102 protein-coding genes (1 of these 102 running past the window's edge) are annotated in these 115343 nt (G+C 33.2%); 40 read left to right on the forward strand and 62 right to left on the reverse strand.

Going from position 1 to position 115343, the window contains the following annotated elements; translation table 11 throughout:
• Window positions 1–726 precede the first annotated feature (726 nt).
• Window positions 727–1962 (reverse strand): ABC transporter permease, encoded by a 1236-nt coding sequence (locus ACWA1B_RS00005; RefSeq protein ID WP_456903664.1) that lies wholly within the window; start codon window positions 1960–1962, stop codon window positions 727–729.
• Between the two features lie 112 nt (window positions 1963–2074).
• Window positions 2075–2569, reverse strand: a complete 495-nt coding sequence (locus ACWA1B_RS00010) for a YkgJ family cysteine cluster protein (RefSeq protein WP_456903666.1) — start codon at window positions 2567–2569, stop codon at window positions 2075–2077.
• A 75-nt stretch (window positions 2570–2644) separates the two neighbouring features.
• Between ACWA1B_RS00010 and ACWA1B_RS00015 the strand changes: the two genes are divergently transcribed.
• Entirely contained in the window at window positions 2645–3352 is a 708-nt protein-coding gene (locus ACWA1B_RS00015) for a class I SAM-dependent methyltransferase (RefSeq protein WP_456903668.1), read from the forward strand.
• A 16-nt stretch (window positions 3353–3368) separates the two neighbouring features.
• Window positions 3369–3914: a YfiT family bacillithiol transferase gene (locus ACWA1B_RS00020; RefSeq protein ID WP_456903670.1), complete on the forward strand. Its 546-nt coding sequence runs from the start codon at window positions 3369–3371 to the stop codon at window positions 3912–3914.
• A gap of 31 nt (window positions 3915–3945) precedes the next feature.
• Here ACWA1B_RS00020 and ACWA1B_RS00025 read toward each other — a convergent pair whose 3' ends face one another.
• The 8 genes from ACWA1B_RS00025 to ACWA1B_RS00060 form a co-directional block, all read right to left on the reverse strand.
• Window positions 3946–4578 (reverse strand): 7-carboxy-7-deazaguanine synthase QueE, encoded by a 633-nt coding sequence (locus tag ACWA1B_RS00025; RefSeq protein WP_456903672.1) that lies wholly within the window; start codon window positions 4576–4578, stop codon window positions 3946–3948.
• A gap of 100 nt (window positions 4579–4678) precedes the next feature.
• Window positions 4679–6346, reverse strand: coding sequence for a tetratricopeptide repeat protein (locus tag ACWA1B_RS00030; RefSeq protein ID WP_456903674.1), 1668 nt, complete (start codon window positions 6344–6346; stop codon window positions 4679–4681).
• A 16-nt stretch (window positions 6347–6362) separates the two neighbouring features.
• Entirely contained in the window at window positions 6363–7283 is a 921-nt protein-coding gene (locus tag ACWA1B_RS00035; RefSeq protein ID WP_456903676.1) for a PstS family phosphate ABC transporter substrate-binding protein, read from the reverse strand.
• A 1-nt stretch (window position 7284) separates the two neighbouring features.
• Entirely contained in the window at window positions 7285–7515 is a 231-nt protein-coding gene (locus ACWA1B_RS00040) for a hypothetical protein (RefSeq protein WP_026728445.1), read from the reverse strand.
• Complete coding sequence (locus ACWA1B_RS00045) at window positions 7515–8315, reverse strand: energy transducer TonB (RefSeq protein ID WP_456903678.1); 801 nt, start codon at window positions 8313–8315, stop codon at window positions 7515–7517. Before ACWA1B_RS00045 ends, ACWA1B_RS00040 begins: the two co-directional genes overlap by 1 nt.
• Before the next feature lie 37 nt (window positions 8316–8352).
• Window positions 8353–8907, reverse strand: a complete 555-nt coding sequence (locus tag ACWA1B_RS00050; protein ID WP_456903679.1) for an ExbD/TolR family protein — start codon at window positions 8905–8907, stop codon at window positions 8353–8355.
• Between the two features lie 19 nt (window positions 8908–8926).
• Window positions 8927–9553, reverse strand: coding sequence for an ExbD/TolR family protein (locus ACWA1B_RS00055; protein WP_456903681.1), 627 nt, complete (start codon window positions 9551–9553; stop codon window positions 8927–8929).
• Between the two features lie 60 nt (window positions 9554–9613).
• Complete coding sequence (locus ACWA1B_RS00060; protein ID WP_142451718.1) at window positions 9614–10438, reverse strand: MotA/TolQ/ExbB proton channel family protein; 825 nt, start codon at window positions 10436–10438, stop codon at window positions 9614–9616.
• 380 nt (window positions 10439–10818) lie between these two features.
• Here ACWA1B_RS00060 and ACWA1B_RS00065 point away from each other — a divergent pair, with 380 nt between their 5' ends.
• Entirely contained in the window at window positions 10819–12336 is a 1518-nt protein-coding gene (locus tag ACWA1B_RS00065; RefSeq protein WP_456903683.1) for a helicase HerA-like domain-containing protein, read from the forward strand.
• Window positions 12337–12463: 127 nt separating this feature from the next.
• On the opposite strand, the gene ACWA1B_RS00070 is transcribed toward ACWA1B_RS00065, so the two are convergent.
• Complete coding sequence (locus ACWA1B_RS00070; protein ID WP_456903685.1) at window positions 12464–13807, reverse strand: FAD-dependent oxidoreductase; 1344 nt, start codon at window positions 13805–13807, stop codon at window positions 12464–12466.
• A 270-nt stretch (window positions 13808–14077) separates the two neighbouring features.
• On the opposite strand from ACWA1B_RS00070, the gene ACWA1B_RS00075 reads away from it, so the two are divergent.
• The 5 genes from ACWA1B_RS00075 to ACWA1B_RS00095 all read left to right on the forward strand — a co-directional run bounded on the left by ACWA1B_RS00075 (window position 14078) and on the right by ACWA1B_RS00095 (window position 19338).
• The gene (locus ACWA1B_RS00075) at window positions 14078–14671 is read left to right on the forward strand and encodes a GNAT family N-acetyltransferase (protein ID WP_456903687.1); all 594 of its coding nucleotides are present in this window, start codon (window positions 14078–14080) and stop codon (window positions 14669–14671) included.
• Between the two features lie 68 nt (window positions 14672–14739).
• The gene (locus tag ACWA1B_RS00080) at window positions 14740–15534 is read left to right on the forward strand and encodes a helix-turn-helix domain-containing protein (protein ID WP_456903689.1); all 795 of its coding nucleotides are present in this window, start codon (window positions 14740–14742) and stop codon (window positions 15532–15534) included.
• Between the two features lie 78 nt (window positions 15535–15612).
• The gene (locus ACWA1B_RS00085) at window positions 15613–17148 is read left to right on the forward strand and encodes a serine hydrolase (RefSeq protein ID WP_456903691.1); all 1536 of its coding nucleotides are present in this window, start codon (window positions 15613–15615) and stop codon (window positions 17146–17148) included.
• Between the two features lie 145 nt (window positions 17149–17293).
• Window positions 17294–18742, forward strand: coding sequence for a serine hydrolase (locus ACWA1B_RS00090; RefSeq protein WP_456903693.1), 1449 nt, complete (start codon window positions 17294–17296; stop codon window positions 18740–18742).
• A 146-nt stretch (window positions 18743–18888) separates the two neighbouring features.
• Window positions 18889–19338, forward strand: a complete 450-nt coding sequence (locus ACWA1B_RS00095) for a hypothetical protein (RefSeq protein WP_456903694.1) — start codon at window positions 18889–18891, stop codon at window positions 19336–19338.
• A gap of 106 nt (window positions 19339–19444) precedes the next feature.
• Here ACWA1B_RS00095 and ACWA1B_RS00100 read toward each other — a convergent pair whose 3' ends face one another.
• Window positions 19445–21832 carry a penicillin acylase family protein gene (locus ACWA1B_RS00100; RefSeq protein WP_456903696.1) on the reverse strand — a complete coding sequence of 796 codons (2388 nt, stop codon included), beginning with the start codon at window positions 21830–21832 and terminating at the stop codon, window positions 19445–19447.
• A gap of 114 nt (window positions 21833–21946) precedes the next feature.
• Between ACWA1B_RS00100 and ACWA1B_RS00105 the strand changes: the two genes are divergently transcribed.
• Both ACWA1B_RS00105 and ACWA1B_RS00110 read left to right on the forward strand, forming a co-directional pair.
• Window positions 21947–23503, forward strand: coding sequence for a hypothetical protein (locus ACWA1B_RS00105; protein ID WP_456903697.1), 1557 nt, complete (start codon window positions 21947–21949; stop codon window positions 23501–23503).
• Window positions 23504–23720: 217 nt separating this feature from the next.
• Window positions 23721–25526, forward strand: a complete 1806-nt coding sequence (locus ACWA1B_RS00110; protein ID WP_456903698.1) for a hypothetical protein — start codon at window positions 23721–23723, stop codon at window positions 25524–25526.
• Between the two features lie 61 nt (window positions 25527–25587).
• Here ACWA1B_RS00110 and ACWA1B_RS00115 read toward each other — a convergent pair whose 3' ends face one another.
• From ACWA1B_RS00115 to ACWA1B_RS00225, 23 genes are all read right to left on the reverse strand, one after another.
• Window positions 25588–26013, reverse strand: coding sequence for a YMGG-like glycine zipper-containing protein (locus ACWA1B_RS00115; protein ID WP_456903700.1), 426 nt, complete (start codon window positions 26011–26013; stop codon window positions 25588–25590).
• A gap of 397 nt (window positions 26014–26410) precedes the next feature.
• Window positions 26411–27685, reverse strand: a complete 1275-nt coding sequence (kynU, locus tag ACWA1B_RS00120; protein ID WP_456903702.1) for a kynureninase — start codon at window positions 27683–27685, stop codon at window positions 26411–26413.
• Between the two features lie 339 nt (window positions 27686–28024).
• Window positions 28025–29074, reverse strand: a complete 1050-nt coding sequence (gene queA, locus ACWA1B_RS00125) for a tRNA preQ1(34) S-adenosylmethionine ribosyltransferase-isomerase QueA (protein WP_035653407.1) — start codon at window positions 29072–29074, stop codon at window positions 28025–28027.
• Window positions 29075–29458: 384 nt separating this feature from the next.
• On the reverse strand, window positions 29459–30688 hold the full coding sequence (locus ACWA1B_RS00130; protein ID WP_456903704.1) for a 3-phosphoshikimate 1-carboxyvinyltransferase: 1230 nt from the start codon (window positions 30686–30688) through the stop codon (window positions 29459–29461).
• 134 nt (window positions 30689–30822) lie between these two features.
• A complete protein-coding gene (locus ACWA1B_RS00135) occupies window positions 30823–31149 on the reverse strand; it encodes a nucleotide pyrophosphohydrolase (RefSeq protein ID WP_012022600.1) in 327 nt (108 codons plus the stop codon).
• Between the two features lie 2 nt (window positions 31150–31151).
• Window positions 31152–33143, reverse strand: coding sequence for a DUF3857 domain-containing protein (locus ACWA1B_RS00140; protein ID WP_456903705.1), 1992 nt, complete (start codon window positions 33141–33143; stop codon window positions 31152–31154).
• Window positions 33144–33146: 3 nt separating this feature from the next.
• Entirely contained in the window at window positions 33147–35162 is a 2016-nt protein-coding gene (locus tag ACWA1B_RS00145) for a DUF3857 domain-containing protein (RefSeq protein ID WP_456903707.1), read from the reverse strand.
• Between the two features lie 32 nt (window positions 35163–35194).
• On the reverse strand, window positions 35195–37102 hold the full coding sequence (locus tag ACWA1B_RS00150; protein WP_456903708.1) for a DUF3857 domain-containing protein: 1908 nt from the start codon (window positions 37100–37102) through the stop codon (window positions 35195–35197).
• A 63-nt stretch (window positions 37103–37165) separates the two neighbouring features.
• Entirely contained in the window at window positions 37166–37618 is a 453-nt protein-coding gene (dtd, locus tag ACWA1B_RS00155; protein ID WP_456903710.1) for a D-aminoacyl-tRNA deacylase, read from the reverse strand.
• Between the two features lie 34 nt (window positions 37619–37652).
• Window positions 37653–38015 (reverse strand): four helix bundle protein, encoded by a 363-nt coding sequence (locus ACWA1B_RS00160; RefSeq protein WP_456903711.1) that lies wholly within the window; start codon window positions 38013–38015, stop codon window positions 37653–37655.
• A 30-nt stretch (window positions 38016–38045) separates the two neighbouring features.
• Window positions 38046–39023, reverse strand: a complete 978-nt coding sequence (gene rsgA, locus ACWA1B_RS00165) for a ribosome small subunit-dependent GTPase A (RefSeq protein WP_456903713.1) — start codon at window positions 39021–39023, stop codon at window positions 38046–38048.
• Window positions 39024–39161: 138 nt separating this feature from the next.
• On the reverse strand, window positions 39162–42413 hold the full coding sequence (locus ACWA1B_RS00170) for a VIT domain-containing protein (protein WP_456903715.1): 3252 nt from the start codon (window positions 42411–42413) through the stop codon (window positions 39162–39164).
• A 221-nt stretch (window positions 42414–42634) separates the two neighbouring features.
• On the reverse strand, window positions 42635–43717 hold the full coding sequence (locus ACWA1B_RS00175) for a bifunctional 3-deoxy-7-phosphoheptulonate synthase/chorismate mutase type II (RefSeq protein ID WP_035653393.1): 1083 nt from the start codon (window positions 43715–43717) through the stop codon (window positions 42635–42637).
• A 12-nt stretch (window positions 43718–43729) separates the two neighbouring features.
• Entirely contained in the window at window positions 43730–44590 is an 861-nt protein-coding gene (locus ACWA1B_RS00180; RefSeq protein WP_089054267.1) for a prephenate dehydrogenase, read from the reverse strand.
• A 264-nt stretch (window positions 44591–44854) separates the two neighbouring features.
• On the reverse strand, window positions 44855–46000 hold the full coding sequence (locus tag ACWA1B_RS00185; protein WP_456903718.1) for a pyridoxal phosphate-dependent aminotransferase: 1146 nt from the start codon (window positions 45998–46000) through the stop codon (window positions 44855–44857).
• Window positions 46001–46089: 89 nt separating this feature from the next.
• Window positions 46090–46929: a prephenate dehydratase gene (locus ACWA1B_RS00190; RefSeq protein WP_456903719.1), complete on the reverse strand. Its 840-nt coding sequence runs from the start codon at window positions 46927–46929 to the stop codon at window positions 46090–46092.
• A gap of 483 nt (window positions 46930–47412) precedes the next feature.
• Window positions 47413–48582 (reverse strand): DUF1501 domain-containing protein, encoded by a 1170-nt coding sequence (locus ACWA1B_RS00195; protein ID WP_456903720.1) that lies wholly within the window; start codon window positions 48580–48582, stop codon window positions 47413–47415.
• Window positions 48583–48593: 11 nt separating this feature from the next.
• Window positions 48594–49991 (reverse strand): DUF1800 domain-containing protein, encoded by a 1398-nt coding sequence (locus ACWA1B_RS00200; protein WP_456903722.1) that lies wholly within the window; start codon window positions 49989–49991, stop codon window positions 48594–48596.
• 336 nt (window positions 49992–50327) lie between these two features.
• Complete coding sequence (locus tag ACWA1B_RS00205) at window positions 50328–50966, reverse strand: NYN domain-containing protein (protein ID WP_456903723.1); 639 nt, start codon at window positions 50964–50966, stop codon at window positions 50328–50330.
• A 228-nt stretch (window positions 50967–51194) separates the two neighbouring features.
• Window positions 51195–53588 carry a ribonucleoside-diphosphate reductase subunit alpha gene (locus ACWA1B_RS00210; RefSeq protein ID WP_456903725.1) on the reverse strand — a complete coding sequence of 798 codons (2394 nt, stop codon included), beginning with the start codon at window positions 53586–53588 and terminating at the stop codon, window positions 51195–51197.
• 268 nt (window positions 53589–53856) lie between these two features.
• Entirely contained in the window at window positions 53857–54834 is a 978-nt protein-coding gene (locus tag ACWA1B_RS00215) for a ribonucleotide-diphosphate reductase subunit beta (protein WP_142451695.1), read from the reverse strand.
• 337 nt (window positions 54835–55171) lie between these two features.
• On the reverse strand, window positions 55172–55741 hold the full coding sequence (locus ACWA1B_RS00220; protein WP_456903728.1) for a DUF3109 family protein: 570 nt from the start codon (window positions 55739–55741) through the stop codon (window positions 55172–55174).
• Between the two features lie 90 nt (window positions 55742–55831).
• A complete protein-coding gene (locus tag ACWA1B_RS00225) occupies window positions 55832–56614 on the reverse strand; it encodes a hypothetical protein (RefSeq protein WP_456903730.1) in 783 nt (260 codons plus the stop codon).
• 293 nt (window positions 56615–56907) lie between these two features.
• Here ACWA1B_RS00225 and ACWA1B_RS00230 point away from each other — a divergent pair, with 293 nt between their 5' ends.
• The 3 genes from ACWA1B_RS00230 (at window position 56908) to ACWA1B_RS00240 (ending at window position 58396) form a co-directional block, all read left to right on the forward strand.
• Window positions 56908–57486: a MarC family protein gene (locus ACWA1B_RS00230; protein WP_035653377.1), complete on the forward strand. Its 579-nt coding sequence runs from the start codon at window positions 56908–56910 to the stop codon at window positions 57484–57486.
• A 101-nt stretch (window positions 57487–57587) separates the two neighbouring features.
• Window positions 57588–57788, forward strand: a complete 201-nt coding sequence (locus ACWA1B_RS00235; RefSeq protein ID WP_035653375.1) for a hypothetical protein — start codon at window positions 57588–57590, stop codon at window positions 57786–57788.
• A gap of 2 nt (window positions 57789–57790) precedes the next feature.
• Window positions 57791–58396: an FAD-dependent oxidoreductase gene (locus ACWA1B_RS00240; protein ID WP_456903732.1), complete on the forward strand. Its 606-nt coding sequence runs from the start codon at window positions 57791–57793 to the stop codon at window positions 58394–58396.
• Between the two features lie 193 nt (window positions 58397–58589).
• Here ACWA1B_RS00240 and ACWA1B_RS00245 read toward each other — a convergent pair whose 3' ends face one another.
• The 5 genes from ACWA1B_RS00245 to ACWA1B_RS00265 form a co-directional block, all read right to left on the reverse strand.
• The gene (locus ACWA1B_RS00245; protein ID WP_456903734.1) at window positions 58590–58904 is read right to left on the reverse strand and encodes a hypothetical protein; all 315 of its coding nucleotides are present in this window, start codon (window positions 58902–58904) and stop codon (window positions 58590–58592) included.
• Window positions 58905–58992: 88 nt separating this feature from the next.
• Window positions 58993–59358 (reverse strand): nuclear transport factor 2 family protein, encoded by a 366-nt coding sequence (locus tag ACWA1B_RS00250; protein ID WP_456903736.1) that lies wholly within the window; start codon window positions 59356–59358, stop codon window positions 58993–58995.
• A 12-nt stretch (window positions 59359–59370) separates the two neighbouring features.
• Entirely contained in the window at window positions 59371–60954 is a 1584-nt protein-coding gene (locus ACWA1B_RS00255) for a S41 family peptidase (protein ID WP_456903738.1), read from the reverse strand.
• On the reverse strand, window positions 60954–61385 hold the full coding sequence (locus ACWA1B_RS00260) for a deoxycytidylate deaminase (protein WP_132987561.1): 432 nt from the start codon (window positions 61383–61385) through the stop codon (window positions 60954–60956). The genes ACWA1B_RS00255 and ACWA1B_RS00260 overlap by 1 nt, the downstream gene beginning before the upstream one ends.
• A gap of 5 nt (window positions 61386–61390) precedes the next feature.
• Complete coding sequence (locus ACWA1B_RS00265) at window positions 61391–61984, reverse strand: HupE/UreJ family protein (RefSeq protein WP_035653361.1); 594 nt, start codon at window positions 61982–61984, stop codon at window positions 61391–61393.
• Window positions 61985–62154: 170 nt separating this feature from the next.
• Here ACWA1B_RS00265 and ACWA1B_RS00270 point away from each other — a divergent pair, with 170 nt between their 5' ends.
• Window positions 62155–62586, forward strand: coding sequence for a TerB family tellurite resistance protein (locus tag ACWA1B_RS00270; protein WP_035653359.1), 432 nt, complete (start codon window positions 62155–62157; stop codon window positions 62584–62586).
• A 123-nt stretch (window positions 62587–62709) separates the two neighbouring features.
• On the opposite strand, the gene ACWA1B_RS00275 is transcribed toward ACWA1B_RS00270, so the two are convergent.
• On the reverse strand, window positions 62710–63111 hold the full coding sequence (locus tag ACWA1B_RS00275) for a hypothetical protein (protein ID WP_456903740.1): 402 nt from the start codon (window positions 63109–63111) through the stop codon (window positions 62710–62712).
• Between the two features lie 61 nt (window positions 63112–63172).
• Window positions 63173–64180 carry a class 1 fructose-bisphosphatase gene (gene fbp / locus ACWA1B_RS00280; RefSeq protein ID WP_456903742.1) on the reverse strand — a complete coding sequence of 336 codons (1008 nt, stop codon included), beginning with the start codon at window positions 64178–64180 and terminating at the stop codon, window positions 63173–63175.
• A 171-nt stretch (window positions 64181–64351) separates the two neighbouring features.
• Between fbp and ACWA1B_RS00285 the strand changes: the two genes are divergently transcribed.
• The 4 genes from ACWA1B_RS00285 to ACWA1B_RS00300 all read left to right on the forward strand — a co-directional run bounded on the left by ACWA1B_RS00285 (window position 64352) and on the right by ACWA1B_RS00300 (window position 66789).
• Window positions 64352–64852 carry a GNAT family N-acetyltransferase gene (locus ACWA1B_RS00285; protein ID WP_456903744.1) on the forward strand — a complete coding sequence of 167 codons (501 nt, stop codon included), beginning with the start codon at window positions 64352–64354 and terminating at the stop codon, window positions 64850–64852.
• Between the two features lie 65 nt (window positions 64853–64917).
• Window positions 64918–66177 (forward strand): aspartate kinase, encoded by a 1260-nt coding sequence (locus tag ACWA1B_RS00290; protein WP_426483725.1) that lies wholly within the window; start codon window positions 64918–64920, stop codon window positions 66175–66177.
• A gap of 210 nt (window positions 66178–66387) precedes the next feature.
• Entirely contained in the window at window positions 66388–66549 is a 162-nt protein-coding gene (locus ACWA1B_RS00295; RefSeq protein ID WP_456903746.1) for a hypothetical protein, read from the forward strand.
• A 42-nt stretch (window positions 66550–66591) separates the two neighbouring features.
• On the forward strand, window positions 66592–66789 hold the full coding sequence (locus tag ACWA1B_RS00300) for a hypothetical protein (protein WP_456903748.1): 198 nt from the start codon (window positions 66592–66594) through the stop codon (window positions 66787–66789).
• A 253-nt stretch (window positions 66790–67042) separates the two neighbouring features.
• On the opposite strand, the gene ACWA1B_RS00305 is transcribed toward ACWA1B_RS00300, so the two are convergent.
• From ACWA1B_RS00305 to ACWA1B_RS00315, 3 genes are all read right to left on the reverse strand, one after another.
• A complete protein-coding gene (locus ACWA1B_RS00305) occupies window positions 67043–69436 on the reverse strand; it encodes a TonB-dependent receptor domain-containing protein (RefSeq protein ID WP_456903750.1) in 2394 nt (797 codons plus the stop codon).
• 115 nt (window positions 69437–69551) lie between these two features.
• Window positions 69552–70601, reverse strand: a complete 1050-nt coding sequence (locus ACWA1B_RS00310; RefSeq protein WP_456903752.1) for a helix-turn-helix domain-containing protein — start codon at window positions 70599–70601, stop codon at window positions 69552–69554.
• 3 nt (window positions 70602–70604) lie between these two features.
• A complete protein-coding gene (locus ACWA1B_RS00315; RefSeq protein ID WP_456903754.1) occupies window positions 70605–71666 on the reverse strand; it encodes a helix-turn-helix domain-containing protein in 1062 nt (353 codons plus the stop codon).
• A gap of 196 nt (window positions 71667–71862) precedes the next feature.
• Between ACWA1B_RS00315 and ACWA1B_RS00320 the strand changes: the two genes are divergently transcribed.
• From ACWA1B_RS00320 to ACWA1B_RS00330, 3 genes are all read left to right on the forward strand, one after another.
• Window positions 71863–75294, forward strand: a complete 3432-nt coding sequence (locus ACWA1B_RS00320; protein WP_456903756.1) for a hypothetical protein — start codon at window positions 71863–71865, stop codon at window positions 75292–75294.
• 63 nt (window positions 75295–75357) lie between these two features.
• On the forward strand, window positions 75358–75957 hold the full coding sequence (locus tag ACWA1B_RS00325) for a hypothetical protein (RefSeq protein ID WP_456903757.1): 600 nt from the start codon (window positions 75358–75360) through the stop codon (window positions 75955–75957).
• Window positions 75958–76180: 223 nt separating this feature from the next.
• A complete protein-coding gene (locus ACWA1B_RS00330; protein ID WP_456903759.1) occupies window positions 76181–77266 on the forward strand; it encodes a glycosyltransferase in 1086 nt (361 codons plus the stop codon).
• A gap of 88 nt (window positions 77267–77354) precedes the next feature.
• Here ACWA1B_RS00330 and ACWA1B_RS00335 read toward each other — a convergent pair whose 3' ends face one another.
• The 3 genes from ACWA1B_RS00335 to ACWA1B_RS00345 form a co-directional block, all read right to left on the reverse strand.
• On the reverse strand, window positions 77355–78665 hold the full coding sequence (locus ACWA1B_RS00335; protein WP_456903761.1) for a porin: 1311 nt from the start codon (window positions 78663–78665) through the stop codon (window positions 77355–77357).
• Between the two features lie 164 nt (window positions 78666–78829).
• Window positions 78830–79909, reverse strand: a complete 1080-nt coding sequence (locus ACWA1B_RS00340; RefSeq protein WP_456903762.1) for a sensor histidine kinase — start codon at window positions 79907–79909, stop codon at window positions 78830–78832.
• Between the two features lie 211 nt (window positions 79910–80120).
• Window positions 80121–80804, reverse strand: a complete 684-nt coding sequence (locus ACWA1B_RS00345) for a response regulator transcription factor (protein WP_026728392.1) — start codon at window positions 80802–80804, stop codon at window positions 80121–80123.
• Window positions 80805–81036: 232 nt separating this feature from the next.
• Between ACWA1B_RS00345 and ACWA1B_RS00350 the strand changes: the two genes are divergently transcribed.
• The 4 genes from ACWA1B_RS00350 to ACWA1B_RS00365 all read left to right on the forward strand — a co-directional run bounded on the left by ACWA1B_RS00350 (window position 81037) and on the right by ACWA1B_RS00365 (window position 86799).
• Window positions 81037–83841 carry a TonB-dependent receptor gene (locus tag ACWA1B_RS00350; protein ID WP_456903764.1) on the forward strand — a complete coding sequence of 935 codons (2805 nt, stop codon included), beginning with the start codon at window positions 81037–81039 and terminating at the stop codon, window positions 83839–83841.
• Between the two features lie 200 nt (window positions 83842–84041).
• Complete coding sequence (locus tag ACWA1B_RS00355) at window positions 84042–85235, forward strand: hypothetical protein (protein ID WP_456903766.1); 1194 nt, start codon at window positions 84042–84044, stop codon at window positions 85233–85235.
• 108 nt (window positions 85236–85343) lie between these two features.
• A complete protein-coding gene (locus ACWA1B_RS00360) occupies window positions 85344–85682 on the forward strand; it encodes a T9SS type A sorting domain-containing protein (RefSeq protein ID WP_456903768.1) in 339 nt (112 codons plus the stop codon).
• Window positions 85683–85818: 136 nt separating this feature from the next.
• A complete protein-coding gene (locus ACWA1B_RS00365; RefSeq protein WP_456904842.1) occupies window positions 85819–86799 on the forward strand; it encodes a LuxE/PaaK family acyltransferase in 981 nt (326 codons plus the stop codon).
• A gap of 56 nt (window positions 86800–86855) precedes the next feature.
• Here ACWA1B_RS00365 and ACWA1B_RS00370 read toward each other — a convergent pair whose 3' ends face one another.
• Both ACWA1B_RS00370 and tyrS read right to left on the reverse strand, forming a co-directional pair.
• Window positions 86856–87203, reverse strand: a complete 348-nt coding sequence (locus tag ACWA1B_RS00370) for a hypothetical protein (protein ID WP_456903770.1) — start codon at window positions 87201–87203, stop codon at window positions 86856–86858.
• 204 nt (window positions 87204–87407) lie between these two features.
• Entirely contained in the window at window positions 87408–88703 is a 1296-nt protein-coding gene (gene tyrS, locus ACWA1B_RS00375) for a tyrosine--tRNA ligase (RefSeq protein ID WP_456903771.1), read from the reverse strand.
• A gap of 240 nt (window positions 88704–88943) precedes the next feature.
• Between tyrS and ACWA1B_RS00380 the strand changes: the two genes are divergently transcribed.
• The 3 genes from ACWA1B_RS00380 to ACWA1B_RS00390 all read left to right on the forward strand — a co-directional run bounded on the left by ACWA1B_RS00380 (window position 88944) and on the right by ACWA1B_RS00390 (window position 91761).
• The gene (locus ACWA1B_RS00380) at window positions 88944–89162 is read left to right on the forward strand and encodes a hypothetical protein (protein WP_456903773.1); all 219 of its coding nucleotides are present in this window, start codon (window positions 88944–88946) and stop codon (window positions 89160–89162) included.
• A 191-nt stretch (window positions 89163–89353) separates the two neighbouring features.
• Window positions 89354–90607, forward strand: coding sequence for a tRNA modification GTPase (locus tag ACWA1B_RS00385; RefSeq protein ID WP_456903775.1), 1254 nt, complete (start codon window positions 89354–89356; stop codon window positions 90605–90607).
• A 152-nt stretch (window positions 90608–90759) separates the two neighbouring features.
• Window positions 90760–91761 carry an NAD-dependent epimerase/dehydratase family protein gene (locus ACWA1B_RS00390; protein WP_456903777.1) on the forward strand — a complete coding sequence of 334 codons (1002 nt, stop codon included), beginning with the start codon at window positions 90760–90762 and terminating at the stop codon, window positions 91759–91761.
• Window positions 91762–91764: 3 nt separating this feature from the next.
• On the opposite strand, the gene ACWA1B_RS00395 is transcribed toward ACWA1B_RS00390, so the two are convergent.
• From ACWA1B_RS00395 to ACWA1B_RS00405, 3 genes are read right to left on the reverse strand one after another with little or no spacing between them, the layout of a single operon-like run.
• Entirely contained in the window at window positions 91765–92235 is a 471-nt protein-coding gene (locus tag ACWA1B_RS00395; RefSeq protein WP_456903778.1) for a DUF4296 domain-containing protein, read from the reverse strand.
• 9 nt (window positions 92236–92244) lie between these two features.
• Window positions 92245–93585 (reverse strand): dihydroorotase, encoded by a 1341-nt coding sequence (locus ACWA1B_RS00400; RefSeq protein WP_456903780.1) that lies wholly within the window; start codon window positions 93583–93585, stop codon window positions 92245–92247.
• 10 nt (window positions 93586–93595) lie between these two features.
• Window positions 93596–94321 (reverse strand): polyprenol monophosphomannose synthase, encoded by a 726-nt coding sequence (locus ACWA1B_RS00405; RefSeq protein WP_456903782.1) that lies wholly within the window; start codon window positions 94319–94321, stop codon window positions 93596–93598.
• A gap of 107 nt (window positions 94322–94428) precedes the next feature.
• Between ACWA1B_RS00405 and ACWA1B_RS00410 the strand changes: the two genes are divergently transcribed.
• The 4 genes from ACWA1B_RS00410 (at window position 94429) to ACWA1B_RS00425 (ending at window position 96878) form a co-directional block, all read left to right on the forward strand.
• Window positions 94429–95118, forward strand: a complete 690-nt coding sequence (locus ACWA1B_RS00410; protein ID WP_142451656.1) for a DUF4271 domain-containing protein — start codon at window positions 94429–94431, stop codon at window positions 95116–95118.
• 14 nt (window positions 95119–95132) lie between these two features.
• On the forward strand, window positions 95133–95882 hold the full coding sequence (locus ACWA1B_RS00415) for a uroporphyrinogen-III synthase (protein ID WP_320569012.1): 750 nt from the start codon (window positions 95133–95135) through the stop codon (window positions 95880–95882).
• Window positions 95883–96074: 192 nt separating this feature from the next.
• Complete coding sequence (locus tag ACWA1B_RS00420; protein ID WP_035653302.1) at window positions 96075–96545, forward strand: Lrp/AsnC family transcriptional regulator; 471 nt, start codon at window positions 96075–96077, stop codon at window positions 96543–96545.
• A 57-nt stretch (window positions 96546–96602) separates the two neighbouring features.
• Complete coding sequence (locus ACWA1B_RS00425) at window positions 96603–96878, forward strand: hypothetical protein (RefSeq protein WP_456903783.1); 276 nt, start codon at window positions 96603–96605, stop codon at window positions 96876–96878.
• Window positions 96879–96990: 112 nt separating this feature from the next.
• Here ACWA1B_RS00425 and ACWA1B_RS00430 read toward each other — a convergent pair whose 3' ends face one another.
• The 5 genes from ACWA1B_RS00430 to leuS form a co-directional block, all read right to left on the reverse strand.
• Window positions 96991–97677 carry a zinc metallopeptidase gene (locus ACWA1B_RS00430; protein ID WP_456904844.1) on the reverse strand — a complete coding sequence of 229 codons (687 nt, stop codon included), beginning with the start codon at window positions 97675–97677 and terminating at the stop codon, window positions 96991–96993.
• A gap of 127 nt (window positions 97678–97804) precedes the next feature.
• On the reverse strand, window positions 97805–98398 hold the full coding sequence (locus ACWA1B_RS00435; RefSeq protein ID WP_456903785.1) for a DUF485 domain-containing protein: 594 nt from the start codon (window positions 98396–98398) through the stop codon (window positions 97805–97807).
• Complete coding sequence (locus ACWA1B_RS00440) at window positions 98385–98858, reverse strand: RNA polymerase sigma factor (RefSeq protein ID WP_456903786.1); 474 nt, start codon at window positions 98856–98858, stop codon at window positions 98385–98387. Before ACWA1B_RS00440 ends, ACWA1B_RS00435 begins: the two co-directional genes overlap by 14 nt.
• A 5-nt stretch (window positions 98859–98863) precedes the next feature.
• The gene (locus ACWA1B_RS00445; RefSeq protein ID WP_456903788.1) at window positions 98864–99709 is read right to left on the reverse strand and encodes an alpha/beta fold hydrolase; all 846 of its coding nucleotides are present in this window, start codon (window positions 99707–99709) and stop codon (window positions 98864–98866) included.
• A gap of 374 nt (window positions 99710–100083) precedes the next feature.
• Complete coding sequence (gene leuS, locus ACWA1B_RS00450; protein ID WP_456903790.1) at window positions 100084–102948, reverse strand: leucine--tRNA ligase; 2865 nt, start codon at window positions 102946–102948, stop codon at window positions 100084–100086.
• A gap of 325 nt (window positions 102949–103273) precedes the next feature.
• On the opposite strand from leuS, the gene ACWA1B_RS00455 reads away from it, so the two are divergent.
• The 5 genes from ACWA1B_RS00455 to truB all read left to right on the forward strand — a co-directional run bounded on the left by ACWA1B_RS00455 (window position 103274) and on the right by truB (window position 106838).
• Window positions 103274–103621 carry a winged helix-turn-helix domain-containing protein gene (locus tag ACWA1B_RS00455; protein ID WP_456903792.1) on the forward strand — a complete coding sequence of 116 codons (348 nt, stop codon included), beginning with the start codon at window positions 103274–103276 and terminating at the stop codon, window positions 103619–103621.
• A gap of 390 nt (window positions 103622–104011) precedes the next feature.
• Entirely contained in the window at window positions 104012–104887 is an 876-nt protein-coding gene (locus ACWA1B_RS00460) for a cell division protein FtsX (protein ID WP_456903794.1), read from the forward strand.
• Between the two features lie 98 nt (window positions 104888–104985).
• Window positions 104986–105240 carry a DUF3098 domain-containing protein gene (locus tag ACWA1B_RS00465; RefSeq protein WP_035653289.1) on the forward strand — a complete coding sequence of 85 codons (255 nt, stop codon included), beginning with the start codon at window positions 104986–104988 and terminating at the stop codon, window positions 105238–105240.
• A gap of 93 nt (window positions 105241–105333) precedes the next feature.
• Complete coding sequence (locus ACWA1B_RS00470; protein WP_456903796.1) at window positions 105334–106143, forward strand: undecaprenyl-diphosphate phosphatase; 810 nt, start codon at window positions 105334–105336, stop codon at window positions 106141–106143.
• Between the two features lie 2 nt (window positions 106144–106145).
• Window positions 106146–106838, forward strand: coding sequence for a tRNA pseudouridine(55) synthase TruB (truB, locus tag ACWA1B_RS00475; protein WP_456903798.1), 693 nt, complete (start codon window positions 106146–106148; stop codon window positions 106836–106838).
• Between the two features lie 370 nt (window positions 106839–107208).
• Here the strand turns inward: truB and ACWA1B_RS00480 are convergent, their stop codons facing one another.
• Window positions 107209–107826, reverse strand: coding sequence for a thioredoxin family protein (locus ACWA1B_RS00480; protein ID WP_035653283.1), 618 nt, complete (start codon window positions 107824–107826; stop codon window positions 107209–107211).
• 192 nt (window positions 107827–108018) lie between these two features.
• On the opposite strand from ACWA1B_RS00480, the gene pyrH reads away from it, so the two are divergent.
• From pyrH to ACWA1B_RS00495, 3 genes are all read left to right on the forward strand, one after another.
• On the forward strand, window positions 108019–108726 hold the full coding sequence (gene pyrH, locus ACWA1B_RS00485) for a UMP kinase (protein WP_456903800.1): 708 nt from the start codon (window positions 108019–108021) through the stop codon (window positions 108724–108726).
• Between the two features lie 76 nt (window positions 108727–108802).
• Window positions 108803–109366, forward strand: coding sequence for a ribosome recycling factor (gene frr / locus ACWA1B_RS00490; protein ID WP_456903802.1), 564 nt, complete (start codon window positions 108803–108805; stop codon window positions 109364–109366).
• A 119-nt stretch (window positions 109367–109485) separates the two neighbouring features.
• A complete protein-coding gene (locus ACWA1B_RS00495; RefSeq protein WP_456903803.1) occupies window positions 109486–111978 on the forward strand; it encodes a DUF5686 family protein in 2493 nt (830 codons plus the stop codon).
• Between the two features lie 249 nt (window positions 111979–112227).
• Here ACWA1B_RS00495 and ACWA1B_RS00500 read toward each other — a convergent pair whose 3' ends face one another.
• The 3 genes from ACWA1B_RS00500 to ACWA1B_RS00510 form a co-directional block, all read right to left on the reverse strand.
• Window positions 112228–114498: a cation:proton antiporter gene (locus ACWA1B_RS00500; RefSeq protein WP_456903805.1), complete on the reverse strand. Its 2271-nt coding sequence runs from the start codon at window positions 114496–114498 to the stop codon at window positions 112228–112230.
• 112 nt (window positions 114499–114610) lie between these two features.
• Window positions 114611–115330, reverse strand: a complete 720-nt coding sequence (locus ACWA1B_RS00505) for a LytR/AlgR family response regulator transcription factor (protein ID WP_456903807.1) — start codon at window positions 115328–115330, stop codon at window positions 114611–114613.
• On the reverse strand, window positions 115293–115343 hold the end of the coding sequence (locus ACWA1B_RS00510) for a sensor histidine kinase (RefSeq protein WP_456903808.1). 711 nt of this gene lie beyond the right edge of the window; 51 of the gene's 762 nt are visible here — the last part of the coding sequence; its start codon lies off the right edge, out of view; the stop codon is at window positions 115293–115295. Before ACWA1B_RS00510 ends, ACWA1B_RS00505 begins: the two co-directional genes overlap by 38 nt.

Raw genomic sequence — 115343 nt, forward strand, 5'->3', positions numbered from 1 at the left:
TGAACTTTCCGTGTTTTGCGGGGTGCAAATGTAAAAAGCATTTTCAAATCTCACAAGCTTTTTTTAATCTTTTTTTTTCGAAAATCTCTTCCCGTTTGATTAAACGCTTGTCAGTATTTCAGTGAACGTCTTTCGCTGTTGCGGGTGCAAAAGTAGCACCTTTATCCAGTTATGCAAGCTTTTTTAGCCTCTTTTTTCGACCTTTTTTTGATTTATTTCCTAACTCGCTGATAACGGATTCTTTACAATCCAGATTTTTTTGACAACCTGTAGCCTTTTTCTGAATCGAAGTGCGGTTTTCATCGTTTTTCAAGTTTTTCCATTCTTCATTTTGTGGAATTTCTAATCTTCTGGGAGCTTTTCCACCAGGAAATCAAACTTTGAAATCTGCTTTTCGGCCGTTCTTAGTCCCGCAAAGGCGCCAAGACGCCAAGTCTTCCCCTTTTTTATTCTGATTTCATTATGGAACTGTCCTTTCATTCAATGAATCCCTCCTGAAAACAGCCCTCCTAGCCCCGATAGAAGCGGAAATCCTTTTTGTGGCGGGGTTCGCCGCAAAAAGATTGGAGCGGATAGCGGGAAACAGCTCCTTATATGCAATCCAAAATTCCGTTTTTTTACTCTTATATATAGTATAGCTCTTTTTATACATATATATATGTATAGAAAAAACAAACCCGGCAGGTTTTCAAAAACTGCCGGGTTTGAAATAAAAATATTTAAATATCAATCAAAACGAATTGCTTTGACTGGAGATATCCTCGTTATTATATAGGACGGAATCAGCAAGACCATAAAACAAATTACCACTGTAAGTAAATTTAATGCTATTACATAGCCCCAATTTAAATATACTGGAGCTTGGTTTACATAATAATTTTCTGGATTAAGATGAACAACTCCGAACTGCTGCTGAATTAACAATATTGAAATACCTATAAGATTACCCCAAAACAGACCTCGTATTATTAAATAGAAAGCGTTATATAGAAATATTTTTCTGACTGTCCAATTATTTGCCCCAAGAGATTTCAAAATACCAATCATTTGTGTACGCTCCAAAATAAGAACCAACAGTGCTACTACCATATTTATAGTTGCAACCAAAATCATAACACCTAAAATTACTACTATATTGAAATCAAAAAGCTGTAACCAATCAAAAATATAACTATACTTTTCAATAATAGTCTTAGTATCCAAACCTGACGGGGTTTGCTCGTAAATCTGATTCCCTGTTTGCTTTATTTTTGTAAAATCTTTTACAAAAACTTCGAAAGCACCTATTTGATCAGGACTCCACTTATTAATTCGTTGGATATGACGAATGTCGCCTATTATAAAAGTAGCATCAAAATCCTGAAATCCCGAACTAAAAATACCCACGATCTTAAATCGACGACTATTTGGTACCTTTCCTTGTTCTTCTTTTATAAAAAAAGTATTAAAACTATCACCCAGTTTTAAATTAAGTCGGTCAGCGAGATATCTGGAAATAATAACTTCTTCATTCAGTGCTTTTGTAAAATCTGGCAAATTTCCTTCTACAAGATATTCTTTTATATTACTCCAATCGTAATCAGCTCCCACTCCCTTAAAAACTATTCCTTCGAATGCGTTTGCGGTTCTAATAATTCCTGCTTTTGTAGCGATTGCCTGGATATGACTTACCTCTGGAACGGATTTGAAATTGGGATAAAAATCTTGTTTTTTTGAAATTGGAACTAAAGTAACTTCAGAATTATTGTTATCAAAATTCGATATAATAACCTGTCCATTGAAAGCAGAGATTTTATCCCTTATTTTTTGCTGCAATCCAATTCCGGTCGCTACAGAAACCAGCATCATAATAATACCAATTGCAATTGCCGAAATAGCAATTTTTATGATTGGCGCCGAAATACTGCTTTTATAATCCTTTGCAGTAATAAGTCTTTTAGCTATGAAATATTCTAAATTCAATTTAATGATGTTATATTGGTGGCATTACCACTTAATTTATTTAAGCCAAAAATACGTTTAAAAAACCAGAATTGAATTGTCAGAAAAAACAATTACGATTTTTTCAGATTCTTTATAAAGGCATTTTCTTTTTCATTTCTTCAACAATATTATATGCAGCTGGACATATTGCTACATTTTTTAATGTCAGATCTGAAATTTGATGAAACTTTTTACGATCAGTATGCGGGAATTCACGACATGCCTTTGGACGCACGTCATATATCATACAATAATTTTCACTATCTAAGAAAATACAAGGAACACTTTTTAGGACATAATCTTTATCTTCATCGATTCGCAAATACTGATCAATAAATTGCTGCGGTTTTTGTCTAAACGATTTCGCGATTCTTTCAATATCAGCCAAAGTAAACAATGGCCCAGTAGTTTTACAACAATTGGCACATTGCAGACAATCCGTTTTTTTAAATTCGGCGTCATGCAAATCCTGCATTATGTAATCTAAATTTTTAGGCTGTTTCTTTTTAAGCTTATCAAAATACTTTTTATTTTCGATATGCTTATCTTTGGCTAACTTATTTAAGTTATTTAAAATTTGTTTCAAGTTTAACATTTAAAGTTGATCCTGCAAAATTAAACAACTTTGAACTTGAAACCCTAATCTTTGAACTAAATTACAATGAAAGATCTATTTGGGAAAGCGATGTACGATTTCCAAACCAATAATTCACCTGAAGATATTATTACCGAGACCTCAATTTCTGAAGAAGACGAAATGAGTGTTGCGTATTTATTTCGGTCTTATGAAGAAATGCCCAAATTAGAACAAAAAGCACTTCAATTATCTTTCGGCAGAATTTTAGATGTGGGATGCGGCGCAGGAAGTCATAGTCTATCGTTGCAAAATGACCGAAATTTGGATGTCACTTCAATTGATATTTCAGAAAAAGCAATCGAAACTTGTAAATTAAGAGGAATAAAAAATCCGAAAGTTCAAAACATTCTTGATTTTCGAGAGGAAAAATTCGACACTATTCTGCTACTAATGAATGGTACCGGAATTTTTGGAAAATTAGAAAATTGTAATCAATATTTATCGAAACTTAAATCACTATTAAACCCCGGAGGTCAAATTTTAATTGACAGTTCAGATATCATATATATGTTTGATGAGGATGAAGATGGCGGAAAATGGATTCCGTCAAGCAATGATTATTATGGAGAATTAACTTTTACAATTTCTTACAAAGGAGAAAAAGAAGAATCGTTTGACTGGCTTTATCTAGATTACAACACACTACAAAATGCAGCAATTGCTAATGGATTAAAATGTGAACTTATTTTAGAAGGTGAGCATTATGATTATTTAGCTAAACTTTCTATTTAACATTAAAACATACACTATGAAAGAATTTGATCTAGAAAAGTTAAAATATCCTATCGGAAAATTTATTGCTCCAGAACATTATTCACCGGAATATCTTTCTGAAAGAATTAAAGAAATTGAAACTTTCCCTGATAAATTAGCAAAAGAGACCCTTCATTTAACTGATGAACAACTGGATACACCTTATCGTTCTGATGGATGGACTGCAAGACAAGTTATCCATCATTGCGCTGAAAGCCACATGCATTGTTATGTCAGAATAAAATGGACATTAACTGAAAACAATCCTGTGATTAAAGCTTACGATGAAGTTTTATGGTCTGAACTAAATGATAATTTAACAATGTCGATTCAGCCAACTTTAGATTTATTAAAAGGACTTCATTTCAGATTAGGATATATCATGAAAAACTTATCAGAATCTGATTTAGAGAAAACATTTATACATCCAGCAGATAACTCAGAAAACAAAATAAAGAAAATTATTGGCATGTATGCCTGGCATGGAAACCATCATTTGGCGCATATTACAACTTTAAAAAAGCATAAAAACTGGCAATAAAAAAAAATCTCTTCAATTGAAGAGATTTTTTTTATGGTATATTTAAGTATTTATGTGTCTGCAGAGAAACGCGCCATTTTGGATTATTCATTACATAATCAACAATCAGCGGAGTCATTTCTTCTTTTTTACTCCATTCTGGCTGAAGAAATAAAATTGCTTCGTCGTTAACAAGTTCCGCTTGCTCTTCTGCAAAAATAAAATCGTGTTTGTTGTAAATAATCACTTTCAACTCATCAGCATTATCATAAACTGTTTGTGTTGGTAATTTATTTTTCTTTGGTGAAAGACAAATCCAATCCCAGGTTCCACTTAAAGGATACGCACCAGATGTTTCAATATGAACTTTTAAATTTTCATTTTTTAATTGCTGTGTAAGCAAAGTCATATCCCACGTTAAAGGTTCTCCTCCAGTTATTACTACAGTATCTGCATAAGTTGAAGCATTTTTCACAATTAAATCAATACTTGTTGGTGGATGCAGTTCTGCATTCCAGCTTTCCTTAACATCACACCAATGACAACCAACATCACATCCTCCAATTCTAATAAAGTAAGCTGCCGTTCCTGTATGAAAACCTTCTCCCTGAATGGTATAGAATTCTTCCATAAGGGGCAACATAGCTCCTTTATTAACTTCTAATTGTATTTCTTTTGATAACATTATTCAATTTTAAAGTGCAAAGATAGTCATTTAAATACGGAACAAAAAAACCGACAGCTCATTGAACTGTCGGTTTTTTAATTAGTTAGAAACTAATTTATTATTTTAAAGCTTTTACAGAATCAGCTGCATATTTATTAGCAGGATCTAAAACTAAAGATTTATTGAAATATTCAACTGCTTTAGCTTTGTCTGTATTAGCATAAGCTGCACCAATACTATTGTATGACTCAACTATTTTTTTTACTGTTGCAGGTTTTGCTAATTCTTCAGCCCCTTTAGCAGTTGTTTTTGCAACATACTCTTCGTAGTTTTTGATAATTAAATCATCCTTCTCCAATAAGTTGTTGATTCTTCCTTTATATAAGTAAGCCTCATCATAAGTAGGAGAAGCTACAAGAACTCTGTCAAAAGCAGCATCAGCTTTAGTCAAAGCAGCAGCATCAGCAGTCCCAGCAGGTTTGTTAGCATTAGCATAATAAAGTGAAATACCTAAATAAACATTATCGTTTAAGTAGTTTTTCTGCTCCGTATTAGTTGTGCTTAACTCATAAATAGCAGCAGCTTGATTGTATTGTTTTTTACCAAACAATTCTTTACCAAAATCACCAAGATCTTCAACAGCTAATGGTTCCATAGCAACTGCTTTTTTGATATCAGTCAAACCAGCTTCAAACGCAGAAGCTTCAATTGTACCGTCAGCAGCAGTACCTTTTTTAATTTTTGCAAATCCTAAGTATAAGTAATCTTTAGCAATTACTTTATTACTAGGAATTTTTACATAATCTTCTAATGATTTAAGAGCAACATCGATGTTTCCATTCTCATAAGCAGAATATCCTAAATATCTGTAAATTCTAGGATTAACTTTATCCTCAGCAATCATTTTGTTAGCAACAGTTTCTAGACTTTTGTAATCTTTTACCAAGATCAAGAAATCTGCATGACGCATTTTTGAATCTAAAGAGTAATCTGTTAAACTTAAGTACTTCTCATAATTTGTAATTGCATTCTGCAAATTGGTTTTAGCTGTAGAAGGCTTATTTCTAGCCCATTTGTAGTAAGTTTCAGCTAATTCTCTGTAAACAGGACCATAGTTTGGGTTCAAAGCGATAACTTCATTGAAAGCTTTAATAGCTTCATCATATGATTTAGCACCTTTCAACAAAACACCTAATTGCATTTTAGCTCTTAAAAGCGTTGGATCAGCAGTAAAAGCATCACGGTAAGCTTTGTAAGCATCGTTTTGATTATTTGCTCCATAATAAGCATCACCAATTGTAAGTAAAGCTGTTGGATTTTGTGGCTCAATTGCTAAAGCGCGTTTCAAACTAGTGATTGCACTATTATAATCAGGATTATTTGAATTGATATAAGCTTTACCAATGTAGATATATTCATCAACATCTTTACGCTTCATATCTTTAGTTGCCAAACCAAAATTAGCCTGAGCAGCTGCAGTATTTTTATTATCAAGATCAATTTGACCTAATCCAATATAATTCAGATTTTTTTTGTCAGCTGCCTCAATTCCGTTTAGGTAATAAATTTTAGCAGAATCAATAACACTTTGGTTTAAATAGATATTACCTAAAACAAAATTAGCTTCACCATCTGAAGGTTTTGCTTTGATGATTGACTTTAGCAAAGATTTTGCCTTTTGAAACTGCTCAGCATCAATTGCTTTTTTAGCTTCTTTGATGTCTTGCGCATTTGCAACAGAAGCTGTAGCAACTAAGGCAAGACTAAAAATTTTAAATTTATTCATCTTTGTAGTAATTAATTTATTCTTTATCTTTTAAAATTTGGGTTCTAATATTAAGTTTTCTTCCTGGTGTTTTCACTGGCATCAAACTAGATTTCAATATAATTCTTTGACCAATCTCTCCTGCCATAAATGACGAGAAGCCCATTCCTAATCCTGTATAACCCTGACAATTTATAATAAACAAATCACGTGCCAAAGGATACTTTTCTTCGGCAAGGTCATTTTGGCTTGGATAGTAATATTGATTGCCGTTTAAACCTTTCACGCCCAAAATATTGACTTTTTCTATATATTGAGTCATATTTTCTGAAGGCTGAGACAACCAATTAACACCAACTACCCCAATCATTCCTTCGTTTTCAGAAACGAATTTAATCACTTCATCATTGGTTTTAAAAGAAAACACTCCATTTGCCGGAATCTCTTTCACTTTAGCCAAATCCTTCATATAACGAACTGTACTAGAATTTGGATTATCAAAAACAAGTCCTTTAATTCCGGTATCTTTTTTTCCTTGCATAAAATCTATCACAGACTTCAACGCAATTAATGTGTCATTATTGCTTTTATTTGAAATTAAAGCTATTGCATCAATCGCAAATGGTGTAACTCTAGGATTAATTTTACTTTTTTCAAATCTTTGCAATTCTTCCTTTGTCAAATTACGAGCCGTTACCACAACTTTAGCCTTTTTATTTAGCAAATCATTGATAAGCTCAACCTCTGATTTAGGTTTCACATTGATTTTAGCATCATAGTAAGTTCCTTCGAAAACAGCCACCTGATCATCAACAATTGGCTTTATTGTTTCATCAACTGTAACATCAAGAGATCCTTTTAAAATTGTTTCTTCTGATTCATTCTTGCTTTTTTGGTTGCACATGGCAAACAAAAAAACAAAAGCAACCAAACCAAAGACTTTACTATACTTCAACATATTAGTCCGTATTAGAATTAATTAACCTAAGGAAGCGTATCCCTGAATACACAATCAATAGTCCTCCAAAAGCATATCTGTATTTAGGCTCCATGTTTAAAGGTAATTTTTCCCAAAACATAATCATTAAACCCAGCACAAGATATATTAAAAAAAACAGTATTCCTAAAACAAGAAGAAATCGCTCTTTGAGCGATTTCTTCTGAATATTATTAAGCATATCTTTTAACATTATTCTGCAGATTGAATAGTAATAGGAAGAGAGTATAATACCCTAACTTTTTTACCATTTTGTTCGCCAGGAGTCCATTTTGGACATTTTTTAAGAACACGAATTGCTTCTGCTCCTGTACCGTAACCGATATCCCTTAAAACTTTAATGTCGGTTAATGAACCGTCTTTTTCAACTACAAACGTAACGTAAACTTTACCTTTTAAACCTTCTTCTTCTGGAGTTTTATAATTGTTCCCTACGAATTTGTAGAATTTCTCAATCCCTCCAGGGAAATCTGGTTTTACTTCGATACCAGCTGTGTTATATACTTGGTTATCTTCTTCAACTACTGCAGCAGTTCCAGTTCCTACTGGCTCCTCAACAGTTAAAACTGCATCTGGATCTCCTTTAATAGTTTCAGCACCAACTTTTTTATCTTTAAGATCTTCAATTTTTGGTGGATCCTCAGTAACTTCTTCTGCTTTAGCAACAACCGGCTTAACAAACTTCACCTGATCCACTTTTGGTGGTGGTGGTGGTGGTGGCGGTTCATTTGGTTTTACCTCTTCTTTTTTCTTAGGAGGTAATTTAACTGTAGCGATCTTAATATCTTTATTCGCATCCTCTTCACCAGAATCCGGTAAATAGCTTGCAATAAGAGGAGCTGCTACAGCAAAGCTAAAAATAATCGAACCAATGATAAGTGCTCTTACCGTAGTTTTATTGTTCGATTTTCTTAACTCATATGCACCATATATCTTATTACGTCCTTCGAATACGATATCAAGCCACTGATTTTTTATAATATCTAATTTCATTTTTCTTGATTATTAGGATGTTCAAACAAGATAATTCTTATTTTTTATCTATCAATTTTGTTTCCTCAGGACTAAACTCAGGAACAATTGCATAAGTATCCACTCCTGTAATAGCCATTTCATCTAACATATCAACCAAATTACGGTAATTTGATTTTTTAGTTGGCTTAATAATAACTATTATCCCATTCTTAGGTTTTCCTTGAGCAGCAGAATAAGCTAAAACTTCTTTCTTTTGTTTTAGTAATTCTCTACGAATACCATCTTTACCATATGCAATATCTTTTGGACCAACTTTTGGAGTCGCCAATAATCCCATATAATAAACCATTTTATTGTTTTCTCCTAACATTATTGTCATCGTACGATTTTCATCAACTTTAACAGGAGGTGTTTTATCATCCGGATCTTTATCTGGCAATGATAAATCCATCGCTTTAGGTTTTGACAACGATGTGGTTAACATAAAGAACGTGATCAATAAGAATGCCAAATCCACCATAGCCGTTAAATCGACTTTCGAATTTTGCTTTTTACTTCTTACTTTGCCACCTTTACCGCCACCACTGTCGCCAGTATTTAATTCAGCCATTTTAGTGTATCTTTTTTAATTAAAAGTCTTTTCCTCTTGTACCTGTAACTAAGTTAAAGGAATTGATTTTTTGCTCTTGTAAAATATCCATTATCTTTTTGATTTGAGGATATTGTTCTTTAGCATCTCCTTTGATTGCAATCTCTAACTCTTTGTCTTCAAGGTCAATTGTAGCTCTTCTTGAAATCAAAAGCCACTCTTTTAATTGATTATCCAAAGAATCGATTGGAATACCTGGCTGATTTGCTTTAGTTCTATCAGCTGCTTTCATATCAATGATTTGCTTTAAATTCGCTACTGGAACACCGAAGTCATCCATTAAGGCAAATTTAGCTTTATCATCTTCTGAAAAAGTCACTCCAAATTTTGCTCCCATACCTTCAAGAGTTCTTTTACGAATCTCTCTTCCTTTGATATCGAAAAAAACTTTGCTTTTCCCGTCTTTTCCTTGTCCTATTGTAATAATTGCCAAATTAGAATCTGGTAATTTATGTTCTACAGTAGAAGCAGGCATATCTACAGGAAGCGCTTCAGGAACTTTAGCAGTAGCAGTCAAGATAAAGAACGTAAGCAAAAGGAACGCAACATCACACATGGCAGTCATATCTGTCGATGTTGACTTCTTTTTCATTTTAATTTTAGCCATTATCTTTTATTTTATTTTTTTGATATAATTAAATCTAATTATTTATATATCAAAAATTAATTATTGTTTTAAACTTCCTCTGAATTTTCTGTAAGTATTCACGATTGTAGTACCAGCCTCATCGATAGAGTAAGTTAAATCGTCAATTTTAGCAGTAAAGAAGTTGTAAGAAACAATTGCAAAGATAGAAGTAGAGATACCTGTTGCAGTGTTGATAAGTGCCTCAGAGATACCTGTTGCAAGAGCAGCCTGGTCTGGAGTTCCAGCAGAAGCTAACGCACCAAACGCTTTAATCATACCTGATACTGTTCCTAATAACCCTCCTAATGTACCTAAAGATACTAAAGTAGAGATAATAGTCATATTTTTTTCTAACATTGGCATTTCTAATGAAGTAGCCTCTTCGATTTCTTTGTGGATTACTTCTGAAGCTTCTTCACTATTGAAACCTTCTTTTTTAACGTCTTGATATTTAATCAAAGCAGATTTAATTGCATTTGCAACTGAACCTTGTTGTTTGTCACATGAAGCGATAGCAGCCTCAATGTTTCCTTCTTTAATGCTTCCTTGAACACTTTTCATGAATTTGTCTAAGTTAGCTTTACCAGCAGCTTTACCGATAACGATAAATCTTTCAATAGAAAAAACAACAACCATTAAAAGCATACCTAATAATACTGGTACAATGAAACCTCCTTTGTAAACCATACCTAAAGTATTGATTGGGTGACCTGTTTCTGGATTCCCTCCTTCAAAGTTAGCTGAATCCCCCATAACGAATTTCCAAATACACCAACCAACAAAAACACATGCTGCAATAATGATTCCTGAAATCATTCCTCCCCCATTTGAAGTGCTTTCTTTTTTAACTTTAACGTTTGCCATTTTTTTTAATTTTAATAGTTTTAAATAATTTTTATTTTTTAGTTATATTTAACTTGTAGAGGAGCAAATTTATACGTTTAGTTTAAATAAAAAAACTTTTTTTAATTTTATTGAAGGAAATTTAACGTCAATTTAAAAAATATCTCATTAATTTGTCGCCGTCATTTTTTTGATAAACCAAAAAAAAGGTCGATTAGTAAAAAAATTACAACGTTTTAGTAAATATTCAATTAATCCATTGAAATCTTCTTAAAAAGCTGAGAATTTATTTTTTATATCATTTTCAATCAAAAAAAGCATTTTCTTACTAAAAAAAATATAGTCTTATTGTTAAAAAATGAAGCAAAACTCTTATAATCATCTAAATTACAAATAAAAACATGAATAAAAAAGATAATTTCATTCAAGACATCAACAACGGTTATCTTTCTAAAGGTGATAGTATTACTTTAGGAAGTGCAATTCTGGATGGAGAGGCAGTTGCCGATGCTCATGTAAAAATTCCGTTAAAAACCCTGAACCGCCACGGGCTTATAGCTGGCGCGACCGGAACTGGAAAAACAAAGACGATTCAGGTTTTCTCGGAACAATTATCAAATGTGGGAATTCCGGTTTTAATGATGGATATTAAAGGAGACTTCAGTGGTATTGCAAAAGAAGGTAAAGAACAAAGCTTTATTACAGAACGCCATGCAAAAATGAATATACCTTATAATGTAGCTTCATTTCCTGTGGAATTAATGTCACTCTCTAAACAAAACGGAGTTCGTCTTCGCGCAACGGTATCTGAATTTGGTCCCGTGCTGTTTTCCAGAATATTAGACCTTAATGATACTCAGGCTGGCGTTGTTGCCGTTATTTTTAAATATTGTGATGACAAACAAATGCCTTTATTAGATTTAAAAGACATTAAAAAAGTCATTAATTATATTACCGAAGAAGGTAAAGGCGAAATTGCGGCAGATTATGGTAAAATTTCTACCGCAACAACGGGAACAATTCTTCGAAAAATAATTGAATTGGAGCAACAAGGCGGTGATTTATTTTTTGGTGAATTATCTTTTGATACTGAAGATTTGATGCGAATCGACGAAAATGGAAAAGGCTACGTAAATATCATCCGCTTGACAGATATTCAGGATAAACCTAAGTTATTCTCGACTTTTATGTTAAGCCTGCTTGCTGAAATTTATCAAAAAATGCCTGAAAAAGGTGATGCCGAACAGCCAGAATTAGTAATTTTTATTGACGAAGCACATTTGATTTTTAATGAAGCCAGCAAAGCATTATTGGAACAAATTGAGACTATTGTAAAACTAATTCGTTCAAAAGGTGTTGGTGTTTATTTTGTAACACAAAACCCTATGGATGTCCCAAGTGGTGTTTTGGCGCAATTAGGTTTAAAAATCCAGCATGCTTTAAGAGCTTTTACAGCAAATGATCGCCAGGCAATTAAGAAGACGGCAGATAATTATCCAACTTCCGATTATTATAAAACTGATGAGTTACTAACTAGTTTAGGAATTGGAGAAGCATTAGTTACTGCATTAAGCGAAAAAGGGATTCCGACTCCGCTTGTTGCGACCATGATGCGCGCGCCAATGAGCAGAATGGATATTTTAACTGATGATGAAATTGAAGAAATAAACGGCAAATCCAAACTGGTTAAAAAATATGCCGAAGAAATTGACCGAGAAAGTGCCTACGAAATACTGAACAAAAAGATTGAAAGCGCCACTCAGGCTGCGGCTGAACAAGAAGAACAAGCTCCGACGAAATCTTCAAAAGCGGAACCAAGTACGGCAAGTGTTGTTGGAAAATCAGTTTTAAAAGTAGTGACTAGTGCTACATTTATAAGAGGCGTTTTTGGTGTTTTAACCAAAATCTTTAAAAAATAGAAATTACATCATATAAATGATAAGTTCATTTAATTTTATAAATACAAAATCCGGCACATTTTAAAAATCTGCCGGATTTTATTTTTTATACGCAAATGAATTTGTCTTACCTTACATGGTTAAAAAATTATGCGTTTTTAAGCAAATCAAGAATTTTATTTTCAACTTCTGGCGTATCCCAGATATTTTCAATATTATCCAGTTTTAAAACCTGTTCCATAATTTCGTTTTGGAAATCTCCAATTGCTAAAGCTTCAGAATAAGGACGATCACTAAATGTAACACGGCTGTAAAGCGGAATCCATTTATCTGGATGTTTATCTGAAAAAACCTTTTCAATTTTCTTTTGAAGCAAGAATTTTTCATCTGCAGTTTTAGTGCTCATTTCCATAAAATTACGATACGAAAGCTCCGCAATAGCATCAGCATTTGGCTTTCTGGAAATTTGGTATTCAGAAAATATCTTTTTCCAATCGTCTTGGTACTTTTCAATCATTTCATTCAAAACCGTAATATCTTCAAAACCTGCATTCATTCCTTGTCCATAAAACGGAACAATTGCATGACAAGCATCTCCAATCAAAGCGATTTTATCTTCAAAAGTCCACGGAAAGCATTTCATTGTAACCAAAGTACTCGTTGGGTTTTTAAAAAAATCATTTGCCAATTCCGGAATCACTTCAATCGAGTCTGGAAAGTTTTTCTCAAAGAAATCTTCTACCATTTTTCGGTCAGTCAATGACTCAAAAGAATTTTCGCCTTCAAAAGGCATAAATAAAGTACAAGTAAAACTTCCGTCAAGATTTGGCAATGCAATTAACATGTACTCGCCTCTTGGCCAGATATGGAATGAATTTTTATCTAATTTATGAGTTCCATCAGCATTTGCCGGAATATTCAATTCTTTGTAACCCATATTCAAAAATTCCTGCGAATAATTAAACATACTCTGGCGCTGCATTCTGTGGCGGATTCTTGAGAAAGCTCCATCAGCACCAAAAACCATATCAAATTTTCGTTCTTCCCACTCGCCTCTTTCGCTTTCGCCAATATGCAAGGTTGCATCGTTTAAAGTGACATCCCAAACTTTTTGTTCAAAATGAAATTCGGCTCCAGCTTCTTCAGCCAAATCGATCATTTTTCTATTCAGTTTTCCTCTCGAAATCGAATAAATAGACTCTCCTTCCTGTCCATAATTCTGAAAGTTAAGTTTATCGACTAAATGAATCGCACGTTTATCCATCGGAATTGCAATTTCACGAACAGAATCGCCAACACCTACAGCATCAAGTGCTTTCCATCCGCGATTCGACATCGCCAAATTTATAGAACGGCCAGAGAAATTTATTTTTCTAATATCGGGACTACGATCATAAACATGAACGGTGTGACCAGCTTTTTTAAGATAAATTGCCAAAAGTGATCCTACAAGTCCAGAACCAACTACAGCAATTTTTAGTGAAGTTTGCATCGAGGGAAATTCTAATATATTGGGTCGTAAAAATAAGTAATAATTATAGATAACCTTTAAAATAAACGAATTATTTGTGAGCTAACTATTTCGAACAAAGTTTTTAATTGTTATAATTTTAAAAGTTAATCTATACCTAAATATATAATGAATAAAAAACTGACATTTGATTATTGTTTAAAATATAACAATTTGTTGTATAAATAGATTTATTTAAAAATATTTAACAACTATCTTCGCTTTAGGATTCTATTATTATTTTAAAAAATTATGAACAGCGAAATTTTACAATCGGATATTATTCTAGAAAACGAAAAAGTATCCTTAATTCCTTTTAAAAGTGAAAGAAATTCAGAACTCAGAGAAATTATTTTTGATGATGAAATCTGGAAATATATGGGAATGTACATTCGAAATGACCAGGATTTCGAAAACTACATTCAAAATACCTTAAAACAAAAAGCAGATGGAATTTGTTATCCGTTTTTAATTATCGACAAAGCAACAAATAAAGTTGCCGGAAGTACGCGTTACGGATATCTAAATCATGCGAGTCAAAAATGCGAAATTGGCTGGACTTGGTACGGAAAAGAATTTCAGGGAACTGGCTTAAACAAAGCCTGCAAATTTGAGTTACTGAATTTTGGTTTTGAAAAAATTCAATTTAGAAGAATACAATTCAGTGCCGATCTTGAAAATATAAGATCACAGAGAGCCATTGAAAAATTAGGCGCCTTAAAAGAGGGACTTTTTAGAAATAATTATGTTGATTCTGAAGGAAAAAGTAAAGATGATGTTTATTATAGTATTATTTTGGAGGAATGGGAAAAAACTAGACGAGAATATTTTGGGGAGTTTGTTTAAACACAATATAGAAAACTGTATTTTAGTCTGCAATTTCAAACTACAAATCTTTATATCAAATAACCAAAATGAGCCTCTACTCAGAACATTATGTATCTAAAAAAACGGAAAGGTTCGTCAATAAAATTTGGTGTCTTGACAACAGCATCGGCGAAAGCCCAATTGAAAATAAACTTGTTTTACCAAATGGTTGTTTTAATCTTGCCATTGTAAATGGAAATGCCATTGAAGTTCATACAAGCAAACAGAAATATGAAATGAACGAAGGCATTTATTTCTGTTCGCAAATGACTAATAAAGTTCTAGTCAATATTCAGCCTAAAACTAAAGTTACGATTATTCAGCTTCATTCCTGGACGATTTCGATGTTTCCGAAATATGACTTGAGCAACTTTGTCGATTCAATTATTAAAATTGATGCTGCAGAATTGCCTTTTCAGATTCAAATTGATTTTGATATAGAAACTTTATTAGCTAAAATAAACTCTTATTTTGAAGAACTCAACAATTCAACTCCGAATCAAAATACGATTGAAAGAATCTGTGAAATAATTAGGATTCAGGAAGAAGAAATTTCAGTTTCGGACATTTCAAAAAAGATAAAATCTTCACAGCGTCTTCTTCAAATTAAATTTAAAACGGCAACTGGACTTACCATTAAAAAATACATTCAGATTCTGAAATTCAGAAAATCGGTCGACCAAATGATTTCTGCCGATTTAGAAAAAATGAGTCTGACCGATATTGCACTCTACAATAAGTATTTTGATCAATCTCATTTTATACGAAAGTTCAAAGACGTAACAAAAGCAAGTCCAAAAACATTCAATCCCAATTCGTATTTTCTTTCTCAAAAAAGATAATATTTCGCTTTTGTACAATTTCCCTATTTTTGATTGTAGTATTCTTGCAAAATCATTAATCATCAATCAATTATCAAAATGAAAACCATCCATTTTATTGCTTTCCAGTTAAAAATCATTTTATTGGGAATAGCATTATTCTGTAACCAAAGTGTTTTTTCGCAGGAAGAAAAAAACTCAGAACTGTACAAAACCATTATGTCACGCGACAGTCTTCTTTTTAATGTTGGGTTTAATACTTGTGATATTAGCCAGTTTGAAAATCTATACAGCGACCAATTCGAATTTTATCATGATAAAGACGGAACTTCAAACAAAACAGAATTTTTGCAAAGCTTTAAAAATGGTTTATGTGGTTCACCGGCAACCTATAAATGCAGACGTGAATTAGTTGAAGGAAGTACCAAAATTTTTCCGATGTATAAAAAAGGAATTTTATACGCTGCTATCCAAACTGGAATTCATCAATTTTATGAAAATGTTGCAGCTAAAAATGAACCTTTAAAACCTGAAAACGAAAAATTAGTTGGTAAAGCGAGATTTACGCATGTTTGGGTTTTAGAAAATAATGTTTGGAGATTAAAAAGATCTTTGAGCTACGATCATAATGCTGTAAATGAAACTGAAAAAACGAATCTTTTTGACAGCGAACAGGAAACACAGAAATGGTTGAAAGAGAATAATATCCCAACTTTAGGCCTCGGAATTATTTCGGAAGGAAAACTAAAGCAAATTAAAGTTTATGGTGAACTCAAAAAAGGAGTTGCCGCACCATATAATACCATTTGGAATGTAGCTTCACTAACAAAACCAGTTACAGCAATTGTAGCATTAAAATTAGTAAGCCAAGGAAAATGGGATTTAGACGAACCTTTATACAAATACTGGACAGATCCAGATATTGTAAATGATCCGAATCATAAATTACTGACTACGCGAATTGTTTTAAGTCATCAAACTGGTTTTCCAAATTGGCGTTATATGAATAAATCCGGAAAATTGGATTTTAAATTCAAACCCGGAACTCAATATCAATATTCTGGCGAGGGAATGGAATATTTGAGAAAAGCTTTGGAGAAAAAATTCCACAAAACCCTTAATCAGCTGGCTTCAGAATTAATTTTTGAACCACTAAAAATGAATGACACTCAATATATTTGGAACGATAAAGTAGATTTTTCAAGATACGCTATCAATTATGACAAAAACGGAAATGCATACCAACCTGTAAAAAACAAAACCGCAAACGCTGCCGACGATTTATTGACCACAATTCAGGATTATGGAACTTTTTTATGCAGTGTAATGAATGGTGATGGCTTGAGCAAAAAAGTTTATGAGGAAATGAATTCGTATCAGGTAAAACAAAAAAAGGCTGACAAATATTTTGGATTGGGTTTTGAAATTTATGATTTAGGAAATGAAAATTATGCGTTATCGCACGGTGGCGCTGATCAAGGCGTACAAACGTTGTTTTTTCTTTTTCCAAAAACAAAACAAGGCTTGGTTATTTTTACCAATGTTGATGATGGATATAAAGTTTATACGAAGCTTATGGAACATTTTTTAGAAGAAAATGGAAAAAAATTGATTGAAATTGAAACCAAACGATAATTCAGTCGTCTAACAATTTAGAACACGTAATTTATTTCGGTATTTTTATACTAAAATACTGATTGTACAATTGTTATGACGTTTCAATCATCAATCAAAGAACAAATTATTTTTATTAATCCTAAAACGATAATCATCAATCATTATGAAAAAGTCAATCAAACCAATCGCCCTCTTCGCATTGTTATTTCTATTTACGATTACAACTTTCGCTCAGGACAAAGCCAAACAAATTGAACAGCTTTTGAACAAATACAACGAATATGGGCAATTTAACGGATCGGCTTTAGTGGCTGAAAACGGAAAAGTAATTTTCAAAAAAGGTTTTGGCTCGGCTAATTTTGAATGGAATATTCCCAATCAACCCGATACTAAATTTAGATTAGGTTCCATTACTAAACAATTCACAGCGCTTTTAATTGTGAAATTGGCAGAAGAAGGAAAAATAAAATTAGATGTTCCGATCACAACTTATTTACCCGATTATCCAAAAGAAAATGGAGATAAAATAACAATTCATAATCTATTGACGCATACATCTGGAATTCCTAACTATACAGCTTCGCCAAATTTTCTTAAAGATAAAAGTCGAAATCCTGCCAAACCAGAAGAATTTGTCAAAACATTTTCAAGTCTTCCGTTGGAATTTACGCCAGGTGAAAAATTCAATTACAGTAATTCGGGCTATTTTTTATTGGGTTATATTATCGAAAAAATCACAGGAAAAACATACGAGCAATATTTACAAGAAGTTATACTTACACCTCTAAAAATGACTAATACTGGTTTTGACCACAGTGAAATCATTATAAAAAACAGAGCGGCAGGTTATGAAAAAGAGGGGAAAATTTTAAGCAACGCTTCTTTTATTGATATGAGTATTCCTTATGCAGCAGGATCTTTATATTCCACAGTGGAAGATTTATATTTATGGGATCAGGCGCTTTATACAAATAAATTGCTTTCAGAAAAGTCAATGGAATTGCTATTCAAACCTTATATTAAAGCCTGGGATGGTTCATACGGATATGGCTGGGGCGTTGAAGAAGTTACAATTGGTGATAAAAAACTAAAAATTATAGAACACGGCGGCGGAATTAACGGATTTAACACTATTATTTCAAGAATTCCTGCTGATAAAATTTTGGTCGTTTTGTTGAACAATACAGGCGGAACTGTTTTGGGCGAAATGAATAATTCAATTAGAGCAATTTTGTACAAACAACCGTATAATCAAGCAAAAAGATCACTGGCGCTTGATTTATTAGATGCCTATTCACAAAAAGGTGTTGCAGCAGGAAATGAAACTTACATAAAGTTAAAAAATGACCCAACTTACGCCATTAAAGAAGGCGACATGAACCGAGTTGGATATCAATTATTACAAAACGGCAAAAAGAAAGAAGCCATTGAAGTTTTCAAAATTAATGTAGAAGCTTTTCCAAAATCAGGAAATACTTATGACAGTCTGGGTGAAGCTTATTTAGCTGATGGCAATAAACAGCTGGCAATTGAAAATTATACAAAATCGGTTGAGCTTGATCCTGGTAATGAAGGCGGTAAAAAAGTTTTGGCTGAACTTTCGAAAAAATAAGCAAAATCATAAATTCAAAAACTCCGATAAGGCAGCTCCAAACTGCTTTCTCGGAGTTTTTTTTGTTATAACTTATAACATTACTATTCGATGATTTATCATAAAAAATACTATTTTAGCTTTTCCCAAAAACAACTAAATAACCTATGAAAAATCTAAAAAAGTATAGTCTTTTGACTGCCTTGTTTTGTTTGTTTGTTTCCTCAAAATGCGTATCGCAAAACAATCCGCCACCTCCGGCAATGCCAACACAGCAAAACAAAATCATCGTCGATAAAATTGTCGAAGCGGTACATTATAAAACTTATGTAATTGATTTTTGTCTGACTAAAATTAATGAGGCTTCCGCCAAAGAAGGCTGGAACGAACAAAAAGCGATGGAAATTACCCAAAGCATCAATTATAAAAATTTCAGGGACGCCATCTATAATTCTTTTGCCTTTTATGATGAAGTAGAATTAGAAACGCTGCTGAAAGCGTACGAAAAAGATATTGCCTACCAAACCAAAAATGTAATGCTTGCTAACAAAGCGCTTGCAAATAATTTGAACATTTTTGCAAATGATATTGTTTTAGGGAAGTATATTTCTAAGTAAAGGGACTTAGGTTCTAAGTTGCTAAGATTCTGAAAGTGAGAAAGGTTCAAAAGGCTTTATTAACTAAATCCTTTGAACCTTTTATTTTTTCGATTCCTACTTGAAACTAATTTTTCGGTTTCAAAACCAATTTCGTCGAAGTTTTCACAATCTCATCCTTATTCAATTTCATTTTTCTGAATTTACCTTCATTGTACATTTCTGCCTGATCGTGATAATGTTTGCTGAAAGGATTTCCGGATTGTCCGGTTGGTAAAATGCTCCAACTGTTTTCAACATCAGAGAAATCGACAATTCTTCTGGTTGAAGGTCCGCCTTTTACGTAATATTTGCCTTCTTCGTTAAAGCCAAAGAACAAATTATTAATCACTTCATTTGATCCTGGCGACGCAAAAGGTCCAACATTAAATAATTTTCGTAATGCTGCCACTTTTCCTAAAGGATGTTCGTGCTCAACGGTGTGCACTTTGCCCCAATTCCAATCTGAAATCGTAGTTCCTAATTGTTTTTGAAGTGCTGCAACTGCTTCATGAAATGATTTTGAAACGATGTCTTTTCTCATTTCTTTTACATTTTTGGTTTTGATATTATCCCACCAAACCGAATTTTCATTTGCAACTTGTCTGGCAATAACTTGTTTACCAATATGAGTTCCTAAAAACAAATCGAAATTGTCTTTTCCCATTTCATCTTCAAAAGTATTTTTCATGTACAGATAAATCCATTTGTTGTAAATCGTTGGCGCAACATCTTCGAGATTTGTTGTTCCTTTCCAAGATTTTAAAACAGCAATCACTTGTTTTTCTTCTGATGAAAGCGCTTTATTATCTAAATTCGAAATCAAACTTTGAGTAGTTCCCGGAGCAATTGGCGATGTATTATCATAAATCATTTTACTAATTGCTTCTTTATCCCAATCTGATTTGGCGTCCATTAAACCTGAAATTCTTTTCGCACGATCTTCCGGTAAATAATAACCCGGATACAAATAACCATCTATTGCTTCTGGTTGATTATTGGCTGAATAAACATAACCCCATTTCGGGTTTTCAGAAGATGGATTTTTTGAAAAATCCAGATATTCTTTAATATCATCTTTTCCGCTTGCGCCATCCAAAATCAGGAAAGTATTCAAACCTTTATCGTGTTTATACAATTTTCCTGTTGCCCACCAAGCTACATTTCCTTTGGCATCTCCATACATTACATTCAATCCCGGCGCTGCAACTAATTGAACTGCTTTTCTAAAATCATCTTTGCTTTTTGCATGCGAAAGTCCGTAAACTGCATCTAAAATTTGAATAGGTTCTCGCGTATACGTCCACGACATTGCAATAGGATTTTTTTTATCCAAACGCTCTAAAACATCATTCATAATTGGTCCATGACGGCTTGATTTAATGGTCATGACAACATCAGAAGTATCTTTGACTTGGATCGTTTTTTTTCTGACTTCATAAGTTGCGAAACCTGTCGGAGTTTGGTATTGATTATTGTCTCCCGACCTATTTTTCTCCTGATAAAAATCAATATCATCATTTTCAAACATCGTCAATCCATAAGCATAATCGCGATTGTGCGCCAGCAACGGAAACGGAGTTCCAGCCAAATAACAACCATACAATTCATGTTCAGGCGTAATCAAATGCGCTTCGTACCAAGTTGCAGGTTGAGAAAATCCAATGTGCGGATCATTGGCAAAAATTACTTTTCCGCTTTTGGTTTTATGCGGTCCGGCTACCCAGCTATTACTTCCAATAAACGGTGGAATTGGTGATTTGTCCAACAAAGCCGCAACTGATTTTGAGATTGCTGTATATTCCTCAATATTTTCTTTTGAGCTTTTTAACTGAGTTGTATTGAATTCGCCTTCAATTCCTAAATCTTTCAAATATTCAACACCATATTTATTACGAATTTCAGTCAATAACGGATCTGTTTTTTGAGCCATTGCAAAACTGAAAGACATATATCCGAAGATATTATAAACATCTTTTATCGTAAATTTTTCTTTTTTTACACCAACCAAAGTAAATTCTACTGGCGTAACACCTTCATCTAAATATTGATTAATTCCATCCAAATAAGCCATCGTCAACTGATAAGCCTGACTATTTTTATCTAATTTGGAAATGGCTCTCGCCGAAGCTTCTTCAATACCAATTCCCGAGAAAAACTTATCATTTTTCAGCGCTACAGATCCGAAGATTTCAGATAAACGTCCCGGAGCGATTCTTCGAAGCAATTCCATTTGCCATAATCTTTCCTGCGCATGAACATATCCAAGCGCCGTCATAGCATCTTTTTCAGAATCGGCATAAATATGAGGAACTCCAAATTCATCAAAATAAACCGTCGTTTCTTTTTGAAGATTTTTCAATTCCAGCTCTCCTTCATACTTCGGTTTTAAATGAAAAATATAAGCGCATAAACCTATTCCTAAAACAACAATCAGGACAAATAAAACCAGCAGGAATTTCTTAAGTTTTTTCATATTCAAAAAAAGTGTTGCGATGTGATAATTAGTTAAAATGTAACGTAAAAACAAAATCCTGTAAACGACTTTATTTTCTAAAGCCTAAATTTATATTTAAAATCGATACAATAAATGTCAATCTATAAAAAAATAGCTATCGGAGTAATTTCTCTGTTTATTATTGTGATTCTCGCCAATGTTGGTCTGAATTACTGGATCAAAAAACAGCTTCCGATTATCATTCATGAGAAAAACAAAACGGCATACAATATCAATTACGAAAAAATTGAAGTATCGCTTTTTTCTCGAAATATCTATGCCCAGACCTTATTAGTAAGTCCGAAAAACGAACCGAAAGACAGTAAAAACGGCCTTTTTTCTAAAATTGAATCGATTACTATAAGACATTTCAATATTTGGGATTTGGCTTTTCACGATATTATTCAGGCCGAAAGTATCATCATCAATAAACCTCGCGTGATTTTATACAAAAAAGGAGAAAAACTTTTGAATAACAGCAAAAGCATTGAAACTGAAATTGTGGCTCCTTTCCGAAAAATAATTGCGGTTTCGAATATTTATCTAAATGATGGAACAATTGATGTCGTTTCGCTGAATACTGAAAAACCTATTTTCAGCGTTAAAAAAATCATTTTAAAATTGGAAGGAATTTTAATAACCGATGCGACTTTAAAAGAAAAAATTCCGCTGCACTATCAAAAATATGCTTTAATCATCGATAGTTTATTTTACAGACCAAGTGCTTTCTATCATATAACTATTGGAAAAATAAGCACGGAAAAAAACTTTCTGAAAATCAATAATTTTGCTAATCTCCCTCAATTTAACAGACCCAATTTTGTGAAGCGATTGGAAAAAGAAAAGGACATTTATACCTTAAAATTCGATTCGGCTCAAGTTGCAAAAATGGATTGGGGATTTAAAAATGACCGATTTTATTTCAAAGCAAACTCCCTGGTAATCCATCATTTTGATGCTAATATTTATCGAAGTAAAATACCTAAAGACGATTTAAGCAAAAAATATCTTTACAATCATTTATTGCGAAACATAAAATTCCCGCTTCAAATTGACACTTTGCAGGTTTTGAAATCGAAACTGGTTTATGAAGAAGAAATTGATTTTTCAAAAGGTTCCGGAGTTTTGACATTTGACCAATTCAATTTACAGGCAACAAATCTGCGAAGTGGTTTTGGATTAAAAAAAACGAACGATGTAAAAATCAAAGTGAAATGCATTTTCATGAAAAATTCTCCGCTAAATGTTGACTGGAATTTTAATGTTTTAGATAAAACCGATGGATTTCACATTCAGGGCATCATCTCAAACTTTGATGTTGTGGCAATGACAAAATTTACCAAACCATACATGAACACCACTTTTACCGGAACTTTCAATAAATACCGATTTAATTTTTACGGAAATGACAATGTCTCAAAAGGAAACGCTTCTTTAGATTACGACGATCTTAAAGTGAAACTTTACAAAAAGAAAAATCCAGAAAAAGAAGCCAAACTCAAAACGGCCGTCGCTAATTTATTAGTGAAAAACGATTCAAAAGACAAAGCGAAAACCGCCGATGTTGAATTGGAAAGAATTCAGGAAAAATCATTCTATAATTTTTTATGGCGAAGTATTGCAGAATCTTTGAAGAAGATTTTGATATAAAAAATCACAAAGATATTTCTCACTTTTGTAATTTCTAGGAACGAGGAATCTTCGCGAGTAGCTCCACACAGTTAAGCACCATTTTTTGTCAAGTTCTTTGGAATGAAAAGATTGAAGGGAATTCGTGGCGAAAAAACTTTACCTGCAAACCTGACAATTATCAGGTTTTAGAAAAATCCTTTTTTCAATATTTGTCTTTATTTTAATCTGAAAACTAATGACAAAAACACCCTTACATACTTTCCATATTCCGGTAATGGGACTTGCTTATACAATAGACAGCCCCATTCGTGTTGCACAATATGGAATTTCATCTGTGATTGCGCTCGCAGATGACGATTTGATTGAAAAGATGCGTAATTTTTATAGCGCAAAATTCAATATTCCGTATGAAGAAATCACGCAAAAATTTCATGATTACCGCGCTAAAAGAATTACTTCATATTTAAATTTAGTCGATAAAATTGTAAAAGAAAAATTCGAAAACTTTAAAATAGAATTGGCAGAAAGCAAAACGGCTTTGGAAAACTTCATGTCGATGTTGCCGAATACTTCTGACATTAAAAAAGGTTTTCAAAACTTATTAGACGAAGGAATTTCTTTTAAAGAAAACATTCAGCATTATATCGAATCGCATCTTTTTCCCGGAGAAATCGACGTCAATATTATGACAAAACTTGATAAAGATAATTTTGTAAAGAACGAACAGCTTCCAATTGAGTTTAATGATGCTCACGCTGCTTTAAGAGGTTTCGCAAATAGCAATTTAGAATCGTCAGTTGTACTTTCGGCAGGAATGAATCCGAGATTATTTGGTTATTTTGAAAACTTCAAAGATTTTTTTCCGAATGAAAATAATGAACTGAGAAAAAAAATCATTTTAAAAGTAAGTGATTTCAGATCAGCCATGATTCAGGGAAATTTCCTGGCGAAAAAAGGGCTTTGGGTTTCCGAATACCGAATCGAGTCAGGATTGAACTGCGGCGGTCATGCCTTTGCAACTGATGGGCTTTTATTAGGCACCATTTTAGAAGAATTCAAGCAAAAAAAAGAACAACTGGTACAATCTGCCCACGATTTAATGATTAAAGCTTTACAGCTGAAAAATCAAGTCTTTCCTGAAACCCCTTTAGAATTAAAAATCACCGTTCAGGGTGGCGTTGGAACTGCGGAAGAACATGAATTTTTATTAAACGAATATAATGTAGATTCTGTTGGATGGGGTTCTCCATTTTTATTAGTTCCCGAAGCTACTTCTGTAGATAAGGGAACTCGTAATTTATTAATGAATGCTAAAGAAGATGATTTTTATCTAAGTAACATTTCGCCTTTGGGAGTTCCGTTTAATACTTTAAAAGGAACAACAAATGAATTTTTAAAACAAAAACGAATTCACGAAAACAAAGCTGGAAGTTCATGCCCAAAGAAATTTTTGGCTTTAAGCAAAGAATACGATCCTCATGGAATTTGTACCGCTTCAAAAAAATATCAGGATATAAAACTGGAAGAACTCGAAATCAAAAAAGATTCTTTGTCAGTCGAAGATTTTGAAAAAAGCAAAATCAAAATCACAGAAAAATCATGTTTGTGTGTTGGTTTGGCAAATGCCTCTTATCTTGAAAATGATATTAAAATAAAAGGACAATCGCAAGGAGTTGTCATTTGTCCCGGACCAAATTTGGCTTATTTTGATCAGGAAGTTTCATTGAAGGAAATGCTTCAGCATATTTATCAGGGAAAATCAATTTTGAGAACAGATCGTCCTCATTTATTTGTAAAAGAATTAAAAATGTATATCGATTATTTCAGAAACGAAATTGAATCTGTTTCTGAAGTTACTTCAAATCAGCTGAAAAAATGGAATTCTTTTAAAGCGAATATCCTTGAAGGAATTGAATATTATCAAAATCTATTTTCATCAAGTTTTTACTTCAAAAACGATGAAGAAAAAATTAAAAATCAATTCAATTTTTACAAATCAGAATTAAATGCAATTCAGATTCCAACATTGGGATTAGCGTAAAACAAAACGCCGGTTTAGAAAAATCTAAATCGGCGTTTTTTTTATATATAGTATTTAAGATCTATTCTTTTTTCTTCTTGTTGCTGTCAATAATTGCGCCTGTACCAGCACCAACTCCGGCACCTGCCAATCCTCCAATTATGGCACCCTCACCTTTTTTCTTACTGATAATAGCTCCTGTAGCTGCACCTACTCCAGCACCAATTACAGCTCCTTTAGCAGTAGAACTCCAGCCTTTCTTTTTTGCTGGTACCGCAGTTGCTGTTCCATCATTTTCGTGAACCACAACAACTTTTTGTGCTTCTGCTTTTTGTTTCTCTTCTACCTTTGCCATTTCAGTCTTCATCGAATCGATAACGCGCTGTTTGTTAATCTCAACTTTCATTGAATCAATACTGGCTTGTTTGGCTTTATTTAAATCTTCTTTGCTTTGATTTTGGCAAGAAGTTAAAAGTATCGCTGCTAATAAAATATATAAGCCTTTCATGATTGTAGTTTTTAAAATTATACACTACAAAATACGGAATATCTGCTATAATGTTTATTACAGAATTTTTCGGAAAGTTTATAAGATTAGAAGATTTTGTGGTTTTTTCTCGCAGAGTTTTTAGTTAAGCCGAATGTTTTAATCTCGCAATCCCGAAGCCTTCGTGAGCAGAGACGCAAAATTTCTAAGTTCAATTGCATCCAGCTTTAGCTGGATGATAAACAATAAGCAAAGAAAAGGCTTTAGCCAAACCGATATAGTTTGGCTAAAGCCTTTCAAATTTCATTCTAAATACCTCCAGCTAAAGGAGGGGCAATTGAAAAAAATCTTTTTAATCATTTTAATCTGTGGCAAATAAAAAGCTTTGCGTCTTCCCAACTTTGCGAGATTATTTTTTTTATTTCCCTAAAATTCCCTTTTTCAGAATTTGTCCAAAATCATACATATCTTCATATGAGGAATATAAAGGAACAGGTGCAAGACGAATAACGTTTGGTTCACGCCAATCTGTAATCACACCGTTTTTCATTAAATAATCAAATAAGCTTCGCCCTTGCCCATGAAGAAAAACTGATAATTGCGAAGCTCTTTCTTCTGGATTTGTTGGTGTAATTATTTCGAATGTGCTTTCTACTTCTTTATCAATTTCATGAAGAATAAATTCTAAATAAGATGTAATATGATCTCGTTTTGCAATTAAGGCATCCATTCCAACCTCAGCAAACATTTCTACTGATGCCAAATATGGCGCTAATGACAAAACTGGTAAATTACTAATCTGCCATCCATCTGCTCCGTGAACTGGATCAAAATTTGGTTCCATTTTGAAACGACGTTCTTTGTTATGTCCCCACCATCCAGCAAATCTTGGTAAATCTGAATTATGATGTTTTTCATGAACAAAACAACCAGAAGCATTTCCTGGTCCTGAATTCATATACTTATAACTGCACCAGGCAGCAAAATCAACATTCCAGTTGTGAAGTTCTAATTTGATATTTCCTGCTGCGTGTGCTAAGTCCCAACCTACTTTTGCTCCGGCTCTTTGCCCCGCTGCAGTAATAGTTTTAATGTCAAAAACTTGTCCGGTATAATAATTTACTCCGCCAATTAAAACTAATGCCAGCTCATCACCGACTTCTTCAATTTTTGCTAAAACATCTTCTAGGCGAATATTGTGTTCTCCTTCGCGGCGTTTAATTTCTACAATCGCATCTTCAGGTTTGTATCCGTGAAAATTCACCTGACTCTGAAACATATATTGATCTGACGGAAAAGCTTTTTCTTCGCAGATAATTTTATAACGTTTTCCTTTTGGCTGATAAAAAGAAACCATCAACAAATGAAGATTTACAGTCAAAGTATTCATAACCGTAACTTCTGATGGAAGCGCGCCCACAATTTTACTCAATGGTTCTGCAAATCTTTCCTGATAATCCCACCAAGGTTTCTCCGCATAAAAATGACCTTCAACAGCCAATTCTGCCCAGTCATTCATTACTTCATCAATGTAAGCTTTGGTACGTTTTGGTTGTAATCCTAAAGAGTTTCCGGTAAAATAGATAACTCGTTTATCATTTACTTTAGGAAAAATAAATTGTTCCTGATAGTGGTTTAATATGTCTTTCGAATCTAGCCCTCGTGCAAATTCGCGTGTATTTTGAAAAGTCATTTTGTTTTGTTTTGGTTGCTAAAATAACAAATTTTGTTCATTTTGTTTCAGGTTTCAAGTTTCATGTTGATATGCTTTGTGTGATTTAACCGCAAAGTTCGCAAGAATTTTTATCCGGATTAACGTTTACAAACGCTAAGTTCGCAAAGCTTTGCGTTCTTTTTCATTTAGCAAACACAAACTGAGCAAAAATCCTTGCGAACTTTGCGGTTAAATTTCATAACGAACGTCAAACTTGAAACCTGAAACTTGAAACCTGAAACTTGAAACCAATAAAAAACAGAAAACCCGACAAGTTCTAAAAAACTGTCGGGTTCTTATTTTGAAAATAAATTCTAATTAAAGAATTAACATCGCATCTCCGTAAGAATAGAATTTGTATCCTTCTTTGATTGCTTCGTCGTATGCTTTTTTCATTAAATCATGTCCACAGAAAGCAGAAATCATCATTAACAATGTTGATTTTGGTGTGTGGAAGTTTGTGATCATACAGTTTGCAATACTAAAATCGTGAGGAGGAAAAATAAATTTATTTGTCCATCCTTCGTAAGGATTTAAAGTATTGGCAGAAGAAACAGAACTTTCGATTGCACGCATAGAAGTTGTTCCTACTGCACAAATACGTTTTTTCTTTGCTTTAGCCTCGTTTACGATATCACAAGCTTGTTGATTGATAATCAATTCTTCTGAATCCATTTTGTGTTTAGACAAATCTTCAACCTCAACTGGATTGAAAGTTCCTAAACCTACGTGTAATGTTACCTCAGCAAAATTTACTCCTTTGATTTCCAATTTTTTCAAAAGGTGTTTAGAGAAGTGTAAACCAGCAGTTGGTGCTGCAACAGCTCCTTCTTCTTTTGCGTAAATTGTTTGGTATCTTTCAGCATCTTCAGCAGTCACTTCTCTGTTGATGTATTTAGGAATTGGAGTTTCTCCAAGTTCTGTCAATTTATTTCTGAATTCTTCATAAGAACCATCGTATAAGAAACGTAAAGTTCTACCACGAGAAGTTGTATTGTCAATTACCTCAGCAACTAATGAATCATCGTCACCAAAATAAAGTTTATTACCAATACGGATTTTTCTAGCCGGATCTACTAAAACATCCCAAAGTCTTTGCTCAGAATTTAATTCTCTTAATAAGAAAACCTCAATTCTCGCTCCCGTTTTTTCTTTGTTTCCGTACAAACGCGCAGGGAAAACTTTTGTATTGTTAAGAATCAAAACGTCTCCGTCATCAAAATAGTTGATAACGTCTTTAAACATTTTATGCTCGATAGTGTTTTTTTTACGGTCAATTACCATTAAACGAGATTCATCTCTGTTTTCTGCTGGAAATTCAGCCAAAAGTTCTTTCGGTAAATTGAAATTGAAGTGTGATAATTTCATATTTGAAGTTAGATTTTAAAAAATAAATCTTAGACTTTTTTATCTAAAATTTTAAATCGCTTGCAAATATACGATTGTGAAATAGGCGTTGTCAAGTGTTTTGGCTTTTATTTTCAAAAGTCCTTGATTTACTGATGTTTCGAGAACCATTAAAAATATGTTTTTATTTACAAAAAACATTTTCAACATAATTATTGTCATTTCGCCGAAGGAGAAATCTCCGCGAGTAACTCCGCAACTAAAATCCAATCTTTGTCGAGCTCCCTCCTTGCGGAGATTTCTCCTTCGTCGAAATGACAAACTTTGCGGTTATAGCCAAATTCAACCATAAAAAAACCTCTGGTTGAAACCAGAGGCTATATTTTTTGGCAACGAATATTTTGATTATAATTCTGAGACCTGAAAATTTAAAGCTTTTAAATCGTTCCAAAAATCTGGGTATGATTTTGAAACTACTCCGGCATCTTCAATAATAATTGGCACTTTGATTGCCAATGGTGCAAAAGCCATTGCCATTCGGTGATCATTATAAGTTCCGATTTTTACATCGTGATTAATAATTGAAGATTTCACTAAAGTCAAACTGTCGTTTGTAACTGAAATATTAGCTCCTAATTTTGTCAATTCAATCCTTAAAGCTTCAAGTCTGTCTGTTTCTTTAATTTTTAAAGTATGTAGACCTGTTAAATGACATCCAATTCCTAAACCTAAACAAGTTACTACGATTGTCTGTGCAATATCTGGCGTGTTGTTCAATTCAAAATTTACATCTTGATAATTAAACCCAGAAACTTTTTCCAAAGTCATTTTATTGTTGTCGAAAGTCGTTTTCACGCCCATTTTTTCATACAGAGAAACTAATTCTGAATCTCCCTGAAGACTGTTTTCTTTATAACTGCTCAAAGTTATTTTAGCAGATTCAGATAAAGCAACTAAACTAAAGAAATAAGAGGCTGAACTCCAGTCAGATTCTACAACCATTTCTTTTGATTCAACAGATTCTTTAGGGAAAACTTTAATTACGTTTCCTTCAAAACTAGTTTTAATATCTAAATCCGTCAGCAAAGCCAAAGTCATTTTGATATATGGAATCGAAGTAATTTCGCCTTCTAAAGTCAGCTCTAAACCATTTTCTAATTTTGAAGCTACCAATAAAAGTGCTGAGATATATTGACTACTTACATTTGCTGCCAAACTAACTTTTGAAGCCGTAACTTTTTTTCCTTTGATTCTAATTGGTGGATAACCTTCTTCTTTTTCATAAGAGATTTCAACTCCCAATTGTCTTAAAGTATCAACCAAAATTTTGATTGGGCGTTCCTGCATTCTGCTAGAACCTGTCATTACCACTTCTCTGCCTTCGTTTACAGCAAAATAAGCTGTCAAAAAACGCATTGCAGTTCCTGCGTGATGAATATCAACGATTTCATCATTTCCAATTAACGCTTTTTGCATTACTTCGCTGTCGTCTGAGTTTGAAGTATTAGCTAAACTGATATTTGGAAATAAAGCTTTTAGTAGTAATAAACGGTTCGTTTCGCTTTTAGAACCTGTGATATTTAGTTTCGAATCATCAATTGTGAATGGTGAATTCGTGCTTAATTTTAAATTCATTTTTTTAATTGTAAATTGTGAATTATGAATTATGAATGATTAGAAACATAATTCAGCCCCGCAATTTACCACTCCCCATTCATAATTCAAAATTCAAAACTCATAATTCAAAACTTATGAGTGATATTTCACAATTATTTCAATTTATCATTGTTTTTGTGACGATCTTTATCTCTTACCGATTTTAAATCCATTTTTTTATCAAAAGCAGCCTGCAAATCGATTCCGGTTTGGTTTGCCAAACATAAAACCACAAAAACGACATCAGCTAATTCCTCGCCTAAATCTTTGTTTTTATCACTTTCTTTTTCAGATTGTTCTCCATAACGACGCGCAATAATTCGGGCAACTTCACCTACTTCTTCAGTAAGTTGCGCCATATTTGTCAATTCGTTAAAATATCGAACGCCGTGTTCTTTTATCCAGGTATCAACATCAAGTTGAGCATTTTTCAAATCCATTGCTATATTTTTTTAAGGACAATTTTTTCATTTTGGCTGGCGATCACTTGTTGGAAAAGATTTTTTAATCCAATATAATCGCCAGCTGCAAAAATACTATTGTTAATTTCTTTTATACAGCTAATCTGAATTTTATTTTCAAGGCTTGAAATATTTAAGGTATAAATGATTTCTTTGTTTTGTGATGAAATACGGATTGGTTTAGGCATTGATTCGATTGCAAATCCGGCAGGAATTTCAAGACTTAGACTAATTTTTTCCTGAGTGGGATATCCAAAGTAAATTCCCATTTGCCTTGTTTCCTGAGTAAAAGGATTTTTAGACGAAGTAAAAAACAGCAACGGATTAATGAACATTTGATTTCCAATTACCTCAGTAACATTATCAGTCGCAAAATCAAAAGTTTCGGTTACCGGATCTGAAAAATTAGCTTTAGCATTTTCTATTTTGTAATTTGAGATTTTTAAATCTCCCAATTGTTCTTCATATTTTTCAAGGTAATTTTCTTGATTTTGACCTGAATGTTTTATTCTGAAATTATATGCATCATAATCCGTTCTCTGAATTCTGATTTTTCCATCAATTTTCCCGATATCGCTTATTTTTCCGAAAATTGTCGAATATTCCTTAGACAATGCAACCGGATCTAAATTTATTTCCTGTGAAGTTCCGTCTACTTTAATAAGTCTGCCTTTCCAGTTTAAAACATTCAATGGCAAAATATTTGGCCATGTATATTTATGCGTAGCGTCAAACAAAACTAATTTTCCATCTATAAGCGCACCAGCAATTACGTAATTAAAACCTGTTCTTGTTGGATAAACCGGCACACCATTTTGAATCGTACTTACCAAAACCGGATTTGCATCAATACCGCCTAATTTCAGCATATTGATCAAAATAAAATTAATTTCGGCTACATTTCCAGTTTGGTCTGTATAAGCTTTTTCAACTCCTTTATCGGTAAAATAATCATTCTCCTCATTCCAATGCATTTTATTCTGAACAAATTTAAAAATGATGTTCATCCTGTCATTGAGAGACTCAACTCCTGTCAATAATCTTTTAACGTCATTCAGAAGAAAATCTTTCTTATTCAGTTCTTTTCCGAAATGTTCATTTTTGAAAATATCCGTAGCAACACCTTCCCAAGTAAGCGCATAATCTTTGTCTGGCTTATCAGGAAAACGTACACGCTCCAGCTCAAACTGAAGACAACCTCTGTAATTATCAACATTATTTACATACGGCTCATCTTTCAGGGCTGGAACATCTTTTCCTTTATAAAAAGTATTTATCTGTTTATAAGAAAGTATTCCGGATTGATTATGCTCGTTCTCAAAACTTTGACTTTTGCTTACTAATTTTGCATCTGATTCGATTGGAAAATTTCCAACCAAAATAGATTTGTAAATATAGTATTCTGGAATCTCTGTTTTATATTCAAAGTAATTTACCGGAATATCATATTGAATCTCAAAATCAGGCAGTTTCACCATTTTTTCAGACTTCAATACATATTTGTATTCAATAACAGATCCTTCTTTTACGTTAGGAAGCGTTATGGTTTTTTCCTTCCAAAATTTATTGATTTTATTCTTAAAAGTTCCTTGATTGTCGAGTTTTGTTTTTACTATTGTTCCATTTTCAAGATTATAAGTAATGGCATTGGAAAACTCCAAACGATCTTCATTTAAGTTTTCATATCCAATGAAAAAACGCACTTTTTGATCCGCCCATTTAAGACCATCTTTTTTGTAGATTTTAATTTTAAATTCATAAACATGATTGGCAGAAAAACCAACACTTTCGCTATACGTAAAAAAAGTTCTTCCTTTTTTAAACAAAATTGCTGCCGGAGCAGTTGTGTCCTTTGGATTTCTTTTTTCCTGTAATTCAGCAATTGTTACTTTTCCTAGCTCATAATTTTGAGCCTTTCCTTTTAGCGAAAGAAATAAAAATAAAATGGTCAACATCAAACTTGAAAACCTCATTTCTTAAATACGTTTTAAAACAATTTTTTCAGTTTCTTTCGCAATCATTGTTTTATAATATTCTTTCAGCATTTCGTATTTTTCTGAAGAAAAAATAGCCTCATTAATTTGATTTGCTATAATTACCTGCAGACTGTTTCCGTTTGCTGCAACATTAAATTTAAAACTTCCGGCATTGTCTTCCATATTTATAACGGCAGGAGTGGGAAGTGTTTCAACGGCAAAACCATCAGGAATCTGAATTGTGATATTGAACTTATCCATTTGCGGAAATCCAAAATCAACCGGATATTCTCGTACGTCCTGTTTAAACGGATTTTTATCATTTGTAAAAAACAACATTGGACTAACATAAATTTTTCCGCCTATAATTTCGCATAAATCATTTCCGGTAAAGGCATATGTTTCTATAGCAGGCAACAAAATATCTTTTTCGTTCGTTCTGCTGTAATCACTAATTTCAATTTTTCCGCTTTTATTTTCTAATTTTTCAAGATAATCTTCTTCTTTAATACCGTCAATTTTTTCTCTTGTAATCATTGCCATGTGATCGGTGTATTGTCTTCTGGTTTTTCCAGAAACTTTTCCATCAGCATCTATGCTATAACTCATAAAAACAATATCATTTGATGCTTTTTTAGGAGTCAGATCAATCTCTTCAGAAGTACCGTCTTTACGGATCAATCTTCCTGTCCAGTTAATGGTTCTAAAAGGAAGAATATTTGGCGTTGAGAATTTATTTGAAGCATCCAACAATAAATTTCCTTGCGGCGTTTCGACAGCGGCAACTACATAATCAAAGGCAGTTCTGTTTGGAAATAAAGCAATTCCGTTTTCACGTGTACTAAGCAAAACTGGATTTGCAGTCAGACCTGCATAGCGAAGCATTGAAGTCAGCATTAAATTGATGTCCCCAATATTTCCTGTTTTTTCTTTATAGGCTTTTTTAACACCATTGTCGCAATCATAACCAGTATAGCCATTCCATTTTACACTAGATTTTACATGATTCAAAATCACCCAGATTTTTTCTTCAGGCGTATTTTTTCCGGCAAGAAGCGCTTTTAAATCATCTTCATAATAACCCGTTTTATTTAATTCCGGACCAAAGGTTTCATAATTGTAAATTGTTTTCACAACTGATTCCCAATCTGTAGAATACATCTTCATTTGCGAGTTTGGAAACTTTGTCATCGATAACTCGTGCTGAATACTTGAAACATAATTGTCCATATTATTTACAAAAGCTTCCTCTTTCATTGCTGGAAAATCTTGTGCAACATAAGTTGTTCTTGTTTCAGTATAATCAATTTTGTCAGTTGAAAATGTAGTTGTAGAAACGCGTCCTTCTGACCTTTCTTTACTTGTAATTACAATTGATCGAGGACCTTTGTCAACAGTCATTTTAGGAAAAAAATATCCTTTTTGTCGAGAATTAAAAACATAATATTCAGGTATACAAGTTGTAAATTCAGAGTAATTTACCGGAATAGTTTCTTGAAAATTCCATTCCCTTATTAATCGGTCACTTGGACTTTTGATTGTATATCTATATTCAATTACAGAACCTTCTTTTACATTAGGCATTGTAATTTTCTTTTGAGCTCTGAATTTATTTAAAACTTCATCAAAAGTACCCTCAGTTTTTAATTTTGTTTTTTCGATTTTGCCATTTACCAAGTTATAAGTATAAGCATCAGAAAAAGATACTTTTTCAGTAAGTCCGGTCGTTTTAAAATACCAAACTTTATGATTTGCCCAATCATAACCTTCTTTTTTGTAAACTTTTATTCGGACTTCAACATCAGTCAAAGTAACAAAGTCGTTCTCACTTACATCATATTCAATTCTTGATTTCCCTTTTTTGTACAAAATAGCGGCTGGCGCTGCCGAATCTTTAGGATGCAGTTTTTGTTCTAATTCGGCAACAGATACTTTTCCTAATTTAAATTCTTGTGCTGTGGTTTTTGTAACGATTAGAAGCACAATTGAAAGACTGAAGATCTTGATTAATTTCATGTGGTAATTCTTTGTTGGTTTTGGTTAGTTTATTAACTTTTGATCAATATAATTTTTGCGTTATCATTTTTTGAAACCTGTTCCATAAATAAACGAAATTCGTCATATTCTTTATTTGAATATTTTCCTTTATTCAAAAACATGCTTCGTTTGTAAACAAGCTTATTATTCTCTTTTTTGATGATTTCGGTTTTATATTCACCAAATTTCCCTTTCAGTTCATAATTTCCAGGTAGAAATTCGATTGTAAAGCCAGCCGGAAGATTCACTTCGATTTCGTCAGAATCTAAAAAACCGCGCTGAATTTGGAACGGGTTTTTTCTGTTTCTGATTCGTTTTATATTTTCTGTATTTTGATTGAAAGCATCGATAGCAAAAATCATTTTGTTTGCTGAAATTGAAGCGTAATTTATTGCGCTGAATTGTACATCTTCAGTAAAACGAACATTTTCCTTATCGTTTGAAAATGTTATTTTACCTAATTTCAGATTATTGATATTATCCCAATATTCCTTATAATGAGCTTCTTTTTCTGTTGGCTGATAGGTTTCGATTCTGTATTTCTCATTATATTTCGAGCCTTCAGAAGTTATCGAGATAGAACCTGAAAAATTTCCATTTTCGTCAATTGTATAAATCCCTTTATCTTTTTGGATATTGCCTTTGTCTTCGTAAATCTTTGTTCGCACAATTTGGCCGCCTTCTGGCTTAACAACCAAAACATCTCGGTCGTCTGTAAAAGTTCCCTGATAACCGAAAGGATCATCTTGACTTGTACATTCCAAAAAAGTATAATTGTCTCCATTTGGAATTGCCAATATCATATGATTTCCCTGCATTGAAACAAAATCAGACTGAATATTAGACTTATATGAATCTCCATATAAAATGGTGTTGTAAGAAGGAACATCGACAGCTTGTAAAAGTGCTTTGGTATAATTTGACAATGCCTTGCAGTCGCCATATCCTAAACGGTCAACATCACTGGCCAACATTGGTTTCCATCCGCCAATTCCAATAGCAATATTTACATATCTTGATTTTTTTTGAACATAATCGTAAATGATTTTTGCTTTCTTGATCGGGTCTTTTTCATTGCCTACGAGCGCTTTCATTTTTGCCTTGGTTTCTTCCGGCAAAGTTGTTGTTCCAGTTAAAATTTTATCTCCGTACCATTTCCCAAATGCTTCCCAGGTTGTTGCTGTTCCATCGACACCTTCCAAATGAAATTTTTCTAAACCCATTATAATTTTTGGAAACAAATCGCCTGGAGACGGACTTAGATCTTCTGCTTTTTGAGCCAAAATATTCGATGCGGCATAACTTAGTTTTGTAGCAGTTTCTTCTGTTCTTTTTATGTTAAATCCAGCAAACTGAAATTCCTTTTTCTTGAAACCTAAATCACTCGGAAAAGTAACATTCAATATACATTTCTCAACGCTTACGTTATAACCTCCTAAAAAATACCAACGAGGTATAAAGGCAGTATTTGAAGTCTCTGTCTCGCATGTATAAGCAATCGTAAAAGGATATGAAATTGGCGTATAATTTAAATAAACTACCCGACTATCTGAAAAAAGCGTACTCCCGCTTACTGCGCTCTGGTCTCTAAAATCTTTACGCTTGATTTTTTTGATTTCATTGCCGGTGACGTCATAAACAATTGCTTCAATGCTGTTTATTGAAGTCGTTTTATCATAATGCTCATAAGCCTCGATATCACCGAGTCCTTTATCATTTAAAACGGTTACAATTCTTTGTTTTTTGATGATCATGCTTCTTTGCGAAGCAATTGTAATATCCATTTGATCTAGCCGAACAACTGCATTTGCATTTTGTTTAAGACTATCTGGAATAGAAGTAACGTTATAATTAACCTTTTGAGAGTAAGAATTAAGGGTAATTAGAAATAAAAATAACGCAAAAAAAGGTTTTTTCATTAGTAAGGAATTTCCCCAAATATATATTATTTTTAGAAATTCTTAACATTTGTTTATATTTTTTTACTCCCGATTTTTGCTGTCCATAACGATTGTTACGGGACCATCATTTAAGAGGCTGACTTTCATATCAGCACCAAAAATTCCGGTTTGGATTTTTTTACTGAATTCTTTTTCCAAAGCTTTTACAAAGGTTTCATACATCGGAATTGCAAAATCTGGTTTTGCTGCTTTTATATAAGAGGGACGATTTCCTTTTTTTGTAGAAGCATGAAGTGTAAACTGACTAACTACAATTATATCGCCGTCGATATCCTGAACTGAACAGTTCATAACATCATTTTCGTCTCCAAAAATTCTCATTTTGACAATTTTCCCAGCAAGCCAGTCAATATCTTCCTGAGTGTCGGCATCTTCTATTCCGACTAAGATTAACAAGCCTTTTTTAATATCTGCAACAATTTTAGAATCAACGGTTACAGAAGCCTCAGAAACTCTTTGAAGAACTATTCTCATAGGAATTGTGAATTGTGAATGGTTAATTGTGAATTCATGTAGTACTTAGCTTTTGCTTAGAAGTTATAATAATTGAAGCTAAAATTTTATTTATTTCTACAATATCAGACTTTATAGATTGAAATTGAATGTCATTTAAGTAATTAGATTTAAAAAGCAATTCTAACCAATAATCTGTTTCGTTTGCCTCTTTTTGTGCAATTGCAAGTTTATGAATAAAATCCTTTTTACTTTCTGCTTGCTCAGATTCTCTAGTTAATGCTCCTATGGCAGTACCGCTGCGAAGTAATTGTTTACTTAATACATATTCCTTTTTATCGTCTTTTAAAAATTGAAAAAGTTTGATAATTCTAAGTGCAAAATTAAAAGACTTTGTTTTAATTATGTTATCGGCCATAATTCATAATTTACCATTCAAAATTCACAATTACTTGCGCGTTTCATCGCTGGCAGCGCGATCTTCACCGTAAGTATCGGTGCGATAATGCTCTTCGTCGCCTTCTAAAATTTTAAGATAACTATTGTAACGCGACCAGGCGATTTCATCTTTTTCTAAAGCGGCTTTTATGGCGCAATGCGGTTCTTCTTTGTGTAAACAATTGTTAAACTTGCATTGATCTTTTAATTTGAAGAATTCCGGAAAATAACCGCTGATTTCCGTTGGTTCCATATCTACGATTCCGAAACCTTTAATCCCCGGAGTATCAATAATTCGGGCATTAAAAGACAAATCATACATTTCAGCAAAAGTTGTAGTGTGCTGACCTTGTTTACTTTGTTCTGAAATCACAGTCGTTTTTAAATGAAGACTTGGTTCCATCGCATTTACCAAAGTTGATTTTCCAACTCCGGAATGTCCTGAAAACATACTTACTTTGCCAACCATCATCTCTTTCAGCTTATCAACGCCTTTATTTTCGGTAGATGAGATTCGCAGACATTTATATCCAATTTCCTGATAAATATGCTGTAAATAAAGCTGATCATCTAAAGTCTGATCGTTTAAAGTATCAATTTTATTAAAAATCAAAATGGCTTCAATTCCGTATGCTTCGGCAGTTACCAAAAAACGATCAATAAAACTGGTTGTTGTAGGTGGATTATCGATTGTAACCAATAAAAAAACCTGATCGATATTAGAAGCAATAATATGAATCTGTTTCGACAAGTTAACCGATTTACGAACGATATAGTTTTTTCTTTCATGAATATGATGAATCGTTCCGGTAACGGCATCTGAAGTTTCCTCCAATTCATAATCCACAATATCGCCTACAGCAATAGGATTGGTACTTTTTATTCCTTTGATTCTAAATTTCCCTTTCATACGGCATTCAATAAAATCTCCATTTTCAGATTTTACGGTATACCAGCTTCCTGTAGATTTATAAACGGTTCCTGTCATTCTTTAATTTTAGATTGTAGATTTTAGATTTTAGAATGTTGTAAAACCTAAAAAATAAAAGGCAAAATTACGTTTTTAGAATGGAACAACGCAATTTCGCCTTTTAAATTTAAAAGACATCCTCTTAATTTGCAGACTTTACCATACAATTTCAGCTAAAACCTGATTCTCTTTAATTTTTCCTAACTGAATTGTTTTCAAAGTTCTTGATGTTTTTCCGGCCTTAGTTGTATAAATTTCAATCATTACAGTTGCTGGGCCATTTTCAGTTAATGTTGTTTCGCCAAAGAAATTGGTTTTTATTTGATATTTTCCTTTTACCGCATTTCTAATTAAGTATTGTTCTGGGCCGTAACCTTCTGTAAAATCTTTCGAAAATCTTCCACCAATTTGTGTCGAAGTATGACTATAATAACATTCTTCTCCAGTTGGTTCAATTACATGTAAATCTAAATCGACATCCATTTGGTTCCAGTTCATTATGATTCTGATATCGACAGGCATTTTTGCAATATATTTTTTATCTAATTTTCCAGTTTTCAATCCTGGATGTTCTTTCATTATTCGATTAATATCCATTAAAACAATATCTTCTACACCTTCATATTGACCGCTCATTTCTCCGTAATAATTTACTTCAAGTGATTTTGCTAATTCATCAAATGCTTCTTGATATTTTCCCGCATCTTCTAGTGTTAAAGCATAATCTCTAAGACTCTGTGGTTCGTGTTCTCTCCATTTTGCAACTTGTTTTGCAGTAAACGCTGCATCATTATAATCTTTCCATTCGCGCAAAGTATAAGTTAATGTTTTATACAATTGATGATTCTCTAAACCTAAATCAGCGATATTACTGACGATTAGCAATGCCTTTTTAACATCGCCTTGATTATAGAAAAAGTGAGCCACATCAAAATAAAAACTCGGATTTCTTTCCTGAGCTTTTCTTAGTTCAAAATACAAATCGTATTGTTTTTCTTTTGGCGCCGATGCCAATGCTTTTAAATACAATCGATCTGGATTCCAATTTTTTGTTTGGACAACACTATTTGAAGACTTCTTTTTCGTTGTTATAATAATAACTCCATTTGCTCCTCTGCTACCATAAGTAGCAATTCTCGATGCATCTTTCAAAACTTCTACTGTTTCAAAATCATCTGATTTTAAATCCGTCAATTCGCCTTCATAAATTTGACCATCAACTATTATTAAAGGTTTTTTTGAATCTCCAGCTAAATAACCTCTATTGAAATTTGAATCTTGCGAAAGATCTTTATTTTTTAAGATACCTTCTGAAATAGCACCCACAACATCTGATTTTTTTTGAGTTCCGTACCCAACTACTACAACTTCTTCACTTCCAACTTTTTTATCTTTTAATTCAGTAATTACTGGTGCAGCATTATCTTGAGGAGCCATGTTATACACATTATTATCTTCCTCAATTACTGTTGTAGCTGTTCCGCTCCCAACAGGTTCGTCTATTGTTAAAGTGGCATCTGGATCTCCCTTTATGGTTTCACGTCCATAAGCCATTACTGAATGAACCTCATTCTTAGGCTTATATTTAGATGCGATTTTCTGCCCTTTGTATTGAACATTCTTTTTCCACCAAGCGTTTATACTAGTAAAATAACTTTCAATACTTTCCCAATTATTTTTTTGCTGTGCTAATCTAGAATCATGTTCCTGTTTTTTAATTCTATCAAATTCTTCGCGCAATTCTGCCGGCGGTAAAATATCATATAAAATATAATCACTTAGATTTTCCAAAACAATCAACGAAGTATTTTTAGTTACAATTCCGAATTTCTTTCCAAGAAGCTCAATTTCATCCGCATTTTTAACATATTCTAATTCAAGATTGGCGATTTTTTTCTGTGCCCAAAGTTTCTCTACATTAATATCATTAGTGTTTTGAACTGCTCCATCAAGTGTAATTTTTCTTTCTAAAACAGCTTCATTATTATATCCGAATAATAAAGTGATTTCGTTTTTTGGATTTAAAGAAATTCCAGAGAAACTAAAATTCCCCGAAACTGAAGTTCCTTCCATCGGAAATAAATCAGTTACCGTTAAATTTTCTTTTATTCCTAAAAACTTCAAATTTGTATTTATCAATTTATCCAAAGCCACTTCAGGATTTATCTGATTTAAATTGATAAAATGACCGCCAGTTTTCGTTGAAGAATAATTCAGAAAAGCAAAATCGGCAGAGACTGAAGATGTAATGGTATAAACAGGTTTTTTAGTATTTGGCAGAAGATTTTCACTCAAAGAAGATAATCCATCAGTAAAAAACAAATATTCATCTTGACCCGTAAAGTTCAGTTGTGAAAAACGAGTCCCTCCATCGTATTTTGTTTTTTCTAAAACGGCTTTTAAAGCATCCCAATTTCCATTGGAAATAATGTATTCTTGCTGTTTATCGAAAGTATAATTCAAAAAGTACAGCGTAACTTTTGTGTTTTTTATTTTCTGAAAATAAGCATCCAGCAAATTCAATTCTTTCTTTAAATCCCTATTCTGACAACTCAAAGAATTATCCCAAATCAAACCAATTGAAGCTGGTATCTTTTTAACCGTTTTATTTCCTTCAATAAAAGTATTTCCATAAAAATAATACTGACCGCCAACGTCCTGCATTAAAACGCTGGGGATATTTTGCTGTATCGGAATTTTAATAACAATTTTTTCTGCAGGCTGGTAATTTTCTTTTTTGATGGAAGCCTGAAAAGCTTGATTCCATTTTGAAAAAGTAATTTCGTTTCCTGAATTCTCAGTAACAGTTGGTGCTGTAGAAGTTCCTAAAACCGAAACATTAATTTCAAACTTATCCAGTTTTTTCGGAAAACGACTTACCAATTGATACGCCAAATTATCTTTATCAAATGCTGAAAGTTCTTCTTCATAACCAATAACAACCGTTCGTTCGCCATTTGGCATCAGCGGATAAATTCTGGTTTTAAAATTATTACCATCAACTTTTTCCAACAATCCCGGATCAACACGACGATGTTCGATCGCTTCAAAAACTTGTTTCCCTTTATTTTTGTTTACCGGAACCGCTTCACGAAGTTTTCCATTAATATCAATTGCATATCTGGAAACCGAAACATTTTCTGGTAGTGGAAAAATAAGTTCAGCCTCCATCTGGCGAGTTCCTGAATTAAAAAAATGCATTTCAGCAGTCGTATAAGCAATATTGCCCACCACTTTTACATTGACAAAAAGTTTATTCATTCTCACTTTTTCAGCTTCTTCTCCTTTAACAGTAAGTTCAGGACTTTGTGCGAAAGTTTTTGTTCCAATAAAAAACAGAAAAAGAAGCATTACATTCAAATTCATTTGAAAAATGCCTGGCGCAGACGAAAACAATTTTAACTTCATGACATGAAAATTAAGGTTTATACTGTTATAGAGAACAAAAAACATCAAAAGGTTGGGAAGATAAAAATATTTATCCAAAAAAAAATCTCCACCACTTCTTACTTAAGTGATGGAGATTTTAAAAAAACAATCTAATTTTACCATTATGATATAAGAAAACCTAAAAACAAAGTTCAAAAGATTTTAAATTGACTTATACCATAAATATTATTTAGAGAAAATTATGCATTGAAAATTTTCTCCTGGTGTCCAATACTTTCTTGGTGAATTGCCTTGAACATTCTCAAAACAAACTCTTCAGTAAGTCCTTTTTTCTCACCTTCCAAAATCATTTTTCCTAAGATTTCGTTCCAACGGTTGTTTTGAAGAATCGCAACGTTAGCATCTTTTTTCACCTGACCAATTTCATCAGCAACTTTCATACGTTTTCCTAAAAGCTCTAATAAGTTAGCATCCAAAACGTCGATGTTAGCTCTTAGTTTTTTCATTTTTTGGCTGTACTCATCTGTTGTATCATCCGTTTTTCTGATTGTCAAATCTTTAATGATTTGTTTCAAAGCGTCTGGAGTTACTTGTTGAGCCGCATCAGACCAAGCATTATCTGGATCATAGTGCGTTTCGATAATCATACCATCGTAGTTCAAATCTAAAGCCTCTTGCGTTACTTCGAAAATCATTTTACGATCTCCAGTAATGTGAGATGGATCAATGATTAATGGTAAATCAGGAAATTTATTTTGCAATTCGATAGCAATCTGCCATTCTGGAATGTTTCTGTATTTTGTTTTTTCATAAGTAGAGAAACCTCTGTGGATAACTCCTAATTTTTCGATTCCAGCCATATGCAAACGCTCAACACCACCTAACCATAAAGCTAAATCTGGGTTTACTGGGTTTTTAACCAAAACGATTTTATCAGTTCCTTTTAAAGTATCAGCAATTTCCTGAACTGCGAAAGGGTTTGCAGTTGTACGAGCACCAACCCATAAAACATCAATATCATGTTCTAAAGCCAGTTTACAGTGAGCCGCAGTCGCAACTTCAGTTCCCATTAATAAACCAGTTTCAGCTTTTGCTTTTTGCAACCATTTTAATCCAATTTCTCCAACACCTTCAAATCCTCCTGGACGTGTTCTTGGTTTCCAGATTCCAGCTCTGAAAACACTTACTTTTGAATCTTTCAATTCGTGAGCAATTTTCAATACTTGATCTTCAGTTTCTGCACTACATGGTCCAGCTATCACAAGTGGGTGATTTAAATTGAAATCTTCTAACCACTTTCTCATTTCTTTCTTATTTTCCATCTTAATTCTAATTTACTTTTTAGTTGTTGTTAATCCGTTTAGTATTTCTTTTATTTTATTTGTGCTTTCCATTTCTTCAAAAATGGCGTTGTAATTTTCGTCTTTCAACAAATCCCTAAACCGACTGAGATTTGAAATATATTCTTCTAATGTTTCCAGAACGTGTTCCTTATTCTGCTTAAAAATCGGTGTCCACATTGCGGGCGAACTTTTTGCCAAACGTACGGTACTTTCAAATCCACTTCCTGCCATATCAAAAATATCCTGTTCGTCTTTTTCTTTATTCATTACCGTTTTCCCAAGCATAAACGAACTAATGTGCGACAAATGCGAAACGTAAGCAATGTGTTTGTCGTGCGAAGTCGGGTCCATATATCGAATCCTCATTCCGATTTCGCTGAAAAGCTTTAACGCCTTTTCCTGCAATTTAAAAGTGGTTTTTTCCACTTCGCAAATAATGTTTGTCTTTCCTTTAAACAAACCTTTTATCGCCGCCGAAGGTCCTGAAAACTCCGTTCCTGCTATCGGATGCGTGGCAATAAAATTTCTTCTTTTCGGATGATTGGCAACGGCATCACAAATTGGTTTCTTAGTCGAACCTACTTCAAAAACAATTGTTTTATCTCCAACCGAATCCAGCACTTTTGGCAAAACCGTCAGCGCCACATCCACCGGAACCGAAACGATTACAAAATCAGCTTCAGCCAAATCTTCAAAACTTCCCGCTTCGTCGATAACACCTAAATCAATGGCTTCCTGCAAATGTTTTTCGTTGCTGTCGATTCCAAAAATCGTCGAATCAGGATGTTGGTCTTTGATGTCGAGCACCATCGAACCGCCTATTAATCCTATTCCTATTACGTATACTTTCATATTTCTTTTTATTAGAAGCTGTTTCCTGCTATCCGCTGTATCTTTTATGGTCTCGTTAGAAAAAAACGAGACCATAAAAGGATGCCGCTTCTATCAGGGCTAGGGCTTCTCGTTTTTTTTAAGACCTTTATTGTTTTCCGTCTTTTTTGTCATTTCGACGAAGGAGAAATCTTCGCAAGTAACTCGGCAACGAGATTCCAATCTTTGTCGATCTTGCAACGAAGATTTCTCCTTCGTCGAAATGACAAACTGTGGCGAAAAAATCTAAAATCGGTCGATCGCTTCTTGTACTTTTTCCTCTTTCACACACAATGAGAATCTGATATAACCTTCACCGTTGCTTCCAAAAATGGTTCCCGGTGTAATGAAAATATGTTTCTCATATAATATTTCGTCAATGAACTTTTCTGCTGATTCAATTCCTTCCGGAAGTTTCGCCCAGACAAAAAGTCCAACTCCTTCTTTATATACTTTACAGTTTAACTTTTCAGCTAACTTCTCCGTTAATTCTCTGCGGCGTCTGTAGATTTTGTTTTGGTCGTCGAACCAGGATTTATCACATTTTAACGCTGCGATTGCTCCTTTTTGAATTCCGTAATACATTCCGCTGTCCATGTTGCTTTTTACTTTTAGGACTGCATCGATAAGTTCAGGATTTCCTAAAACCATCCCGACTCTCCAGCCTGCCATATTGAACGTTTTACTTAGTGAATTCAATTCTAAAGCCACATCCTTCGCTCCTTCAACCTGCAGTAAACTCATCGGATTATCATTCAAAACAAAACTATATGGATTGTCGTTGATCAATAATATATTGTGTTTTTTAGCAAAAGCCACCAATTTTTCAAATAACGCTAAACTTCCTCTAGCTCCTGTAGGCATGTGTGGATATCCCAGCCACATAATTTTTACTTTCGAAAGATCCAGTTTTTCTAAAGCTTCAAAGTCCGGTTCCCATCCATTTTCTTCTTTCAAATCATAATAAACTGGAACTGCCTGAACCAAATTGGTTACCGAAGTATAAGTTGGATAACCCGGATTCGGAATTAAAACGTGATCACCTTCATTTAAAAAGGCTAACGAAATGTGCATAATTCCTTCTTTCGAACCCATCAATGGCAAAATCTCATTATTCGGATTCACTTCAACACCAAATTGATCACGATAAAAATCTGCCATCGCCTGCCTCATTTCTGGTAATCCCTGATAGCTTTGATAACCATGTCCGTTTTCGTCTTGAATTGCCGCAGCGACTGCTTCAATTACTGCTTTTGACGGACTCAAATCAGGGCTTCCAATTCCCATATTGATGATCGATTTTCCTTCAGACATCAACTGACGAACTTCTCTTAATTTTGATGAGAAGTAGTATTCTTCAACTGTGTCTAATCGTTTTGCTGTTGTAATCATTTTTTTTATTGCTTTAGGCTCTAAGCTTTAGGCTTTAGACTCTTTTTAAACTTTCTATTTTGGACTTTAAGACTTTCGACTTTCCAACTTTATGACTCAGTCAAAGGTTTTGTGTTTTTATATTCTCCTAATACTTTGAAATATTCTGCCATGATGTTTAATAACGCTTTGGCTTTTGCAAAATCTTCGTATTTTTCAAATGTCACGTCCACGAAGAATGAATATTTCCAAGGTGTTTCAATTTTTGGAAGCGACTGGATTTTTGTCAAATTCAGTTTGCAATCACTCATTACATTCAAAACCGCTGCTAAACTTCCTCTTTTATGATCCAATTCAAACTTAACAGATGCTCTGTTGATTTCACTTTCCGGCAAAAATGAATTTTGCTTTTTGATGATTACGAAACGTGTCATATTGTTTTTGATCGTTTGAATCGATGACACGATAATATCTAAATTGTACATTTCGGCTGCCGTTTCACTTGCAATTGCCGCAATTCCGGCTAATTGTTTTTCCTGAATTCTTCTTGCTGTTTCGGCTGTATCTTTATCCTCAACCAATTTGATATTTGGATATTGTTTCAGAAAATCCATACACTGCAAAAGTGCCATTGGATGTGAATGAACTTCTTTTATATCTTCAATTTTCTGACCTTTTAAAGCCATTAAATTCTGCTGAATGTTTAAATAATGCTCTCCAATAATGTGCAAATTATTCTTGTCGATCAAAGCATAATTCGGGATAATTGGTCCTGCAATTGAATTTTCGATCGCCATAACCGCCTGATCTGATTTTCCGGCAATAAGGCTGTCGATTAATTCTTCAAAAGACAAACATTCATCAATATCCACATTTTCAGAGAAATACTCTTTCACAACCTGATGATGAAATGATCCTTTTATACCTTGTATTGCAATTTTCGTTGTCATATAGTCAAAAAAAAATCCTGATTTGCATCAGGATTGTATATTAGTTTTATTTGTCTTAAATATTTCTCAAATAACCATAGCACAATCCTGACTTCTACTAAAGAAGAAATAAAAATTGTTGCTAAAATAAAAACGGTTACTTGCCATTTTGTTTGTGTTTTGTTTTAAATTCTCTGCGAATGTATAAATTATTTTTAGTGCACCAAAAAAAAGATTGCATTTTATGAAACAAAAAAGGATTTCTTAACAAATTTAGCAGGTTTTGTATGATAATATAAAAATATGGGCTTAAAATGAGAATATTAAAACGAGGTTCTAAGGTTCTGAGTTGCTAAGGTTCTAAGATTTTTTCGCCACGAATTCACGAATTAGCGTAAATCATTGTCGTTTTAATATTCAATTTCTCTAATTAAAGTATTGTCTTTCTCCTTTCTTGTCATTCCGAGGAACGAGGAATGACAGATTGAGGATACCAATCAAAACTTATGAAAACAACCCCGAAACCGGTTTATTCATAATCCCGATTTTAGAATAATCAAAATTCAATTTTTCTTTTAATAATGAGGCGTAAACACTTCTAAAATCGATTTGATATTTTAAATCGCCGTTATCCAAGTCGGCTAAATTTGGATTATTGCCTAAAATTGTTCCTTTGTTGTTTCCTCCTATGATAAACATTGGCGCCGCAGTTCCATGATCGGTTCCGTTTCCGTTGTCTTTTACTCTTCTTCCAAATTCAGAAAAAACAACAATAGTCACATTCTGCAATAATTGCGCTTGTTTCAAATCCTGGTAAAAACTGTACAAAGCATCATTCAGATCAGTTAATTTTTTCTCGTGAATCGCAATTTGATTATCATGCGTATCAAATCCGCCGAGCGACGTATAATATACTTTCGAATTCAAACTCCCTTTTATCAATCTTCCAATCCATTCCAGATTTTTGGACAACTCCGTTTTTGGATAGCTAATCTCGATTTTTGATTTCGCCAAAGCTTTCTGAATTTCTTCTGAACCTTCAGTAACAGAATTGGCAATTTTTCGAACAAAATCTAAATGTGGATTATTAGACAATGTTACATTTTCTTCTTTATCTGATTTTACTTTAAATCGGTTTGGATCTTTTACCGTTATAAAATTAGGTTCGACGCCTTTTAAAGCAAGATTATCAATAGAATCTAAATTTATTCCGGCCGTCGCCTGATGTTCGTTACACTGAAGATCTAAATACCTGCCAAGCCAGCCTTCATTGATATATTTATTAGAATCTGTTGCAGTTTGCCAAATTTCCTGACTTCTAAAATGCGACCGAATCGGTTCTGGATAACCCACATTCTGAATTACAGTCAAATCTCCGTTTTGTTGCATTTGGGCAAAATCTTTTAACGAAGGATGAAATGCCATTCCTTTATTTCTACCTATAACTAAATCTTTACTTAAAGCTATTTTGGTTCTATAATCGTAATACAAAGGATCGTCGTAAGGAATAAAGGTATTCAATCCATCATTTCCACCATTCAATTGTACAAAAACAACACATTGTTCACCAATAATCAAATTATTCTGCGATCCAAAAGCGTGCAAAAATTCAGGAAGCACGAGCATTCCGCCTGTAAAAGTTCCTGTCAATGTTAGAAAATCTCTTCTGTTCATGATTACTGCTTTTAGATTAATTGATATTCTGGAAGTTTTGTGATGTAATTAAAAAGTCGGATGACGGCAAAATTGGCGTGCGCTTCTTTTGGGTCAAAATCGTATTTGAGTAAATTCTCCATGTCTTTTTGCATGGAATCATTTACATCAAATAATAATCGGTTTGACAATTGGGCAATGATTGTTTTGTTGTTTCCATTGGAATCAAAATCAATTTTCACGTCGATTTTGTCGAATTCTAGTTTTGGTTTTTCATCTTCTCCTGTCATTGTATTCAATACTTTCTTTGAAATACTTCTTCCACTGCAAAGCAAATCAGATGTATTATTTCGCTGTAAATAAATTTGAGAAGTGAGCCAAGAATTTCCCCCATCCCAGCCTTTTACATTTACCTGATTGTATAAATCCATTCCTTGTTGGCGAAGAAAAAGTGCTATCATCGCGTCATCAAAATCTTTTACTTCCAATTCATCAATCAACTGAATGATATACACCAATGGGTCTTTGATTTTGTTTCCCGAATTCTCTTTGGCATATTCTTCGGTAAAAATTTTTGTCAGCAAAGGTTGGATTTCGAAGTTTTTCTTTCGGAAATAATCGCCATAATAAGTCACTAAATCTTCAGGCGGATTATCGTAAATAAACCATTTTAGAATTTTTCGAGTAATGAGATAAGGCGTATTTTTCTGTTCGAAAATAATATCCACAAGATCATCGGATTTCCAGTTTCCCGTTTTTCCGAAATACGTTTTATCACTGTTATCTTCAGGAATTTTTCTATAAACGCCTCCTTCATCGCCATAATTTAAACCTGCGAGTGCTTTTGCGCCTTCTTTGATATCATTTTCAGAATAATTTCCAATTCCGATAGTAAACAACTCCAACAATTCCCGACTTAAATTCTCATTGTATTTGCCTTTTTTATTGTCGACATTGTCTAAATACTTTATCATCGCGTTTGACTTTACGATTTGCTTGGTTAACTCTTTAAAGTTTCCGAAAGCATGTTCGCGCAAAATCATGTTATGCTGATAAATCCAGTAATTGACTTTTACTTTTTGCGAAGTAGAGACGAAATGATTGTGCCAAAAAACAACCATATTTTCCCGAAGCGGGAATTCATCTGTTCGCATTTTATTAATCCACCATCTTCTTAATTCAATGGCCGAATAAATTTCTTTTTTTAGAATTTTCTTTTTAGCATCAGAATCAGCATCTTTTATAGCCTGCTTAAATTCTTTTAATTCGATAAGTGTTTTGGGATCGTCTTCTAAAAAAGCAGGAAGTTCTTTATCGAATTTTGAATTATAGGAATTTTTTAGAAATTTTTCTAATCCTAGTTTTTCAATTTTATCAGATTCTTTTCCAGAAAAACCCAATCGTAATGACCAAAGATTGCTTTTTTTCATAATTCAGAAATTATTACAATAAGACTTTCCTTTCTCTTAAAGGTTTAATTCTTTAAAGAAACTAAGTTGCTAAGATTCTAAGGTACTAAGTTTTAAAAATCTTTGGTAATAATTAGAACGGGGATTTCTGATCAATATTGTCATCCCGAAGAACGAGGAATCTCTGAAAGAAGCTCGACAACAGAATCGGAAAATTTCTATACATAGAATGGATTAAAATCCATCCCTACAATATCTTTTGTTGCTATGAACGTCATCAAAAAAAATGCTGTAAAACAAAAAAGCAGTTATCATTACAATAACTGCTTTCTATACATTAAGCGTAATTTCATTTAACTATAATTCCCAATCTTTTGGCTTTCTTAAAACATATCCGTCTCTTTTAGAAACCTCTAAACTAAACTGACTATCTACAAGTTTTTTTCTTCCAATGGTTATTGAGCCTTTGGCAGCTAAAGCTACCGATTGATTATGCCTTTTGGGGGGAAATGCAGCGAAAACCCTTTTATTTTTAAATATTTCATGAACTGCTTTCATCGGAGGAACTAAATCACTGTCTCCAGAAATTAACATGGCCATATCATATTTATCCTGATAAGCATCAATTAAAATTTGTGTAGCAATGTTAACGTCAGTCATTTTCTCGTTGTATGTAGGCCATACGTTACTACATCTTCTACATTCTACAGTATCAGATTGATAATTACCATAATATATTTTAACACCCGTGCTTTCTAATGCCTCTAGATAAGTACTTTGTCTTTTTTGTTTATCTGGATTATTACTAACTCTACTTGTAAAGTATTTAACTTCAACTAATACTTGATTTGACTGTAATAGATTATCTACCAAAAGCCTTAAATGTAACCATTTACAGTTATCAAATCCTGCATCTAACATACCGAAATATAAATTAAATCCATCTACATACACAATTACTCTTTCTTTTTTAACTAAAACATTTGTTTCACTCATAATTTATTCGCTATATTTGCACCACATAAACAACACTAAAGATAGCATCTTTAGTCCGACGCCTCTTTTGAGGCGTTTCTCATTTAAAGACATCAGTATTCCTTGTTTAATCCTTTTCTTACAAAAGAATAAACAAGAATAATCAATAAATACTAAAATAAAAAATAATAACCTTACCTATTAGACATTTTCTAAATGGTAAGGTTATTTATTTTAAATTAAACCTCTTTAAGACCCACACATCTCACAATCCTCAGGATCTGCAGCTTGTGCTTTAAGCAACATCGCTTTATAATCCTCAACGCTGATTGCTTCCGTTTCTGCAACTAATGATGGAGCTGTTTCTTCTTTTTTATCGTTGTTTAATGTGAACTTAATCGCATCTACAGCTGCTTTTGTTCTTAAGTAATACATTCCTGTTTTTAAACCAGACTGCCAAGCGTAGAAATGCATTGACGTTAGTTTAGAATAGTTTGCATCTTGCATGAACAAGTTCAACGATTGAGATTGGTCAATAAAGTATCCTCTTTGACGAGACATATCGATAATATCTTTCATCGACATTTCCCAAACGGTTTTGTAAAGATCTTTTAAGTCTTGTGGAATCTTATCGATGTTTTGAACAGATCCGTTATGACGCATAATTTCTTGTTTCAAATCTTCGTTCCATAAACCTAGTTTTACTAAGTCTTCTAGTAAATGTTTGTTTACTACGATAAACTCTCCAGACAATACACGACGTGTGTAAATGTTTGATGTATATGGTTCGAAAGCTTCGTTGTTTCCAAGAATCTGAGAAGTCGATGCTGTCGGCATTGGCGCCACTAATAATGAGTTACGAACTCCATGTTCCATAACTTCTTTTCTTAATGAAGCCCAGTCCCAACGGCCTGATAATTCTTCATCTTTCATTCCCCACATATTGTATTGGAATTCTCCTTTAGACATTGGAGAACCTTCAAATGTAGAATATGGCCCTTCTTCTTTTGCCATTTCCATAGAAGCGGTTACAGCTGCGAAGTATAAAGTTTCGAAAATCTCTTGGTTTAACGCTTTTGCTTCGTCACTTGTAAATGGTAAACGCAACATGATAAAAGCATCTGCTAAACCTTGTACACCTAAACCAACTGGACGGTGGCGCATGTTAGAATTTTCAGCTTCTTTTACTGGGTAATAGTTTCTGTCAATTACTTTGTTCAAGTTACGAGTTACACGTTTTGTAACGTTGTAAAGCGCTTCATGATCAAATTTTCCGTTTTCGATGAACATTGGCAACGAAATAGAAGCCAAGTTACAAACAGCAATTTCATCTTTAGAAGTAAACTCCATAATCTCTGTACACAAGTTTGAAGAACGAATAGTTCCTAAATTCTTGTGGTTCGATTTACGGTTTGCTGCATCTTTATACAACATATATGGTGTTCCAGTCTCGATTTGAGATTCCAGGATTTTCTCCCATAATTCACGAGCACGGATTGTTTTTCTTCCTTTTCCTCTAAATTCATAATCCGTGTATAATGCTTCGAATTCATCTCCGTAAACATCATATAATCCTGGACATTCGTTTGGACACATTAAAGTCCACGTTGAATCTTCCTGAACACGTTTCATGAACAAATCTGAAGTCCACATCGCGAAGAATAAATCTCTCGCACGCATTTCTTCTTTTCCTGTATTTTTCTTTAAATCTAAGAAATCAAAGATATCAGCATGCCAAGTTTCGATGTAAATCGCAAAACTTCCTTTACGTTTTCCACCACCTTGATCTACGTAACGAGCGGTATCATTGAACACTCTCAACATCGGAACAATTCCGTTTGAAGTTCCGTTTGTACCGCGAATGTAAGAACCAGTCGCACGAACGTTATGAATAGACAAACCAATTCCTCCCGCTGATTGTGAAATTTTTGCTGTTTGTTTTAATGTATCATAAATTCCGTCAATACTATCATCCTGCATTGCCAAAAGGAAACAAGAAGACATTTGAGGTTTCGGCGTTCCTGCGTTGAACAACGTTGGCGTTGCGTGCGTAAAGAACTTTTTAGACATTAAATCGTAAGTTTCAATTACCGATTTTAAATCATCTAAGTGAATACCAACAGAAACACGCATTAACATGTGCTGCGGGCGCTCAACAATTTTTCCGTTTATTTTAAGAAGATAAGAACGCTCTAAAGTTTTAAAACCAAAGTAATCGTAATTAAAGTCTCTCGTATAAATGATATGAGAATCTAAAAAAGCAGCGTTTTCCTGAATCACTTTATAAACATCATCAGCAATTAACGGCGCTTCTTGTCCGTTTCTTGGATTTACATAGTGATACATATCTTTCATCGTTTCTGAGAAAGATTTTTTTGTATTAGAATGCAGATTTGAAATTGCCACACGAGCTGCCAATTGTGCATAATCAGGATGCGCAATAGTCATTGAAGCTGCCGTCTCTGCTGCAAGATTATCAAGTTCTGAAGTCGAAACTCCATCATACAATCCTTCGATAACTCTCATCGCTACCTTTACCGGATCTACAAGCTCATTCAAGCCGTAGCACAATTTTTTGATTCTTTCTGTAATCTTATCAAACATTACGGGCTCTCTGTGGCCATCTCTTTTTACTACATACATAAGCTTACCTTTTATAGTTATTGAAAAAATGAAAGTAACTAGAAAACGAATTCCAGTTCCTAAACATTGCGTGTTTTTAAATTATTTTTCGAGAATTACAGGATTCTCAATAGTTGCCCTTTTCCAATTTGAATATCAAACCGAAAAGCCGTTAAAATTGCTATTAAATCTCCGATTTGGGTGATAGAGATTCAACCTAATAAATGTTCTGTAAATATTTAATTATGGCTTTAGATAAAATCGGCCAGAATTAAAAAATGCTGTTGTTCTAAAAATCTGCGTCAAATGAAATTTTTTGAGCATCGCTGTCTGTGTTCATCACACCAGATTTTTGATACTCGGCAACACGTTTTTCAAAGAAATTAGTTTTTCCTTGAAGAGAGATCATGTCCATGAAATCAAACGGATTCGCTGATCCATACACACGCTCACAACCTAATTCTACTAGTAATCTGTCGGCAACAAATTCTAAGTATTGCGTCATTAAAGTCGCGTTCATACCAATTAAACTTACTGGAAGAGATTCTGTAACAAACTGTCTTTCGATATCAAGAGCATCAACAATGATTTCTTTGATTCTCTCTTTCGGTACTTTGTTTACCAAATGATGATTATGCAAGTGAACTGCAAAATCACAATGTACGCCTTCGTCACGAGAAATCAACTCATTAGAAAAAGTTAAACCTGGCATTAATCCACGTTTTTTCAACCAATAAATCGAACAGAAAGCTCCTGAGAAAAAGATTCCTTCAACAGCTGCAAAAGCAATAAGTCTTTCAGCAAATGAATCTGACTCGATCCATTTTAAAGCCCATTCCGCTTTTTTAGCAATTGCAGGAAAAACTTCTAAAGCATTAAATAGTTCCGTTTTCTCAGCTTCGTCTTTGACATAAGTATCAATCAATAAAGAATACGTTTCACTGTGAATGTTTTCCATCATGATCTGAAAACCATAGAAAAACTTCGCTTCTGCGTATTGCACTTCGTTTACAAAATTCTCAGCAAGATTCTCGTTTACGATTCCGTCAGAAGCTGCAAAGAATGCAAGGATATGTTTGATGAAATATCTTTCATCATCATTTAATTTGTTATTCCAGTCTGTCAAATCCTGGTGCAAGTCGATTTCTTCCGCAGTCCAAAAACTAGCTTCCATCTTTTTGTACCATTCCCAAATATCATGATGTTTAATTGGAAAAATAACGAAACGATTTTTATTTTCTTGTAATATTGGTTCGACTTGTGACATGACAATTTTTGTTTAATTTTTATACTGAAACTTTACTAATTCAGTAGACTACAAAGATTGTCAATTATCGCTAAAAATGAAAGTCAAACTTATTCACAATTCGACGTAGTTTTTAACAACGCCGAAAATTTGAAATGATTTTCATACAATAATTAATTTATTACAAATGAACACTTTAAAAGCATAAATAGCATCTTGAAGCCCCGTAGAATATAGACTTTTTGAAATAAAAAGCAAGAAATTTTAAATTGTTTTTAAAAGTTTTTTTTGAGCTAAAACTTTATTTTTTTTGAGTTAAAACGCGCTCTCGCAAAAGGGTATTTTTTACATTTGACTTTTACGAGTTTTTAAGTTCCTCAGCAACTTTCTCAAGTTCCAAATACCAATCTTCACCAAAGCGGCGAATCAAAGCTTCTTTAACAAATTTGTAAACCGGAACTTCTAATTCTTTACCCAAAGAACAGGCATCATCACAAATATCCCATTTATCGTAATTCACCGCAGCAAATTCTGTAAAATCTTTCACACGGATTGGATATAAATGACATGAAACTGGTTTTTTCCAGTCTACAATTCCTTGATTATAAGCTTGCTCAATGCCGCAAAGTGCCGTTTTTCCGTCAAAAATTACGTAAGCACAATCTTTATTATCAATAAGCGGCGTTTCAAGATCCCCGTCTGTTCCTTTTACCCAAGTCCCTTGTGCCTCAATAGCAGCAATACCTTCTTTTCTTAAAAAAGGCTTTACTTTTGGGTAAATCTCTTCCAAAATTTTAGTTTCAGCTTCATTCAGAGGCGCGCCCGCATTTCCATCGACGCAACAAGCCCCTTTGCATGCTGATAAATTACAAACAAATTCTTTTTCGAGGATATCCTCTGATACTATGGTTTTTCCTAATTGAAACATTTTGCAAAGGTAGCTAAAGATTCAGGAAATAAAAACCGCTCATCAATATATGTTCACAAACCTAACTAATTTAGAATGTTACCATTTTACCTACATAAATTTATAGTCGGATTTAGTAAATGTGTAAGCACTTTTTTCTAAACTGAGGCATTTCATCGTAGTTACTTTTCTGCTTTTTAAATCCTTCATTGTCATATCCATTAATAAGGTATGATCTTCGGGTTTAAAATAATTCGATAATCCTTCGGGCATTTTCCAGCCTTTCTGATTTTTGAACATATCGCCAAAGCTCACTTTTGCCTCGCTCGTGTAATAACAAATAATATCGTATTCATCATTTGTCATCTCAATTCCTTTACAATTGTAACCTAAAAAAGTTTTGTTTGGAAGTGTCTTATAAGTGAATTTTGATTTCTCTCCTTCTTTTTTCGCCATTTCTGTATAATCAGGCATTTTTGAAGCCGATGCCATTTTTTCCTTGCCGTTTCCAAAAGCAGTTACCGTAATACTGTTTTTAGAATCCATAATCATAAACATATCCTGACCTTGTCCCTGAGAAATATTCATTCCGAAATAAGCAGCATTAGGTTCCAGCAAATAATTTGCGTTCATCGCTTTTCCTTCATCGGTCTTAATTTCCATTATATATTTCCAACTGAAATTATAGGAATTTGGCACAACCGGGGGATCAACCTTATTTTTACCGTAACTTAAAACGGCATTTTCCATATTTACATTTTGATCAGCAGTTCCACTACCATTTTGGCTTTTTTGTTGCGCTGCTTTTTTAATTTGTTGCCAGATTTGGGCTTGTGAGCTATTTGACGAAAACAACAGACACAAGAAAACTATAACAAACATCATCTTTTTCATAATCTTTCCTTTTTAAGTTACAACAAATTTAGTAATTGATTTTCAGTAAGTTATATTTTTTTACGTTTTGTTTTTTTTTGTTTTTGTACAGACAAATAGCGAAATAAATTAAGTTCCAAAACAAACCGCCGTTTTTCCTTCAAATGTATAATTTAATCATCGCAATGTTACAAATATCACATTTTACACATATAAACAATGTTTTTATAACAAAAATACAATGTGTCAAAAAATCACCTAACTTTATTACCTACTTTTGCACCAAATTATTAATCGCTTAAAATCAGAGCTATATGTTAGAAATTGACTTTAAAGAAATTATTACGGTTGGAATGGTACTTTTTGCAGTAATTGATATTGTAGGATCAATTCCGATTATTGTGAATTTACGAGCAAAAGTTGGACATATCGACTCGGAAAAAGCTTCATTAGTCGCAGGCATGATTATGATTGTTTTTCTATTCGTTGGAGAAGGACTATTGAATTTAATTGGTATTGATGTACATTCATTTGCCGTTGCCGGATCTTTTGTATTATTCTTTCTTGCTTTAGAAATGATTTTAGGAATCAGAATTTATCGTGATGAAGAGCCAGGATCTGCCTCTATTGTTCCTTTAGCGTTTCCACTTATTGCCGGAGCCGGAACCATGACGACTTTATTATCACTTCGATCTCAATTTCACACCATCAATATTATTATCGCCATTTTACTAAATATTATACTGGTTTACATTGTTTTAAAATCGTCTAAGAAAATTGAAACGCTATTGGGTGAAAACGGACTGGGCGTGGTCCGCAAGACATTTGGCGTCATACTTTTAGCGATTGCTGTTAAATTATTCGCTGCTAATGTTAAAGGTTTGTTTGTCTAACATTTATTTTTATACTTTTACCCCATAAAATTTCTAAAAGCGAAACTTTAAGCTCTTTTTTAAAGATTTTGCTTTAATTATTTTAAACAAAAAACAACCAGATGAAAATTTTTACTTCAATATTAGTGCTTTTGGCATTGGCTTTAATTGTTTTTAATATTACGCTATTAGACTTTAAAAACCCTTTTCAGGGCGACAGCATGGTAGCTTTTATTGGAATCGTCGCTTCTTTCTGCGCCGTATTAATTCTTTTGATTTTTAGAATTTCAAAAAGAATTGAAGAAAAAACAAACGGCAGATAACAATGTTTGACGTTTTAATTATTGGTGGAGGAGTATCAGGAATGTCTTGTGCTCTCGTTTTAGGCTCTGCTAAAAATAAAGCTTTTGTTACAGATAAGAAAATCGGAATTTTTACACATCAAAAGAATTCTTCTCTACAGGAGGCAATCTTCTACAATGCTTATGGCATTACACCAGGAAAATTAGGCTCTGAATTACTTACAGAAAGCACGAAGGATTTAGCAACTACTTATCCGCATATTACTCAAATTGCAAATGAAAAAGTAATTAAAGTTGAAGGGCAATTTCCTGAATTTACTGTAACAACAAATAAAAACTCTTATAAAGCAAAAAGTATCGTTGTCGGAATTGGTTCTGCCAATACTTTTGACATTGAAGGTTTAATGCAGTTTGTTGAACCTCACAAAAAAGCACTTCCAGAAAAACAGCGAATTCAACTTAAAAACGAAGATCATAAAGTTGCTGAAGGTATTTATGTAATTGGAACTTTAGCGGGCTGGAGAAGTCAATTAGCCATTGCTGCTGGAAGCGGTGCCGCAGTTGCTACAGATATTCTTACTTTATGGAATAACGGTGTACAGACTCATTCACACGACAGTATTCGATAAAATTTAAAACATAAGTTTTTTTTTATTTTCAACCATTAAGAAATTAAGGCAAATTAAGTTTTTGCAGTTAATAAACTTAATTTTGAGCTATCACAAGAAATTAAGCATATAAAAAAACCATTAAGGGATTAAGTAAAAAGCTTTGAAGCTTAATAAACTTAATCCCTTAATGGTTTAAAGTTTTATAATGCGCTTATTTCACCGAGATAATCTGCGTAACCTTAATATGGTTTTCATCCTCAGATTTCCAGAATTCTCCTTTTACTGAAACTTCATCACCAATTTTTACTTGTTTGTAATTTTGCGGTCCGCCTACGTTTACGATACTGATTGTAGCAAAATAAACTTCTTTTTGAGCTGTGTTGATTTTAGCTGTGTAGCCGTCTTTACCGCCTTCAATTGATTCTACTTTTCCTGAAACTGTTTTTGTTGCGTCTTTCGCACCAGCGCAAGAAACTATAAAAGTCATCAACAATACAAGTAAACCTATTCTTTTTAAACTTTTCATCTTTTATATTTTAATTGCAAATTACGCTAAAGCATTTATTATGCTTGCTACCTTCTGTTTTAAGTTAATATTATTTTTAAACCAAAATTTATGCCAATGGAATGCAGCTTCCAGCAACAACTTTTAAATTTTCATCAAATTGTTTCCAAACCCTGATATATTTCAAAACACCATTTAGTGGAGTATTATCATAAGTCCCTTTTAATGAAACTACTACAGTTACAACAGCTATATCATCAATTATATTAATAATTTGATCTGAAGCTTCTAATGATTCGACTTGCATTTTTCCCGAACGATAGGAATCTAAATCGGAATCTTTTGTAATTGTATTTCCGTCAGGTAAATTGAAAAGTAAATCGTCGTGAAGGATTTTTTCTAGAGTTGAAACATCAGCATTTTTAATGGCTGTCAAAAGTTCGATTTCAGCATTTACAACGGCTTCTGTTTTCATATTTTAAATGTTTCAGGATTGTTTTTTTGGACTCAAAACCGACTTGATCATCGCGTCTTCTTTTAAAACTACATTATAATAATATATTTCGCCAAACAATTGTCTTGCAAATTCAGCTGTTATATAACGGTTTACCAAGGCTTTAGTTTTATCTAATTTCAAATCAAGACCCGTTATTGCTACGTAGTTTTTGAACTTTTTAAAATAAACATCTGAGTTTTTCATTTCGGCTAAAAATTCATTAAAATGAAGTCCGGCAAATGCTTTTCGGTTTTTATCCAATTCTTCAAAAACAAAATGGCCTACAATTCCGGTTTGAAGCAAATACGCAACATTTTCATTTCCATGTTCTGCTTCCATCGGAACAAAAACATCTGGAACTATTCCGCCGCCGCCGTAAACGATTTTACCTTTTGGTGTTTTGAATTTCAAAGAATCCGCCACTTTGATACTGTCTTTTGCATAAAGTTCTCCTGATTTTATTCTGGATTCTGATTCTTTAAAATATTCTTCATTTCCTTTTTTATACGGCTTTTGAATCGATCTTCCGGTTGGCGTATAATAACGTGCCACAGTCAATCTTACCGCTGATCCGTCATTAAAATCCATTTCACGCTGCACCAAACCTTTCCCAAAAGAACGACGTCCGACAATAATACCTCGATCATTATCCTGAATTGCTCCGGCTAAAATTTCACTTGCTGAAGCGCTGTTTTCATTTATTAAAACATAAACTTTACCGGTTTCAAAACTTCCTGCTTTTGTTGCATATGTTTTTTCAGTAGTACCATTTTTATTTTTCGTAAAAACAATCAACTGTTTGTCTTTCAAAAGCTCATCGGCAATTGCTACAGCTTCTTCCATATAACCGCCGCCGTTGTCTCGAAGATCAATTATCAGCGACTGAATTCCACTTTGTTTTAATCTCGTTAAACCGGTTTTAAACTCATTATAAGTCGTTTCGGCAAATCGGTTTATTTTGATATAACCTATATAATTTCCGACCAATACAGACACATCAACGCTTTTTATCGGAATAACATCTCTTCTTACTTTAAATTTCAGTTTCTTTTGCTCTGATTTTCTAAAAACGGTAAGCTCAATTTCAGAACCCTGAAGTCCTTTTAATTTGGAAAACAAACTATCAGAAGGCAATTTTCGTCCAAATAATTTTGTTTTTCCGGCAAATAAAATTCGATCCCCTGATTTTAATCCCGCTTTCGCAGAAGGCCCATTTTCGATAGGTTTTATAATCGCAACTGAATCTTTATACATATAAAAATTAATTCCGATTCCAACAAAATCGCCTTTCATGCTTTCGGCAACTTCGGCTTGTTCGCTTGGCGGAATATAAACAGAGTGCGGATCTAATTTGGAAAGAATATTATCAACTGTAAGATTTACAATTGAATCTGTATTGATACTGTCGACATATTCATTATTGATAAAATCGATCAGTTTATTTAATTTGGTTTTAGAGTAATTTTTAGCCAAAAGCTGATCATCTGCGGGAGCATTCATCAAGCTTCCGAGCACCGTTCCAAGAGCAAAAGTTGCTCCAATGACAATTGGCAAATATTTTGGATTAAATTTCATTACTCTTCTAAAACAGGAATATGTTCGACTTCGATACCTGCTTTTATTAAAAATTGAATTCCAGAATCATCACGATATCCATCTTTATACACCACTCTTTTTATTCCCGACTGATGTATTAATTTACTGCATTCTTTACAAGGCGAAAGTGTGATATATAAAGTTGCGCCTTCGCAAGATTGTGTCGACCGTGCTACTTTCAAAATTGCATTTGCTTCGGCATGCAATACATCCCAACGGGTTAAACCTTCTTCATCTTCGCAGCAATTTTCAAATCCCGACGGCGTACCATTGTATCCATCAGAGATAATCATTCGGTCTTTTACGATAATGGCGCCTACTTGTTTGCGTTTGCAATAAGAAAGCAAACTCCATTCTTTCGCAATTCTCAAATAAGCTTTATCGTATTTGTTTAATTTTTTTATTTCCATTTATTTTATCTGTTCCAAATAGGGCTTTCGATAATCATCGGAATCACAACTCCAACAATAAAAGCCGACATTACAAGTGCCCAATCGCGTTTTGAAAAACGAAATACGGTTTGCACTATATATGATAGTACCAAAACTACAAAAACTACAACTAACTGCGCTGCTTCGATTCCTAATGCAAATTCTCCTAAAGGTACTAATTTTGACGTTGCGGTACCACCTAAAATTGTTTTAAAATAATTTGAGAATCCAAGTCCGTGAATTATTCCAAAAAACAACGTAACCATAAAAATTAAATTTACACCTTCATTTTTAGTAGCTTTTCCTGCCGTAAACAAATGATATAAAGCTGTTATCAAAATGGTAATCGGAATTAAAAATTCGACCAAATTTACTTTGACAGCAATTATTCCGAAAACCGAAAGTATTAAAGCTAAAGTATGACCAATTGTAAAAACAGAAACAAGCAACAAAATGCGTTTCCAGTCTTTAAATGAATACGGAACTGTTAGTGCGATTAAAAAAAGAACGTGATCGTAGGCGTGGATATCTAAAACGTGTTTTAATCCTATCTGAAAATAAATCCAAAATTCTGACATAGGGGTTGTAATATTAAATGATTAGGGGATGTAAACTTACGATTTATTTTGAAAATGTCGTGAAGTCCTCCTCTAAAACAACGCAGAAAAATAAGTTAAATTTTATGAGAAATTTAAAATTATAAATTAAAATAACTTTTATCTTTGTTTAACAAAAATCTTAATTAATTATGTCATTTTCAGAATTATTTGATAGCGAATTCAAGCAAAGAAACAAAGGGCACTTTTCAGCTATCGTTCGTGTAGCGTTAGCAGATGGAGTTGTTTATCCAGAAGAAAAAGCCTTCTTAGACAAACTTGCTTCTCGTTTAGAAATTACAGAATCGGAATACGAAGAAATTCTTAGCGATCCATTAAAATATCCAATCAATCCACCTTATTCATATGTTCAGCGTTTAGAGCGTTTATATGATTTAACAAGAATGGTACATGTTGATCATCATCTTGAAGATAAACAAGAAGTATTGTTAAAAAAGATAAGTGTTGCGCTAGGATTCACGCCAAGCAACGTAGATTATATCATTGCAAAAGCATTGTCATTAGTTGACCAAAAAGTTGACGGCGACACTTTTATCTATGAAATGCAGCACATGCATAAATAATAGTTTTTCAGTTTTCGGTCGTAGTTTATAGTTACATAATCGAAAAATTGAAATACATTTTAAATTATAAACCCGACATATTTTTGAAATATGTCGGGTTTTTTCATAAAACTGAATTGTGTATTAATCCTTAATTAATTTCAAATTCAATTTTCCGTATTGATTTTGAGAATCATTTGCGGTAATTTCATAAGTATAGCTTCCTTTTTCCAATGGTGTTTCTCCAACATAATCAATAGGTTGTAATGTATAAGTTTTCCCTTCAATTTGTAATTCAACAAATGCGTAGCTATACGCAAACGAAAAACCTTTATAGTTTGTCTTCTGACCAGAATTTACATTCTCAAAATTCACATTGCCAGTTGTAGTATTTACTGTAATATTTTGAAAATTGAATTTACTGGCATTTGACAATCGAATTCTTAACTCAGACGAATCTTCCTTAGAAAAACGAGATGACGAATCATCACTAGAACAACCAAATAAAGCAAAAACCAAGACAACTAAAACAAATATATTTTTCATAAGTCTATTTTATTTAATAGATATTGAAAACACAAAAAGGTTGCGTAAAAGAATCTTACCGCTATTCAATCTCTGCCATAAATTCTTCGGCTTTTTCAACCATATTTTTGCTTCCGCAGAAAAACGGAACTCTTTGGTGCAATTCTGTCGGCTGGATTTCCATAATTCTTCCAAAACCGTCTGTTGCTTTTCCTCCCGCCTGTTCCGCAATAAATGCCATCGGATTACATTCATATAACAAACGTAGTTTTCCTTTTGGCGCTTTTGAACTTGTCGGATAAATATAAATACCACCTTTAATCATATTTCGGTGAAAATCGGCTACTAAACTTCCTATATATCGTGACGTATAAGGTCTGTCCTCTTCTTCACGCTGACAATATTTAATGTAATTTTTTACTCCTTGCGGAAAATGAACATAGTTCCCTTCGTTTACCGAATAGATATTTCCGTTTTCCGGAAACCTCATATTTGGATGCGAAAGATAAAATGTACCAATTGCCGGATTCAATGTAAAACCATTTACTCCATGTCCAGTTGTATAAACCAGCATTGTTGAAGTTCCATAAATTACATAACCTGCTGCCACTTGATTGATTCCCGGTTGTAAAAAATCCTCGATTGTTACCGGAGTTCCTATTTGCGTTATTCTTCTGAAAACAGAAAAAATCGTTCCTACAGAAACATTTACATCAATGTTTGAAGATCCGTCAAGTGGATCCATCAAGATCACGTACTTATTATTATGACTGTTGTCGCTCCCCTGAACAGTTATAAAATCGTCGTTTTCTTCTGAAGCAATACCACAGACAATCTCACGGTTTATTAACGTCTGGATAAATACTTCGTTGGCATACACATCTAATTTTTGCTGGTCTTCTCCCTGAATATTCTGTTCGCCTGCCGCGCCAATAATATCCACAAGTCCTGCTTGGTTAACTTTATAGTTCACGACTTTTGCCGCCAAACGTATAGAGTTAATAATCCGGGAAAGTTCTCCCGACGAATACTGAAATGCTTTTTGGTTCTCAATAATAAACTCTCCCAGTGTTTTATTGCGTTCTTCCATTGCTATATCGTTATAGTTTTAATTTAAAGTCACAAATATCGCTTATTTTGTGAGAATGATTTAAAAATTATTTTGTTAGTTTGCTACTATTGTATATTTGCTAATTAATAGCAAAAAGTACCTTATAAATAAATGCTTTTTTAGCTAATAAACACTTAATAATACGAATAAATGAATATTAGAAAAGGAAATCCCGAAGACATGAAATCGGTTTTAGGGCTAATACAGGAGCTGGCAATATTCGAAAAAGAACCGGAAGCTGTCGTAATTACAGAAGAAGATTTAGTTCGTGACGGATTTGGAGAAAAACCGCTTTTTCAGGTTTTCGTTGCCGAAATTGAAAGTAATTCAGAAGAAAGCAAAAACGGAAAAGAAATAGTTGGAATTGCGTTGTACTATTACCGTTATTCAACCTGGAAAGGAAAAACAATACATCTTGAAGATTTGATTGTAAAAGAAAAAATGCGTGGTACTGGTTTAGGATCAGCGCTTTATGCTGAAATCATGAAACAAGGAAAAAAAGATGGTGTTCGAAGAGTCGAATGGAATGTTTTAGCATGGAATACACCTGCAGTTAATTTTTACAAGAATTCTGGCGCAAGAATTCTGGAAGACTGGCAAGTTGTTCAAATGGACGAAGCTGGAGTTAATTCGTTTCTAGAAAAATTATAAAAACAAAAAATATAGGATTTCGCCTCAAATCTGAAATCTAAAAACTAAAAATCTATAAATTAATAATGAGAGTATTTAAATTTGGAGGAGCATCGGTAAAAGATGCAGATGGAATTAAAAACGTATACGACGTTTTGCAAAAAGTAGGTTATGAAGACGTGATTCTTGTAGTTTCGGCTATGGGAAAAACAACAAATGCTCTTGAGGTTGTAATAAAGAATTACTTTGATAAATCGGCAGAATTAAATTCTTCTGTTCAGGAAATAAAAAAATACCACAATCAAATATTATTGGATTTATTTGAAGATGAAAAACATCAGGTTTTTGCAGCTGTAAATGAGCAATTTGCTGAACTTGAATATTTTTTAGCGCACAATAAATCACCAAATTATAACTTTGTTTACGATCAGATTGTAAGTTTTGGAGAATTGATTTCTACAAATATTTTAAGTCACTATATGAATTTCAGAGGAATTCAAACGCAATGGCTTGATGTTCGTAATTTCATTAAAACCAATGCAAACTATAGAGATGCCGAAGTAGATTGGGAAGCAACTCAACAAAACATCAGCAAAAATGTCCCAAGAAAACAGCTAAATATCACACAAGGATTTTTAGGTGCTGACGAAAACAATTTTACTACAACTCTTGGTCGTGAAGGTTCTGATTATACTGCCGGAATTTTTGCTTATTGCTTAAATGCTGAAAGCGTGACGATCTGGAAAGACGTTCCTGGCGTTATGAATGCCGATCCGCGTTATTTTGAAAATGCTAGTTTGCTAAACCAGATTTCGTATCGTGAAGCTATCGAATTAGCGTTTTACGGAGCAACGGTTATTCACCCAAAAACATTGCAACCATTACAAAAAAAAGAAATCCCATTATACGTAAAATCATTTATCAATCCGTTATTAAAAGGAACTTGTGTTTCAAAAGGAGTTGATTTGGAGCCACAATATCCATGTTTTATCGTAAAAAGAGAGCAACTTTTAATTTCACTTTCTTCAATTGATTTCTCTTTCATTATGGAAGAAAACATTAGTGAGATTTTTGGTTTATTCCACGAATTTAAAATCAAAGTGAATTTGATTCAGAATTCGGCGATTAGTTTCTCTGTTTGTGTGGAAGATAAATTTGGAAACTTCAATGATTTGAATGCGATTCTTTCGAAAAAATTCAAAGTTGATTACAGCGAAAATGTAACCTTATATACAATACGTCACTTTACGGAACAAGCTGCTGAAACGGTTGAAAAAGATAAAGAAGTTTTACTGAAACAAGTTAGCCGTGAAACTATGCAGATCGTGACTAAAGAGCTCAATTAATATTGCTTTATAAAAGGTAATTATTTCAATTCAAATATATTTTCGAAAGGCTTCACTTAATTGGTGGAGCCTTTTTTATATACTCTTCACTTTTTGACACTCTTCTTTTATTATTTCCTCACATTAAATTTATTAATAGAAAATTACTACATTTATCAAAAATATAAAATCTGTTAACCATAGAATAATTTTAAAACCAAACAATATATTATGTATAAAAGTGTAAAAATCATGACGTGGGTTGTTGTAGCTCTTATGATGCTTAATGCCAATCAACATTTTCTGTCAGACAAAATGTTTGCCAATATGATGCTTTTGTTGTTAGTCGCTTTCATCGTAAATATAATTGGTTTGAGTTTCAAAAAAAATTAACCCAAAAAACAAAGAGAATAGTAATAATCTAAAAAACTTAAAATGACCAAAAAGAACTTTTTACTTGTTATTATTATTTTTAGTTTATTATACATCGGTATATCTTTAAGTCCGTTGCTCACAAAAGACGTCAAAGATATTTCTTATTCAGATTTTAGATTAGTGATTGGTCCTTTTCTAGCTACAATTGGAATTCTCATTACCTATACACAGCTAAAAGAAGGAAAAACGAATAAGTAATAACAATCTTTCTACTGATTACTGATATGGAAAATCAAAAAGCATCTGAAAAAGAAAAAAACAATTGGCATAACGATCCTAATAATTGGGTTTGGGGAATTCTTTTATTATAACCCAGAATACAAAAGAATGTTTCCTCCTAAAAAAATAAAAGAATTTGGCTGGACTATTAATTTTGCAAATCCTAATTCGGTGTTTATTTGTGTTATTCTGATTCTTGTTTTAATGGTTATTTCAGAAAGTATCAAGTAATTTACCTCGCTCTATTATTCTCCGTTTGCTCAATTTCTGATTTTCTATAAGTCGCCTTTTTAGAATTTCCGAAACTGTATGTTGCAATTAATTTAAAATAATCCGTACTATACGTTCGGTGATAATAAATCTGAGTCTGTCCGACATTATAATCGCCAGAAACCATAAACTTATGAAAAATGTCGTTTGCGGTAAAATTGAGTTTTAATGCATCTTTGAAAAAATTTCTCTCTATTCCTAAAGTCACAGTCGAACGGCCATTTTCACTTCCTAATCCATAACTCCTATCACTTAAATACCAGGCCAAAAGCTGCAATTTAAAAAGCTTAGGAATCGTAAATGTATTATTAGTATATAAATAAATCTGAGGCTCCACGGGGCTAAAAGCAAATGCATAATAATTGTCTACAGATTTTTGCCAGGCAATACTTGCTGTGTTAACAGAATTCCACCATTTGATATTGAAAGATCTGGATAGTGAAGTAAAAAATGTATGCCCTTTTTCAAGATTCAGCGCTCTTAAAATATAGCTGTTTGGTGTGTCGCCACGTAAAGCCGCCGCAGAAATCGGATCAATTTTATAAGTGTAGCCAACTTTAAAATCCAACTTTTTGTACATCGTGCCTATTTCAAAAGCGTGTGTCTTTTCTGGAAGAAGATTCGGATTTCCTTCAATAGTCGTAAACGGATCTTGATAAATCACATACGGATTTAAAGCCTGATATCTGGGTCTTGTAATTCTGGAAACATAAGAAAAATGTCCTTTCCAATCTTCTGAAAGATCAAAATTTAAAAGTGCATTTGGGAAAAAATTACGGTACGATTTCTCAAATTTCTGAATTCCGTTGGCATTTGTGAATAAATCATAACTTGTTTTTTCGGCTCTTACGCCAAGAGAAAAATTGACTTTTTTGTTTAATGTTCCAATATAATTAAAGTAAGCAGCCGCAATTTTTTCATTGTATTCAAAATCACTCGAAAGCTCATCGTCCAACTCAAAATTTACATTATCATCCGCAATCAGAAAATCTGTTTCTGATTTTATCGTGGCATGACTTAATTTTGCTCCTACTTCAAGTTTTGTTTTTTCATCAATTTTCTTCAAATAATCGGCTTGAACTGCGGTTATATTGATTCGACTTCCAACATTATTCTTCAAATATCTTTCAGAATCTGTTTGTTCTGCCAAACTGCTTTCTTCAATAAAATCTCGTATAGTTTGATTGTAATTGGAAAACTGAGACCCTATAAACAGTGTAGAACCTTTATCGGTTGTCCAGTTATAATTCAAATTGATAAACTGGTTTAACAACACATCGTTTCGGTCAACATCTGTGGCATAAAAACTATTTCCTGAATTGTTGGTTATGGAATTCCTGCTTTCTGTAATTCCGCCTAAATCATTCACGTTTCCGCTATAAGCCAATGAAATATAATTATTTGGAGAAAAACTATATTGAAGTCCGAATCCGAAATTAGAATAATTATTAAATCTTCTTTTCCAATCAGTTGTCAATTCAGATTTCATAAAATCATCAGGATTGGGACGTGTTCTGGTAGTATACAGCAATTCTCGATTTCTTCCTAACTGCAAACCGTAATTGGTTACAAAAGAAAACTTTCCTTTAGAATAATTAAAATCAAAAAGCGTGTTATAAATTGTCCCGCCAAATTTAGAAACTGTTACGTGCTGATTGACAGTTCCCATTATACCGCTTTCAATATTTTGTTTGGTCATAATATTGATTACCGCTTTTCCTTCGGCATCGTATCTCGCAGAAGGATTGGAAATGACTTCGATCTTCTGAATTTGCGAAACCGGAATTGCCGCAAACCTTTCGTAATTAATCAAAACTCCATTGAGATAAATAACGGCTTCTCCTTTTCCGACAACGCTGATTTCTCCGTCGGCAACCACAACATTTGGCACTCTTCCCAACAATTCGTTTACCGAACTACTCGTTGCGAGAACAGTTCCCTTTACATTGACATCGATATTTCCGTTGGCACCATATTTTAATAATGAAGGCTGGCTTTTTACTACAACCTCATTTAACTTATTATTATTTTCTGAAACTATAATGGAGCCCAAATCAATGTTTGATAAATTTGAAAATTTTATGCTCAAAAATTGATCTGCAAATTCTGTCGAAGTCAATTTCAGAATAATTTCATTTTGGTTGATATCTGATAATTGAAAAACGCCGTCTAAGAAATCCTGTTGCTTTATGATTACAGAATCGCGAACAGAAAGAACAGATGCATTTCCCATCATCAACTCGTTATTTCGATTAACAACTTTGCCCGAAATTTTTTGGATTGATTGCGCTCTTGATGACACAGAATTAAAAAGAAAAAAATAAAAATAAATGAAAACCAGAATTAGAAACCTCATAAAATTTAGGGATTAAGATTTGACTTTTTGCAGCAACAAAAGTCAGTTCAAAATCACGAAACGAGGTAATCAAAAGTGAAATCAGGAGTACGGATTTATAAATCGATACTCTATTTTATGGCTGTAAAGCCTGAATTTGATAATTTAATGGTGTAGTTCCAGTATGTTTTTTAAACGCTGCAAAGAAGGTTGATTTCGAATTAAAACCAACATCGTAACCAACAGATTCTAATGTTAGTTTATCGTTTGAGGCAATAATTTCACAAGCATTATTGATTCTGAATTCATTCACGAAACTTGTAAAGTTCTTGCCCAGACTATTATTTAAAAACTGGGACAATTGATGGCTTGATACATTTATTTCTTCAGATAAATCTTTTAAACTCAAATTCGGGTTTTTATATAAGGCTTTTTCATTCATGATTTTTTCCAGCTTTTGAGATAAAATTAAAGCTTCTTCATTGTTCATTTTTTTGTCTTTTTGAATGTTTAGAAGAAATAAATCATCGGTTCTTTTTCTGTATAAAAGCACCAGAATGATCAGATATAAAATAAAAGTAAAGGCAAGCGCACCTGTAATGCAGGAAACAAAAGGCACTCTGGAAAATCCTAAAAAGTACGAGATAAATAGTGATGCGTTTCCCAGAAAAATTATTCCAAACCATCTTTCGGAAGGAGTTGATTTGCTGTAATGCTGAATTACTTTTTGAAGCAATAATCGGCTTTCAAAACCTGAAAGAAAAATATAGAAAAACCACTGAAAGAAAATTAAAGCAACAAAATAATCATTCCATAAAACGGGATAATTTTGATATGGAAACACAAAACCTATTATTAAAATTGTACCAATCCAAATTCCTAAATGCCACTTCCATTGTTTAGAAATACTATTTCGGATTCCTGATTTTAAAACATAATACAAAAACGGACCGATTAACAAACAAGCCGAAAGTCCAACTTGAAGATCAATTTTGGGTAAATCAATATTAAAATAAACAAAAACCGTAACCGAAATTCTCGTACTTAAAACAAATAAAAGCGCGCCAAGAAAAAGATTGGAAAGATATTTTTTTTTGGTAAAAAACAAAAAATACAGACTCAGAATAAATCCGTTGAAGGCGCCCAAAGCTCCAAAAAAGAACAGTATTTCTTTACCTATACTCATCTTTTACATTTGTAAAGCCTGAAGCTGATAATTTAGAGGCGTTGTTCCGGTATGTTTTTTAAAGGCAGCGAAAAATGTCGATTTCGAATTAAATCCAACATCATAACCGACAGATTCCAAAGTCAGTTTATCATTTGAAGTAATAATTTTACAAGCTTCATTTATTCTAAATTCGTTTACAAAGCTGGTAAAATTCTTCCCCAGATTATTATTTAAAAACTGTGATAATTGATGACTCGAGATATTAATTTCCCGCGATAAATCCTGTAAATTCAGGTTTGGATTTTTATATAAACCTTTTTCATACATTATATTTTCTAATTTTTCAGAAAGAAAAACGGCTTCGGCATCATCTATTTTTTTACCTGAAATCTTTTGACTATTGAGCAAAAACAAATCGTCGGTTTTTTTTCGGTATAAAAGAATCGAAATAATCAGATATAAAATAAAAGAAAAAACAACCGCGCCACTTATATAAGTTGCTGCCGAAGCACCCATAATCGCTAAAAAGTAAAAAAGAAATAATAAAAAATTTCCCAGAAAAAGAGTTCCAAACCACATTTCAGACGGACTGGTTTTTTCTTTTGCAGTGAAAATTTTCTTTAAAATACCTCGAATTGTAAATCCTGAAAAAATAATATATACAAACCACTGAAAGTAAATCATTCTAATAAAATAAAAACTCCAAAGCGTTGTATGAGTTTGGTACGGATATAGTATTCCGGAGCCCACAATCAGGATTCCCCAAAACAGGAGCATCATTTTCCAGGATTTTGGCATTACATTGATTTCATCAACCGCCGATCTTAGAAAATAATACAAACACGGACCAATAAAAAAACAAGCAGTAAGTCCTAACTGCAAATACATTTTTGGCAGTTCAGGATGAAAATAAACAAAAACAGACTTTCCAATTCGTATGCTTAATGCAAACAAAAGTGCCCCAAGGAAATAATTTGTGAGGTATTTTTTTTTCGTAAAAAAGAAAAAATAAACTCCCAAAATAATTCCGTTGAAAGATCCCAAAGCGCTAAAAAAAAATAAGAGTTCTTTGCTGGTATCCATAATTTAAGTTCGATATATCTAGAACAAAGCTAAAAAAAAGATTGATTTATGATGAGAATTATACTTCAAATTATAATTAAAAATAAGGTTTAAAATGAGAAAACGAACTTAAAATCAATCAATTGTCCAATAAATAAAAGCCTCACAATTTCTTGATTATAAATACTACTTTTGAATTTTTAGAGTTAAAGTATTTATGCTGAAAAAATTACTGTTTTTACCGGTTATCATCTGGTTTTCTGGGCTTCATGCACAGGAAACAGAATCATCGTATAAAACAAAAAAAGTGATTGCTTCCCGCGACACCATTCATCTGGAAAAATTCAGTATAAATCCAAGTTACTTTCAGCTTTTGAACACTAAAAATGAAGCTGTCGATTCTACTTTTTATAAAATTGATTTTCAAAAAGGAACACTTCTTTTAAATGAAAAATTCACTTCGATTTCAGATACTTTAATTGTTAATTATTTAAAATATCCAGATTTTATTACCAAAGAATATAGTCTTTACAAATCAGATCAAGTTGTCAGTAATGAAGCAGGTTCTGAAAAACTGTATAAAATTGATAACAAAAACACCAAAAAAGTTGTTCCATTTGATGGTTTAAATACCTCAGGAAGTATTACGCGTGGCGTTACTGTTGGGAACAATCAAAATACGGTTTTAAATTCTAACCTAGATTTACAGATTACTGGAAAAATCTCCGATAAAGTCAGTCTCCGGGCTTCTCTTCAGGACAATAATATTCCGTTACAAGATGGCGGTTATTCGCAAAAGCTGGATCAGTTTGACAATATTTTCATGGAGCTTTTCAGCGATGACTGGAACATTCGAGCAGGCGATGTTTTTCTGGAAAACCGAAAAACACAATTTCTTAATTTCAATAAAAAAGTTCAGGGACTTTCTGCTAGTTTCGATTTTGATACTGAAAAAAGCAAAACCAACATTTTTGCATCGGTGGCGTTTGTGAAAGGACAATATGCAAAAAGTACTTTTACAGGACAGGAAGGTAATCAAGGTCCGTATAAATTGAAAGGTCAAAATGGCGAATTGTATGTTTTGGTCATTTCAGGTTCTGAGCGCGTTTATGTAAATGGTGTTTTGCTAAAACGCGGTGAAAACAACGATTATGTAATTGATTATAATGCGGGCGAAATTGTTTTTACGTCACTTTTCACTATTACTTCTGAAATGCGTATCAATATTGAATACCAATATTCGGAACGGAATTATAACCGATTGGTAACCTATGCCGGTGGAACTCATGAGAACAAAAACTGGAGTTTTGGCGGTTATATCTATTCTGAAAGTGATTTGAAAAATCAGCCTTTGCAACAAAATCTTTCTGCAGATCAGGTTCAGGTTTTGAAAGTTGCGGGCGACAATCCCGATTTGATGAAAGCACCTTCGGCTTATGAAGATAAATATGCCGATAATAAAATTTTGTACAAAAAAACAGTCATCAATTCAGTTGAAGTTTATGAATATTCGAATAATCCTGCTGACGTTTTGTACAATGTAAAATTCAGTCTTGTGGGAAATAATGCCGGAAATTACATTATCCAAAACAATAATTCGGTTGAAAGAATTTACGAATATGTGCCGCCGGTAAACGGAATTCTTCAGGGAAATTATGAACCAATTGTGCAATTAGTTCCGCCAATAAAATTGCAAGTTGCTACTTTTTTAGGGAAATATAATCCGAATGAAAAAACACTTGCCGATTTTGAACTTGCCGTAAGCAACAACGACAAAAATTTATTTTCGGGTATTGACGATGGAAATAACGAAGGAATTGCTTTTAAAACCAATCTTAAAAAACGTCTTTTTACCAAAAGTTGGACACTTGATGCATTTGCAAATTATCAATATGTTGCAGAAAATTTCAAGTCGGTTGAGCGTTTGTATAATATTGAATTTAACCGCGACTGGAACTTAAACACTACTCTTTTAGGAAATCAGAGTTTATTATCTACTGGTTTTAGTTTTGATTTATTTGCAAAAAAGAAAACTTCGAATGTTGGATTATTGACGTATCAATTTGAGAAATTAGATTTTAGCGAAAGTTACACAGGAACGCGCCACACTACAACAGCGTTTTTTAAAATAAAAAAATGGACATTTGAAAACCAGGGAAGTTTCCTGAATTCAGATGCGACAACATCAACTTCAAAATTTATTCGGAATCAAACGCGAACGAAATATCATTTTGGCAAAAACTGGATTGGCGCCAGCATGCAACTTGAAGACAATCAGGAAAAAGACAAAGTGACCAATCAATTTTCGGCTTTAAGCCAAAGATTTTCAGAATTTGGCGGTTTTATCGGGCGCGGTGACAGTACTAAAGTTTTTGTCGAATTGGGTTTTCTACAACGCAAAAACGACAGTTTGCAAAATGGATTATTACAGCATGTCAATAATTCACAGACTTATTATTTAAAATCGAAATTGATTCAGAATAAAAAAACAAATTTGGCTGTTTATGCAAGTTATCGAAATTTAGATTTTACAGATCCAAATCGGGAAAACGAACCCTCTTTAAACTCTAGAATTCTTTACAACGATCGTTTTTTTAATCAGCTAATGCAAATTGGAACTGCTTATGAAACGAGTTCAGGAACGATTGCACAACAGGAATTCACTTATATTGAAGTTCCAACTGGACAAGGTGTTTACACTTGGAACGATTATAATGGCAATGGTATTCAGGAACTAGAAGAATTTGAAATTGCTCAATTTCCAGATCAGGCACGATTTATCAGAATCTTTTTACCGAATCAAGTTTACATAAAAACCAATCAAAATAAATTTTCACAGTCATTAACGCTGAACCCGACGCAATGGCAAAATGAAAAAGGTCTTAAAAAATTTGCTTCGTATTTCTATAATCAAACTTCCTTTATTATGGATCGAAAAGTAAAAAGCCAAGGCCAGCGTTTAGAACTAAATCCGTTTGAATCTTCAGAAGAAAATATTTTGGGGTTAAATTCAAGTTTGAGAAACAGTTTGTACTTTAATCGAGGCAAACAAAAACATTCGGTTACCTATTCTTATTTAGTCAATAAAGGGAAAAATCTGCTTTCTGTAGGATCGCAAAATGTCACGAACAATTCACATCAATTGCAATACACCCATTTGTATAAAAAAACCTGGCTTTTTAATTTTTTCACCAAAACCATAAAAACTGATTTAGTCTCAGAAGATTTTGTAGAAAAAAATTATGATTTAAAAGGCTATCAGATTGCGCCAAAAATCAGTTATTTATTTTCAAAAAACACAAGTCTGGATTTCTTTTATGAATTTCAGAATAAAGAAAACCAGATTGGAAATTTAGAAACTTTGGTTCAAAAAAGACTTGGAACATCATTTTCATTTGCCGGAGAAAAAAAAGTAACACTAAATGGCGAATTTTCATTTTATGACAACAAATTTAACGGAAATGAATTTTCATCGGTCGGTTATCAAATGCTTGAAGGACTTCAGGCAGGACAAAACTTGGTCTGGAAACTGCTGTTACAGAAAAACATAACATCATTTTTAGATATCAATTTAAACTATCAGGGCCGAAAAAGCGAAACTGGAGCAACCATACACACAGGAAACGTAAACCTTCGTGCATATTTTTAATGCGATGCGAAAAAAGTGACAATAAATTGATTAATTTTAATAGAAATTTAAACATGTAACCTTATGAAAAAATTATTATTACTTTGTTTTATAGTTGTTTTCTCATCTAATTTCTATGGTCAGGACGCCGCTGTAAAAGCAACAAAGAGCCAAACTGAAGCAGCTGCAAAAAAAGCAAAAGCTGACGCAAAAAAAGAAGCTGACAAATCTAAAAAAGCGGCAGACAAATCTAAGAAAGCAGCAGACGATGCGACCGCAGCTTCAACAAAAGCTAAAAAAGAATCGGCTAGCGATGCTAAAAAAGCAGCAGACAAATCTAAGAAAGCAGCAGACGATGCAACCGCAGCTGCAACAAAAGCTAAAAAAGAATCAGCCAGTGCTGCTAAGAAATCTGCAGATAAAGAAGCTGCAAAAGCAAAAACCGAGGCTGATAAAGCAAAAAAATCAGCAACAAAAGCTGATGCTGCAAGCAAAAGTGCAAAAGCGGAAGCCGATAAAGCTAAAAAATCAGCTTCTAAGACTTTAAAAGAAACTAATGAAAAAGCTCCAAAAACACCAGATAAAGTTACAGGAGAATACAACGGAAAAAAAGTATACACCGGACCAAAAGGCGGTAAATACTACATTAATAAAAATGGAAATAAAACTTATATTCAAGATTAGGGACTGAGGTTTTAAGGGACTGAGGTTCTAAGTTATTGAAATACGACATTTAAAAAGCCGAACTTGCGTTCGGCTTTTTTATTTAATACAAAAACCTTAGAACCTTAGCGCCTTAGTACCTTAGCACCTTAAAAAAAAAATATTCAGTTAATAATTTAGTAATATGTCCGAAATATCATCAAAAACATATTTCTTTATATTCGCTTTTAAAAAGCGTTAAACTATGAGCATTGACTATTCTGCGAACAAAACAATTTTAGTTGCTCCATTAAACTGGGGATTAGGCCATGCCACGAGATGTATCCCAATTATTAAAGCGCTTCAAGAGAATAATTTCATTCCGATTATTGCTTCTGATGGAGTTGCACTTGCTTTATTGCGAAAAGAATTTCCGTATATACAAACGTTAGAACTACCTTCTTATCATATTGAATATGCTAAAAACGGCAAAAACTTCAAATGGAAACTGATTAAGAATCTTCCAAAAATGATTACAGCTATTTTGGATGAGAAAAAAGTCGTGAATTCCTGGATCAAAAAACATGGAATTGACGGCATCATTTCTGATAATCGATTGGGAGTTTTCAGTAAAAGAGTCCCTTCTGTTTTTATGACACATCAATTGAATGTAATGACAGGAAACACAACTTGGTTTACAAGCAAATGCCATCAACATATTATCAAAAAATATACGGAGTGCTGGGTTCCTGATACAAATGAAGAAACTAATCTTACTGGAGATTTAGGACATCTTAAAAACGATCATCTTAATTTAAAATATATTGGCCCTTTAAGCAGAATGAAAAAGAAGGAAACACCAATAATTTATGATTTAATGATTATTCTATCTGGTCCTGAACCTCAACGTACTTATCTGGACGAAAAGTTACAAAAGGAAGTTTCTAATTTCAAAGGAAAAGTGGTCTTTGTTCAAGGTATCGTAGAGAAAGTACAATGCAAATGGCAGGCAGGAAATGTTACCTATTATAATTTTATGAATTCAAAACAGCTGGAACAGACTTTCAATGAGAGTGAATTTGTTCTTTGCCGTTCTGGATATACTACTGTTATGGATTTGGCAAAATTGGGCAAAAAAGCCTTTTTTATTCCAACTCCTGGACAATACGAACAAGAATATCTGGCGATTAAACTTCAGGAAGAAAATTTGGTACCGTATGCAATGCAAGACGACTTTACCATTGAAGATCTTTCAAAAGTAAAGTCGTTTAAAGGATTGTCCCAATTTAAAAATGATATTGACTGGGATAAATTATTTTCAGTTTTTGAAGAAAATAATTCTCAACAATAAAAATCCGTTTCATCTGTGTCTATAATCAGAACACAGATGAAACGGATTCACTTCGTGAAAACACGGATAAATATGGATTTTATTCTTTTTAGAAGTTAAACTGTGCCTGTAATCGTAGCAAATTCCCTTCTTGTCTATTAATCGGGCGGGCACTGTCTTCAAAAGTTCTATCAGCGATGACATATTCGGCAGTTAATTCGAATGCTTTGATTGGCTGCCATTCGATACCAAATTGATAATCTCTCACAACATAACTTCTGGCATCTTTTTCATATTTTTTGCCTCCGTCATAATATTGAAATTGGGCATATGGATAAATATGCTGTTTCTTGTAATCCCATTTATAATTCAGTAAAACATAACCTCCATTCAAACTCTTTTCGTCAACAGTTTTTGTTGCTGGATTATAACGAGGTCCTTTACCAATATTATATTCTGTTTGGATTCCGAAAGGTTTTGGATACAAAACAAAAGTTGCGCCTACTCTTTCATCTTTCACATATTTAGGATCATTAACAATTACTCCTGTAGAAATTTCATCTGTAAAAGCCCACTTACCATCATAAGCCTGAATTCCAGGTTCAATAATCTGGCTTCCAATTACAAAAGGATAAGAAACTCTGGCTACTACATTCAAATCTCTGTTTGCATCTATTTTATTGGCAATTTGTCCGTTATAAACTCCAAAAGCAAAAACTCCAAAATCGCCTGAACCTTTATAACCATCTTTCACTAACATGGCAAAACGCTCTCTGATTTCGGCTGGAGCCCAATAAAAAATCAACCCTAAATCACGTTCATTTGCTATTGAACTGTTTATTCCGTCTGGACGATCCAGGGTTAAACGTTGCGAGCTAGACTGCATATTTATAAATCCATAAGGAATTTTACTTTGTCCGACACGAACACGATATTCTCTTTTCTTATCAAAAGAAAGGTCAAAATACAAATCGCGAATTTGAACAAAATTTTGGATTCCGGTAACTGGTGAGCTGGCAAAATCAGGTTGGAAATAGAAAAATACATTAGGATGCACCTGACCAGAAAACACTAAACGTGCACGACGAATAAAAAGTCCGTTGTTTGCTTTTGCGTCTGGAGCTGTTGAAGTTGTTCCCCAAGATCTGTCACATTGGTCGCAGGCCACCTTATCGTTTGTAGAAAACAAACCATTGTATCGAATTTGGGCATAACCCCTTAAAGAGATCTTATCATACCAATGTTCTTCAATACCTCCTCCAGATTTTGTTTCTGGAAGTTTAGCTTTATTGATGGAATCTAAAATACGAAGTACTTCATTTTTTACTTCTTGTTTATTTACATTCTGCTGATTTACATCTTGTGCATTTACTGCTATTGTAAGCAACATTGTCATCACAAGAACTAATTTTTTTATCATTTTTCTTTACCCTTAGTTTCAGGATGCAAAGATGACGCACCTATGTTAAGAAATCATTAACAAGATGTTACTATAATAAAAATTTAATGTTAGGCACTGAAGCCCAAAGTTTTTTTAATGTTAAAAGCTTTGTTTTACCGCTTCTGACAGAAGCCAGATTACAATTATTTAACCTCCGCTTTTATCGTTTTATTGGCTTTTTCGAGTGTAAAAGAAAATTCCGAACCAATTCCGAACTCACTTTCTACATAAACTTTCTCTTTATGAGCCTCAATAATATGTTTTACAATCGCTAATCCTAAACCAGAACCTCCTTCAGAACGGGTTCCGCTTTTGTCAACTCGGTAAAAACGTTCAAAAAGTCTTGAAATATTCTGTTTTTCGACTCCTTCTCCGTTATCACTAATTCGGATTAATACTTTTTTCTTAGTAAGATTTACAACGCCGACTTCAGTTAAACCGCCTTCTTTTCCATATTTAATAGAATTGACAATCAAGTTTTCCAGAACTTGCTGAATTCTGTCCTGATCTCCGCGAATAATTACGGATTGAACATTTTTACTTTCAAAAGCCAATTTGATTTTCTTTTTATCGGCTTTCATTTCTAACAAATCAAAGACATTCTGAATCAATTCGACAATATCAAAATCGGTCATATTCAAATCCAAATCTCCCGATTCTAATTTGGTAATCATATCCAAATCTTCAACTATATATATAAGGCGCTCTACACCTTTTTCGGCACGTTTTAAATATTTTTTACGAATGTGTTTGTCATCCATCGCACCATCTAACAAAGTCGAAACATAACCTTGCACTGTAAACAATGGCGTTTTAAGTTCGTGCGAAACGTTTCCTAAAAACTCTCTTCGATACTGTTCACGAATTTCAAGCATTTCGATTTCCAGCTTTTTATCAGTCGCAAATTTTTTCACTTCACGCGAAAGCGTTTCCATATCAGTTGTTATAGGCTGATTGATAAGCGGCGTTGATTCCAGTAACGAAACCTCATCGTAAATTTTCTTTACTCTTCTATAAATGAAACGTTCAACGCGATATTGAAGCACTAAAAAAGAGAAAATATAAATTGAAATTATAAAAACAATTCCAAAAGCAATTTGATGTTTCAGCTGATTTTTATAGAATAAAGACATCAACATCAGTACAAATCCCGTTGAGAAAAGACTGATATACAATGCCGATTTTATTGCGAATTTGTATGTTTTTTTAAAATTGATTTTCATTAAAAATAGTTCCCATTAAGGGATTAAGTAAAATTAAGTTTAACTCAAAAACCATATAAAAAACTGAAGTTCAAGTAAACTTCAATTTCTTATATGGTTTAAATATAGTGAATGTTTTAAATAATTTGAGTGAGCTTAAAATTAACTTCAGTTACATTGTTACTAAAAATCTTAGCAACTTAGTATCTTAGAATCTTAGCTACTTAAAAAATTAAACTTCAAATTTATAACCAACACCTTTTATGGTTTTAAAAAGGTCTTCGCCAATTTTCTCGCGAAGCTTTCTGATGTGAACGTCAATTGTTCGTCCTCCTACAACCACTTCATTTCCCCAAACTTTATCAAGGATCTCATCTCTTTTGAAAACTTTTCCTGGTTTAGAAGCCAGTAAGTAAAACAATTCGAATTCTTTTCTTGGCAAAGCAATTTCAACATTGCCTTTTATGATTTTATATTCTTCACGGTTAATCTCGATTCCGCCTACATTTATAGTGTCAGTAACGATTTCTTGTTCTTTTAACCTTCTTAACAAAGCCTTTACTTTACTGACCAATAATTTTGGTTTTATTGGCTTCGTGATATAGTCATCAGCACCTGCGTCAAAACCAGCTACTTGCGAATAATCCTCACTTCTTGCGGTTAAGAATGTTATGATAACATTATTTAATTCTGGAATTTTTCTGATGTGTTCACAAGCTTCCATCCCGTCCATTTCGGCCATCATTACATCCATGATGATTAATTCTGGCAATTCTTTCTGAGCTTTTGCTATCGCTTCTTTTCCATTTGAAGCTGTTACAATTTGATAGCCTTCCTGAGCAAGGTTATAGCCAACGATTTCTAAGATATCTGGTTCATCGTCAACTAATAAAATCTTGGTTTGTGTTTTTTTCATAAATAGCAAAAATTGAGATTTTAACATCAAATTTCATTTGTTATTATCTGATGTTTTTTATTTCACAGCGTAAAGATAGTAACAAAATAACCGTTAAAAATTACGGTTAACGGTAATTTAATCTGGTAACAATTTGATAATCTTGGCAACACAAAAACATAACAAGTGGCTAACATGAACTTTACAATGCGTGTCTTTCTTTGCACCAAAATAAATTAAACACAACACTGAAATGAAATTCAATTTAAAATTTCTATTAATCACATTATTTATCTGTTCGATTTCGATCTCGCAAAACAAAGGTACGATTTCTGGTGTATTAACCGACAAAGAAACTAATAATGAAGTACTTCCTTTTGCAAATGTTTTATTAAAAGGAACAAACATTAGTGCCAACACTGACATTGACGGAAAATATTCGTTGACTGTAAATCCTGGAACTTATACTATTATTTTTAGTTTCGTAGGATATGAATCTGTAGAAAAACCAATAACTGTTAAAGCAGGAGAAACTATTACTGTTAATCAAGTACTTTCATCTGGAAGCTATACTCTTAAAGATGTTGTTGTAAAATCGACAGCAAACAAAGAAAAAGAAACTGCTCTTTTATTAGACCAAAAAAATGCTGTTGTAATCAAACAAAGTATTGGTGCACAGGAAATGTCTAGAAAAGGTGTAAGCGATGTTGAAGAAGGTTTGACAAAAGTAACCGGAATTACAAAAGTAGGTTCAAGAGGAATATTTGTTCGTGGTCTTGAAGATCGTTACAATAACTTATTGATCAATGATCTTGCTGCTCCTTCTAATAGCCCATACTCAAAAATTGTTCCGCTTGATTTGTTTCCAACAAATATTGTAGGTGTAATTGATGTTTACAAGACTTTCAACCCAAACATTTACGGAGATTTTGCTGGAGGAACTTTTAATATTCAAACTTCAAAACCAACAAAAAATATTACTAAAATAAATCTTGGAGCAGGATATACAACTGGAAACAGCTTTAAAGATTTCTTGCTTTCTGGAGATGCAGATTCTGCTGCAGGATTCTTCGGATTTAATGGAAAAGACAGAGAGCTACCAAGTTTCTTAGGCGAAACTGCTGGAAGAACAACTTTCACGACAGATCAGGCATTAAATTCTGTAAGCGGAGATAAAGGTTTTAACGTAAGCAAAAGCAAAAGCCCGCTTAACTCTAGTTTCAATTTTCTACACGCAGAAAAATTTGACTTAAGCAATAACCGCAACGTTTCTTATTTATTATCTCTTAATTTTGATAATAACTTTGCAGTTAGAGAAGGTGTTAACAGAACTCTACAAACACTTGGTGATAAATACAACAATGATTTCATCAATACTGAATACCGTTTCAAAACCAGTACTTCTGCTTTAGTAGGTGTAAATTATTCAGCTGAACGATACAAATTATCTTTCAACACTTTATACTTAAAAACAACATTAAACTCAATCTTAGATCAATACGGAGTTTTAAGCAATAACGGTATCAACAACAACTTTATCCGTACGAATCAATTGGATAAAACAGATTATTTAAATGCTCAATTATTAGGAGAATACAATTTGACAGAAGATAAAAACCAAACTTTAAAAGGTGGTATATCTTATGCAAATACAAAATATGGTCAACCAGACAGAAAATTCTACACTGGTACTCAGGAATCTGAAAATCAAATCAACACTTCTTATGGAGCAAACAATTTCTTACGTCAATATTTAAGTGTTGACGGTAATGTGTATGTTTCAGGATTGTTAGAGTACAACTTAAAATTTGGAAAAGAAAAACAAAACAAATTGACTGTTGGTTATAATGGAAACTTTTCTAAAATGGAATCTTCTTACCGATTTGTTGCAAGTTATGGTAGTGCTTTTTCATCAAATGATATAAACAATATCGATAGTAAAATCAGAACTGACATCAGTAACGGTTCTGTATATTTTGCTGAAAGTTCAAACGCAACTTACAAAGTTAAACTTAACGAAAGTGCTAATGCAGGTTATGCAAATTTATTCTGGAAATTTGCTGACAAGTTTGAGCTTAACGGAGGTTTGAGAGTTGAAAACACGATCAAAGAAACCCACTTCAGAACTTTAGGTTCTTTTGATGATCCGTTCAAAGTAAAAACATACAACAATCTTTATGTTTTGCCTTCTGTAAACTTGAAATATTTAATGACAGAAACATCTAACATTCGTTTCGCGGCAAGTAAAACATATACAAAACCAGTTGTAATGGAAGCTTTCCCGATCTCATACATCAATGCTGATAATACTTCTACACAAGGTAATTCTTTATTGAAAAATAGCGACAATTATAATGTTGATTTGAAATATGAAATATTCCCAACATCTAAAGAAATGTTAGCTTTTGGTGTTTTTGGAAAATATATTGACAATCCAATCGAAAGAACATTTATTGCAAATGCAACTTCTGGAACTGTAACTACTTTCTTGAATTCAGACAATGCAACTTTATATGGAGCAGAAGTTGAATTCCTTTTAGGACTAAACAGAATTAGCGACAAGCTTGAGCATTTCTCTTTCGGATTGAACGCTTCATTGATGTCAACAAAAGTAAATGTTGCTAAAACTTACGAATCTCAGGATGAGGACGGAGTTGTGACTATTAAAAATTCAATTGAAACGCACCAAACAAGATCATTGCAAGGTGCATCAGATTGGTTAGTGAATTCTGATTTAAAATATGAATTTACTTTAGGCAAAGATTGGACAAACACTATGTCTCTTGTTTACGGCGTATTCGGAAAAAGGATTTACGCAGTAGGTACAAACGGTCAGGATAACACTTATGAATTACCGGTATCTCAATTAGACTTTGTTTGGGGAAGCAAAATTTCAGACCATTTTGATGTGAAATTTACTGCAGACAATTTACTAAACCCTGCAAGACAATTAGAATTTGGAAACAACGGAACAGTAAAAGTTGACGAACCATCTTTATTGGCAAACAGCTACAAAAAGGGTGTAGGATTCTCAGTTAAAGTTGGCTACACATTCTAATATTAAGAACATAACAAACTTGAAAGCTCCAGATATCTGGAGCTTTTTTTTATGTCTACAATTTGCAAAGATTCACTTAACATTCTCTTCACATTTTAATCAATTTTTGGTAACTGTAATGTAATATTGAGATAACACCTTAAAAAGATTAACCTCATAATTTTGACAAAAATAAAAACGAATAATACAACACAAAAACTATGAAAACTAAAATTCTTGCTTTAGCACTTGCTACAGGTTTATTTTTTAATTCTTGCTCAAGCAGTGACGATTCAACTCCTGTTACACCACCTGCTACAGGCGAAATTACAGGTCCTATCACTGCAAACAAAACTTATGCTTACGGAAACTACACATTAAAAGGAATTGTAAAAATCAATTCAGGAGTAACTGTAACTTTTGACGCAGGATCTACAATCACTATAGACAAAGCTACCGGAGACAACGCTTTAGTTGTTTTAAACGGAGGAAAATTAATCATCAACGGAACTGCTGATAAACCAGTTGTGTTTACAGAAAAATCTAAAGTTCCAGGTTCTTGGGGAGGTATTATCATGTACGGTGATGCACCTGCAAAAGTTGCTGGAGGAGGAACTTCTTCTACTTCTGAAGACGGGAACAACATCTCTTACGGAGGATCAAATGCAACTCACAATGGCGGTTCATTAAACTATGTAAGAGTTGAGTACGCTGGTTCTAAATTAGCAGACGGTAACAAAGAAAACAACGCTTTCACATTCTACTCTGTAGGTTCTGGAACAACTTTAGATCACTTAGTAGCTTACAAAGGTGCTGATGACGGATTCGAATTCTTCGGAGGAACTGCAAGTATGACAAATGCTATTTCTTACGGAAATACTGATGACTCTTTTGACTGGCAAGATGGATGGCAAGGTCAAGCTAATACTAACTGGTATGCTTACCAAACTGGAAAAGGTAACTACGGAATGGAAATCGAAGCGTCTGCAAATGATAATGCTTTCGGACCAAAAGTTTCTAACATTACTTTAAAGAGAGAATCTACTAACGTTCCTGAAGGTGCAGACAACCAAGTTGATGCTTTCCAATTCAAAAGAGAAGGTAACGGAGAATACAGCAACATCGTTGTTGATGGTTACGGAAACTTCACAGTTCCAAATAGCACAACTACTTACCAAGGTGCTGTAGTAAGTATCTTAGATGCAGCTACAAATGATCACCAAGTAAAAACATCAAAAATTAAAATTTTAAACATCAAAATTTCTAACACAACAAACATCATCCCAATCGCTGGTGCTTCAACTTTTACAGTTGCTTTCCCAACTGGAACTTTCACTACAAGTGCTACAGCTACAGGAGCTTCATTAACTGCAGGAGCTTGGGCTACAGTTGACGGTGTAAACTTGATCAAATAATTTACTTCGAACATAAATTGTTAAAAACATCCTAAATATTTAGGATGTTTTTTTTTGGCGTAGTTTTTGTAATTTTTTTTGTATATTTACTGTAATCAAATAAATGCGATGGCAAAAAACTACTTTTATATTACATTCTTATTGGCTTTTTTCTTTACTCTAAGTGTCTCAGCACAAGATAGTAAACAATTACCAAAACCTCAAGAGTCTACTTCTATTGAGGGTCTAAGCTTGTACCCTAACCCCGTTACAAACGGAAAGGTATCTATTTCGACCAAAAATGATTTAGAGAAAGAAGTAATCATTTTTGATCTTCTAGGTAAAAAAGTACTTCAGACGCATTTAAGCTCACGAGAATTGAACGTTTCAGATTTGGTTCCGGGCGTTTATATTATTAAAATAAGTGAAGAAAATGCATCCGCAACACGAAAACTGATTATCAGATAACGATACTAAAAGCTCCTTCTCGGGAGCTTTTTTATTTTTCAGTCGCACTCGTAGTTTTCAGTTACATACTTTGCGGAAAACTGCGACTGAAAACTGTGACTAAAAACTAAAAACAATATCTTTGCAAAAAAAAGTTTTGATTACAGCCAGCGATATCTTTACCATTTCAAGTCAGAAACAATTTGAAAAAATAGCACTAAAAGTGTTTCGTTTTCAGCACGAGAACAATAAAGTATATCGTGATTTCTGTGATTTTTTGAATGTAAATCCACAGCAGGTAAAAACATTGAAACAAATTCCGTTTTTGCCAATTCAGTTTTTCAAAACTCATGAAGTAGTTTCTAATTCAGATTTTCCACAAGTTACTTTTACCAGCAGCGGTACAACCGGAATGGTCACAAGCCGACATTTGGTTACCGACGTTTCACTTTACGAAGAAAGTTACCGCCAAGGGTTTTCGCAGTTTTACGGCAATATTGAAGATTACGTTGTTTTAGCCCTTTTACCGTCTTATTTAGAACGCGAAGGCTCTTCGTTGATTTACATGGTCGAAGATCTTATAAAGCTCTCAAATCAGGCTGAAAGTGGGTTTTATTTACACAATCACGAAGAACTTACCCAGAAGCTAATCGAATTAGATAATGCCGGACAAAATGTAATCTTGATTGGCGTTACTTACGCATTGTTAGATTTAATCGAAAAACACCAATTTCAGCTTCAAAATACCATTATAATGGAAACTGGCGGAATGAAAGGAAAACGTAAAGAAATGATTCGCGAAGAACTTCATGAAATACTTTGCAAAGGTTTTGGCGTTTCCTCAATCCATTCAGAATACGGAATGACAGAACTTCTTGCACAAGCTTATTCATTAGGAGACGGTATTTTTGAATGTCCTTCCTGGATGAATATTTTAGTTCGTGACCCTGAAGACGCGCTTACGTATGTAAATGACGGAAAAACAGGCGGAATCAATGTTATCGATTTGGCCAACATCAATTCATGTTCCTTTATTGCAACGCAGGATTTAGGCAAAAAATATCCCAACAACTCTTTCGAGGTATTGGGACGTTTTGATAATTCTGATATTCGTGGTTGCAACTTGATGGTTTTGTAAAATGTTTAATCGTTGATTTGTTTATTCATTTAACCGAAAAAATCTAAAACATCATATTAGCCTTGATTATCATTGTCGATTCCAATATTATCTATACTGTCTTCTTTCAACAATTCTCTTTCTTTTTCGCCTCTGTATTCTAAAAGTTTGTACATTCCATAACAGGCTAAAACGCCGCAAACTATAAAAAGCAAATTCCATCCGGGATTTACAGCATCTTCATCTACAGCACTCGGATCACCAAGAATAGCCAAGATAATTCCTAAAACAAATCCAGAAATAATTGTTCCTCCATAATACGATACAATTCCAATAAAAAAATAGAGCCATTTGTTCTTTTCATTTTTTTCGGCCAAATCAGCAAATGCTTTCCAAATCCAATAAATAAATAAAAATCCAATCATAATTAGGTTAATAGTTTTTGGTTAGAGAATAAACTTACTAAAAAAAACATTCGATTTCAATTTCATACTAAACAAAAATCCCAATAACTTTTTGAAGCTATTGGGACGTTTTGATGATATGTTTAATCGTTGATTTATTTAATTGTTTAACCGTCTCTTTAAAAATCGATTAAACCATTAACCGATTAAACAGCTAAACAAAATTTAAACAGTTCTAATCACAAAATAATTTTTCTTTCCGCTTTGCAATAACACAAACTGATTATTAATTAAATCATTTGTCGTCAAAACAAAATCTTCTTTGATTTTTTCTCTGTTTACCGAAATAGAATTTGCAGATAAAGCTCTTCTCGCTTCTCCGTTTGATTTAAAGAAACCTGTTTTTTCGTTTAAAACAGTAATGATATCTAGTCCATTTTCTAAATCTGCTTTTGCAATTTCCGCTTGCGGAACTCCGTCGAAAACTTCTAAGAAAGTTTTTTCATCCAATTTCTTTAAATCTTCTGCTGTAGAATTTCCAAATAAAATATTTGAAGCCTGAATTGCTTTTTCCAACTCTTCTTTGCTATGAACAAAAATGGTAATTTCTTCAGCTAATTTCTTCTGTAAAACTCTTAAATGTGGAGCCGCCTGATGTTCAGCAATTAAAGCATCAATTGTTTCTTTATCCAAAAAAGTAAAGATTTTAATATATTTTTCAGCATCAGCATCTGTAGCATTTACCCAAAACTGGTAAAATTTGTAAACAGAAGTTTTATCGGCATCGAGCCAAACATTTCCACCTTCTGATTTTCCAAATTTAGATCCGTCCGCTTTTGTAATTAATGGCGTTGTCAAGGCAAAAGCTTTTGCGTTTTCTCCACCCATTCTGCGCACTAATTCTGTACCTGTGGTAATATTCCCCCATTGGTCAGAACCTCCCATTTGCAAAAGGCAGTTGTTGTTTTTATATAAATGATAAAAATCGTATCCCTGAATTAATTGATATGTAAATTCTGTGAAAGACATTCCTTCCCCTTCTCCGTTAATTCTTTTTTTAACTGAATCCTTCGCCATCATATAATTTACCGTGATTCGTTTTCCAACTTCACGTGCAAAATCAATAAACGAGAATTCCTTCATCCAGTCATAGTTGTTCACCATAATTGGACCATTTGGTTCGTTTGAATTAAAGTCTAAGAAACGAGACAGAACACTTTTGATTCCGGCAACATTTTTAGCTAAAGTTTCTTCGTTCAACAGATTTCTTTCGTCAGATTTTCCAGAAGGATCACCAATCATTCCGGTCGCGCCACCCACAAGAGCAACTGGCTGATGACCAAAATTCTTTAAATGAACCAATAAAATAATCTGAACCATACTGCCAATATGCAGTGAATCTGCCGTTGGATCAAAACCAATATAAGCCGATGTTACCTCTTTTAGCAATTGTTCTTCCGTTCCTGGCATGCTATCATGGTACAAACCGCGCCACTTTAATTCTTCAACTAGATTCTTCATTTTTTATAATATTTTGCGCAAATATAATCAATGACAATGGCAATATCAAAAAGCAACACTAAATCAAATGCAATAAAAAAGAAAGAAAACCCGAACCTTTATTTTTTTTTATCTCAAAAAAATAAAAAATGTGGAAACCCGTAAAAAAACACAATCCATTTTACATATTTTCGGCAACTTAAATCCCTTACATGAAAAAAATTTTACTGCTTACATTATTTCTTTATTTCTCGGCAATTAATGCTCAAGTTTCTTTCGAGAAAGGTTATTTTATCACAACATGTAAATTTAGATGGAAAAGCGCAAGGCAACTTTGCACTGGGTCTTGGCTACAATTTTAGAAATAAAATTGGTACCGAAATCAGATACAATGCCAGCAAAAACTTGCTAAATAACTATATGCCTTTTTCTACTGATTTCAGCAGTTTAGATTTGCTATTATCTTATACTGTTTTCTAAACATTTTAATTATATCAAAAAAATGCCGTCAGAAAATAAAAAATATTCTGACGGCATTTTTTATTCGCATTTGAATTTCGAAAAGAATCTAAACTTTTATTTTTTTTCCTAAAAAAAAAACTAAAAATGAGGAAACCCGTAAAAATGACTATTCTTTTTTTTCTAGTTTCGCCGATATCAAAAATATAACAATGAAAAAAATATTACTATTTACTCTCTTAATTTACTGCTCTTTTATCAATGCTCAAATTTCTTTTGAAAAGGGTTATTTTATTTCCAATGAAGGAAAACGAACAGAATGTTTTATCAAAAATCTAGACTGGAAAAACAACCCAACAAATTTTAAATACAAAATCGACCCTAATGAAAAGGACTTTCAAACTGAAAGTATAACAAATATTCAGGAATTTGGAATCATCAATGAAACAACATTTAAACGATTTAAAATAAACATAGATCGCTCTAGCAATGAGCTAAAAAAAATGTTAACTCATAAAAATCCTGTTTGGAGTAATGAAACGATCTTTCTAAAAGTAATTGCAACAGGTGATGCAACTTTATACAGCTACAGCGATGAAAGCATTACACGTTATTTTTATGAAACAAAAGCAACTCCAACAGAACAACTGATTAACGTAAAATTCATTCAAGCCGACAACAATGAGGGAAGTGAAAAAGTAATTGAAAGCAATGAGTACAAAAACCAACTTTTTAAAAATGTAAAATCCGAAAATATTACTGAAAATGATATTGCAAAACTTACTTATAAAAAAAGCGACCTAATAAAATATTTCAACAAATATAACAACACCACAAATTCTTCTGTAGCACAAAAAACGGAAGAAAAAATAACAGCAGGAGCTTTTCACATAAAAATAACGCCAGGCGTAAGTTTTGCCTCGCTATCAGTTAACAATACTGCTAACAACAATTTTAATTTAAAATTCAACAGCAAGACCATATTAAAAATTGGTTTTGAAGCAGAATATATTCTGCCTTACAACAAAAACAAATGGAGCGTATTTACAAATCCAGTATATCAAAAGTATGATACCGAAAAAACATATCAGGTTCCAACAGGTTTTGTTTCTATGCCAGATGTAACATACAAAGCAAATGTAAATTACAGTACTGTTCAAATACCTGTAGGCTTAAGACACTATATGTTTATAAATCAAAATTCTAAAATTTTTATTAATGCTGCCTACGTTGTTGACTTAGGAGCTAAAGCAACTATTACTTATACAGAAGTAGCTACAAATAACACTACGGAATTCAAGAGCGATACAGGTGCCAATTTTGCTTTTGGATTAGGTTATAATTTTAAAAACAAATTCAGTGGAGAACTTAGATTAAACACAAAGAAACAATTGATGCGTGATTACAATAATTACTCTACAAATTACAATTCTATAGATTTCATTTTAGCTTACACTATTTTTTAAGCAATTTCATACATTAAAAAAGCTTTCAGAAAATAAAAAATATTCTGAAAGCTTTTTTATTTCTTTTCAAAATTCAATTAACAAAAAAAAACCTTTGCAACTTTGTTTCTTTGCACCTTTGCACCTTTCAACCAAAAACTTATCTTTACAAAATGGTATTAGTAACAGGAGGAACAGGTTTAGTAGGCTCGCATTTATTACTTCATTTAATTGAAAATGGAGAAAATGTTCGGGCTATTTACCGCAATCAAAGCGGTATTCAAAAAACAAAATCGGTTTTTGAACTTTACCAAAAAAGTGATTTATTTGAAAAAATAGAATGGCTTGAGGCCGATATTTTGGACGTTCCTTCTCTGGAAATTGCTTTTGAAAATATCGATTATGTTTACCACTGCGCAGCTTTAATTTCATTTGATCCAAAAGATGAAGATGCACTTCGAAAAACCAATATTGAAGGAACTGCCAACATGGTCAATTTTTCGATTGCCCGCGGAATAAAAAAATTCTGTTTTGTAAGTTCCATTGCCGCTCTGGGAGATTTGGCTTCTCATGAAAAAGAAATCACTGAAGAAACCGACTGGAATCCTGAAAAACCACACAGCGATTATGCCATTTCTAAATATGGTGCCGAAATGGAAGTTTGGCGCGCTGTTCAGGAAGGTTTGGATATTGTAATTGTTAATCCAGGTGTGATTTTAGGTCCAATTCCGAAAACTAAAGACGCACAACAAGGAAGCGCCGAATTATATGTGAAAGTTAGAAACGGACTTCCGTTTTACACGCTAGGAAGCACGGGCTTCATCACCGTTGACGACGTTGTGAAAATCGCGTATCAGCTAATGAAAAGCGACATCAAAAATGAACGCTTCACTTTAATTGCCGAAAATGTAGTTTTTAAAGATATTCTCGATACGATTGCTACAGCTTTAAAAGTCAAAAAACCAAATATTCACGCAAAACCGTTTTTAATGAATTTCCTTTGGATGGCCGATGCTGTATTTTCAACTTTGTTTTTTCAAAAAAGACGTCTTACTAAAGCAACAGCAAAATCTTCATATACCAAAGATTTATATTCCAACCAAAAAATAAAAACCGCTCTGGGAACGGTTTTTCAAGATGTACAGGAGTACATTATAAATATTTCAAAACTCTAAGTTTTACTGATCTAAAAGTTTTTCTCTGCTGTTAGGATTAACATTTGTAGGATTTGATTCGCTTTTTATAGAATCTTTAGGTTTATCAGTCACTTTCTTTTTTGCTGCTTTTGCCGCTTTTTTCTCTTCTATTCTAAGAAGTGAATCTGTTGCTCTTTCCTGAACTGCCAATCGCTTGCCCAATTCATCAAACATGTCTTTATACGTTTCATAATCTGCTGCATAATAAATATTGCTTTGAGCAAACTGCAGACTATCCACTTTATATTTTTTAAAAATAAATTTCTTCGGATCAGATTCAACCGAATCTAATGAAAGCGGATTTTGATATTTAATTGCTTCCAAAAGAGACAAATCATACATAATATCAACCATTTTTCCTTTCTCAATAAGTCCTTTTGGCTCTTTTACAAGCTCTTTTTTACAGCTTACAGAAAGAAACAAAACCAATATTATAAATACAAAATTCTTCATTTCCGTTTTTTATCTGTCAAATAATAATCTTTTTCCGGCGCGTACATCTTTTACTTTGAAATTGTTATAAACCATTTCTCCGTTCACAAAAGTATGCGTGATTCTCGATTTGAAAGCCATATTTTCAAAAGGCGACCAACCGCATTTGTATAAAATATTATCCGAATTTACACTCCAAGGCAAACTTGGATTTACAATTACTAAATCGGCATAATAACCTTCTTTGATAAAACCTCTTTTTTCGATTTTGAAAATTTTAGCCGGATTGTGACACATTTTCTCCACAATTTTCTCCACACTGATTTTCCCTTGATGATGTGCTTCAAACATTGCAACTACTGCATGCTGCACAAGCGGACCTCCAGATGGCGCTTTCAAATACGATTGCTGTTTTTCTTCTTTTGTATGCGGCGCGTGATCAGTTGCAATAACATCAATTCTGCCATCATTTAAAGCTTTCCAAAGTTCAGCACGGTCTTCAGCTGTTTTAACAGCCGGATTCCATTTTATGTAATTCCCTTTTGTTTTATAATCTTCATCGGTAAACCAAAGATGGTGCACACAAACCTCCGCTGTAATTTTTTTATCTTCTAATGGAATTTTATTCGTGAATAATTCCATTTCTTTTGCAGTCGAAAGATGGAAAATATGAAGCCTTGCTCCTGTTTTCTTTGCCAAAGCAACCGCTTTTGAAGAAGAAATATAACAAGCCTCAGCACTTCTAATCAAGTGATGCGCCGTTACCGGAATATCTTCTCCGTATTGTTCTTTAAATTTTGCAAGGTTATTTTGAATTGTAGTTTCATCTTCGCAATGAACCGCAATTAACATTGGTGTACTTGAGAAAATTTTCTCCAAAGTTTCTTCTCTGTCAACCAACATATTTCCAGTTGAAGAACCTAGAAAAATCTTAATTCCAGCAACATTTTTGGGGTTTGTTTTTAAAACTTCTTCCAAATTATCATTTGTTGCTCCCATCATAAACGAATAATTCGCAAATGATTTTTGAGATGCAATCTGGTATTTTTCTTCTAATATTTCCTGAGTAACCGCGTTCGGAACTGTATTTGGTTGTTCGATGAAAGAGGTAATCCCTCCCGCAACCGCTGCTCTCGATTCGGATTCAATATCGCCTTTGTGCGTTAATCCCGGTTCTCTAAAGTGAACCTGATCATCAATCGCACCCGGAATTAAATAATTTCCTTCGGCATCAATCACTTTACAATCTGAGGTTTTTAGGCTAATACTGTCTGAAACCTCAACAATCAAATCATTTTCGATCAATACATCACCTTCAAAAATTGATCCTTCGTTTACAATTTTAGCGTTTTTTATTAAAATCCTGTTCATCGCCTTTTGTTTATAATGTATTGAATAATTTTTTTAATCGAAGAGAAATCACACCGAGAATAGCTTCCTTAATAATGGCGTTGCTCATTTTAGAAACTCCTTTTGTTCTGTCTGTAAAAATAATTGGAACTTCAGTTATCTCAAATTTACCACAATAAGTTCGATATTTCATCTCAATTTGAAAAGCATAACCAACAAATTTGATTTTGTTCAGATTTATTTTTTCCAAAACCTCTCTTTTATAACAAACAAAACCTGCTGTAGCATCATGAATTTTCATTCCGGTAATAAACTTAACATAAACCGATGCGAAATAAGACATCAAAACACGACTTAAAGGCCAGTTCACCACATTTACACCGGTAACATAACGCGAACCAATAGCAAGATCGGCGCCTCCAAAATGACAGGCGTCAAATAATTTTTCAAGATCATTTGGGTTGTGTGAAAAATCGGCGTCCATTTCAAAAATAAACTCATATTTACGCTCTAGCGCCCATTTAAAACCATGAACATAGGCCGTTCCTAAACCAGATTTTTTTGCTCTTTTTTCCAAAAATAATCGGCCTGGATATTCTTCCTGTAATGCAATCACTTTATTTGCTGTATGATCTGGAGAATTATCATCAATAATTAAAAGATGAAAAGATTTATGTTGCGAAAGAACAGCTCTCACTATACTTTCGATGTTTTCAATTTCGTTATAAGTAGGAATTATGACAATGCTATCACTCATTTTTTTCTCGGTAATTTCACCGCAAAAGTAAACTTTTTATAGCATTTGCTTCATAATAAATACATAATAAAACTATTGAAATAAAAAATTACTAATTTTGTGACACTATGATTGAACACCTTCATCCACGAATTATTGAAAACAAAGACTGGGCAACTGCTTTATTTGTCCTGACTTTTGCCGTTGTTGCAATTACAAAATCTGCTTATGAAACCCGATTTTCGGAATTCAGTAAGCTTATTTTTTCTGATAAATATGCCAAAATCTACCGTGATAACAGCCACATGAAAAGCAGTTTTACAGTTGGATTATTTTTTGTGCAAATTATCTCCTTTGCCTTTTTTATTCAACTGGCGATGCATATTTTTTCAGAAAATTCAAAAGCCGCAGAAATTGTCTTAAAAACCGACTGGATTTTATTTATCCAGATTGCAACCTTCCTTCTTTATTTTATTTTGGCGAAGTATTTAGTCGAGAAAATTGTTGCTACTTCCTTTAATATTGAAGAATTTGTCGATCTTTTTAACTTACAAAAAGTTACTTATCGAACTTATATTGGTGTATTATTGCTTCCTATTAATGCCGTTTTATTTTATTATGACAATATTCCGAGCATTGTTCCGTTGGCAATCATAGGTATTTCGCTGTGTATAAGCATCTACTCCTATTTTATTTCAATTAAAACGTATCAAAATGCAATAATCAGCAAGTTATTTTATTTTATTTTATATCTTTGCGCTCTTGAAATAGCCCCTTATTATTTTCTCTATTATTGGATAACAAAAGGGAGTGCTTAGAAAATGTTTATAATATGAAAGTGAAAACAATTTTGGTGTCACAGCCTGAACCTAAAGTGGAGAATTCTCCTTACTTTGAGCTCCAACAAAAACACAAAATAAAAATTGATTTCAGACCATTTATTCATGTGGAAGGGGTTAGCGCAAAAGAGATTCGATTACAAAAAATCGATCTTAATCATTACACTGCGATCATTTTAACAAGTCGAAATGCTGTAGATCATTTTTTTAGAGTGGCTGATGAAATGCGTTACAAAGTCCCAGAAGGATTGAAATATTTTTGTCAATCTGAAGCTGTTGCATTTTACCTTCAAAAGTATGTTGTATACAGAAAACGTAAAATTTACGTAGGAGCAAAAGATTTTGCAGACTTATCTCCGCTAATCAAAAAGTACAAAGACGAGAAGTTTTTACTTCCTGCATCTGACCAGTTAAACGCAGATGCTCCTATAACACTAAACAACTTAAAAGTGGATTGGGCACAGGCTATTTTTTACAGAACTGTAATGAGTGATTTGTCTGATTTGGCAGATGTTTATTATGATGTTTTGGCATTTTTTAGCCCAACAGGAATTAAATCTTTGTTTAAAAACTTCCCTGATTTTAAACAAAACAACACCAGAATTGCCGTATTTGGAAGCACAACTCAAAAAGAAGCTTTAGACCATGGTTTAAGAATTGACATTCTTGCTCCAACTCCTGAAACGCCTTCTATGACAATGGCTTTAGAAAAATACATCGCAGAAGCAAACAAAGGAAAATAACCTAAGAATAAAAATATACTCCCGAAGCCTCGGGATTAAAATCCAAATTCCAACTTAATCACTTGGGATTTGGATTTTTTGTTTTGCAATCCCTCGATTTTGGAATTTGGGATTTCCATTTTCAGAGCAATTTAATTACATTTGATTTCTATTTAAAACCCAAATCACAAAAATAGTTTCAAATTTTAAGTTATGAAAATTAATTCCCTAATAATTGAAATTGACGGTATCGACAAAGAGATTCTTCGATATTTAATGGACGATGCCCGAAAACCCATATTACAAATCGCTAACAAAATTGGCATTTCAGGCGCTGCAATTCATCAGCGATTAAAAAAACTGGAGCAATCTGGTGTAATTTCAGGATCAAAATTCACTGTAAATCCAAAAGTTTTAGGCTACAATACAATGGCATTTATTGGAGTTTATCTTGATAAAGCTTCGCGAAACTCTGAAGCCGTAAAAGAATTGAGAAAAATTCCAGAAGTTCTAGAATGCCATTATACAACAGGAAACTGGTCGGTTTTGATTAAAATCATTTGCCGCGATAATGAGCATTTAATGTCGTTGCTGAACAATAAAATTCAGGCTATTGAAGGCGTTTCAAGAACGGAAACTTTTATTTCATTAGACCAGCAGATTGATAGACAGATTCAATTGTAAATTAGGAAATGTGTCAATTTGATAATTAGATAATTTAAAAGTCAACTTTCACGATCGATGATTAACATAGCACGAAAAGAAATTAAAACATTAATCTTTTTCACCATCTATTTTATAATAGGATTCTTGGCAGAGAAGGCAGTTCCAAGCGGTGCATGCACTCCAGGTGCAGGTTTTTTGCTATTTTTACTTTCAATTCCAACAAGCATTGTTTTGACTCTTGTACTTCTTTTCAAATACTACAAATCAGAAAACATACAATATGTAAATTCATTTTACATTATACTCGGAATTTGGACAATTCTTTTTTTATTAATGTATTTCAACAATTAAAAATGTCATGTTCCGAAATTCAATTAACTTGAAAAATAAAACCCGATAGGTTTTTGAAACCTGTCGGGTTTTATATAAAATTATCTAATTGACTAATTTTCTAATTATAAAATTAATTCCTCCTACTTCCCGAATAAATTGAAATATAGTATAACAATGTTGCAATTGATCCAATTGCTGCAACCACATAAGTTCTTGCCGCCCATTTTAAAGCATCTTTTGCCCCTGCTTGTTCTTGCTGTGTCAACATATGCTTATTTTCAAGCCATGCCAACGCCCTGTTGCTCGCATCATATTCGACTGGTAATGTAATAATCGAAAATAAAGTTGTTGCCGCAAAAAGCACAATTCCCACCAACAATAATTGCGGAAAAGCTTTAATCATTAAGATTCCTGCAAGCAAAATCCACTGCATGAAATTTGACGCGACATTTACAATCGGAACTAATTTTGAACGCATTGTAAGCCATTCATATCCGACAGAATGTTGCACTGCATGTCCACACTCGTGCGCCGCAACAGCCGCTGCCGCCGCGTTTCGATGATTGTAAACCGCCTCACTTAAATTCACTGTTTTATCTGACGGATTATAATGATCAGTTAATTGTCCCGGAGTCGAAATAACACGAACATCTGTAATCCCGTTATCAGCAAGCATTTTTTCGGCGATTTCTTTTCCGCTCATTCCGTTTTGCAATTGCAATTTAGAATACAATTCGAATTTGCTTTTAAGTTTTGAACTCACCATCCAGCTAAACAACATTATAGCTCCGGCAAGTAATAAATATCCACCTCCCATATTTGTATTTTTTTGATTGATTTTTAAAGTTACAAAATCAATCACAATTTACGAGCCATTTTAACAAAATGACATTTTGACATTTTTCAGCACAAAAAAGCTTTACAATACTGCAAAGCTTTCCGATTTAAGACTCTAATTGATTATTTACTTCTTCAAACTTTTCAATTAGACTGTTTATTTTTGATTGTTGTTTTTTAATTTGTTTCGGACGAATGTAAAACCAATTAAACAAAATCCATAGCAAAGTGATTCCGTAAGTCAAACTCGCACCTAAAACACTCATTCTGCTTGCGTATTCATACATATAAAGACAAATTCCTATTGTCAAAAGCAAAAAGTACAAACTCATCATATTGGTCTGTAAAAATTGTTGTTTCTTTTGAATAAAAATTAATTTTTGAAGATATTCCTGATTCGTCTGCGTTGCATCAATATCTTTATAATTGCTGAATAATTTATTCGAAACAAAGAGATAAATCACCATTGCAAGTATTGTTAAAACAATCCCGATTTTGGTCGAAATAAATTGTGGCTGATAATAAATCCAGATAAAAATTATAAAAGCGCTTGTAGCAAAAAGCATAATATTTGTCATCCATAAACTGCGCAAAGACGCTTTTTTAAATTTGCCTAATCTAGAAAGCAAATCCTGCATGTCAGGCTGACTTACGGTTTGTTTTTTCCATAAATCGTTGAAGTTTATATTATTGTTTTCCATTTTCTTTAAATTTTTGAGTCAATTTTTCTTTAATTCTGTGAATCTTCACCCTTACATTTGTTTCCGAAAGACCAACGATTTTGGCAATTTCAGCTTGCTTCACTTCTTCTAACTCCAGCGAAATAATGATACGATCAGTTTCTGGCAATTCGGCAATGCATTTGTATAAAAATTGAATCTGCGGTTCGATCGATTGTTGTTTTTCTTCCGAAAGATGAATCGGCAATTCTGATTTTGGAAAACGTTTTTGCTTTTCAATCTGCCTCAAACAATTATTAGAAGCAATTCTAAAAATCCAGGTTCCAATGGCCGATTCGTTTCTAAATGTATCCAGCTTTTGCCAAACAATTATAAAAGTTTCCTGAGCGAGATCTTGTGCAATATCATAATCATTGACAAAACCCATGCAAAGCCTGAATATTCGATCCCAATATGTTTTGTAGATTTGTTCAAATTCCATTCTTATTATTTTATAAAAGTGTTTAATTGTGCCAAATACCATTCTTTGTCATCATACATAATAAAATGCAGACCTTTGCTTGCATATTGAAAATTGGCTGGTTTTAAATTTTTATATTGCTCTTCAATTGCTGGTTTTAAATTTATAAAATAAGACTCTAATAAAATTAACGACGGACATTTTATCTGTGCGATTTTCGCTCTTAAATCGGTATTCGAAAAATCACAATACATTTGTCCGAATGTTTTTCTGTCTGATTTTACGCTCCAATCAACAACCATATCCAGTTTAGAAGCATCTGCCAAAAGTCTTGGCATTGTCTTTTTCTGCATATCTAGAAACTGAGCATCTGTCATTCCGGTAATTTGATTTACAGTTGCACTGCAATCATTATTTTCTTTTGATTTAAAAGACGGATCCATCAGCGCAGCCATACATGGAAGCGCATCAACAACCACAATTTTCCCAATTAATTCTGGATAATCAGCAGCAATGGCAAGCGCTAATCCACCACCCATGCTGTGGCCAATAAGAATTGGTTTTACAATTTTATTCTCTTTTATAAAATTGGCAATTTCCGTTTTCCAATTTTCAAATGAAGGATTTTGTTCTGGTTTTACTCCAGCAAAACCAGGCATCGTAAGTGTGTAACAAGTGAAATCTTCTTCGAATGCGGCTTTAGTTTCGTTCCAAACTTCTCCGGAAGAAGCAAATCCGGGAATGTATATAATGGATTGTTTTCCTTTTCCGGTTTTAAGAACTTCGAAAGGATATGATTTTGTTTGAGCGAAAACATTTAAACATAATGCTGAGAATAAGAATGCGATAATTAAGATGATATACTTTTTCATTTTTAATAGTTTTTAAGTTGTTAATTAAATCGGATCCGTCCTTTTGATACGGCAACTATTAAAATGTTACAACTTAATCTATTTTTTAATGAAAAAATTTAAAACCCCAATGTTCGTGCGGGTTTTTAACCGCAAAGTTTTTCCTCAATCTTGTCATTTCGACGAAGGAGAAATCTTCGCGAGTAGCTCCGCAATCAAAATCGCCAATCTTTGTAGAGTTACTTGTGAAGATTTCTCCTTCGTCGAAATGACAAACTATATGTTTTTAAAAAATAAAATTCGTGAATTCCTGGCGGAAAAAATAATCAAAAAAAAAATCCCAAATCCCAATCGTAAAATTGGAATTTGGAATTTTATATATTGGAATTTTAAAATTATCCTACAAGATTGATGATTTTCCCAGGAACAATAATGACTTTATTAGGTGTTCTTCCATCTAAATGTTTTTGTGTTCTTTCGTCTTTCATAACGATTTCTTCGATTTGTGCTGCGGTTAAATCCAAAGGCAATTCGATAGTGAAACGCATTTTTCCGTTGAAAGAAACTGGGTATTCTTTATTTGTTTCAACCAAATGACTTGCCTCAAAAATTGGGAAAGCCACTTCTGAAATTGAAGTTGTATGTCCTAATTGTGACCACAATTCTTCTGCGATATGCGGTGCATATGGTGAAACCAAAATGGCTAACGGCTCTAAAATCGCTCTTGAATGACAATTTTGAGAAGACAATTCATTTACACAAATCATAAATTGAGAAACCGAAGTATTGAAAGAGAAATTCTCAATATCTTCTGCTACTTTTTTGATGGTTTTATGCAATGATTTCAAGTTGTCTTTTGTTGGTTCGTCGTTGTTTACGATTAAGCCATTCTCATCGAAATACAATCTCCATAATTTTTTCAAGAAACCAAATACTCCAGAAATTCCGGCAGTATTCCAAGGTTTTGCCTGCTCTAATGGCCCTAAGAACATTTCGTACAAACGTAATGTGTCAGCGCCGTATTCAGCACAAATATCATCTGGCGTTACCACATTATAATATGATTTCGACATTTTTTCGACTTCTCGGCCTACAATGTATTTTCCGTTTTCATCTAAAATAAATTCCGCAGTATTAAAATCTTCTCTCCAAGCTTTGAACTTTTCGATATTTAATTCATCTGAAGAATTAACAAAATGAACATCAACGCGAATTGGCTGTACATTTTGACCGTCAATTTTATTTTTAGACACAAAAGTATTTGTTCCTTCCAATCTGTAAACATAAGCCGTCGTACCTAAAATCATTCCCTGATTAATCAGTTTTTTGAATGGTTCTTCAGTTGGAGCGAAACCTTTGTCTTTTAAGAATTTGTTCCAGAAACGAGAATACAATAAGTGACCTGTAGCGTGTTCACTTCCACCAATGTATAAATCTACATTTTCCCAGTAAGCCAAAGCTTCTTTGCTTGCAAATTCATTTTCATTGTGCGCATCCATGTAACGCATCCAATACCATGAACTTCCCGCCCATCCTGGCATTGTGTTTAATTCTAAAGGAAAAATTGAAACATTGTCAACTAAATCGGTATTGACGACTTTGTTTTGTTTTGTATCCCAAGCCCAAACTGCCGCGTTTCCTAATGGAGGTAAACCGTCTTCGGTTGGTAAATATTTCTCCACTTCTGGCAAAATAATTGGCAAATGTTCTGTGTCAATCATTTTAGGCAATCCGTTTACATAATAAACTGGAAACGGCTCACCCCAATAACGTTGACGAGAAAAAACAGCATCACGCAAACGGTAATTTGTTTTTCCAATACCCTTGCCTATTTTTTGCAATTCGCTAATCGCAGCATGCGTTGCATTTTTATAATTTAATCCGTTTAAGAAATCAGAATTTGCGATTTCAACATTGTCTTTTGATCCGTAAGCAGCTTCAGAAATATCAACATTGGCGAAGATATTTTTGATTTCCTGCATTCCATTTTGACCTTTAAAGAAATTAGCAAAAGCATAATCTCTTTCGTCTCCGCAAGGAACCGCCATTACAGCACCTGTTCCGTAACCGGCCAAAACATAATCACCAATCCAAACCGGAATAGCTTCTTTTGTAAATGGATGTTCAGCATAAGCTCCAGTAAATACTCCTGAAATTGTTTTTACGTCAGCCATACGCTCACGCTCCGAACGTTTTGCTGTTTTTTCGATATACGCTTCAACAGCTTCTTTTTGTTCTGGAGTTGTAATTTTAGCTACCAAATCATGTTCTGGTGCCAAAGTCATAAAAGTAACTCCAAAAATAGTATCAGGGCGAGTAGTGAAAACCTCGATTACTTCATCGTGATTTTTAACATTAAAAGTCACCAAAGCACCAACCGATTTCCCGATCCAGTTTCTTTGAGATTCTTTGATTGACTCACTCCAATCGACATCATTTAAACCTTGAAGCAAGCGTTCGGCATAAGCAGAAATTCGCATACTCCATTGTGTCATTTTTTTTCTTATAACAGGAAAACCTCCACGTTCCGAAACGCCGTTTACAATTTCGTCATTTGCCAAAACAGTTCCTAAGCCAGGACACCAGTTTACTTCGGTTTCTGCCAAATACGTCATTCTGTATTGCAATAAGATTTTTTCTTTTTGATCTTCAGAATAAGCGTTCCATTCGTCAGCAGTAAAAATCGCTACATTATCATCGCAAACTGCTTCAACCAATGCATTTCCGCTTTCTTCAAAAACAGTTACAAGCTCTGAAATTTCAAATGCTTTTCCTTGTTTTCTGCAATACCAAGAATTGAACAATTGGATAAAAATCCATTGTGTATGTTTGTAATAATCCGGATTTGAAGTACGTACTTCACGCGCCCAGTCAAATGAGAAACCGATTTTATCTAATTGTTTTCTGTAACCAGCAATTTGCTTTCCTTCTTTATCAACTCCACCGTCAATGTTTACACGCGTTGTATCTTCCGGACGCTGCCCTGTCTGGATCGCATATTGTTCTGCTGGCAATCCGAAACTGTCGTAACCCATTGGATGCAAAACATTGAAACCTTGATGTCTTTTGAAACGAGAATACACATCTGAAGCTATATAACCCAGCGGATGCCCAACATGTAATCCTGCTCCAGATGGATAAGGAAACATATCGAGAACATAATGTTTCGGTTTTTCAGAGTTATTTTTTGCTGCAAAAGTTTGATTTTCTGCCCAATATTTTTGCCATTTGGCTTCAATTTCGTTTGGATTGTATTTCATTTCTAAGTGACTAAGATTCTAAGTTACTAAGGTTCTAAGCTTTTCACTAAATTAATTATCGCGCAAATTTACATTTATTGTGGCTTGTTCCAAAGCTATTTCATTGACAAACAAATAAAATAACAAATCACTTAATCTTAATTACGTAAAAATACGTATTTTTGAATTTAAATACTTAGAAAAATATTATTTAATAAATATTACAAACCATATAAGCTCTGAACGAACAAAATGCTATTGTAGAGCTGGATTTCAGTCTAGTATAGACAAAGAATAAGCGAAAGAATAATATGTGTATTTTTGAATAGCATTAAAAAAAATCAAAATGGCTGACCGTAAAAAATACAATGTTGAAGTCCGCGTTTGGATTGAAGAAGCCGACGGCGCATTTCTAGGAATTGGAAAAATATGGCTTCTTGAAAACATCAGGAAAACCGGATCAATTACCAATGCAGCAAAAGAGATGAAGATGGCGTATCGTCAGGCTTGGCAATTGGTTGAAGAAATGAATCAGCGGGCTGAAAATCCATTAGTTGAAAAACTTCTTGGTGGAAAAGGCGGTGGTGGCGCAAAATTAACCGAAGCCGGTGAAAGGGCAATTTCGGTTTTTTATGAAATCGAAAAACGTATTAAAGAATTTGCTCAAAAAGAAACTCTAAACCTGAAATTTTAAAGTAAATTTCTTTAAAAACTTTGAGAGTTTAACCGCAACGCATCATACAATTTTTATTTAAACTTACGCTACTACCATAGAGTTGACAAAACAATATAAATACAAAGCTTTGCGTTTTTTTTGCTAAAGATTAAATGATTTACACAAATTTAAAAATCATTTTAAACCTTTTAATCTGTTGCTATTCTCTTTTATTTTACGAACTCTGCGAAAGTCTTAGCGAACTTTGGAGTTAAATCACTTTTTAGAAAATTTATTGAAAATTTGTGCACTTTTCGATGAAAGACAAATTTATTCAATATCTAATTGTACATTTATAGTATAAAAGTTCGTTAATAACTTTAAATAAAGAAATTCTTTATTATTTTTACCACATAATTTAAGCATACTATGAGTTCTAACTTTGATAAATTTCAAAAGCGCAGGTTAATTTCCTCTTATTTTTCGGTAGTATTAAGTGTATTCTTGGTTTTATTCCTTTTGGGAGTGCTGGGATTATTCATTATTAATTCTAAAAAATTGGCTAATGATTTTAAAGAAAAAATCGCAATGACGGTTTTCTTTAAAAATGAGGCTAATGATAGCGTTATCAAAGCATTCGATACAGAATTAAAAAGAGCGCCTTTTGCAAAATCTTTTGTTTATGTTTCTAAAGAAAGAGCAGCAAAAGAGCATACCGATATCATTGGAGAAGATTTCTTGACTTTCCTAGGAGAAAATCCGTTATTAAACTCATACGACATACATTTAAAAGCAGATTATGTTGAAAGAGACAGTATCTCTAAAATTGAAAGCAAACTGCGTCAAAATACAATGATTGAAGATATTGTTTACGACAAGCAATTGATAAATCTGGTTAATGACAACATCAAAAAAGTAAGTATGTGGATTTTGATTATCAGTGGTTTTCTTGCTGTTATTGCAGTTTTATTAATAAACAGTTCACTTCGTCTTTCTATACATTCTAACCGTTTTATTATCAAAACTATGCAAATGGTTGGGGCTACAAAATCATTTATTCGTAAACCTTTTGTAATGCGTAGTGTAAAATTAGGAATGTTAGGAGCAGCATTAACGATCGTAGCTTTAATTGCACTTTTAATTTATGTTGAGACTAATTTCCCGGGCTTAGGAATTTTAGAGGACAAAGTACTAATCGGACTGGTTTTATTGGCCGTTTTCGGATTAGGCGTTTTGATTACATGGGTAAGCACACATTTTGCAACACAACGTTTCTTAAATTTAAGAACTGATGATCTTTATTAGTATTCAGTTTTAAGTATCAAATAATTGCCTTCGGCTTCGCTCAGGCTGACAAATAAATAAAATATCTGGGGTTTACTCAAGACAGCAAAAGAAATAAAATGAAAAACAACAATATTAAAGAAGGAAAACAAGATAATCACGAATTTCTTTTTGACGGCATTAACTACAAAATCTTATTAATTGGAATTGGAGTTATTGCGTTAGGATTTATTTTAATGTCAGGCGGAGGAAGTAACGACCCGAATGTTTTCAACGAAGATATTTTCAGTTTTAGACGTATTCGTTTGGCTCCAACTACTGTTTTAATTGGTTTTGGCATTACGATTTATTCTATTTTCAAAAAATCAAAATAGATTTTCTTAATCTTCTCATTACACTAAACTTCGAAAAGGTCTTTCTAAATCTGAAATTATAATCCAAAGAATTAGAACTAAAATTTAATTTACATGAATTACTTACAGGCAATTCTTATTGCAATTGTAGAAGGCTTAACAGAATATTTGCCTGTTTCCTCCACTGCTCACATGATATTTACAAGTTCTTTTTTTGGAATTCAAGAAGATGATTTTGTTAAGCTATTTCAAGTCTCCATTCAATTTGGAGCAATTTTGGCCGTTGTTGTTTTGTATTGGAAAAAGTTTTTTGATTTTAGTAAAATTAATTTCTACATCAAATTAGCTTGTGCTGTTATACCTGCGTTAATTTTAGGAAAACTATTCGACGATAAAATTGATGCAATTTTAGGAAATCCAATTCCAATTGCTATCGTATTAATTTTAGGCGGAGTTGTGCTACTTTTTATTGACAATCAATTTAAAAATCCAACTATAAGTCACGAAGAAGACATTACGATAAAAAAAGCCGTTACAATTGGTTTTTGGCAATGTCTGGCTATGATGCCTGGAACAAGCCGCTCTGCAGCCTCAATAATTGGAGGAATGCAACAAGGGCTTACGAGACAAACTGCAGCAGAATTTTCTTTTTTTCTTGCTGTCCCTACAATGCTTGCTGTTACAACCTATTCTTTGTTTTTAAAAACATATGAAGTATCAAAATTAAAAGGATATGAATTATTGACGCAATCAAGCGACAATCTTAAAATGTTCTTGATAGGAAATGTCGTAGCTTTTATAGTGGCTGTAATTGCTATTAAATTCTTTATTGAAATCATAAAGAAATTTGGTTTTAAACCTTGGGGATATTACCGAATCATAGCGGGAATCCTTTTATTGGCATATTTTTCTCTAAATAAATAGTTTTGAAAACACCTGAAGAATATTTAGACGGACAAGTCTTATTGATTGACAAACCACTAAAATGGAGTTCGTTTCAAGCTGTCAATAAATTAAAGTATCTTTTAATTAACAAAGTCGGACTTCCAAAAAAGTTCAAAATTGGTCACGCCGGAACTTTAGACCCTTTAGCAACAGGATTATTATTAATCTGCACTGGAAAGTTCACTAAAAGGATTTCTGAATTGCAAGGCCAGGCTAAAGAATACACAGGAACATTTTTCATAGGAGCCACTACTCCATCTTATGATTTGGAAACAGAAGTCGATCAGACCTTTCCAACGGATCATATTGACGAAACATTGATTCATGAAACGGTAAAACAGTTTTTAGGTGAAATTGATCAGAAACCACCTATTTTCTCTGCTATTAAAAAAGATGGAGTCCGTTTATATGAACATGCACGAGCAGGAGAATCTATTGAAATCGAAAGCCGAAAAACAACAATTCATGAATTTGAAATTACTAGAATTGAATTACCTGAAATAGATTTTAGAGTTGTTTGTTCAAAAGGAACTTATATTCGTTCGCTTGCTTACGATTTTGGAAAAGCAATGAATTCAGGATCACATTTAACCGTGTTGCGCCGTACTAAAATTGGCGAATATGATGTTACAAATGCGATCGATATTACTTTATTTGAAGAAAGCTTAAAGTAAAAAAAAAGAGCACATTACAATAAGCAGTAATGTGCCAAGCTCGTAAATCAAAGTATAGTCATTCCATACTTATTCCCTCTGAATTAATAGTGAGGCACATTTTTCCCTCCAAATAAAAAGGTTGAAAAGAAATCATAGAATCTTTCGAATAACTTTTTCATAATAGTGATTTTTTAATAGTTAAACATTAAATAAACACCAATAAAAAGAGTAAATCAGAAAATCAATAATAGAAGTGGGATAGTTTTACTAAGATACAAAATTTTCCTCTAAATAAAAATTTTAGAGCCTTTATTTAACATCTTATTTGATTTATTATCAACACGTTATCAACAGCAATTCTACCCTTTATTTTTTCAAAATAAAAGCATTATAACCGATTGTACTTGATGTTTTCCATAATTTCCAGAAGTTCTTCCTGAACTGAAATTCCTTTATCAGCCAAGTACCATAATTGTAGATCGGTTTTTATTTTTTCATCAATTGGACCAACTTCTCTTTTGTGTTTTGCCATCAACTCTGTCGCGCCTTTTGGTCTTGGTCCCCAATCTGCACGAACGATTCCCGCTTCTTTACAAATCACAATTACTTTCGGGATTGCTCTTCCGCCGTTGGTCAAATAATGATTCATCAAGTCATCATTTTCATCACGAAGCACTATTCGCAAATCGATTTTTTTATCTGATGCAAGCGCCATTTTATTTAAAATAGGTAGAATCTGAGCTGCATCACCACACCAGCCTTCTGAAATTACAAGCCAGATATAATGATTATCCAAATGCTGTAGTTTTGAAATTGTATCTTCAGAAATTACGATCGTCTTTTCCAATCGGTTCATTCGGGTTTCATTTAGTTTCGAATAATTGGTCAAACTGTCAGATTGTTCGTTTCCGGTTGATTTTCCTTCTGACAATAAATCGGTTACTAATTTTCGATATTCAATATAAGAGTGACTATTGAATAATGCTTTGGCTACGATACTTTTCATAAATAGTTATTTTGCTTAGCATAAATTTACGGATTTCTGAAGATTAAGGAATGACTTTTATCAGATTTGATACAAAAAAACTGTAAAAACTCTTTATAATTTTAAAATCAAGGCCGCAATTATTTTTTTTGTAAACATTATTTCTAAAAATCAGAATATGTCTATATTTGCACAAATTAACGCAACACAAACATGAAATATAAAAGAATTCTTCTAAAACTTAGCGGCGAGGCCTTAATGGGTGATTTACAATACGGAATTGACCCGAAAAGATTAGGCGAATATGCTGACGAAATCAAGCAAATTCACGACAAAGGAGTAGAAATTGCTATTGTTATTGGAGGAGGAAATATTTTTAGAGGCGTTGCAGGAGCAAGCTCAGGAATGGACAGAGTGCAGGGAGATTACATGGGAATGCTTGCAACTGTTATTAACGGAATGGCTTTGCAGGGCGCACTTGAAGACAAAGGAATGAAAACTCGTTTGCAGACTGCTTTGAAAATGGAATCTATTGCAGAACCATACATCAAAAGAAGAGCCGATCGTCATCTTGAAAAAGGCAGAATTGTAATTTTTGGAGCCGGAACCGGAAATCCATATTTTACAACAGATACTGCAGCTGTTTTGAGAGGAATCGAAATCAATGCTGATGTTATCCTGAAAGGAACACGTGTTGACGGAGTTTATGATTGTGATCCTGAAAAAAATGCTTCAGCAGTAAAATTTGATTTCATTTCATTTGACGACGTACTTAAAAAAGGACTAAATGTAATGGATACTACTGCTTTTACATTAAGCCAGGAAAACAAATTGCCAATCGTTGTTTTTGATATGAACAAAATTGGAAACCTTTTAAAAATCTGCGAAGGGGAAAACATTGGAACTGTAGTAAATATATAGTGATCAATAACAGTTTACTGTCACACAATTAAGACTTAAGCTGAGAACTGAGAATGAAAACTGAAAACAAAAAAAAATGAGTGAAGAAATAGATTTTATATTAGAAAGTACTGAAGAATCAATGAATGGTTCTATTGCGCACTTAGAAAAGGAATTTCTAAATATTCGTGCAGGAAAAGCTTCTCCGGCAATGCTTGGAGGTGTTTTTGTTGATTACTACGGAGCTGCAACACCGCTTTCTCAAGTATCAAAAATCAGTGTTCCTGACGCTAGAACAATTACTTTGCAGCCGTTTGAAAAAAACATGTTGTCGGCAATTGAAAAAGCAATTATGGTTGCCAATATTGGTTTCAACCCAATGAACAATGGTGATGTTATTATCATCAGCGTTCCGCCTTTGACAGAAGAGCGTCGTCGTGATTTGGCAAAACAAGCAAAAGCTGAGGCTGAAGATGCTAAAATCGGTATTCGTAATTCTCGTAAAGATGCAAACACTGAAATCAAAAAATTAGAAAAGGAAGGAACTTCTGAAGACATTTGCAAATCTGCTGAAGAAGAAGTTCAAAACTTAACAAATGCTTTTACAAAAAAAATTGATGAATTATTGGCTGCAAAAGAAGCTGAAATCATGAAAGTGTAATTACATTTGATACAAAATAAAAAATCCGTTTGGCAAAATTGTGTCAGACGGATTTTTTTATTCCTATTTTTGCATACCAAAAGTAAAATCTTTTCGTTTTTGAAACTATAACACGCTGTATGAAGCTATTTTGTTTTTTGACTTTGTTTTTCACGCTTAGCATTCAGGCGCAGTTTCAAATAAACGGAATTGTTACCGATCCACACAACAAACCGCTTCCTTTTGCGACCATAACTACTGCAGACAATAACAATACTATTACAGATGTTGACGGAAAATTTGAACTTAAAATCAATTCAAAAACAACCACTTTTGCCGTTTCTTATATTGGTTTTCAAACAAAATTAGTTCCTGTTATAGAGAATAAAAAATTCTATTCTATTTCGCTTTCTCAAAAAACAGATGATTTAAAGGAAGTCGTTGTTTCAAATGAAAATCCAGCATTAGCAATCATAAAAAAAGTTATTGCAAATAAAAACAAAAACAATCCGCAGAAAAAACTCAGCAGTTTTGAATACAAAACATACAACAAACTGATTGTTACAGCAAATCCGGATTCGATCGACGGCCGAATCGATTCTTCAGCAACATATAAAGATTTCAATAAAAAGCAAATCAACATTGATTCTTCGGATTATAAGTTTAAAGAAATCATAAGCAAACAGCATTTATTTCAAACGGAGAAAGTTTCTCAATATCAATTTGGAAATAATAAATTAAAAGAAACCATTTTAGGCACAAAAATGGCCGGTTTTAAACAACCTGTTTATGAAATTATCGCCTTTAATCTGCAGTCTATTTCGATTTACGATTCGAAATACGAATTGTTTGAAACCAAACATCAAAGTCCAATTGCTGACAATGCATTTTCTGATTATAATTACAAACTTCTGGACACCGTTCCCATTAAAGGTCGAAATACCTTTATGATTTACTTTAAAAACAAGAAAAGAAAAACAAATGCACTAGAAGGTGTTTTATATATTGATCAGGAAAATTTTGCTATAGCGAAAGCGGTAATGCGCATCAAAGCTGTTTTAGACATTAGCGGTATACACGAATTTGAATATATACCAGAGGAAAAAATCTGGTTTCAAAGCAATACCACTTTTAAAATTGTCAAAGGAAAAAATGACGATGATATTAAGATTTTAGGCGGAACGATTCAATTTGATGGTGACGTTGAAGACAATTACGAACGAAGAAAAAAAGTAGCTTCTGATTTTACTTATTTAATTTCCGAAAGCAATAATTTTGACATTCATTACAATACAAATCCATCTATAAAAAATCCGTCGCTTTATATTGAAATTAAAGATGATGCCAATAAAAAACCGGAAGAATTTTGGAATGCTTACCGAAAAGAAGCTTTAGATCTTAAAGGCCAAAGAACCTATCAATTAATAGACAGTTTATCGTTGAGCAAAAGAATTGAAAAACGTCTGGGTTTGGGCCGAAAAATCATAAATGGTTATCTTCCTATCGGGCCAATTGATTTGGATTTAAAAAAAGTCATCAGTTATAATAACTATGAAGGATTTCGTTTAGGCCTTGGAGGCGTTACAAACGATCGATTTTCCAAAAATTTCAGAATTGAAGGTTATGGCGCTTACGGAACAAAAGATGGTGCTTTTAAATACAATATAGGTTCTGGCGTTTTATTGGATAAAAATACCAATACCTGGCTAAATGGATCTTATACAGATGATGTTCGGGAAATTGCAAGTACTGTTTTCGCTGTTGACAAACGTGTTTTCAAAATTTATGATCCGCGTCCAATCAACATTAGTACTTTCTACAAATATATCAGCTGGAAAGCGAATGTTCAGACCAAAATTATTCCGAAAACTGAAGCTGTTTTTGAATTAGCAAGAACGTATGTTGAGCCAAAATTTGATTATCTTTTCAATTTAAACGGGCAATTATACTCGAATTACATCATGACTACTGCAATGGTTTCAATTGTTTGGGCACCATTCAGCGAATTTATGCAAACTCCAACTGGCAGAACAGAATCAGACAAAAGATTTCCACGATTTACTTTTCAGTATACACAATCACTGCCAAATGTTCTGAAAAACGATTTTGCATTCAGTAAAATAGATTTCAAAACAGAGTATGAAAAAAAATACCTGAATGGACAAAAAACGAGTTTGTTGTTGCAAGGAGGATATGCAATGGGCGATGTTCCGATTACGCATTTGTACAACACAATGCCAAATAATTTAACCAAAGAAACCGTTATTCAACGTATTACTTTTGCCGGAAGAAACAGTTTTGAAACCATGTTTTTTAATGAGTTTTTCTCCAGCCAATATTTATTCTTTCAAATAAAACATGGTTTTGATCGAATTAAAATCATGAAAAAAGTTCGACCTTCTTTAGTTTTAGTTACCAGAATGGCTTGGGGAAATATGGAAAATCCTGAACAGCATGTTGGACCTGACTATAAAACTTTAGATAAAGGTTATTTTGAATCAGGAATCGAATTAAACCGAATTTTTAAAGGTTTCGGTCTAGGCGGATTTTATCGCTACGGACCAAATCAATTGTTGAAATTTGAAGATAATATTGCGGTTAAGATTTCTTATGTTATTGATTTGGGGCTTTAAGATTTTAATTCCAATATATTAAATCCCAAATTTTTCAGTCACGAATTCACGAATTTCACCTCTTAACTGTGTGAAAATTTTTCCGTAGAATTTCACAAATTGATTTTGTTATAATTTGTGAAATTTATGGTTAACAAACTGCGCAAAGAAATGTGGTAAATTCGTGAATTCCTGGCTATAAAAAAAATCCCAAACTCCAATCATAACAATTGAAATTTGGGATTTAAAATATTAAAATTTAAAACTATTTTACGGTTTAAGAATCAAAACAGAAGGCGTATTATTCAGCCAGGTGCTTTGAGATTCGATCAGTTTTTTCCAGCTGTCTAAACTTATAATCATTAGATTTTGCGTTTCTAAAAACTCTTTCTTAATTGTTCTGTCATGCATAATCATAATATGATTTGGTGCAATCTGTTCGATCGAGCGAATTGTTTCCTGAATATCGCGTGTATTTTTTACTTCACCGCTAGCATCCAAAACTGTAATTTGAGAACCGTTGTTATTGATCAGTTTTTTAGCATATTCAATTAAATAAGCATCTTCTTTGCTAAAAACCGGCATGAAAACCTGATCTACCTCTTCTAAATCTTTGTCGATAAAAATCCCGACCGGCATTTTACTTTTGGCAATAATATGACGTGTTCTTTCATCAAAAGGAGAATTTTCAAACAAACCTTCTTTTCCTGTAAATTTATCTATCAATCGGTCTGGATTCACTATTCTTGTAGTAAATCCAAGTATTTTTCCAAGCAAAGTTCCATCAAAAATAGATTGTCCCAATCCAACAAGCAACAAATCATATTCGCCTTGATTAGCCGAATCAATAATTTCAGCATCGATATCATTTGTTACTTTAAAAACACTATTTATCTTTTGATTCAAATGTTTTGATTCTTCAATAATAGGAATCAACATTTTTCGCTCATGATCTTTAACGTCAAATGAATGAATTTCTGTACTTAAAGACAAATGCATTGCCGTTACAACAGAATTATCACCCTGTTTTTTAACTAAGCTGTTTGCAATTTTTAGCAATTTTTTCCCTCTTTCAGGAGTGGCAAAAGAAAGCAGAATCTTGTATTTGCTTTTGGTTCCAATTTCTTCTGGAACTGCTGTAACTTTATCTTTAAATACAAAATTGATAAAATCTAAAGCTGGTCCGGTCATAAAAGTCGTGATCAAAGCCATGATTACCATCATTGTAAAAATCTCTGTAGATAATACTCCTAAATCATAACCAATATTCAAAACAACCAATTCCATTAAACCGCGTGTGTTCATTAAAGCACCGATTGCCAAACTGTCTTTCCAGTTTTGTCCGACAAATTTTGCTGCTAAAGCACTTCCAAAGAACTTTCCTATAACAGCAACAACAATAATTAATCCGGTAATTTTCCATAAATTAGGATCATTCAACAATCCGATTTGTGTACGAAGACCCGTGAACACAAAGAATAAAGGCAGAAGAACAATTATCGAAACGTCTTCCACTTTTTCGATAAAAATATTTCTAAATTTACTGTTTTCCGGCATAATCGCTCCGGCTAAGAAAGCTCCGAATAATGCGTGAATTCCAATTAATTCAGCGGCATATGCCGAAAATAAAAGCGTCAAAAAGAAAATCGCAACAACAGGTTTGTTCAAACTTTCGCGAGTCGAATTTAAATCCCCTACACGTTTTAAGAATGGACGAACAATTTTCAACATGATAATCACATACAAAATTGCCAGACCAATTACATAAAGTGAACTAGCTAATGAACCTGCTTTTACAATAGCAATTACTACTGCCAAAATACACCAAGCCGTGATATCATCGGCTGCCGCACAGGTAATGGCGATAGTTCCTAATTTCGTTTTTTGAAGACCTCTCTCCTGCACTATTCTCGCCAAAACCGGAAATGCCGTAATACTCATGGCGATTCCCATAAACAATCCGAACGAAGAAAATGCAACGCCTTGAGGAGCAAAAGTTCCGTAAATAAAATAAGCAAGTGTCAATCCTAAAGCAAACGGAATAACGATACTAGCGTGACTAATTACAACGGCATCGTGCGCTTTATTTTTCAAAACTTTCAAATCCAATTCCATTCCGATAACGAACATGAAAAGAATAAGACCAATCTGACTTAAAAACTGAAGATTTCCTAAAGACTCCTTTGGAAACAAAGCGGCTGAAAACTCCGGAAAATACATTCCAACTAAAGATGGTCCGAGAACAATTCCCGCAATCATTTCTCCTATTACAGATGGCTGTCCAATTTTTCTAAAAAACCACCCGAATAAACGCGCAACCAAAATAATAGTTACAATCTGCGCTAATAATATGGCAAGAGGATGTTGCAGGTTTTCAACCATTGAATTCAAAAAATCATTCCAATGATTACTTTCTATTTTTTTTTCTAATACATTTCGGCCCTCTTCAAGAGATGAACCTTGTGAAATTATCCAATATATCAAAGTAGTAAAACCGCCAATAACTGTAATGTAAAATAAGGAGTTTTTAAAGTTATTCATAATTCGTTTTTTTAAATTATGGAACAAATATCAGAAGTCCGGTTTACGTGAAAAAGCAATTTTACCGCTAATTTTAAATCTATGTAATAAGTCCGTAAAACTTTGTAATAAGTTATATTTTCACCTTTTTCAAAAAGTCTGCGCGGTACGTTTCGCTGAGAATCAACGTTACATTTTTGTTGTTTTCTTCCAGATGATGAAGTACAATTTCGTTATGATTAAAAAATTTAATCGCTTTTACCGCAATGATTTCTTTTTTATTCACACGACAAAAATCAGCGTCAGGCAATTCGTTTAAAAGTGTATCAAATTTAACATTTTTCAGATTCAGAAAACTGCCATCTGTCAATAAAACAGTTTTGTCCCGACTGTCGCCCAAAGCCGTTTTTATATATTGAATTTGATTGAAATAAAGTAGTGTTTTGCCTTTGTCGGTGTTTAATTGAATAAATTTCTTTTTAGTATCTGGTTTATCAAAACGTTCAACGGCTTTGGCAATCGCTTTTTGCAGACGTTCTAATTTTACCGGTTTTGTGATATAATCAACAGCATCAATGTTAAAAGCATCAGCAGCGTATTCCTTATAAGCGGTACAAAAAATCACCAATTTATTTTGAAGCATTTCAGCCAAATGAAGTCCGTCGATTCCTGGCATTTCGATATCTGAAATCAGCAAATCAAAATCAAGATTAGCCAAATCAGACAAAAGTTTTTCAGGATTATTATATGTTTTTACGATTTCCAGTTCCGGAATTTGTTCGCAAAGCATTTTCAGGTACGTTAATCCCGGAAGCTCATCGTCCAGAAGCAAGCATTTCAGTTTTGTATCCAAGTAAATCTATTTT

The sequence above is a fragment of the Flavobacterium xizangense genome (genome assembly GCF_054075145.1).

Excerpts from the sequence above, each read along its gene's own strand:
- fbp (WP_456903742.1), bottom strand. The coding sequence starts at position 64,180 with ATGGAAGAACGCAATAAAACACTGGGAGAGTTTATTATTGAGAACCAA.
- ACWA1B_RS00115 (WP_456903700.1), bottom strand. The coding sequence starts at position 26,013 with ATGAAAGGCTTATATATTTTATTAGCAGCGATACTTTTAACTTCTTGC.
- ACWA1B_RS00435 (WP_456903785.1), bottom strand. The coding sequence starts at position 98,398 with ATGGAAAACAATAATATAAACTTCAACGATTTATGGAAAAAACAAACC.
- ACWA1B_RS00080 (WP_456903689.1), top strand. The coding sequence starts at position 14,740 with ATGAGCCTCTACTCAGAACATTATGTATCTAAAAAAACGGAAAGGTTC.
- ACWA1B_RS00320 (WP_456903756.1), top strand. The coding sequence starts at position 71,863 with ATGCTGAAAAAATTACTGTTTTTACCGGTTATCATCTGGTTTTCTGGG.
- ACWA1B_RS00070 (WP_456903685.1), bottom strand. The coding sequence starts at position 13,807 with ATGCAAACTTCACTAAAAATTGCTGTAGTTGGTTCTGGACTTGTAGGA.
- ACWA1B_RS00190 (WP_456903719.1), bottom strand. The coding sequence starts at position 46,929 with ATGACAACGAAAATTGCAATACAAGGTATAAAAGGATCATTTCATCAT.
- ACWA1B_RS00260 (WP_132987561.1), bottom strand. The coding sequence starts at position 61,385 with ATGGAAATAAAAAAATTAAACAAATACGATAAAGCTTATTTGAGAATT.
- ACWA1B_RS00060 (WP_142451718.1), bottom strand. The coding sequence starts at position 10,438 with ATGGCAAACGTTAAAGTTAAAAAAGAAAGCACTTCAAATGGGGGAGGA.
- ACWA1B_RS00430 (WP_456904844.1), bottom strand. The coding sequence starts at position 97,677 with ATGGGAGGTGGATATTTATTACTTGCCGGAGCTATAATGTTGTTTAGC.
- tyrS (WP_456903771.1), bottom strand. The coding sequence starts at position 88,703 with ATGAAGAATCTAGTTGAAGAATTAAAGTGGCGCGGTTTGTACCATGAT.
- ACWA1B_RS00410 (WP_142451656.1), top strand. The coding sequence starts at position 94,429 with ATGATTGAACACCTTCATCCACGAATTATTGAAAACAAAGACTGGGCA.
- ACWA1B_RS00140 (WP_456903705.1), bottom strand. The coding sequence starts at position 33,143 with ATGAGGTTTTCAAGTTTGATGTTGACCATTTTATTTTTATTTCTTTCG.
- ACWA1B_RS00230 (WP_035653377.1), top strand. The coding sequence starts at position 56,908 with ATGTTAGAAATTGACTTTAAAGAAATTATTACGGTTGGAATGGTACTT.
- ACWA1B_RS00030 (WP_456903674.1), bottom strand. The coding sequence starts at position 6,346 with ATGAATAAATTTAAAATTTTTAGTCTTGCCTTAGTTGCTACAGCTTCT.
- ACWA1B_RS00225 (WP_456903730.1), bottom strand. The coding sequence starts at position 56,614 with ATGAAAAAGATGATGTTTGTTATAGTTTTCTTGTGTCTGTTGTTTTCG.
- ACWA1B_RS00240 (WP_456903732.1), top strand. The coding sequence starts at position 57,791 with ATGTTTGACGTTTTAATTATTGGTGGAGGAGTATCAGGAATGTCTTGT.
- ACWA1B_RS00465 (WP_035653289.1), top strand. The coding sequence starts at position 104,986 with ATGAAAAACAACAATATTAAAGAAGGAAAACAAGATAATCACGAATTT.
- ACWA1B_RS00150 (WP_456903708.1), bottom strand. The coding sequence starts at position 37,102 with ATGAAAAAACCTTTTTTTGCGTTATTTTTATTTCTAATTACCCTTAAT.
- rsgA (WP_456903713.1), bottom strand. The coding sequence starts at position 39,023 with ATGACAGGAACCGTTTATAAATCTACAGGAAGCTGGTATACCGTAAAA.
- ACWA1B_RS00020 (WP_456903670.1), top strand. The coding sequence starts at position 3,369 with ATGAAAGAATTTGATCTAGAAAAGTTAAAATATCCTATCGGAAAATTT.
- ACWA1B_RS00100 (WP_456903696.1), bottom strand. The coding sequence starts at position 21,832 with ATGAAAAAACTTAAGAAATTCCTGCTGGTTTTATTTGTCCTGATTGTT.
- queA (WP_035653407.1), bottom strand. The coding sequence starts at position 29,074 with ATGAAATTATCACACTTCAATTTCAATTTACCGAAAGAACTTTTGGCT.
- ACWA1B_RS00385 (WP_456903775.1), top strand. The coding sequence starts at position 89,354 with ATGAAAAAAATATTACTATTTACTCTCTTAATTTACTGCTCTTTTATC.
- ACWA1B_RS00395 (WP_456903778.1), bottom strand. The coding sequence starts at position 92,235 with ATGAAGAATTTTGTATTTATAATATTGGTTTTGTTTCTTTCTGTAAGC.
- ACWA1B_RS00455 (WP_456903792.1), top strand. The coding sequence starts at position 103,274 with ATGGCTGACCGTAAAAAATACAATGTTGAAGTCCGCGTTTGGATTGAA.
- dtd (WP_456903710.1), bottom strand. The coding sequence starts at position 37,618 with ATGAGAATAGTTCTTCAAAGAGTTTCTGAGGCTTCTGTAACCGTTGAT.
- ACWA1B_RS00195 (WP_456903720.1), bottom strand. The coding sequence starts at position 48,582 with ATGAACAGAAGAGATTTTCTAACATTGACAGGAACTTTTACAGGCGGA.
- ACWA1B_RS00065 (WP_456903683.1), top strand. The coding sequence starts at position 10,819 with ATGAATAAAAAAGATAATTTCATTCAAGACATCAACAACGGTTATCTT.
- ACWA1B_RS00285 (WP_456903744.1), top strand. The coding sequence starts at position 64,352 with ATGAATATTAGAAAAGGAAATCCCGAAGACATGAAATCGGTTTTAGGG.
- ACWA1B_RS00160 (WP_456903711.1), bottom strand. The coding sequence starts at position 38,015 with ATGGCCGATAACATAATTAAAACAAAGTCTTTTAATTTTGCACTTAGA.
- ACWA1B_RS00255 (WP_456903738.1), bottom strand. The coding sequence starts at position 60,954 with ATGAAATTTAATCCAAAATATTTGCCAATTGTCATTGGAGCAACTTTT.
- ACWA1B_RS00420 (WP_035653302.1), top strand. The coding sequence starts at position 96,075 with ATGAAAATTAATTCCCTAATAATTGAAATTGACGGTATCGACAAAGAG.
- ACWA1B_RS00095 (WP_456903694.1), top strand. The coding sequence starts at position 18,889 with ATGAAAAATCTAAAAAAGTATAGTCTTTTGACTGCCTTGTTTTGTTTG.
- ACWA1B_RS00360 (WP_456903768.1), top strand. The coding sequence starts at position 85,344 with ATGGCAAAAAACTACTTTTATATTACATTCTTATTGGCTTTTTTCTTT.
- ACWA1B_RS00335 (WP_456903761.1), bottom strand. The coding sequence starts at position 78,665 with ATGATAAAAAAATTAGTTCTTGTGATGACAATGTTGCTTACAATAGCA.
- ACWA1B_RS00015 (WP_456903668.1), top strand. The coding sequence starts at position 2,645 with ATGAAAGATCTATTTGGGAAAGCGATGTACGATTTCCAAACCAATAAT.
- ACWA1B_RS00425 (WP_456903783.1), top strand. The coding sequence starts at position 96,603 with ATGATTAACATAGCACGAAAAGAAATTAAAACATTAATCTTTTTCACC.
- ACWA1B_RS00210 (WP_456903725.1), bottom strand. The coding sequence starts at position 53,588 with ATGTATGTAGTAAAAAGAGATGGCCACAGAGAGCCCGTAATGTTTGAT.
- ACWA1B_RS00380 (WP_456903773.1), top strand. The coding sequence starts at position 88,944 with ATGCTCAAGTTTCTTTCGAGAAAGGTTATTTTATCACAACATGTAAAT.
- ACWA1B_RS00290 (WP_426483725.1), top strand. The coding sequence starts at position 64,918 with ATGAGAGTATTTAAATTTGGAGGAGCATCGGTAAAAGATGCAGATGGA.
- ACWA1B_RS00305 (WP_456903750.1), bottom strand. The coding sequence starts at position 69,436 with ATGAGGTTTCTAATTCTGGTTTTCATTTATTTTTATTTTTTTCTTTTT.
- ACWA1B_RS00025 (WP_456903672.1), bottom strand. The coding sequence starts at position 4,578 with ATGTTATCAAAAGAAATACAATTAGAAGTTAATAAAGGAGCTATGTTG.
- ACWA1B_RS00075 (WP_456903687.1), top strand. The coding sequence starts at position 14,078 with ATGAACAGCGAAATTTTACAATCGGATATTATTCTAGAAAACGAAAAA.
- kynU (WP_456903702.1), bottom strand. The coding sequence starts at position 27,685 with ATGACTTTTCAAAATACACGCGAATTTGCACGAGGGCTAGATTCGAAA.
- frr (WP_456903802.1), top strand. The coding sequence starts at position 108,803 with ATGAGTGAAGAAATAGATTTTATATTAGAAAGTACTGAAGAATCAATG.
- ACWA1B_RS00355 (WP_456903766.1), top strand. The coding sequence starts at position 84,042 with ATGAAAACTAAAATTCTTGCTTTAGCACTTGCTACAGGTTTATTTTTT.
- ACWA1B_RS00215 (WP_142451695.1), bottom strand. The coding sequence starts at position 54,834 with ATGTCACAAGTCGAACCAATATTACAAGAAAATAAAAATCGTTTCGTT.
- ACWA1B_RS00045 (WP_456903678.1), bottom strand. The coding sequence starts at position 8,315 with ATGAAATTAGATATTATAAAAAATCAGTGGCTTGATATCGTATTCGAA.
- ACWA1B_RS00105 (WP_456903697.1), top strand. The coding sequence starts at position 21,947 with ATGTCAATCTATAAAAAAATAGCTATCGGAGTAATTTCTCTGTTTATT.
- leuS (WP_456903790.1), bottom strand. The coding sequence starts at position 102,948 with ATGAAATACAATCCAAACGAAATTGAAGCCAAATGGCAAAAATATTGG.
- ACWA1B_RS00400 (WP_456903780.1), bottom strand. The coding sequence starts at position 93,585 with ATGAACAGGATTTTAATAAAAAACGCTAAAATTGTAAACGAAGGATCA.
- ACWA1B_RS00325 (WP_456903757.1), top strand. The coding sequence starts at position 75,358 with ATGAAAAAATTATTATTACTTTGTTTTATAGTTGTTTTCTCATCTAAT.
- ACWA1B_RS00050 (WP_456903679.1), bottom strand. The coding sequence starts at position 8,907 with ATGGCTGAATTAAATACTGGCGACAGTGGTGGCGGTAAAGGTGGCAAA.
- ACWA1B_RS00265 (WP_035653361.1), bottom strand. The coding sequence starts at position 61,984 with ATGTCAGAATTTTGGATTTATTTTCAGATAGGATTAAAACACGTTTTA.
- ACWA1B_RS00090 (WP_456903693.1), top strand. The coding sequence starts at position 17,294 with ATGAAAAAGTCAATCAAACCAATCGCCCTCTTCGCATTGTTATTTCTA.
- ACWA1B_RS00200 (WP_456903722.1), bottom strand. The coding sequence starts at position 49,991 with ATGAAAAAAAGCAATCTTTGGTCATTACGATTGGGTTTTTCTGGAAAA.
- ACWA1B_RS00205 (WP_456903723.1), bottom strand. The coding sequence starts at position 50,966 with ATGAGTGAAACAAATGTTTTAGTTAAAAAAGAAAGAGTAATTGTGTAT.
- ACWA1B_RS00300 (WP_456903748.1), top strand. The coding sequence starts at position 66,592 with ATGACCAAAAAGAACTTTTTACTTGTTATTATTATTTTTAGTTTATTA.
- ACWA1B_RS00445 (WP_456903788.1), bottom strand. The coding sequence starts at position 99,709 with ATGAAAAAGTATATCATCTTAATTATCGCATTCTTATTCTCAGCATTA.
- ACWA1B_RS00035 (WP_456903676.1), bottom strand. The coding sequence starts at position 7,283 with ATGTTGAAGTATAGTAAAGTCTTTGGTTTGGTTGCTTTTGTTTTTTTG.
- ACWA1B_RS00235 (WP_035653375.1), top strand. The coding sequence starts at position 57,588 with ATGAAAATTTTTACTTCAATATTAGTGCTTTTGGCATTGGCTTTAATT.
- ACWA1B_RS00145 (WP_456903707.1), bottom strand. The coding sequence starts at position 35,162 with ATGAAATTAATCAAGATCTTCAGTCTTTCAATTGTGCTTCTAATCGTT.
- ACWA1B_RS00295 (WP_456903746.1), top strand. The coding sequence starts at position 66,388 with ATGTATAAAAGTGTAAAAATCATGACGTGGGTTGTTGTAGCTCTTATG.
- ACWA1B_RS00495 (WP_456903803.1), top strand. The coding sequence starts at position 109,486 with ATGAAGCTATTTTGTTTTTTGACTTTGTTTTTCACGCTTAGCATTCAG.
- ACWA1B_RS00270 (WP_035653359.1), top strand. The coding sequence starts at position 62,155 with ATGTCATTTTCAGAATTATTTGATAGCGAATTCAAGCAAAGAAACAAA.
- ACWA1B_RS00130 (WP_456903704.1), bottom strand. The coding sequence starts at position 30,688 with ATGAATTTAAAATTAAGCACGAATTCACCATTCACAATTGATGATTCG.
- ACWA1B_RS00405 (WP_456903782.1), bottom strand. The coding sequence starts at position 94,321 with ATGAGTGATAGCATTGTCATAATTCCTACTTATAACGAAATTGAAAAC.
- ACWA1B_RS00440 (WP_456903786.1), bottom strand. The coding sequence starts at position 98,858 with ATGGAATTTGAACAAATCTACAAAACATATTGGGATCGAATATTCAGG.
- ACWA1B_RS00135 (WP_012022600.1), bottom strand. The coding sequence starts at position 31,149 with ATGGATTTGAAAAATGCTCAACTTGATGTTGATACCTGGATAAAAGAA.
- ACWA1B_RS00175 (WP_035653393.1), bottom strand. The coding sequence starts at position 43,717 with ATGGAAAATAAGAAAGAAATGAGAAAGTGGTTAGAAGATTTCAATTTA.
- ACWA1B_RS00345 (WP_026728392.1), bottom strand. The coding sequence starts at position 80,804 with ATGAAAAAAACACAAACCAAGATTTTATTAGTTGACGATGAACCAGAT.
- ACWA1B_RS00055 (WP_456903681.1), bottom strand. The coding sequence starts at position 9,553 with ATGGCTAAAATTAAAATGAAAAAGAAGTCAACATCGACAGATATGACT.
- ACWA1B_RS00275 (WP_456903740.1), bottom strand. The coding sequence starts at position 63,111 with ATGAAAAATATATTTGTTTTAGTTGTCTTGGTTTTTGCTTTATTTGGT.
- ACWA1B_RS00390 (WP_456903777.1), top strand. The coding sequence starts at position 90,760 with ATGGTATTAGTAACAGGAGGAACAGGTTTAGTAGGCTCGCATTTATTA.
- ACWA1B_RS00170 (WP_456903715.1), bottom strand. The coding sequence starts at position 42,413 with ATGAAGTTAAAATTGTTTTCGTCTGCGCCAGGCATTTTTCAAATGAAT.
- ACWA1B_RS00330 (WP_456903759.1), top strand. The coding sequence starts at position 76,181 with ATGAGCATTGACTATTCTGCGAACAAAACAATTTTAGTTGCTCCATTA.
- ACWA1B_RS00180 (WP_089054267.1), bottom strand. The coding sequence starts at position 44,590 with ATGAAAGTATACGTAATAGGAATAGGATTAATAGGCGGTTCGATGGTG.
- ACWA1B_RS00245 (WP_456903734.1), bottom strand. The coding sequence starts at position 58,904 with ATGAAAAGTTTAAAAAGAATAGGTTTACTTGTATTGTTGATGACTTTT.
- ACWA1B_RS00500 (WP_456903805.1), bottom strand. The coding sequence starts at position 114,498 with ATGAATAACTTTAAAAACTCCTTATTTTACATTACAGTTATTGGCGGT.
- ACWA1B_RS00310 (WP_456903752.1), bottom strand. The coding sequence starts at position 70,601 with ATGAGTATAGGTAAAGAAATACTGTTCTTTTTTGGAGCTTTGGGCGCC.
- ACWA1B_RS00340 (WP_456903762.1), bottom strand. The coding sequence starts at position 79,909 with ATGAAAATCAATTTTAAAAAAACATACAAATTCGCAATAAAATCGGCA.
- ACWA1B_RS00370 (WP_456903770.1), bottom strand. The coding sequence starts at position 87,203 with ATGATTGGATTTTTATTTATTTATTGGATTTGGAAAGCATTTGCTGAT.
- ACWA1B_RS00315 (WP_456903754.1), bottom strand. The coding sequence starts at position 71,666 with ATGGATACCAGCAAAGAACTCTTATTTTTTTTTAGCGCTTTGGGATCT.
- ACWA1B_RS00185 (WP_456903718.1), bottom strand. The coding sequence starts at position 46,000 with ATGATTACAACAGCAAAACGATTAGACACAGTTGAAGAATACTACTTC.
- ACWA1B_RS00470 (WP_456903796.1), top strand. The coding sequence starts at position 105,334 with ATGAATTACTTACAGGCAATTCTTATTGCAATTGTAGAAGGCTTAACA.
- ACWA1B_RS00460 (WP_456903794.1), top strand. The coding sequence starts at position 104,012 with ATGAGTTCTAACTTTGATAAATTTCAAAAGCGCAGGTTAATTTCCTCT.
- ACWA1B_RS00085 (WP_456903691.1), top strand. The coding sequence starts at position 15,613 with ATGAAAACCATCCATTTTATTGCTTTCCAGTTAAAAATCATTTTATTG.
- ACWA1B_RS00415 (WP_320569012.1), top strand. The coding sequence starts at position 95,133 with ATGAAAGTGAAAACAATTTTGGTGTCACAGCCTGAACCTAAAGTGGAG.
- ACWA1B_RS00250 (WP_456903736.1), bottom strand. The coding sequence starts at position 59,358 with ATGAAAACAGAAGCCGTTGTAAATGCTGAAATCGAACTTTTGACAGCC.
- ACWA1B_RS00480 (WP_035653283.1), bottom strand. The coding sequence starts at position 107,826 with ATGAAAAGTATCGTAGCCAAAGCATTATTCAATAGTCACTCTTATATT.
- ACWA1B_RS00350 (WP_456903764.1), top strand. The coding sequence starts at position 81,037 with ATGAAATTCAATTTAAAATTTCTATTAATCACATTATTTATCTGTTCG.
- ACWA1B_RS00110 (WP_456903698.1), top strand. The coding sequence starts at position 23,721 with ATGACAAAAACACCCTTACATACTTTCCATATTCCGGTAATGGGACTT.
- ACWA1B_RS00220 (WP_456903728.1), bottom strand. The coding sequence starts at position 55,741 with ATGTTTCAATTAGGAAAAACCATAGTATCAGAGGATATCCTCGAAAAA.
- pyrH (WP_456903800.1), top strand. The coding sequence starts at position 108,019 with ATGAAATATAAAAGAATTCTTCTAAAACTTAGCGGCGAGGCCTTAATG.
- ACWA1B_RS00040 (WP_026728445.1), bottom strand. The coding sequence starts at position 7,515 with ATGTTAAAAGATATGCTTAATAATATTCAGAAGAAATCGCTCAAAGAG.